109 protein-coding genes, 5 pseudogenes and 2 riboswitches (1 of these 116 running past the window's edge) are annotated in these 109,544 nt (G+C 70.3%); of the genes and pseudogenes, 68 read left to right on the top strand and 46 right to left on the bottom strand.

What is annotated here, in order from left to right; all coding sequences use genetic code 11:
• The 7 genes from JHN45_RS03030 to JHN45_RS03000 all read right to left on the bottom strand — a co-directional run.
• Window positions 1–2,011, bottom strand: the 5' portion of a protein-coding gene (locus JHN45_RS03030) for a glycoside hydrolase family 2 TIM barrel-domain containing protein (protein ID WP_201047879.1). The gene continues 971 nt to the left of window position 1, outside the view; the window shows 2,011 of its 2,982 coding nt (coding positions 1–2,011); its start codon is at window positions 2,009–2,011; its stop codon lies beyond the left edge, outside the window.
• A gap of 58 nt (window positions 2,012–2,069) precedes the next feature.
• Window positions 2,070–4,796: a glycoside hydrolase family 38 C-terminal domain-containing protein gene (locus JHN45_RS03025; RefSeq protein WP_201047878.1), complete on the bottom strand. Its 2,727-nt coding sequence runs from the start codon at window positions 4,794–4,796 to the stop codon at window positions 2,070–2,072.
• A gap of 29 nt (window positions 4,797–4,825) precedes the next feature.
• On the bottom strand, window positions 4,826–5,632 hold the full coding sequence (locus tag JHN45_RS03020) for a carbohydrate ABC transporter permease (RefSeq protein WP_234469586.1): 807 nt from the start codon (window positions 5,630–5,632) through the stop codon (window positions 4,826–4,828).
• A 47-nt stretch (window positions 5,633–5,679) separates the two neighbouring features.
• Window positions 5,680–6,627, bottom strand: a complete 948-nt coding sequence (locus JHN45_RS03015) for a carbohydrate ABC transporter permease (protein WP_201047877.1) — start codon at window positions 6,625–6,627, stop codon at window positions 5,680–5,682.
• Window positions 6,628–6,634: 7 nt separating this feature from the next.
• Complete coding sequence (locus tag JHN45_RS03010; RefSeq protein ID WP_200716515.1) at window positions 6,635–7,969, bottom strand: ABC transporter substrate-binding protein; 1,335 nt, start codon at window positions 7,967–7,969, stop codon at window positions 6,635–6,637.
• Window positions 7,970–8,214: 245 nt separating this feature from the next.
• Window positions 8,215–9,222 (bottom strand): LacI family DNA-binding transcriptional regulator, encoded by a 1,008-nt coding sequence (locus JHN45_RS03005; protein WP_200716516.1) that lies wholly within the window; start codon window positions 9,220–9,222, stop codon window positions 8,215–8,217.
• 510 nt (window positions 9,223–9,732) lie between these two features.
• A complete protein-coding gene (locus tag JHN45_RS03000; protein ID WP_201047876.1) occupies window positions 9,733–10,986 on the bottom strand; it encodes an ROK family transcriptional regulator in 1,254 nt (417 codons plus the stop codon).
• A 140-nt stretch (window positions 10,987–11,126) separates the two neighbouring features.
• Between JHN45_RS03000 and JHN45_RS02995 the strand changes: the two genes are divergently transcribed.
• From JHN45_RS02995 to JHN45_RS02985, 3 genes are all read left to right on the top strand, one after another.
• A complete protein-coding gene (locus JHN45_RS02995; protein WP_236583199.1) occupies window positions 11,127–12,413 on the top strand; it encodes an MFS transporter in 1,287 nt (428 codons plus the stop codon).
• Between the two features lie 64 nt (window positions 12,414–12,477).
• Window positions 12,478–13,920 (top strand): carboxylesterase/lipase family protein, encoded by a 1,443-nt coding sequence (locus JHN45_RS02990; protein ID WP_201047874.1) that lies wholly within the window; start codon window positions 12,478–12,480, stop codon window positions 13,918–13,920.
• Window positions 13,921–14,059: 139 nt separating this feature from the next.
• Window positions 14,060–14,614, top strand: coding sequence for a hypothetical protein (locus JHN45_RS02985; protein ID WP_236583197.1), 555 nt, complete (start codon window positions 14,060–14,062; stop codon window positions 14,612–14,614).
• A 94-nt stretch (window positions 14,615–14,708) separates the two neighbouring features.
• Here the strand turns inward: JHN45_RS02985 and JHN45_RS02980 are convergent, their stop codons facing one another.
• Genes JHN45_RS02980 through JHN45_RS02965 form a run of 4 tightly spaced genes read right to left on the bottom strand, consistent with a single transcriptional unit; the run spans window position 14,709 to window position 20,387 of the window.
• Entirely contained in the window at window positions 14,709–16,676 is a 1,968-nt protein-coding gene (locus JHN45_RS02980) for an acetoacetate--CoA ligase (protein WP_201047873.1), read from the bottom strand.
• A complete protein-coding gene (locus JHN45_RS02975; RefSeq protein WP_201047872.1) occupies window positions 16,673–18,277 on the bottom strand; it encodes a bifunctional 3-(3-hydroxy-phenyl)propionate/3-hydroxycinnamic acid hydroxylase in 1,605 nt (534 codons plus the stop codon). Before JHN45_RS02975 ends, JHN45_RS02980 begins: the two co-directional genes overlap by 4 nt.
• A gap of 21 nt (window positions 18,278–18,298) precedes the next feature.
• Window positions 18,299–19,237: a fumarylacetoacetate hydrolase family protein gene (locus JHN45_RS02970; protein WP_201047871.1), complete on the bottom strand. Its 939-nt coding sequence runs from the start codon at window positions 19,235–19,237 to the stop codon at window positions 18,299–18,301.
• Between the two features lie 28 nt (window positions 19,238–19,265).
• The gene (locus JHN45_RS02965) at window positions 19,266–20,387 is read right to left on the bottom strand and encodes a VOC family protein (RefSeq protein WP_201047870.1); all 1,122 of its coding nucleotides are present in this window, start codon (window positions 20,385–20,387) and stop codon (window positions 19,266–19,268) included.
• Window positions 20,388–20,531: 144 nt separating this feature from the next.
• Here JHN45_RS02965 and JHN45_RS02960 point away from each other — a divergent pair, with 144 nt between their 5' ends.
• A complete protein-coding gene (locus tag JHN45_RS02960) occupies window positions 20,532–21,167 on the top strand; it encodes a TetR/AcrR family transcriptional regulator (RefSeq protein WP_201047869.1) in 636 nt (211 codons plus the stop codon).
• A gap of 73 nt (window positions 21,168–21,240) precedes the next feature.
• Here the strand turns inward: JHN45_RS02960 and JHN45_RS02955 are convergent, their stop codons facing one another.
• Window positions 21,241–21,774 (bottom strand): hypothetical protein, encoded by a 534-nt coding sequence (locus JHN45_RS02955; RefSeq protein WP_201047868.1) that lies wholly within the window; start codon window positions 21,772–21,774, stop codon window positions 21,241–21,243.
• Window positions 21,775–21,922: 148 nt separating this feature from the next.
• Here JHN45_RS02955 and JHN45_RS02950 point away from each other — a divergent pair, with 148 nt between their 5' ends.
• On the top strand, window positions 21,923–22,846 hold the full coding sequence (locus JHN45_RS02950; RefSeq protein ID WP_201047867.1) for an expansin EXLX1 family cellulose-binding protein: 924 nt from the start codon (window positions 21,923–21,925) through the stop codon (window positions 22,844–22,846).
• 188 nt (window positions 22,847–23,034) lie between these two features.
• Here JHN45_RS02950 and JHN45_RS02945 read toward each other — a convergent pair whose 3' ends face one another.
• Together JHN45_RS02945 and JHN45_RS02940 are read right to left on the bottom strand one after the other, a co-directional pair.
• Window positions 23,035–24,018, bottom strand: coding sequence for a hypothetical protein (locus JHN45_RS02945; RefSeq protein WP_201047866.1), 984 nt, complete (start codon window positions 24,016–24,018; stop codon window positions 23,035–23,037).
• Between the two features lie 97 nt (window positions 24,019–24,115).
• Window positions 24,116–25,018: a helix-turn-helix transcriptional regulator gene (locus JHN45_RS02940; RefSeq protein WP_201047865.1), complete on the bottom strand. Its 903-nt coding sequence runs from the start codon at window positions 25,016–25,018 to the stop codon at window positions 24,116–24,118.
• An 88-nt stretch (window positions 25,019–25,106) separates the two neighbouring features.
• Here JHN45_RS02940 and JHN45_RS02935 point away from each other — a divergent pair, with 88 nt between their 5' ends.
• Both JHN45_RS02935 and JHN45_RS02930 read left to right on the top strand, forming a co-directional pair.
• The gene (locus JHN45_RS02935; RefSeq protein ID WP_201047864.1) at window positions 25,107–25,805 is read left to right on the top strand and encodes an SDR family NAD(P)-dependent oxidoreductase; all 699 of its coding nucleotides are present in this window, start codon (window positions 25,107–25,109) and stop codon (window positions 25,803–25,805) included.
• Window positions 25,806–25,940: 135 nt separating this feature from the next.
• The gene (locus tag JHN45_RS02930; protein ID WP_201047863.1) at window positions 25,941–27,722 is read left to right on the top strand and encodes an FAD-binding dehydrogenase; all 1,782 of its coding nucleotides are present in this window, start codon (window positions 25,941–25,943) and stop codon (window positions 27,720–27,722) included.
• Between the two features lie 62 nt (window positions 27,723–27,784).
• Here the strand turns inward: JHN45_RS02930 and JHN45_RS02925 are convergent, their stop codons facing one another.
• Window positions 27,785–28,441 (bottom strand): maleylpyruvate isomerase N-terminal domain-containing protein, encoded by a 657-nt coding sequence (locus JHN45_RS02925; RefSeq protein ID WP_201047862.1) that lies wholly within the window; start codon window positions 28,439–28,441, stop codon window positions 27,785–27,787.
• A 32-nt stretch (window positions 28,442–28,473) separates the two neighbouring features.
• Complete coding sequence (locus JHN45_RS02920; protein WP_201047861.1) at window positions 28,474–29,199, bottom strand: TetR/AcrR family transcriptional regulator; 726 nt, start codon at window positions 29,197–29,199, stop codon at window positions 28,474–28,476.
• Between the two features lie 184 nt (window positions 29,200–29,383).
• Here JHN45_RS02920 and JHN45_RS02915 point away from each other — a divergent pair, with 184 nt between their 5' ends.
• The 3 genes from JHN45_RS02915 to JHN45_RS02905 are packed head-to-tail and all read left to right on the top strand — an operon-like array spanning window position 29,384 to window position 33,053.
• On the top strand, window positions 29,384–31,609 hold the full coding sequence (locus JHN45_RS02915) for an MMPL family transporter (RefSeq protein WP_201047860.1): 2,226 nt from the start codon (window positions 29,384–29,386) through the stop codon (window positions 31,607–31,609).
• A 47-nt stretch (window positions 31,610–31,656) separates the two neighbouring features.
• Window positions 31,657–32,124, top strand: coding sequence for a MarR family winged helix-turn-helix transcriptional regulator (locus tag JHN45_RS02910; protein ID WP_201047859.1), 468 nt, complete (start codon window positions 31,657–31,659; stop codon window positions 32,122–32,124).
• Complete coding sequence (locus tag JHN45_RS02905) at window positions 32,121–33,053, top strand: NADP-dependent oxidoreductase (RefSeq protein ID WP_201047858.1); 933 nt, start codon at window positions 32,121–32,123, stop codon at window positions 33,051–33,053. The genes JHN45_RS02910 and JHN45_RS02905 overlap by 4 nt, the downstream gene beginning before the upstream one ends.
• An 18-nt stretch (window positions 33,054–33,071) precedes the next feature.
• Here the strand turns inward: JHN45_RS02905 and JHN45_RS02900 are convergent, their stop codons facing one another.
• Entirely contained in the window at window positions 33,072–34,034 is a 963-nt protein-coding gene (locus tag JHN45_RS02900; RefSeq protein WP_201047857.1) for a GlxA family transcriptional regulator, read from the bottom strand.
• Between the two features lie 117 nt (window positions 34,035–34,151).
• Here JHN45_RS02900 and JHN45_RS02895 point away from each other — a divergent pair, with 117 nt between their 5' ends.
• Window positions 34,152–34,445: a putative quinol monooxygenase gene (locus tag JHN45_RS02895; protein WP_201047856.1), complete on the top strand. Its 294-nt coding sequence runs from the start codon at window positions 34,152–34,154 to the stop codon at window positions 34,443–34,445.
• A 4-nt stretch (window positions 34,446–34,449) separates the two neighbouring features.
• Here JHN45_RS02895 and eno read toward each other — a convergent pair whose 3' ends face one another.
• Window positions 34,450–35,733 (bottom strand): phosphopyruvate hydratase, encoded by a 1,284-nt coding sequence (gene eno / locus JHN45_RS02890; protein ID WP_201047855.1) that lies wholly within the window; start codon window positions 35,731–35,733, stop codon window positions 34,450–34,452.
• Window positions 35,734–35,833: 100 nt separating this feature from the next.
• On the opposite strand from eno, the gene JHN45_RS02885 reads away from it, so the two are divergent.
• Window positions 35,834–36,697: a winged helix-turn-helix transcriptional regulator gene (locus tag JHN45_RS02885; protein WP_201047854.1), complete on the top strand. Its 864-nt coding sequence runs from the start codon at window positions 35,834–35,836 to the stop codon at window positions 36,695–36,697.
• 6 nt (window positions 36,698–36,703) lie between these two features.
• Here the strand turns inward: JHN45_RS02885 and JHN45_RS02880 are convergent, their stop codons facing one another.
• Window positions 36,704–37,483 (bottom strand): SDR family oxidoreductase, encoded by a 780-nt coding sequence (locus JHN45_RS02880; RefSeq protein ID WP_201047853.1) that lies wholly within the window; start codon window positions 37,481–37,483, stop codon window positions 36,704–36,706.
• A gap of 13 nt (window positions 37,484–37,496) precedes the next feature.
• Window positions 37,497–38,285, bottom strand: a complete 789-nt coding sequence (locus JHN45_RS02875) for a MerR family transcriptional regulator (RefSeq protein ID WP_201047852.1) — start codon at window positions 38,283–38,285, stop codon at window positions 37,497–37,499.
• A 41-nt stretch (window positions 38,286–38,326) separates the two neighbouring features.
• Between JHN45_RS02875 and JHN45_RS02870 the strand changes: the two genes are divergently transcribed.
• The 4 genes from JHN45_RS02870 (at window position 38,327) to JHN45_RS02855 (ending at window position 41,240) form a co-directional block, all read left to right on the top strand.
• A complete protein-coding gene (locus JHN45_RS02870; protein WP_201047851.1) occupies window positions 38,327–38,791 on the top strand; it encodes a DUF6194 family protein in 465 nt (154 codons plus the stop codon).
• A gap of 72 nt (window positions 38,792–38,863) precedes the next feature.
• Window positions 38,864–39,589: a metal-dependent hydrolase gene (locus JHN45_RS02865; protein WP_201047850.1), complete on the top strand. Its 726-nt coding sequence runs from the start codon at window positions 38,864–38,866 to the stop codon at window positions 39,587–39,589.
• Window positions 39,586–40,161, top strand: a complete 576-nt coding sequence (locus tag JHN45_RS02860; protein WP_200708425.1) for a helix-turn-helix domain-containing protein — start codon at window positions 39,586–39,588, stop codon at window positions 40,159–40,161. Before JHN45_RS02865 ends, JHN45_RS02860 begins: the two co-directional genes overlap by 4 nt.
• Window positions 40,162–40,181: 20 nt before the next feature.
• Window positions 40,182–41,240, top strand: a complete 1,059-nt coding sequence (locus JHN45_RS02855) for a low specificity L-threonine aldolase (protein ID WP_201047849.1) — start codon at window positions 40,182–40,184, stop codon at window positions 41,238–41,240.
• Here the strand turns inward: JHN45_RS02855 and JHN45_RS02850 are convergent.
• Both JHN45_RS02850 and JHN45_RS02845 read right to left on the bottom strand, forming a co-directional pair.
• The gene (locus JHN45_RS02850; RefSeq protein WP_200708427.1) at window positions 41,230–42,630 is read right to left on the bottom strand and encodes a glutamate decarboxylase; all 1,401 of its coding nucleotides are present in this window, start codon (window positions 42,628–42,630) and stop codon (window positions 41,230–41,232) included. The genes JHN45_RS02855 and JHN45_RS02850 overlap by 11 nt on opposite strands.
• A gap of 81 nt (window positions 42,631–42,711) precedes the next feature.
• The gene (locus tag JHN45_RS02845; RefSeq protein WP_201047848.1) at window positions 42,712–43,302 is read right to left on the bottom strand and encodes a CGNR zinc finger domain-containing protein; all 591 of its coding nucleotides are present in this window, start codon (window positions 43,300–43,302) and stop codon (window positions 42,712–42,714) included.
• 26 nt (window positions 43,303–43,328) lie between these two features.
• Here JHN45_RS02845 and JHN45_RS02840 point away from each other — a divergent pair, with 26 nt between their 5' ends.
• Window positions 43,329–43,826, top strand: coding sequence for a GNAT family N-acetyltransferase (locus JHN45_RS02840; RefSeq protein ID WP_201047847.1), 498 nt, complete (start codon window positions 43,329–43,331; stop codon window positions 43,824–43,826).
• A gap of 40 nt (window positions 43,827–43,866) precedes the next feature.
• Complete coding sequence (locus tag JHN45_RS02835) at window positions 43,867–45,141, top strand: MFS transporter (protein ID WP_201047846.1); 1,275 nt, start codon at window positions 43,867–43,869, stop codon at window positions 45,139–45,141.
• Here JHN45_RS02835 and JHN45_RS02830 read toward each other — a convergent pair.
• Window positions 45,066–45,716: a TMEM175 family protein gene (locus JHN45_RS02830; protein ID WP_234467369.1), complete on the bottom strand. Its 651-nt coding sequence runs from the start codon at window positions 45,714–45,716 to the stop codon at window positions 45,066–45,068. The genes JHN45_RS02835 and JHN45_RS02830 overlap by 76 nt on opposite strands.
• 197 nt (window positions 45,717–45,913) lie before the next feature.
• On the opposite strand from JHN45_RS02830, the gene JHN45_RS02825 reads away from it, so the two are divergent.
• The 3 genes from JHN45_RS02825 to JHN45_RS02815 all read left to right on the top strand — a co-directional run bounded on the left by JHN45_RS02825 (window position 45,914) and on the right by JHN45_RS02815 (window position 48,294).
• Window positions 45,914–46,381 (top strand): cupin domain-containing protein, encoded by a 468-nt coding sequence (locus JHN45_RS02825; protein WP_201047845.1) that lies wholly within the window; start codon window positions 45,914–45,916, stop codon window positions 46,379–46,381.
• 49 nt (window positions 46,382–46,430) lie between these two features.
• A complete protein-coding gene (locus JHN45_RS02820; protein WP_201047844.1) occupies window positions 46,431–47,360 on the top strand; it encodes an alpha/beta hydrolase in 930 nt (309 codons plus the stop codon).
• A gap of 64 nt (window positions 47,361–47,424) precedes the next feature.
• Window positions 47,425–48,294: a helix-turn-helix transcriptional regulator gene (locus JHN45_RS02815; protein ID WP_201047843.1), complete on the top strand. Its 870-nt coding sequence runs from the start codon at window positions 47,425–47,427 to the stop codon at window positions 48,292–48,294.
• 13 nt (window positions 48,295–48,307) lie between these two features.
• On the opposite strand, the gene JHN45_RS02810 is transcribed toward JHN45_RS02815, so the two are convergent.
• Both JHN45_RS02810 and JHN45_RS02805 read right to left on the bottom strand, forming a co-directional pair.
• Window positions 48,308–48,850, bottom strand: coding sequence for a hypothetical protein (locus tag JHN45_RS02810; protein WP_201047842.1), 543 nt, complete (start codon window positions 48,848–48,850; stop codon window positions 48,308–48,310).
• Between the two features lie 100 nt (window positions 48,851–48,950).
• A complete protein-coding gene (locus tag JHN45_RS02805; RefSeq protein WP_201047841.1) occupies window positions 48,951–49,544 on the bottom strand; it encodes a TetR/AcrR family transcriptional regulator in 594 nt (197 codons plus the stop codon).
• 85 nt (window positions 49,545–49,629) lie between these two features.
• On the opposite strand from JHN45_RS02805, the gene JHN45_RS02800 reads away from it, so the two are divergent.
• Window positions 49,630–50,121: an FBP domain-containing protein gene (locus tag JHN45_RS02800; RefSeq protein WP_200708435.1), complete on the top strand. Its 492-nt coding sequence runs from the start codon at window positions 49,630–49,632 to the stop codon at window positions 50,119–50,121.
• On the opposite strand, the gene JHN45_RS02795 is transcribed toward JHN45_RS02800, so the two are convergent.
• Window positions 50,099–50,860 carry an aminoglycoside phosphotransferase family protein gene (locus JHN45_RS02795; protein ID WP_201047840.1) on the bottom strand — a complete coding sequence of 254 codons (762 nt, stop codon included), beginning with the start codon at window positions 50,858–50,860 and terminating at the stop codon, window positions 50,099–50,101. The two genes, JHN45_RS02800 and JHN45_RS02795, sit on opposite strands and share 23 nt — an antisense overlap.
• A 102-nt stretch (window positions 50,861–50,962) precedes the next feature.
• A riboswitch (cobalamin riboswitch) is annotated at window positions 50,963–51,043 on the top strand.
• A gap of 128 nt (window positions 51,044–51,171) precedes the next feature.
• Between JHN45_RS02795 and JHN45_RS02790 the strand changes: the two genes are divergently transcribed.
• The 3 genes from JHN45_RS02790 to JHN45_RS02780 are packed head-to-tail and all read left to right on the top strand — an operon-like array spanning window position 51,172 to window position 54,022.
• Entirely contained in the window at window positions 51,172–52,233 is a 1,062-nt protein-coding gene (locus JHN45_RS02790; RefSeq protein WP_201047839.1) for an iron ABC transporter permease, read from the top strand.
• On the top strand, window positions 52,233–53,000 hold the full coding sequence (locus tag JHN45_RS02785; RefSeq protein WP_201047838.1) for an ABC transporter ATP-binding protein: 768 nt from the start codon (window positions 52,233–52,235) through the stop codon (window positions 52,998–53,000). The genes JHN45_RS02790 and JHN45_RS02785 overlap by 1 nt, the downstream gene beginning before the upstream one ends.
• A gap of 8 nt (window positions 53,001–53,008) precedes the next feature.
• Window positions 53,009–54,022: an ABC transporter substrate-binding protein gene (locus JHN45_RS02780; protein ID WP_201047837.1), complete on the top strand. Its 1,014-nt coding sequence runs from the start codon at window positions 53,009–53,011 to the stop codon at window positions 54,020–54,022.
• A gap of 263 nt (window positions 54,023–54,285) precedes the next feature.
• Here JHN45_RS02780 and JHN45_RS02775 read toward each other — a convergent pair whose 3' ends face one another.
• Both JHN45_RS02775 and JHN45_RS02770 read right to left on the bottom strand, forming a co-directional pair.
• Window positions 54,286–54,714 (bottom strand): hypothetical protein, encoded by a 429-nt coding sequence (locus JHN45_RS02775; protein ID WP_201047836.1) that lies wholly within the window; start codon window positions 54,712–54,714, stop codon window positions 54,286–54,288.
• A gap of 79 nt (window positions 54,715–54,793) precedes the next feature.
• A complete protein-coding gene (locus tag JHN45_RS02770; RefSeq protein ID WP_201047835.1) occupies window positions 54,794–55,324 on the bottom strand; it encodes an HdeD family acid-resistance protein in 531 nt (176 codons plus the stop codon).
• 359 nt (window positions 55,325–55,683) lie between these two features.
• Here JHN45_RS02770 and JHN45_RS02765 point away from each other — a divergent pair, with 359 nt between their 5' ends.
• From JHN45_RS02765 to JHN45_RS02695, 15 genes and pseudogenes are all read left to right on the top strand, one after another.
• The gene (locus tag JHN45_RS02765; RefSeq protein WP_201047834.1) at window positions 55,684–56,985 is read left to right on the top strand and encodes an extracellular solute-binding protein; all 1,302 of its coding nucleotides are present in this window, start codon (window positions 55,684–55,686) and stop codon (window positions 56,983–56,985) included.
• 7 nt (window positions 56,986–56,992) lie between these two features.
• Complete coding sequence (locus tag JHN45_RS02760) at window positions 56,993–57,946, top strand: carbohydrate ABC transporter permease (protein WP_200708448.1); 954 nt, start codon at window positions 56,993–56,995, stop codon at window positions 57,944–57,946.
• A complete protein-coding gene (locus tag JHN45_RS02755) occupies window positions 57,943–58,794 on the top strand; it encodes a carbohydrate ABC transporter permease (protein WP_200708449.1) in 852 nt (283 codons plus the stop codon). The genes JHN45_RS02760 and JHN45_RS02755 overlap by 4 nt, the downstream gene beginning before the upstream one ends.
• Window positions 58,795–58,820: 26 nt before the next feature.
• Window positions 58,821–59,951 carry an ROK family transcriptional regulator gene (locus JHN45_RS02750; protein ID WP_201047894.1) on the top strand — a complete coding sequence of 377 codons (1,131 nt, stop codon included), beginning with the start codon at window positions 58,821–58,823 and terminating at the stop codon, window positions 59,949–59,951.
• Window positions 59,952–59,985: 34 nt separating this feature from the next.
• Window positions 59,986–61,512, top strand: coding sequence for a GMC oxidoreductase (locus JHN45_RS02745; RefSeq protein WP_201047833.1), 1,527 nt, complete (start codon window positions 59,986–59,988; stop codon window positions 61,510–61,512).
• 14 nt (window positions 61,513–61,526) lie between these two features.
• Complete coding sequence (locus JHN45_RS02740; RefSeq protein WP_201047832.1) at window positions 61,527–62,138, top strand: nucleoside deaminase; 612 nt, start codon at window positions 61,527–61,529, stop codon at window positions 62,136–62,138.
• A complete protein-coding gene (locus JHN45_RS02735) occupies window positions 62,135–63,073 on the top strand; it encodes a sugar phosphate isomerase/epimerase (RefSeq protein ID WP_201047831.1) in 939 nt (312 codons plus the stop codon). Before JHN45_RS02740 ends, JHN45_RS02735 begins: the two co-directional genes overlap by 4 nt.
• Window positions 63,070–63,843 carry a TIM barrel protein gene (locus JHN45_RS02730; protein WP_201047830.1) on the top strand — a complete coding sequence of 258 codons (774 nt, stop codon included), beginning with the start codon at window positions 63,070–63,072 and terminating at the stop codon, window positions 63,841–63,843. The genes JHN45_RS02735 and JHN45_RS02730 overlap by 4 nt, the downstream gene beginning before the upstream one ends.
• Window positions 63,844–64,036: 193 nt before the next feature.
• A pseudogene (locus tag JHN45_RS54615) lies at window positions 64,037–64,309 on the top strand (TauD/TfdA family dioxygenase); the annotation flags it as partial.
• A gap of 129 nt (window positions 64,310–64,438) precedes the next feature.
• Complete coding sequence (locus JHN45_RS02720) at window positions 64,439–65,464, top strand: Ppx/GppA family phosphatase (RefSeq protein ID WP_201047829.1); 1,026 nt, start codon at window positions 64,439–64,441, stop codon at window positions 65,462–65,464.
• Window positions 65,465–65,733: 269 nt separating this feature from the next.
• Window positions 65,734–66,960 carry a PP2C family protein-serine/threonine phosphatase gene (locus JHN45_RS02715; protein ID WP_201047828.1) on the top strand — a complete coding sequence of 409 codons (1,227 nt, stop codon included), beginning with the start codon at window positions 65,734–65,736 and terminating at the stop codon, window positions 66,958–66,960.
• An 85-nt stretch (window positions 66,961–67,045) separates the two neighbouring features.
• Window positions 67,046–68,695 carry an ATP-binding protein gene (locus JHN45_RS02710; RefSeq protein WP_201047827.1) on the top strand — a complete coding sequence of 550 codons (1,650 nt, stop codon included), beginning with the start codon at window positions 67,046–67,048 and terminating at the stop codon, window positions 68,693–68,695.
• Window positions 68,692–69,141, top strand: a complete 450-nt coding sequence (locus JHN45_RS02705; RefSeq protein ID WP_201047826.1) for a response regulator — start codon at window positions 68,692–68,694, stop codon at window positions 69,139–69,141. Before JHN45_RS02710 ends, JHN45_RS02705 begins: the two co-directional genes overlap by 4 nt.
• Before the next feature lie 55 nt (window positions 69,142–69,196).
• Window positions 69,197–69,823, top strand: a complete 627-nt coding sequence (locus tag JHN45_RS02700) for a PAS and ANTAR domain-containing protein (RefSeq protein ID WP_236583246.1) — start codon at window positions 69,197–69,199, stop codon at window positions 69,821–69,823.
• Window positions 69,824–69,908: 85 nt separating this feature from the next.
• Window positions 69,909–70,397, top strand: a complete 489-nt coding sequence (locus tag JHN45_RS02695) for a MarR family transcriptional regulator (protein WP_201047824.1) — start codon at window positions 69,909–69,911, stop codon at window positions 70,395–70,397.
• On the opposite strand, the gene JHN45_RS02690 is transcribed toward JHN45_RS02695, so the two are convergent.
• Window positions 70,398–71,591, bottom strand: coding sequence for a PP2C family protein-serine/threonine phosphatase (locus JHN45_RS02690; RefSeq protein WP_201047823.1), 1,194 nt, complete (start codon window positions 71,589–71,591; stop codon window positions 70,398–70,400).
• A gap of 64 nt (window positions 71,592–71,655) precedes the next feature.
• Complete coding sequence (locus tag JHN45_RS02685) at window positions 71,656–72,807, bottom strand: PP2C family protein-serine/threonine phosphatase (protein WP_201047822.1); 1,152 nt, start codon at window positions 72,805–72,807, stop codon at window positions 71,656–71,658.
• A 160-nt stretch (window positions 72,808–72,967) separates the two neighbouring features.
• Here JHN45_RS02685 and JHN45_RS02680 point away from each other — a divergent pair, with 160 nt between their 5' ends.
• Window positions 72,968–73,453, top strand: a complete 486-nt coding sequence (locus JHN45_RS02680) for a MarR family transcriptional regulator (protein WP_201047821.1) — start codon at window positions 72,968–72,970, stop codon at window positions 73,451–73,453.
• 171 nt (window positions 73,454–73,624) lie between these two features.
• Here the strand turns inward: JHN45_RS02680 and JHN45_RS02675 are convergent, their stop codons facing one another.
• The gene (locus tag JHN45_RS02675; RefSeq protein WP_201047820.1) at window positions 73,625–74,197 is read right to left on the bottom strand and encodes a Dps family protein; all 573 of its coding nucleotides are present in this window, start codon (window positions 74,195–74,197) and stop codon (window positions 73,625–73,627) included.
• A 144-nt stretch (window positions 74,198–74,341) separates the two neighbouring features.
• Here JHN45_RS02675 and JHN45_RS02670 point away from each other — a divergent pair, with 144 nt between their 5' ends.
• Both JHN45_RS02670 and JHN45_RS02665 read left to right on the top strand, forming a co-directional pair.
• Complete coding sequence (locus JHN45_RS02670) at window positions 74,342–75,001, top strand: alpha/beta fold hydrolase (protein ID WP_201047819.1); 660 nt, start codon at window positions 74,342–74,344, stop codon at window positions 74,999–75,001.
• Between the two features lie 60 nt (window positions 75,002–75,061).
• Entirely contained in the window at window positions 75,062–75,805 is a 744-nt protein-coding gene (locus JHN45_RS02665) for a class I SAM-dependent methyltransferase (RefSeq protein WP_201047818.1), read from the top strand.
• Window positions 75,806–75,842: 37 nt separating this feature from the next.
• Here the strand turns inward: JHN45_RS02665 and JHN45_RS02660 are convergent, their stop codons facing one another.
• Window positions 75,843–76,340 (bottom strand): ATP-binding protein, encoded by a 498-nt coding sequence (locus tag JHN45_RS02660; protein WP_201047817.1) that lies wholly within the window; start codon window positions 76,338–76,340, stop codon window positions 75,843–75,845.
• Between the two features lie 171 nt (window positions 76,341–76,511).
• Here JHN45_RS02660 and JHN45_RS02655 point away from each other — a divergent pair, with 171 nt between their 5' ends.
• The 3 genes from JHN45_RS02655 (at window position 76,512) to JHN45_RS02645 (ending at window position 79,302) form a co-directional block, all read left to right on the top strand.
• Window positions 76,512–76,874, top strand: a complete 363-nt coding sequence (locus tag JHN45_RS02655) for an STAS domain-containing protein (RefSeq protein ID WP_201047816.1) — start codon at window positions 76,512–76,514, stop codon at window positions 76,872–76,874.
• Window positions 76,875–76,932: 58 nt separating this feature from the next.
• Complete coding sequence (locus JHN45_RS02650) at window positions 76,933–77,706, top strand: maleylpyruvate isomerase family mycothiol-dependent enzyme (protein ID WP_201047815.1); 774 nt, start codon at window positions 76,933–76,935, stop codon at window positions 77,704–77,706.
• A 363-nt stretch (window positions 77,707–78,069) separates the two neighbouring features.
• Window positions 78,070–79,302, top strand: a complete 1,233-nt coding sequence (locus JHN45_RS02645) for a 4-hydroxybenzoate 3-monooxygenase (protein ID WP_201047814.1) — start codon at window positions 78,070–78,072, stop codon at window positions 79,300–79,302.
• Between the two features lie 2 nt (window positions 79,303–79,304).
• Here the strand turns inward: JHN45_RS02645 and JHN45_RS02640 are convergent, their stop codons facing one another.
• A complete protein-coding gene (locus JHN45_RS02640) occupies window positions 79,305–80,063 on the bottom strand; it encodes an alpha/beta hydrolase (RefSeq protein ID WP_201047813.1) in 759 nt (252 codons plus the stop codon).
• A 457-nt stretch (window positions 80,064–80,520) separates the two neighbouring features.
• On the opposite strand from JHN45_RS02640, the gene JHN45_RS02635 reads away from it, so the two are divergent.
• Window positions 80,521–81,621 carry an LLM class flavin-dependent oxidoreductase gene (locus JHN45_RS02635; RefSeq protein ID WP_201047812.1) on the top strand — a complete coding sequence of 367 codons (1,101 nt, stop codon included), beginning with the start codon at window positions 80,521–80,523 and terminating at the stop codon, window positions 81,619–81,621.
• Window positions 81,618–83,003 carry an NtaA/DmoA family FMN-dependent monooxygenase gene (locus JHN45_RS02630; RefSeq protein WP_201047811.1) on the top strand — a complete coding sequence of 462 codons (1,386 nt, stop codon included), beginning with the start codon at window positions 81,618–81,620 and terminating at the stop codon, window positions 83,001–83,003. The genes JHN45_RS02635 and JHN45_RS02630 overlap by 4 nt, the downstream gene beginning before the upstream one ends.
• 56 nt (window positions 83,004–83,059) lie before the next feature.
• Here JHN45_RS02630 and JHN45_RS02625 read toward each other — a convergent pair whose 3' ends face one another.
• The 3 genes from JHN45_RS02625 to JHN45_RS02615 all read right to left on the bottom strand — a co-directional run bounded on the left by JHN45_RS02625 (window position 83,060) and on the right by JHN45_RS02615 (window position 86,242).
• Window positions 83,060–84,037, bottom strand: coding sequence for a winged helix-turn-helix domain-containing protein (locus tag JHN45_RS02625; protein WP_201047810.1), 978 nt, complete (start codon window positions 84,035–84,037; stop codon window positions 83,060–83,062).
• Window positions 84,038–84,155: 118 nt separating this feature from the next.
• Window positions 84,156–84,980 (bottom strand): DUF1684 domain-containing protein, encoded by an 825-nt coding sequence (locus JHN45_RS02620; protein WP_201047809.1) that lies wholly within the window; start codon window positions 84,978–84,980, stop codon window positions 84,156–84,158.
• 128 nt (window positions 84,981–85,108) lie between these two features.
• Complete coding sequence (locus tag JHN45_RS02615; protein ID WP_201047808.1) at window positions 85,109–86,242, bottom strand: NAD(P)/FAD-dependent oxidoreductase; 1,134 nt, start codon at window positions 86,240–86,242, stop codon at window positions 85,109–85,111.
• A gap of 233 nt (window positions 86,243–86,475) precedes the next feature.
• Between JHN45_RS02615 and JHN45_RS02610 the strand changes: the two genes are divergently transcribed.
• Window positions 86,476–87,078 carry a TetR/AcrR family transcriptional regulator gene (locus JHN45_RS02610; protein WP_201047807.1) on the top strand — a complete coding sequence of 201 codons (603 nt, stop codon included), beginning with the start codon at window positions 86,476–86,478 and terminating at the stop codon, window positions 87,076–87,078.
• A 1-nt stretch (window position 87,079) separates the two neighbouring features.
• Here the strand turns inward: JHN45_RS02610 and JHN45_RS02605 are convergent, their stop codons facing one another.
• On the bottom strand, window positions 87,080–87,406 hold the full coding sequence (locus JHN45_RS02605) for a hypothetical protein (RefSeq protein ID WP_200708475.1): 327 nt from the start codon (window positions 87,404–87,406) through the stop codon (window positions 87,080–87,082).
• Between the two features lies 1 nt (window position 87,407).
• Window positions 87,408–87,896 carry a carbonic anhydrase gene (locus JHN45_RS02600; protein WP_201047806.1) on the bottom strand — a complete coding sequence of 163 codons (489 nt, stop codon included), beginning with the start codon at window positions 87,894–87,896 and terminating at the stop codon, window positions 87,408–87,410.
• A gap of 269 nt (window positions 87,897–88,165) precedes the next feature.
• Here JHN45_RS02600 and JHN45_RS02595 point away from each other — a divergent pair, with 269 nt between their 5' ends.
• Complete coding sequence (locus JHN45_RS02595) at window positions 88,166–89,041, top strand: DUF427 domain-containing protein (RefSeq protein ID WP_201047805.1); 876 nt, start codon at window positions 88,166–88,168, stop codon at window positions 89,039–89,041.
• A gap of 21 nt (window positions 89,042–89,062) precedes the next feature.
• Here the strand turns inward: JHN45_RS02595 and JHN45_RS02590 are convergent, their stop codons facing one another.
• Window positions 89,063–90,127, bottom strand: a complete 1,065-nt coding sequence (locus JHN45_RS02590) for a hypothetical protein (protein ID WP_201047804.1) — start codon at window positions 90,125–90,127, stop codon at window positions 89,063–89,065.
• A 206-nt stretch (window positions 90,128–90,333) separates the two neighbouring features.
• Window positions 90,334–90,407: riboswitch (cobalamin riboswitch) on the top strand.
• Between the two features lie 57 nt (window positions 90,408–90,464).
• On the opposite strand from JHN45_RS02590, the gene JHN45_RS02585 reads away from it, so the two are divergent.
• Entirely contained in the window at window positions 90,465–90,680 is a 216-nt protein-coding gene (locus tag JHN45_RS02585) for a CbtB domain-containing protein (RefSeq protein ID WP_043260168.1), read from the top strand.
• A gap of 36 nt (window positions 90,681–90,716) precedes the next feature.
• Window positions 90,717–91,583: a CbtA family protein gene (locus tag JHN45_RS02580; RefSeq protein ID WP_201047803.1), complete on the top strand. Its 867-nt coding sequence runs from the start codon at window positions 90,717–90,719 to the stop codon at window positions 91,581–91,583.
• Between the two features lie 52 nt (window positions 91,584–91,635).
• Here the strand turns inward: JHN45_RS02580 and JHN45_RS02575 are convergent, their stop codons facing one another.
• The gene (locus JHN45_RS02575) at window positions 91,636–92,439 is read right to left on the bottom strand and encodes an SAM-dependent methyltransferase (protein ID WP_201047802.1); all 804 of its coding nucleotides are present in this window, start codon (window positions 92,437–92,439) and stop codon (window positions 91,636–91,638) included.
• 88 nt (window positions 92,440–92,527) lie between these two features.
• The gene (locus tag JHN45_RS02570; protein ID WP_201047801.1) at window positions 92,528–93,307 is read right to left on the bottom strand and encodes an SDR family NAD(P)-dependent oxidoreductase; all 780 of its coding nucleotides are present in this window, start codon (window positions 93,305–93,307) and stop codon (window positions 92,528–92,530) included.
• 87 nt (window positions 93,308–93,394) lie between these two features.
• Between JHN45_RS02570 and JHN45_RS02565 the strand changes: the two genes are divergently transcribed.
• From JHN45_RS02565 to JHN45_RS02545, 5 genes are all read left to right on the top strand, one after another.
• Window positions 93,395–93,631, top strand: coding sequence for a hypothetical protein (locus tag JHN45_RS02565; RefSeq protein WP_201047800.1), 237 nt, complete (start codon window positions 93,395–93,397; stop codon window positions 93,629–93,631).
• Entirely contained in the window at window positions 93,631–94,008 is a 378-nt protein-coding gene (locus tag JHN45_RS02560) for a hypothetical protein (protein ID WP_019075518.1), read from the top strand. Before JHN45_RS02565 ends, JHN45_RS02560 begins: the two co-directional genes overlap by 1 nt.
• Window positions 94,009–94,066: 58 nt before the next feature.
• Entirely contained in the window at window positions 94,067–95,023 is a 957-nt protein-coding gene (locus tag JHN45_RS02555) for a GlxA family transcriptional regulator (RefSeq protein WP_201047799.1), read from the top strand.
• A gap of 130 nt (window positions 95,024–95,153) precedes the next feature.
• Complete coding sequence (gene gap, locus JHN45_RS02550) at window positions 95,154–96,152, top strand: type I glyceraldehyde-3-phosphate dehydrogenase (protein ID WP_200708485.1); 999 nt, start codon at window positions 95,154–95,156, stop codon at window positions 96,150–96,152.
• A 66-nt stretch (window positions 96,153–96,218) separates the two neighbouring features.
• A complete protein-coding gene (locus tag JHN45_RS02545) occupies window positions 96,219–97,286 on the top strand; it encodes a P1 family peptidase (protein WP_201047798.1) in 1,068 nt (355 codons plus the stop codon).
• Here the strand turns inward: JHN45_RS02545 and JHN45_RS02540 are convergent.
• The 3 genes from JHN45_RS02540 to JHN45_RS02530 form a co-directional block, all read right to left on the bottom strand.
• On the bottom strand, window positions 97,270–97,773 hold the full coding sequence (locus tag JHN45_RS02540; RefSeq protein WP_201047797.1) for a GNAT family N-acetyltransferase: 504 nt from the start codon (window positions 97,771–97,773) through the stop codon (window positions 97,270–97,272). The two genes, JHN45_RS02545 and JHN45_RS02540, sit on opposite strands and share 17 nt — an antisense overlap.
• A 226-nt stretch (window positions 97,774–97,999) precedes the next feature.
• On the bottom strand, window positions 98,000–98,656 hold the full coding sequence (locus JHN45_RS02535) for a response regulator transcription factor (RefSeq protein ID WP_201047796.1): 657 nt from the start codon (window positions 98,654–98,656) through the stop codon (window positions 98,000–98,002).
• A gap of 31 nt (window positions 98,657–98,687) precedes the next feature.
• Window positions 98,688–100,445 (bottom strand): histidine kinase, encoded by a 1,758-nt coding sequence (locus tag JHN45_RS02530; RefSeq protein ID WP_307783025.1) that lies wholly within the window; start codon window positions 100,443–100,445, stop codon window positions 98,688–98,690.
• A 157-nt stretch (window positions 100,446–100,602) separates the two neighbouring features.
• Here JHN45_RS02530 and JHN45_RS02525 point away from each other — a divergent pair, with 157 nt between their 5' ends.
• Window positions 100,603–100,821 carry a transposase gene (locus JHN45_RS02525; RefSeq protein ID WP_236583183.1) on the top strand — a complete coding sequence of 73 codons (219 nt, stop codon included), beginning with the start codon at window positions 100,603–100,605 and terminating at the stop codon, window positions 100,819–100,821.
• 58 nt (window positions 100,822–100,879) lie between these two features.
• Window positions 100,880–100,996 (top strand): annotated as a pseudogene (locus tag JHN45_RS54610) (transposase); the annotation flags it as partial.
• On the opposite strand, the gene JHN45_RS52740 reads toward JHN45_RS54610, so the two are convergent.
• Entirely contained in the window at window positions 100,939–101,154 is a 216-nt protein-coding gene (locus JHN45_RS52740; protein WP_236583182.1) for a hypothetical protein, read from the bottom strand. The pseudogene JHN45_RS54610 and the gene JHN45_RS52740 sit on opposite strands and share 58 nt — an antisense overlap.
• Here JHN45_RS52740 and JHN45_RS02515 point away from each other — a divergent pair.
• Window positions 101,153–101,488, top strand: coding sequence for a DDE-type integrase/transposase/recombinase (locus tag JHN45_RS02515; RefSeq protein WP_201047794.1), 336 nt, complete (start codon window positions 101,153–101,155; stop codon window positions 101,486–101,488). The genes JHN45_RS52740 and JHN45_RS02515 overlap by 2 nt on opposite strands.
• Before the next feature lie 195 nt (window positions 101,489–101,683).
• Here the strand turns inward: JHN45_RS02515 and JHN45_RS02510 are convergent, their stop codons facing one another.
• Window positions 101,684–102,679, bottom strand: coding sequence for a LacI family DNA-binding transcriptional regulator (locus tag JHN45_RS02510; protein WP_201047793.1), 996 nt, complete (start codon window positions 102,677–102,679; stop codon window positions 101,684–101,686).
• 226 nt (window positions 102,680–102,905) lie between these two features.
• Between JHN45_RS02510 and JHN45_RS52735 the strand changes: the two are divergent.
• The 8 genes and pseudogenes from JHN45_RS52735 to JHN45_RS02475 form a co-directional block, all read left to right on the top strand.
• Window positions 102,906–103,025, top strand: a pseudogene (locus tag JHN45_RS52735) (5-dehydro-2-deoxygluconokinase); the annotation flags it as partial.
• A pseudogene (locus tag JHN45_RS02505) lies at window positions 103,025–103,762 on the top strand (aldehyde dehydrogenase family protein); the annotation flags it as partial. The pseudogenes JHN45_RS52735 and JHN45_RS02505, both read left to right, overlap by 1 nt.
• A 39-nt stretch (window positions 103,763–103,801) precedes the next feature.
• A complete protein-coding gene (locus JHN45_RS02500; RefSeq protein ID WP_201047792.1) occupies window positions 103,802–104,752 on the top strand; it encodes a TIM barrel protein in 951 nt (316 codons plus the stop codon).
• Between the two features lie 201 nt (window positions 104,753–104,953).
• On the top strand, window positions 104,954–105,970 hold the full coding sequence (locus JHN45_RS02495; RefSeq protein WP_201047791.1) for a Gfo/Idh/MocA family protein: 1,017 nt from the start codon (window positions 104,954–104,956) through the stop codon (window positions 105,968–105,970).
• The gene (locus JHN45_RS02490; RefSeq protein ID WP_201047790.1) at window positions 105,967–106,833 is read left to right on the top strand and encodes a sugar phosphate isomerase/epimerase family protein; all 867 of its coding nucleotides are present in this window, start codon (window positions 105,967–105,969) and stop codon (window positions 106,831–106,833) included. The genes JHN45_RS02495 and JHN45_RS02490 overlap by 4 nt, the downstream gene beginning before the upstream one ends.
• 511 nt (window positions 106,834–107,344) lie before the next feature.
• Entirely contained in the window at window positions 107,345–108,349 is a 1,005-nt protein-coding gene (locus tag JHN45_RS02485; RefSeq protein WP_201047789.1) for a sugar ABC transporter substrate-binding protein, read from the top strand.
• Window positions 108,349–109,425 (top strand): ABC transporter permease, encoded by a 1,077-nt coding sequence (locus tag JHN45_RS02480; RefSeq protein ID WP_201047788.1) that lies wholly within the window; start codon window positions 108,349–108,351, stop codon window positions 109,423–109,425. Before JHN45_RS02485 ends, JHN45_RS02480 begins: the two co-directional genes overlap by 1 nt.
• Before the next feature lie 5 nt (window positions 109,426–109,430).
• A pseudogene (locus tag JHN45_RS02475) lies at window positions 109,431–109,544 on the top strand (sugar ABC transporter ATP-binding protein); the annotation flags it as partial.

The raw sequence follows: 109,544 nt of genomic DNA, 5'->3' as shown, positions 1-109,544 counted from the left end.
TGTCCCGTGCCAGCTCCGCGTCGATCGTCAACCAGGTCTCGGCGTCCGGCGACACCGCGACCGACGGCAGCGACACCCACCCCGAGTCGCCCGCCCCAACCTGCGGGACCTCCAACTCCCCTGAATCCACCGGCACTCCGTCGTGCTCGATCCGCCAGCGGAACCGCAGGTCGGACGTGTCGGCCGTGTGCCGCAGATTCGTGATCGCGACCTTCTCGCCGTCGAACGCGAAGTCCACCGGCGCCACCACGGCCTTGAACTCGTGCAGGCTCGGCGTCGGGCTGCCGTCGCTCAACACCATGCCGTCCATCACGAAGTTGCCGTCGTGGATGACCTCCCCGAAGTCACCGCCGTACGCGTAGTACGGCGTCCCGTCCGGGGCCGTGGCCAGGATGCCGTGGTCGCGCCACTCCCAGACGAAACCGCCGTGCAGACGCGGGTGTTCGTGCACCAGCGCCTCGTACTGGTCGAACGCGCCAGGACCGTTGCCCATCGCGTGCGCGTACTCGCACAGCAGGAACGGCTTGGTGCGCTGCCGGGCGCCTTGAGAGGGCGTGCAGTTGAGCAGCGGGGCGCGGGAGCCGTCGATGCCGATCTGCTCGGTCTCCAGGACGGACGCGTACATCCGGGAGTAGACGTCGGTGTACTCGCCGGTGTAGTCGCCCTCGTAGTGCACCGGGCGTTCGGCGTCGCGGGCGTGGACCCACGCCGACATGGCGGCGAGGTTGCTGCCGGTGCCCGCCTCGTTGCCGAGCGACCAGATCACGATGCTGGGGTGGTTCTTGTCCCGCTCGACGGTGCGCTCGATACGGTCGAGGTACGCCTCGCGCCAGGCCGGGTCGTCACTGGGGTTGCCGGTCCAGCCGACCTTGTCGAAGCCGTGCGTCTCCAGGTCGCATTCCAGGATCACCCAGAACCCGAGCTCGTCGGCGAGGTCCAGCAGCCGGGGATGCGGCGGGTAGTGGCTGGTGCGGATCGCGTTCACGTTGAACCGCTTCATGAGCGCGAGGTCCTCGCGGGCGTGCGCCTCGTCGAAGACCCGGCCGCGCTCCGGATGGGTCTCGTGCCGGTTCACCCCGTGGAACACGACCCGGCGCCCGTTGACCAGGAACTGGTCCCCGCGGATCTCGACCGTACGGAAGCCCACGCGCAGGGTGACGGTCTCCGTGGCCGTGGACACCGTGGCGTCGTAGAGGCGCGGCTGCTCGGCGGACCACGGCTCCACAGCGGCGATGTCGACGGGCGTCACGTCGGCCGGCGTTGCCCAGACCTGCTCCACGCCCAGTTCGGGGATGCGCAGGGTGACAGGGAACGCCGTCGCGTCGGCGGTGATCTCCGCCTCGACCCGGCCGCGCCCGTCGTCGAAGCCGGTCCGCAGCCAGACGTCCTCGATGCCCCCGGCCGGCCGGGCGACCAGGGTGACATCACGGAAGATGCCCGGCAGCCACCACTGGTCCTGGTCCTCGACATAACTGGCCGCCGACCACTGGTGCACCCGCACCGCGACGACGTTCGCGCCGGGCCGCACCGCGGACGTCACATCGAACTCATGGGCCAGCCGACTGCCGCTGGCGCCGCCGATCTCGACTCCGTTGACCCACACGCGGAACAGCGACTCGACACCGTCGAAGCGCAGCACGACCCGCTCGGCGTCCGACCAGTCGGCGGGCACGTCGAAGGTACGGCGGTAGTCGCCGGTCGGGTTCTCGTCCGGGACGTACGGCGGGTCGATCGGGAACGGGAACTGGATGTTGGTGTAGATCGGGCGGCCGTACGCGCCGTCGCCCTCCAGCACCCAGTGCGCGGGCACGGGGATGCTGTCCCAGCCGTCGGCGTCGAAGCCCTCGGCCGCGAAGTCCTCCGCCGCCGTCGCGGTGGGGGAGAGGCGGAAACGCCAGGACCCGTTCAGGGAGAGGGACTTCGCGTCGGAGTGCAGCCACGAGCGCGCCGGGCGCAGGGCACCGCGGCCGGGTGCGAGGTCGGAGACATGGGGGGAGAACTCGGGGAGCAAGAGGTCACAACGCTTTCATGAGAGCAGAACGGGGCGTATTGCATTCGATCATGGCGGCCTACCGGAGCACGACGGTGTGGATCTCCCAGGGCCCGAGGCCGAGTTCGAGCACGTCGGTGACCGGGGTGCGGGAGAGCGGCCGGCCCAGCAGATCGACGGTCGTGGCCTCGGTGAAGGTCCCCGTCACGCGGACCGTGGACGCGGTGTCGCTCATCGCGGTCAATCGCACCTCGGTGCCAGCGACTTGGGCGTCTTCGCCACCGACACGGCGGACGGCCGACACGAGGACGTCCTTCCCGTCGACCCGCAACCCGGTGGTGTCCGGCGACAGTTGACCCAGGGCGGGTCCGGTGCCACGAGTCACCAGGACGTCGCCCCGGAACTCTTCGGCGAGCGCCACCGCGTGCGCACCGCGCCAGCCGGACGCCGAGGGCACGACGGCGAACCGGTTCTCGATCCGCATCCCGAGGTCCTGCGCACCGGGTACGGGGATCTCGCTCGCCGCCGGTTCGTCGCGCAGGGGGTGGATGTTGACGCTGATGGAGCCGATCGCGCGCAGCAGCGTGATCGCGAGTTCGGTGCCGTCGCCGACGAGTTCGTACTCGCTGGAGTGGTCGAGCAGGACCGTGGCCACGCCCGCCGACACGAACGAACCGGCCGGGAAGGTCGGCAGCGGATACTCGCCCCAGCCGCCCTCGGCGGTCAACCCGCGCTCGGTGACGGCGAATTGCCCGGCCGACGCGGACGTGGTCACCGGCTCGGGCAGCGGCACATGGAACCGCAGCCGGTGATCGGCGGACCGGTTCAGGAAGGACGTGGAGACCCGCACGAACGGCTCGCCCACCCGCACTTCCACCAGTGTCTCCACCGGCGTCGGCACGACCTGGTCACCGCGCACGTCACGGTCGGCGGAGAGCGCGGCGGGCCACTCGTAGACCCGCGTGACGCTCAACCGCGAACGCAGTGGGCCGGTTTCGAGCACCTCGACGGTGATCTCCGTGGGCTCCGAGACGAGGACGTCCTGCGCCGGGGGAGCGTAGTTGTAGCTGTCGCCCCGGTCACCGCCGTCGACCAGGCGCCCCACGCCGTACAGCACGGTGCCGTCCTGCCCGGTGATGTCCAGGGTGCCGTCGGCGGCGACCGTGACCTCGACCAGGCCGTTGGCGAGCGTGCGGTCCGTCGCCGTGGCGGGGACGGACGCGGTCGACGCGGTGGTTTCGCTCGGCTCGACCCGGAAGCTCGCCAGCCCGGAGGCGGGGACGTCCACGGGTACGAGCGCGGTGGCCCGGGCCTCCTCCAGCGTCAGCACCCGCCACTCACCCGGATGCGCGGCGGCTGCCTCCGCGACCTCGCGGCGCAGGATCAGCAGGTCGAAGGGGCCGCTCGTCGGTACCTCGGCGAGGTGGAACACCAGCTCACCGGCGGTGAGTTCGTAGTGGTCGATCAGCCGGCCGAAGAGTTCGCGGCGGTGGATGCGGCGCAGCACGCGCTCCAACTGCGAGGCGTCCATGCGCTCGTCGGCGAGGACGGTCGGCGCCTGGGAGATCAGCTGCACGGGGGCCGTCGAACCGTCGGCGGCGGTGGCGAGGAGCGCGGTTCCCTCGGGCGGGGCCACGACGTCCACCTCGACCAGCGCCGTACGGTCGAACGGCAGCGGGTTGGCGACCAGATGGCCGTCGCTCGGCACCAGGGCGGCGGGCTCGGCGAGCGCCGCGTCCCGGACGGCACGGGCCGTCTGGGCGGCTTCGGCGAGGCGGGCGGCGACCTGGTCGCAGGTCTCGTCGGTGCCGGAGCCGACGACCGAGTCGTGCGCGGTCGACTCGATGATCTTGTGCCAGGCGAGGCGGAGGAACGGCGAGTCGTCGCGCCGGGACCACAGCGCGTTCATGCGCTCGGCGTGGTCGATCGTGCGCTCGGCGAGCGCCATCCGCTGCTTGAGCCCGAGCCGCACCGACAGCACGCCCGGGAGGATGTTGCCGCGCACATGGCTGCGCAGCTCACCCGTGACGGCGGCGGACACCTCGTCGCGGACGTGCTTGCGGACGTACTCGTCGAGCGTGGCGACGGTGATGGGACGCTCCTCGCCGGAGGCCCGCCGCAACCAGGAGGCGAGTTGGGGGTCGGGCGCGTTGTGGTCGGTGCCCGCCATCGCCAACACCGGGTCGCCGCCCCACCGTTCGGCCGTCATCTCCGCGTAGTCGTTGAGAGCGCGGCCGATCTGCTCGGGGATCAGCAGGACGTCGAGGCCGTTGTCGTAGCCGTCGAAGAGGAACTCGGTGCGGACCTGGGAGCCGTCCGGCGCACGCCAGTTGAAGGCGTGGCCGTCGACGGAGCCGGGGACCCCGCGCCACAGCGCCGCGTGCTCGATGCCGGCCCGGGCCAGGATCTGCGGCATCTGCGCGATGTGGCCGAACATGTCCGGGAGATAGCCGACCGGCATCGCGCCGCCCAGTTCCTCGGCTGCCGTCCACCCCATCTGGAGGTTGCGGACGATGGTCTCGCCGGAGCAGAGGAACTCGTCGAGCAGGATCAGCCACGGCCCGATGGCGAGCCGGCCCTCGCGCACGAGGGCCACGACCCGGTCGCGGTTCTCCGGCCGCATCTCCAAGTAGTCCTCGATCGCGGCCAGTTGACCGTCGACGGTGAACCGGAAGTCCGGGTCCGTCTCCGCCGTCTCCAGCACGGTGTCGAGGGCGGCGACGAGCCGGTGCCGGAACACCTGGAAGGGCTCGTACCACTCCCGGTCCCAGTGGAAATGGGGCACGAAGACAGCGGAGTCGCTCATGACGGGTGGCACCTTCTGTGCGGGGGCGGTCACTTGAGGGAACCGGCGGCGAGTCCGGTGCGCCAGAACCGCTGGAGCAGGATGAACAGGATGATCACGGGCACGATCGACACCAACGAGCCGGTGATCACGGACTCTTGGAGGAGCGGGGCCCGCGCGGTCTGGCCGTTCCACTCGTAGAGGCCGAGCGTGATCGGGAAGAGGGACTCCTTCTGCAGCATCACCATCGGCAGGAAGAAGTTGTTCCAGATGGCGACGAACTGGAACAGGAAGATCGTCACCAGCGACGGCGTCATCAGCTTGAACGCCACCGAGAAGAACGTGCGGAACTCACCGGCACCGTCCAGCCGCGCCGACTCCAACAGCTCCTGCGGGACAGCCGCGTTGGCGAAGATCCGGGCGAGATAGACGCCGAACGGGCTGACGATGCTCGGCAGGAACACCGCGAAGTACGTGTTGACGATCCCGGTCGCCGAGAACAGCAGGAACAGCGGGAGCGCCAGCGCGGTGGTGGGGACGAGGACGCCCCCGAGGATGACGGAGAACAGGAACTCCCGCCCACGGAACTGGAACTTGGCGAGCGCGTAGCCGCACAGCGCGGAGATCAGCGTGCCCACGACCGCGCCGAACACCGCGTAGATCACGGTGTTGACGATCCACTTGCCGAAGATGCCGTCGCTGCGGGTGAACAGGACGCGCAGGTTCTCGAACAGGTTGAAGTGCGAGAACGTCAGCCCGTTGGTGGCGGCGAGATCCCCCTGCGGCTTGGTGGCGGCGACGATCAGGAAGTAGATCGGCAGCAGGAAGTAGATCGCCAGGAGCAGCATCAGGGCCATGGCGGCCGTACGGCTGACCTGGCTCTCACGGTTCACGGTTTGCTTGCTCACAGGCCGGCCCTCTTCGAGGTCAGTCGCATGAACCCGAAGCTCAGGACGAAGGTGATGACGGCGATGACCACCGAAATGGCCGCGGCCTGCTGGTAGTTGTTCCCGGAGGCCACCGCGTACGCCAGCATGTTCGGCGTGAACGTGCTGGAGATGTTCGAGGAGATCTGCCGCAGCACGGCCGGTTCGGCGTAGAGCTGGAGCGTGCCGATGATCGAGAACACCGTGGTGAGGATGATCGACGGGGCGATGATCGGGACCTTGATCTGCCAGGCGATGGTCCAGTTGGTCGCACCGTCCAACTTGGCTGCCTCGTACAGCTCCTGCGGGATCGACTGCAGGGCCGAGAACATGATCAGCATGTTGTAGCCGGTCCACAGCCACGTCGAGATGTTCGCCGCCGACCACAGCACCGCGCCCGGCCCGAGGAAGTCGGGATGGAGCCCGATGCCGTTCAACAGGTCGACGACGGGGCTCAGTTGGGGCGAGTAGAGGTACGACCACATGATCGCGGCGATCACGCCGGGCACCGCGTACGGCATGAACGCGGTGATGCGGAACACCGACTTGAGCCGCAGCAGCGGAGTGTCGAGGAGGAGCGCGATCACCAGGGCGACGAACAGCATCACCGGCACCTGCACGATGCCGAACAGGCCGATACGGCCGACGCTGGACCAGAACTCGTCGTTCTGGAAGACCTTCGTGTACTGCTCGAAACCCCCGAACGTCGTGTACGAGGTGCCGTACTGCCCGCCGGTGCGGCGCACGACACGGACGCTCTGCCAGAGCGCGTAGCCGACCGGCACCAGGTAGAAGAGCACGAACGGGAGGAAGAAGGGGATCACGAACGCGAAGATGGTGCCCGCCCGGGGGCCGCCGCCGTTGAGACGGCGACGGCCCCGGGGCGATGCCACCCGACGCGTCGCGCGGGTTGCGATGTCGGTCATCGTGCGGTCACTTGCCCGCCGCTGCCGGGATCGCCTGATCCTTCATCGACTTGAGCGCGGCTGCCTGAGCCGTCGCCAGGGCGTCGGAGAGCGTGCCGCTCCCGGCCGCCGCCTTGGCCATCGCGTCCTGCAGCGCCAGGTTCACCGTCTTCTGGGTCGGGCCCCAGGCGAAACTGGTGTTGATCTTCTTGGACGAGTCGGCGAAGACGTCGAAGATCTTCTCGTTGTTGTAGTACGGAACTCCCTTGGACAGCGCGGGGAGTTGGAGCCCGGCGTTGGCCGCCGGGTACAGGCCGCCGAGCTGGTTCTCCAGCGCGAGGGCCTCAGGGTCGGTGTTGAGCCAGGTGTTGAACTTGACCGACTCGTAGAGGTGCTTGCTGCCCTTCATGAACGCGACGGTCGAACCGCCCCAGTCACCGGAGGCGCCGTCCGAACCCCACGTCGGCATCGGGACGATCGTCCACTTGCCGGCCTGCTTGGGGAGGTTGTCGCGGAACATGCTGTAGCCCCAGGCGGCGCCGACGTAGCTGGCGATCTGGTCCTTCTGGTACGCCGCGTACATCTGCGTCGAACCGTTGGCGAGGTCGGTGCGCACGAGCTTGCCGGCGATCAGCTTCTGCCAGTAGTCGGCGACCTGCTTGCTCTGGTCCGAGGCGACCGTGACCTGCCACTTGTCGCCGGAGTAGCTGTACATCTGGGCGTTGTTCTGCCAGAGAAGCCCGTTGAACCACTCGGCGTTGTTCGGGTCGAAGAAGGTGATGTCGAGCTTCGAGTCCGCCTTGTGCAGCTTCGCCGCGGCGGCCGCGTACTCGTCCCAGGTCGTCGGGATCGCGATGTCGTACTTCTTGAAGATGTCGCTTCGGACGTAGAGGGCCATCGGGCCGGTGTCCTGCGGCATGGCGAACACGCCGGTGTTGCCGAAGCTGGCCTGCGACCAGGTCCACGGCACGAACTTCGACTTGGCCGCCGTGGCCGCCGAGCAGGCCGACGCGTCCATGAACGCGCTCTGGGTGCGCAGGTTGGGGAGTTCGTCGTAGCCGACCTGGGAGAGGTCGGGGGCCTTGCCCGCCTTGAGGGCGTTGCTGAGGATGCCGTACTGGTCGTTGGAGATGTTCTTCGTCTCGACCTGGATGTTCGGGTTCTTCTTGTTCCACAGGGCGACCACCTTGTCCATGCCCGGAACGGTGTTCCAGTACTGGAGGGTGACCTTGCCCTTCGCGGGGGCGCAGGAGGTCGCGGATGTCTTGGCCGACGTCGTGGATGACGAGCATCCGGCGACTACGGAGACACTGGCGGCCACGGCGACGACGGCGAGGCGGAAGCGAGTGATTCTGCTGCTCATAGTTTCCGTTCCAGACAACGACTAGCGGCGGTGCTAGGCGGCTCGGTGCTGATCCCCCGGGAGGGATTCCTGCTGGAGTGGGTACACCATTTTGTTGCGGTACGAGGTCTCCGTGAGCGCTCCCGTGAGCGCTCACGGGACTCTCTGTGCGAAACCTGTTTCAAGTGTGTTGCGAATGTTCGGAAGTTTGCGCTCCGGCGCGGGGGAGTGTCAAGACATTCGGACCGGATGCGCACCCGTGCGGGTCAGGCGGAGCCGCTCAGCCGCAGTTCGCCCTGTACGACCAGCTCGTCGGCCGCCAGCGCCTCCGCGCCGGACAGCAGCCGCGCGATCTGCTCGATGGCGAGGGCGCCGAGCCCGCGCGTGTCGAGGGCGACGCTGGTGAGCGGGGGCTCGACCAGTGCGCCGAGCTGCAGACCGTCGAAGCCGATGACCGCCAGCTCGTGCGGGACGTTCCGGCCCAGTCGGCGGGCCTCCCGCAGGGCGCCGATCGCGATGATGTCGTTGAACGTGAAGACCGCGGTGACGTCTGGGTGGGCGGCGAGCATGGCCCGGAGCGCCTCCCCGCCGCCGTCGGCGGTCTGGTCCGCGCCGACCACCAGGCCCGGGTCGATCCCGTGTGCCGCCGCGGCCGTCGTGAACCACTCGTGCCGGATGCTCGGCTCGGCGCGGGTGTGGTGGTCGAGCATGCCGATCCTGGTGTGCCCCTGCGCGACCAGATGCGCGACCGCCGCGTGCACGCCCTCCGAGCCGTCGATCGTGATCGCGCTGAACCGCGTCCGCTGCTCCCGGCCGATGAGCACCACCGGCATGCCCCGCGTGAACTTCTCCAACTCGCTCTCGGCACAGCTGAAGTAGCCGATGACCGCGTCCACTTGGGAGCTGATCACCTGGAGCGTGCCCAGTTCCTCCTCCGCCCGGTCGCCGGTGTCGTACACGACGACCTGCCAGCCACGGGCCCTGGCCGCCTCCAGCGCGGCGGCGGCGACCTCGGTGAAGAACGGGTTGAGCAGGTCGGGGATGACCAGCCCGATCGTCATCGTGTCCTGCCGGACCAGACCGCGGGCGAACCGACTCGGGCGGTACCCGAGCGCACGGGCTGCGTCGAGCACCCGCTGCTTGGTGTCGACGTCGATCTCGCCCTTGTCGTTGAGCGCCCGTGACACGGTCTGCCGGGAAACCCCGGCCGACTTGGCGACGTCATTGATCGTGATTTTCCGGGGCTCGGTCCCCGCTGTTGATGGCAGCACCATCGCCCACCTCCCGCTTCTCGCGAACGCCGGTGCGCGCGCAAGGCCCGAGTATGCACGTAGCGAGGCGGCCGAACGAAGCGATGGCCACCGACGGGCAGTGGGGCCGGCCTCGCTGCCGTGGGGCCGCACAGCTACGGGGACGTCGCGGCGACCGGGGTTCGGGGTGCGGTCGGGACGTTGGTGGGGTCGTCGGGGAGGGTGTTGTGGCAGGTCCGGGGCGGCCGGAGGAGGCGACGGCCAGCGGTGGGCGGCGCCGGCCAGGGCTGGCGGGGCAGCGGGGGCGGCGTTGCCGCCGTACGGCGGTGCCGCTACGGGGACGTCGCGGCGACCGGGGTTCGGGGTGCGGTCGGGACGCTGGTGGGGTCGTCGGGAAGGGTGTCGTGGCAGGTCCGGAGCGGCCGGACGGAGCGACGGCCACCGGCCGGAGGCGCCCGGCGGCGCGGGTGTCGGGGCGCTCTGCGGCCATGGCGACGGGCGGCGGGGAGGGTCCGCCGCCGTATGGTCGCGGGGCTATGGGGACGTCGCGGCGACCGGGGTCCGGGGGAGGGTCGGCACGCTGGTGGGGTCGTCGAGAAGAGCGTCGCGGCAGGTCTGGAACGCGCCGCGGAGTGTCGCCTCCGTGCCGAGGACGCCGAAGGTGATGGCCGGCTGGGTGTCCGGCGCCAGGGCGCGGCGTCCGGCCAGGCGGACGTCCAGGCCGGGGCGGAGCCACGCGGCCCAGGTGGCGAGGTAGCCGCCGAGGATGATCTCGCCGACGTCGGTGACACCGCAGACACCGAGGACGGCCGCACCCAGGGCGTGCCCGGCGGCGCCGAGCGCGGCGGTCGCGTCCGGGTCGCCCGCACGCAGCCGACGGTCAAGCTCGGCGAGCGCGGCCTCGCCCCCCTGCGCCTCGGCGACGGCGTCCAACCCGGCCGCGTGGATGAGGGGTTCGGGCCCGATGTACATCGCGAGGCAACCCCTGGTGCCGCACCGGCATTCGGGACCGTCGAGGGCGATCGGCAGATGCCCGATCTCGCCCGCCATGCCGTGACTCCCGCTGTGCACCCGGCCGTTGACGAGCAGACCGCCGCCGACTCCGGTGTCGGCCTTGATGTAGGCGACGGTCTCCGGGTGCTGCACGCCGTCGGCCGCGAGGGCGTGGTACTCGGCCAGGGCCGCCATATTGGCGTCGTTGACCACAGCGACCGGGCAGTCGAGACCGGGGAGTTGCTCGACCACCAGGGCGCGGAGGTCGGTGCTGTGCCAGCCGAAGTCGATGGCCGCGGCCACGAGTTGGCCGGGTCCGACGACAGGTCCGGCCATGGCGACGGTGAGTTGGGCGACATGGGCGTCCGGTGAGGCGTCCCGGACCGCCGCCCCGGCCGCCCGCGCGACACATCCGATGACCGCGGCCAGGGCGCGCGGATCGCCGTACGGCGCGTGGTGCGGCGCCGACTCGCGGTGCAGGACATGGCCGCGGAAGTCGGCCGCCATGACGTGCACGGACTCCAGGGTCACCTGCGCGGCGAGGACGACCACGCGCTCGGGCACCAGCCGCAGCAGCCGCCTGGGCCGGCCCCGGCCGCCGGACGGAACCGAACCCGCCTCGCGGACCAGGCCGCGGTCGATGAGTTCCGCGACGAGCGCGGTGACGGAGGCGTGCACAAGACCGGTCCCGGCGGCGACCTCGGTACGGGCGCAGGGGCCGTGGGCGTCGAGATACCGCAGCACCAGGGCCAGATTGCGGCGTCGTACGTCGGTCGAGTCGGCGGGGGCGTTCACATGCACGATTGTGCCTCCGGCGCTGGGTGATCCGGTCAAGGTGGCCAAGATATATTTTTTCGAGTCTTGAAATAAATAAATGGGCGAGTCCATACTCCCGACACCGGCAACGAAGCCGGTCCGTCCCCGTGGAGGCGTCCTTGTCCGCTTCGACCTCTTCCGCCCCCGCCACATCCCAAACGGACGACACCCTGGGCCGCTCCCAGGTCAACGTCCTGATGTGGTCGATGGGTGCGGGATTCGCCGCTCTCTACACCGCCTACGCCGGCCTCGTCGTCGTTCTGCTTCCCACCCAGATCCAGAACCTCGACGCCGCCGCGAAGGAATCGAACCTCGCCCTGGTGACGATGACCTCGTCCATCGTCACGCTCTTCGCCCAGCCGATCATCGGTGCCATCTCCGACCGCACCCGGGGCCGCCTCGGCCGCCGCACCCCCTGGATGCTGTTCGGCGCCGTCGGCGCGGTCCTCACCCTGCTGGCCATCTCCCACGCCACCACCCTGCTCTGGCTCACCCTGCTGTGGGTCGCCGTCCAGGTGCTGCTGAACGTAATTCAGGCCCCGCTCACCGCCGTCATGGCCGACCGGGTGGCTCCCCGCCGGTTCGGCATCGTCTCCGCCTTCGTCGGTCTCGGCTCCAACCTCGGCGCCACCCTCGGTGTGATCCTCGCCGCCCGCTACGCCGGACGCCTCGGCCTCGGCTACGGCGTCATCGCGGCGATCGTCCTCGTGACCGTGCTCGCGTTCGTCCTGCTCAACCGGGACCGCACGCGCCCCGAACCCGCGGAGCCCTTCTCCTGGCGGGAGTTCCTCACCGGCTTCTGGGTCTCTCCACGCCAACACCCCGACTTCGCCTGGGCGTTCGTGGCCCGCATGGCCTTCATCCTCGGCTACTGGGGTGTCGCCACCTACCAGCGCTACGCCCTCCAGGACTATGTCGGCCTCGACGGCGACGCGGTCGACAGCGCCCAGCAGTTGATGTCCGTCCTCGCCCTCGTCGGCACCCTCGTCGCCGCCGTCCCGGCCGCGAAGATCTCCGACCGCACCGGCCGCCGCAAGATCTTCGTGATCGGCGCGTCGGTCCTGCTCGCTCTCTCCATGGCCATCCCGCTGCTCAGCCCCACCCTGCCCGCGATGTACGCCTACGCGCTGGTGAGCGGCATGGGCTTCGGTACATACATGTCGCTGGACATGGCCCTGATGACCGAGGTTCTGCCCAAGGGCTCGGCCGCCGGCAAGGACCTCGGCATCCTCAACATCGCCACCAACATCCCGCAGGCACTCGGCCCGATCATCGCCTCCGTACTGATCACCTCCTTCGCTGCAGGCAGCGACAAACTGCCTGGCTACCGCGTCCTGTTCGCCTTCGCCATGGCCGTCGTACTGATCAGCGCGCTCGCCATCCGGCCGATCAAGAGCGTCAAGTAACGCGCCAGGCACGACACTTCGGCCGTCACCTGTTAACCACCCACCTCCACAAGGAAGTTGCTCCGTGCCCCAGTCCGTGATCGCCGCCACGTCCCAGGGACCCGTCCTCGGGACGTGGCGGCACGCCACCGCCCGCTTCCTCGGCATCCCCTACGCCAAGCCCCCGGTCGGCGACCTCCGCTTCGCCGCCCCCGTCCCGCCCGAGCCGTGGACCGAACCGCTCGACGCCACCCGGTACGGGCCCACCGCGCAGCGCCGTCCCTTCATCCTCGACGGCCCCACCACCATCCCCGAACCCTCGATACCGGGCGACGGAGTCCTCAACCTCAACGTCTTCACCCCCGACCCGCAACCGGGCGCGGGCCTGCCGGTCCTCGTCTGGATCCACGGCGGCGGCTATGTCGCCGGATCCGCCGCCAGCCCCTGGTACGACGGCTCGGCCTTCACCCGCGACGGAGTCGTCCTGGTGTCGATCGGCTACCGCCTCGGCATCGAGGGCTTCCTCCACCTCGACGACGCCCCCGACAACCGCGGCGTGCTCGACTGGATCGCCGCACTGACCTGGGTACGCGACAACATCGACGCGTTCGGCGGCGACCCCGCGAAGGTCACGGTCGCCGGACAGTCGGCCGGCGGCGGCGCCGCGCAGACCCTGATGGCGACTCCCGCCGCCCACGGGCTCTTCCGCGCCGCGATCTCCCAGTCCGGCGCGGTCAGGTCCCCCCAGCGCCGACGCGACGCACTCGCCGACTCGGCCCGCCTGACGGAACGTACGGGTGTCCCCGCCCTCGCTTCCGCGCTCCGCGACCTGGCCGTCGAGGAACTGCTCGCGCTCCAGGACGCCTTGGCCACTCCGGAGGCCGGGCTGACACTGGCACCCTTTGCCGACGGGGAGTTGATCCCCGTCCCCGTGCCCGAGGCCTTCGCCGACGGCAGCGCCGCTCCCGTCCCGCTGTTGCTCGGCTTCACCCGGCGGGAGTTCAACCCGCCGGTCGGGACCGGTGCGGCAGAGGCTCCCGCACCGATCGAGGCCGTACAAGCCGTGCTGGCCGCGAACGGGTTGGCCCCGGAGTCCGTGACCGCCTACGTCACCCTCCACAGCGACGACGACCCGGCACAACGCGTGGGCCAGGCCCTCACCGACGCCATCTTCCGGGGCCCTTCACTCGCCCTCGCCGAAACCCGCGCACACCACGAACTCCCCACCTGGCTCTACCACTTCACCTATGGAAGCGCCGCCCACTGCGTCGAGATCCCCTTCGCGTTCGACCTCCTCGACGCCGAGCGCGTCACGGCCGCGACGGGCCCGCATCCGCCCCAGTCCCTCGCCGACGCGATGCACGGAGCCTGGGTCGCCTTCGTCCGCGACCTCGACCCGGGCCCCGAGTGGCCTCGCTACACCGACAAGCGCCGCACCACGATGACTTGGGACACCACCCCGCACACACTGGACGACCCGCTGAGCGCGGAGCGCCGCATCTGGACCGGAGCGCCGACCACTCCTTGAAGCGGCTGGACCTCCGCTGCTGCCAGGCCGGTGGCGGAGGTCCGTTGCGAGTCGCCCTTATGCTGCGGCGGAGCGACGGGAGGCACGTATGCACAAGCCCGCCATGAGGGCGCCGGTCAGAGGGATGCTCGGCGTGCTCATGACTCTGACTCTGGCGGTGGCGTGCGCGCATCAGACCTCGGCGCCGGTGAGACAACCCTCTGGGAGTGCCCCAGCCTCGCCGGAGTCCACGGCCTACGCCTCCGAACTGGAGAAGAGCGACCTCCCTTGGACCGGCAGTCCAAGCCCGTACGACGCCGTGGTGGAACTCGGTGACGGCCGCCGCGTGGCCCTGCACTACCGGCGGGGCAAGGGGCTCGTCGAGCAGCACTACAGCCCCCGGGCGAAGGCCTGGACCGTACCAAAGGTCATCTACCGCACGACGACCGACGCCTGCCAGGGCATCCACCTGCGCACCGACAACGGAACCGTCGCGGCCATCGCCGACTTCGGCCCCTACTGCTACGACGGCGAGCCACCGACCGAGTCCCTCGCGGCCGTCGGTGTCGGCGACCTGACCGACTGGAGCGTCGACGTCACGAGGAACTTCGACGGCTGGGAGCGTGCCACGGTCTCCGAGGACGGACAGCGGGTGGTCTTCGGGAGGAGCACCACGCTCAACTGGAGCCGGGCCGAGGGGTTCGAGGGCCGGTGAGCTCCGGCTTAGGGCCCCGCCCGGTACCGAGGGCGCGCCGCTCAGCTCGAAAGATCGCGGCCCGGGCCGGGCTCGCGCGCAACACCTGTACAACTCACCCACGACGCTCGGCGCCCAGCCGGACGAAGTAGTCGAGCAGCGCAGGGGCATCGACAGCGTCGGGATTGACGACCTGCTCCACGGCGTGGCCCTGGAGCAGTCGCTTGACGGGGACTTCGAGCTTCTTGCCGGTACGGGTGTGGGGGATCGCAGTGACTTCGAGGATCTCGTCGGGGACATGTCGGGGCGAGGCGCCGCTGCGGAGCGCGTCGCGGATGCGGTCGCGGAGGGCGTCGTCGAGACGCGCGCCGGCCGCGAGGACGACGAACAGCGGCATCCAGTAGCCGCCGTCGGGCTCCTCTGCCCCGATGACCAACGCCTCCGTGATCTCGGGGAGTTGCTCGACGACGTCGTGGATGTCGGCGCTGCCCAGCCGTACTCCGTGGCGGTTGAGGGTGGAGTCGGAGCGGCCGTGGACGACGACCGAGCCGTGAGAGGTGAGGGTGATCCAGTCGCCGTGGCGCCACACGCCGGGGTAGGCGGTGAAGTACGCCTCGCGGTAGCGGGTGCCGTCGGGGTCGTTCCAGAAGTACAGCGGCATGGACGGCATGGGCCGGGTGACGACGAGTTCGCCGACCTCGTCCCGCACCGGGAAACCCTCGGCGTCGTGGGCGGCGAGCGCCACACCCAGGTGGGGCGCGGACAACTCACCCGCCCAGACCGGGGTGTTGGGCGCGCTGCCGGCGAACCCGGAGACGATGTCGGTGCCGCCGCTGATGGAGGCGAGCAGAGCGTGCCCGGCGACGTGGTCGCGGACCCACGGGTAGGCGGAGGCGGGCAGGGCGGAGCCGGTGCAGCCGACGACACGGATCGAGGAGAGGTCGTGCGCGGCGGCGGGGTCGATGCCGAACTTGGCCATGCCCAGGAGGAATTGGGGGCTGGTGCCGAAGACGGTCACGCGGTGCCGGGCGGCGAGTTCCCACAGGACGTCCGGTCGGGCGAGTGGTGCGGGGCTGCCGTCGTAGGTGCAGGTGGTCGCGCCGGTGAGGAGGGTGGAGGCGACCAGGTTCCACATCATCCAGTGGGTGGTGGTGTACCAGAGCAGCCGGTCGCCGGGGCCGAGGTCGGAGTGCAGTCCCAGGGTCTTCAGGTGTTCCAGCAGGACACCGCCGTGCCCGTGGACGATGCCCTTGGGGAGGCCGGTGGTGCCGGAGGAGAAGACGACCCACAGCGGGTGGTCGAACGGCACGGCCGTACAGGCGAGTCGCTCGGCACGGGTGGAGGCGTCCTCCCACGAAATGACCGGCGACGGGTAGTTCCGCGCGGGCCACGGCAGGCCCATGTGGTCCACGAGCAGAGTGGCCTTCAACGTCGTTAGCCCGCGGGCGAGTTCGAGGGCGGCGTCGCGGCGGTCGTGCGTGGTGCCGTTGAAGAGGTAGCCGTCGGCGGCGATCAGGACGGTGGGTTCGAGCTGGGCGAAGCGGTTGGCGGCGGCCGTCGGCGCGTAGTCCTGCCCGCACACGGACCACACGGCGCCCAGGCTCGCGGTGGCGAGGAAGGCGACGATCGCGTGCGGGGTGTTGGGGAGGTAGCCGACGACGCGGTCACCCGTGCCGACGCCCAGGTCCCGCAGGGTCGCGGCCACCGAAGCGACCTGATCGCGCAGCCGCTTCCCGGTCACCTGGTAGCGGGAGCCGGTCTCGTCGAGGGCGATGATCGCCACGTCGTCGTCCGCGAGGTTGCGCAGGGCGTGGTGGGCGTAGTTCAGGGTGGCGCCGGTGAACCAGCGGGTGCCCGGCATGATCTCCTCGGCCAGCACCTCCTCGTACGGCGTGTCCGCGTCGACGCCGAAGTACTCCCACACGGCTCCCCAGAAGCCGGTCAGATCGGTGACCGACCAGCGGTGCAGGGCGGCGTAGTCCGAACCATCCATCCCGACGCCGCGCGCGAAGTCCGCGATGCGACTGCCGGCGGCGACCTCGGTGTCGGGAGTGAAGAACGGTTCCGGGTGGGACGTGGTCATCGTGTCGTGCTCCTCAACAAGGTGTTCCGGGTGGCCCGTTGGGCGGGGAGAGGCCTTCGGGAGGTGTGCAGCAGGGACGCCCAGCCGGCCGTCCCCGTGAAGTCGTGGCCGCCGGTCGGGACGACGTCCATCACGACGCGGTCCGGGCGCAGCAGCACGGCCTCAGCCCGTCCCTCGCGCAGCCACGTCGCGAGGCCCCCGTCGTCGTCCAGGTCGGTCACGGACAGGATGCGGGCGCCGATGCCGTCGGCGACCGCCGTCACAGTGGGCGGCGGAGGAGCGAGGGCCAGTACCGCGAAGAAGTCGCCGAGCAGTTCGTCGAGGCGCGTTGGCCGACCGCCGACGTTCACCCAGGGCTGTGGGCAGAAGCCGCCGACCGGACCGCGTCGGCCGAGGCGTGACGGGCGTCGGACGAGCGGTCCCGCCGTCAGGGGCGGGGTGAGGTCGCGTGCCGCCGCCGTGCTGAGCCCCGGTATGCGGACGGCCGCGCTGAGTGCGCCGCGGCGGAGGGCGGCGGCGCCGTCCTGGCCGCCGGTCATGGCCCAGCCCATCGCGACCGCGAGGCGGATCATGCGGCGGGCGTGGGGCTTGCGTTCGCTTTCGTAGGTCTCCAACAGCCGCTCCTCGGCGCCCTGTTGGAGGAACCGGGCCAGCTTCCAGCTCAGGTTGCGGGCGTCGCGCAGGCCGGCGCACAGTCCCTGTCCGATGAACGGCGGGGTGAGGTGGGCGGCGTCACCGAGGAGGAAGACACGGCCACTGCGCCAGCGGTCGGCCGTGCGGGCCCGGAAGGTGTACCGCGCCTGCCGCACCACCTCGAAGTCGGCGCCGGCGGAGAGGTCCACCCAGGGCGCGACCAGCTCCCGCAACCGTTCGTGATCCAGTCGTGTGTCGTCCGGAAGCCGGAATTCCCAGCGGTAGCGGTCCTCGCCGATCCGCATGAACGTCGCCGGGCGCGCCGGGTCGCAGACCTGGTCCACGCCCTCCCAGCAGCGGACCGGGAGGCTGGTGCGCACGTCGACGACCGTCCAGCGCTCTTCGAAGCGCAGATCCTCCCATCGCGAACCGACGGCGGCGCGGGTGACGCTGCCGGCCCCGTCGCAGCCGAGTACGGCGTCCGCGAGCAGCACGTGGTCGCCCTCGGTCCCGCGGTACGTCACTTGGACCGGTCCTGCGCCGTCCTGCTCGACGCCGGTGACCTCCGCCCCCGTCCGCAGCTCGCATTCCGGGGCGGCTGCCAGTGCGGCGCGCAACACGCGTTCCAGCGCGGGCTGGTCGAACATGCTGGTCTGCGGGAAGCCATGCGGGCCCTGTGCGGCGCGGGAGAACTCGGCCATCACCCGGTGCCGGGCGTCCAGCAGCCGCAGCCCGCGCGCGGGCCGGGCGATGGCGTCGAACTCTCCGTCCACGCCCGCGGCTTGGAGAATCCGGCGTACCTCGTCGTCCGCGGCGACGGCGCGCGGCAGCGGGTAGACGTCCTGGTGGCGTTCCAGGACGACGCTCCGGACGCCGTGCCGGGCGAGCAGAAGGGCAGCGGTCACGCCCACGGGCCCGGCTCCGACGATCACCACGGGTATCTCCGCCGAGTCGGTCTCGACACTCATGTGCGGCTCACTTCAAGGGTTTCAGGTCGCGTCGGTCACGGAGGTGTGCTGCTCGCCCAGGTCGATGCGTCCGTCCGGGGTGGCGATGGTGGCGGTGATCCGGTCGCCGTGGCGCAGGTAGTGCGGGTTCTTCGCCTGGCTCTTGAAGAACGCCTTCCACTTCACCGCCGGCGGCAACAGCGCGCCGAGCTTCTCCACGGCCTTCGGCGGGGCCTTCAGCGCGGTGCCTCCCGGGGTACCGGTCAGCAGCAGGTCGCCGGGCTCCAGCGTCTGGAACCGGGCCAGCAGTGTGAGCGCCCGCGCGGGACGCACGATCATGTCGGCGAGCGTGCGGTCCTGCCGCAGCTCCCCGTTGACGCTCAACCGCAGCCGCAGGTCGAGGAGATGGCCGAAGTCCTCCGGTTCCAGCAGGCTGAGATAGGGCCCGGTCGGCGTGAACGTGGGATACGACTTGCTCTCGTAGAACTGCGTCTTCGTCAGCTGTACGTCCCGCGCGCTGACGTCGTCGGTGACGACGAGCCCGGCGACGTACGACGGCAGGTCCCGCTCCTCCACCACGGTGCCCACGGGCAGCAACGCCCCCATGACGAGGCCCAGTTCGACCTCGTAGTCGAGGAAGTTCACGTGGGAGGGGCGGACGATCGCGTCGTCGGGGCCGCTGACCGAGCCGGACGCCTTGCGGAAGAAGGTGGCCGGGATGTCGCCGGAGAAGCCCGAATCGCGGGCGTGGCTGCGGTAGTTGACCATCTGGGCGACGACCCGGCAGGGAGTGGTGACGGGGGAGAGGGCCACGAGGTCGGCCACCGGGGTGCCCGCCCCGCCGCTCGCGGCGGTCTCTCGTACGGCATCGCGGTCTGCCAGGAGTTCGGCGGTGGTGACTGCCTTGGTGTCGATGCGGACGGCGCGTGAGTCGCGCACCACCCACCAGCCGTCGGCGGTGCGCAGGACGTTGGTGCTCATGTCGGTGCCTCTGTCAGGGGGTTGGGGGTCAGGAGTTGGCGGCCCTGAGCAGGCCCAGCAGGCGTGCCGGGTCCATCTCGTTGTCACCGCGCAGGGCCTGGACCACCTCGCGGACCCGTCGCGGGGAAGGGCTCGCGCCGAGGAAGTCGCGGGTGGCAGGCGGGCCCCACTGGGCGAGGCCGCTGGTGGACATGGGAGCCCAGCCGGGTTCCAGGTCGCGGGTGAAGAGGTCGCCGTCGGCGAAGTGCTCCAGCATCAAGTGGTCGGGGTCGCGCCAGTAGTCGAAGAGCTGGCTGCCCTGGATGTGCCGTCCGATGCCCCAACTCCGCTGGTAGCCGCGTTCGTTGAGGTACTCGCCGCCCACGGCGATGGCGTCCAGGTCGGTGACCTGGTAGGCGGAGTGGACGTACCCGTTGCCCGGGCCGAGGTGCATGGCCAGGGTGTGGTGGTCGGCGGGCACGCTGCCCAGGTCGCAGCGGATGAAGGCCATGGTGGGGCCACGGTCGCGCTGCCCGTCCAGGAACAGGAAGTCGGACACGATCATGCCGAGTGTGTCCAGGTACCAGTCCAGCGCGCGGCCGAACACCCTAGTCTCCACGACCACATGACCCAGGCGCTGGATGCGGGACGGCTCCCGAGGAGGTCGCTGCGTGACGTTCGTACGGCGGTGATCGGTGCCGAAGTTGAGGAGCAGCGGCCGCTGTTCGGGGAGAGCGGGCAGCGATTCGGCGCAGTGCACGACGCGGACCGGGAAGCCCGAGGGGTCGAGGAGACTCACGGACCCGCCGCCGCCGGGTACATCGGAGTCCCGTACGTCCGTGCCCGTCGCCCGGGCCAGCCGGTCCAGGTCGGCACGCTCGGCGGCGCGGAACGCCGGGCCGATGAAACGGGACGTACGGCCGCGCCGGATCACCATGCAGGGGGAGCCCGCGAAGGTGCCGCGCAGCCACAGCTCGTCCGGGGTGCGGGCGGCGACTCCGAAGCCGAAGTCGCGGGCGAAGACCTCGGCGCGGTCCAGGTCGGGTTTCTCGAACTCCAGCCAGGCGAGGTCCGCCACTTTGATCACGGGGTTCCGGGACCGCCCGGGATGCTCGCCGCGCAGGGCGCCCCGCGCACTGTGGAGGTCCTGGTGGGCCGTCCTGACGTCCATGGTTCTCCTCCGGGCTTCCGGGTCGCCTCACTGATTGATGGAATCATCAGCTTTGACCTGTCGATCGTCAATAGTTTCACCCGGGTAAATTGATGAATTCATCAGAACTGTGGGATGCGGGTCCCTGTTGCTAAGCTCGCGCGTATGCCGACGTCAGCCCCGCCCCGCAACCGCTTCGAACGCCGTCGCGCCGAGACCCGCCAGGCCCTGATCAGGGCGGCCCGGCAGATCCTCGCCGAGACCGGGGACACCAGCGCGAGTATCCAGACCATCGCGGAACGCGCGGACGTCGGCTTCGGCTCCTTCTACAACCACTTCGAGTCGAAGATGGAACTGTTCGACGCGGCCGTCGTCGACGCCCTCGACGAGCTCGGCCAGGCCTTCGACGAACACCTCCAGGACATCGACGACCCCGCAGAGCTCGTGGCCGCCGGCTTCCGCCTCAGCGCGCGCCTGGCCGACTCACGCCCGGAACTGATGCAGGTCCTGCGCCACCGCGGCCTCGGCCACATCCACTCCGACTCCGGCCTGGCGCCGCGTGCCGTGCGTGACCTGGAGGCCGGCATCGCCTCGGGCCGGTTCACCATCGGCGACCCGACCGTCGCCCTGACCGTGCTGGGCGGTTCTCTGCTGGCCCTGGTTCAGCTGCGATTCGCCCGCCCCGATCTCGACGGGGACGAGGCCGCCTCCCAGCTGGCCGAGATGCTGCTGCGCATGCTCGGTGTCCCCCCGGAGGACGCCCGCGTCGTCGCCCGGCGCCCGTTGCCCGATCTCGGCTGAGATCGGGTACGGCCCTGGAGGTGACCACCTCCGAACCACCGACGGCGTCCGGCCGCGCGGCAGTAGCGCCGGCTCACGAACTGGTTCTCCAGCGCGGGGCGTCGATCTCGGGCTCGTCGGGGCCGGCGAAGTGGAACGGCACGCCGAACCGTTCGGCCAGTGCACGGCCGACCGTCTGCGCCTCCCGCGCTTCGGGCCACGGCGGGACCGTGCCGTTGAACAGCCGCAGGTCACCGCCGTGCCGGATGACGGCGAGCCGGTGCTCGGCGACGGGGGCGTCCGTGTGGGCCATGAGGTCCACGCACCAGCCGTCGCTGTCGCCGTCCCACATCGCTTCGATGGCCACCGTCCGGCCGGGCAGCGCCTCGACCTGTTCCGTGAGCGCCGCCAGGTCCAGTGGCGGGGTCGGGCGCCGCTCGAAGCTCATGCCCAGCTCCCGGTAGCGCTCAGCCACCACGTCCAGCGTCTCGTACAACCCCGGCCTGGATTCGGCCGGGAAGGCCTCACGCATGCGGGCGAGTGCCGGGAGGCGGTGGTCCCGCCGGATCAGCTCGTCCACGGCGGAACGTTCGGCGACCGACAGTGCGGCCCAGATCGGGGAGTCCATGGCCGTATTCAATCCACATCCGCCACTTCGCTCGACACCCGCCCCAACTGCGTATCTGCAGAAAGGGCTTGCCGCCCTCCCCCCGGGGCTGGCACGATCACCTCCTCCATTGCTCCGGGGAACGGGGGATGGCTGTCGAGGAGGTCCGGTGTCCAAGCGGTGGCTGTTTCTGTCGGCGGCCGCGGTGCTCATCGTCGTGTCGCTCGCCCTGGTGCTGCTGCCCGGTGACAAGAGCGGCGAGGACGTGAAGACCGAGGCGGGACACGCGTCCACCGCACCCGCCGCCACCGGATCCGCGACGAACTCCCCGTCCGCGACCGGCACTTCGACCGCCTCCGCGTCGCCGTCCGCGCACGCGACCGACGCGTCCAAGAAGCCGTCGGCGACAGCGTCCGCCCACTCGGCCGGCCCGTCGGCCACGAAGGCCCGCCAACAGGCCGCCGGCACCGCCTCGTTGGCGGGTCGCATCCGGCCGGGCGTCACGTACCGAGGCGTCGCCACCTTCTACGACGCGGACGGCGGCGCCGGTGCCTGTCTCTACGACCCGGGCGACGAAGTCCTGACCGGTGCGATGAACACCGCCGACTACGAGTCGTCCAAGGCCTGCGGGGCGTATGTGCTCGTCCACGCGGCCGGCGGTGCCACCGTCACCGTGCGGATCACCAACGAGTGCCCGGGGGACTGCGCGCCGGGGCAGATCGACCTCAGCGCGCAGGCCTTCGCCAAGCTCGCCAGCCCTTCGGCCGGCCGGATCCCGATCACCTGGAACCTGGTGAGCCCCAGCACCTCCGACACGATCTCGATCCGCTACAAGACCGGGTCCAGCCGGTACTGGTGCGGTATCCAGGCGATCGGCCACCGCAATCCGCTGGCCCGCCTGGAGGTCCTCGCGGGCGGCACCTGGCGTCAACTGCCGCGCGCCAGTTACAACTACTTCCTCTCCGAGAGCGGCAGCGGCTGCGGCGGCTCGATCCGGCTCACCGACATCTACGGCGAGCAGCTCACCGTTCCCGCGCTCGCGGTGCGCCCCGACGTCGTACAGGCCACGCGGCTTCAGTTCGCCAAGCACTGAAAGCGCGCCGGGTGGAGCGGCGTCCGCCGGGATCGCCTCCGTTCGGCGTCGCACACGCCGATGCTGGGCCGCAGGTCCATCACGACCGCCCGGACGACTCGGCCTCCCAAGCCCAGGACCATCGGGTTCCGCCATCCGACGGCCGCACCCGCGCCCACAGCGACTTGCCCGGGTGGGGCGGCGAGGCATCAGGTGATCTCGGCCCCGGCTTGCCTCAACAGCTCCGCCGCATCGCGGACGCACCCGTGCCCGGGGCCGTACAGCTCCGTGAGGGTCGTAATGGTGGCACGGGCCTCCTGAGCCGCTTCCTCATGACGTGCGAGGCCCAACAGGGCCTCCGCAGTGGGCACCCCAGCCGTGGACGCCTCGGCGGGATCGAACGCCGGAGAGGCGATGAAGGCCGTGCGGGCGCTCCTCACACAGTCGAGGGCTTCGGTATGACGGCCCTGCGCATTGAACGCGTAGGCAAGATCCTGTCCGAGGCCGAAACGACGGGCGTCACTGTCCGCCTGTCGCGCCGGCATGGAGGTCAAGGCTTCGCGGGCCACCGACTCTCCTTCCTTCGGACGCCCTTGGCGGGTGAGCGCGTACGAGAGTCCGTGCGCCGCGTCCCACCGCAGGGGGAAGCCCGTGGCCGCGGGTACGTGAACGCTCCGCTCGCTGACCGCCCGCGTCTCGGCTTCGGCCTCCTCGAAGCGACGCAGGTGGCACAACTGAAACGCCCGGTAGACGCGCACGCGGAGCATCAGGGGATGGAATGAATCCAGTTCTACGGAAAGGGCGTTGCCCAGCTCTTCGTATTCCCGGGCCGCGTCCTCGTGGCACCCCTGACAGTACATACTGCCGGCGAGCAACTGCCACAGGTCGGTGGTGAATTGGTCGAGGGGTGCTCTGCCCGGCCCCTGGAGGAGGCGGCGAAATCCCGGTTCCGCCTCGGCAGCGCGGTGGACCAGCAACAGCCCGATGCTCAGTTGGCACAGCGCCAGTCGCGTCACGGCGTGCTCGGCACCGAAGCGGCGCTCGGCCTCGCCGAGGCACTCGCGCAGTTCCGCCTCGACCTCGGGCAGGCGCCGATCCTTCACCAGAGGCATGACCCGCGATATCCGCTCCTTGACAGCCGCCTCCGCGTCCAGGTCCTCCTTGCGCCTGCGTCTCCCGTCGAAGATCCCCACCCTGGCCTCCCCGTCCAGCCGAATCGAGGCGATCCTGTCACACGGCCTCCGCGGCCGACCCACTTGGACATCTCGAGATCGGAACGACAACGGCTTCTCAGGTGATTGACGGCATACCGGTAGTCGTACCCGTGCGGTCGGAGAGGGGCGCGGCGACGACCCGTCGCAGCTTCGCCTCGTCCGAACTCCCGGGCGCCGCCGTCAAGATGACGATCTTCAGGTCCGAGTCGCCGTCCGTCAGGACGTCGCAGTCCACGTCCACGGGCCCGACCGTGGGATGCCGCACCGTCTTGCGGTCCTCGCGGTGCGCGGCCACCGTGCCGCTCGCCCACAGTCGGGCGAACGTCGCGTTGCCCGCGGTGAGTTGACGGATCAGGTCGGCCAGGCGTGGGTCGTGCGGGTAGCGGCCGGTGGCGCGGCGCAGGTCGGACACGACGGCCAGGTCCGAGTTGTCTCCGTCGCGCACCAGCACCGGCCAGGAGGCGATGCGTACGTCGTCGCCGGAGCCGATCGGGAAACGCTCACGGGCGAAGTTGCGGAGTGCGGGCGGCTTGGCCGACGGGTCACCGAGCAGCGCGGCCCACCCGGGATTCCACCAGATCAACTGCCAGTCGGCGGCGAACACGGCGACCGCGACCTCGCCGAGCCGGTTCAGCACACGGTGCACGCCCGGCGGGAGGTAGTCCGGGATCGGCTCATGGTTCGGCGGGACCAACCCGGCCATCCGGTAGAGGTGTTCGCGCTCGGTGTCGCTCAACCGGAGCGCGTGAGCGAGGGAGTTGACGACCTGTGCCGAGGGTGCCGTGGAGCGCCCCTGCTCCAGGCGTACGACGTAGTCGACCGACACACCCGCGCGCTCGGCGAGTTCCTCGCGGCGCAGGCCGGCCGCCCGCCGGGACCGGCCTGACGGCAGCCCCACCGCCGACGGCGACAACCGCTCCCGCCAGGCCCGGATCGTCGCACCCAGTCCGAGTCTCTCGTTCACTGTCATACCCTCCATCCTGCCCTCAACTCGCCATGCTGGTAATGCCGTTCCTACGGTCGTGCCGTCCCTGGCACAGCACCGGCGCCGCGCGGACGATCAACGCATGACCACCACGTTCATCACCGGAGCCAACAAGGGCCTCGGCCACGAGACCGCCCGACGTCTCCTCGCCCTCGGCCACACCGTGATCGTCGGAGCCCGCGACGAGGAGCGGGGCGCCGCTGCCGCCGCCGAGTTGGGCGCGCGGTTCGTCCGCATCGACGTCACCGACGACGCCTCCGTCGCCGCCGCGGCGGCCGATGTCGCCGTACACGAAGGCGTGCTCGACGTTCTGATCAACAACGCCGGAGTGCACGGCCCGTACGGGGATCCCGCCGAACTGACGGGAGCCGACGCGCTCGCCGTCTTCGACGTCAACGTCTTCGGCGCGGTCCGCACGACCAGCGCCTTCCTCCCGCTGCTGCGCCGCTCGGCCGACCCGGTCGTCGTGAACGTCAGCAGCGGCATGGGGTCCCTCGCCATCACGCACGACCCGTCACGGATCGAGTCCTCCGTCGTCGCGCCGCTCTACACCGCGTCCAAGGCGGCCCTCACCATGCTGACCACGCAATACGCCAAGGCCCTCAAGGACGTTCGGGTCAACGCCGCCGATCCCGGCTACACGGCGACCGACCTCAACGGCCACAGCGGCCCGCAGACCGTCACCGAGGGAACCGACGCGATCGTCCGGCTCGCCACCGAGGGACCGGGCGCGGGCTTCGGCCGCTTCGTCGACCGTGAAGGACCGCTCGACATGGCGTGACCCGGACTTCCGCAACACTGCCGACACAGCTTGGTTTCCTTAGGTGCTACCGGCGGTAACAACAGAGGTGTCGCGGCACGCGCCACGTGTCGCGCACACCTCCCGCACCTCCTGTACTCATTCGGAAGGCACCTCATGGAGAACCTGACGTCCCCCACGGCGATCAGCAGACGAAGAGCCCTGACGGTGGCCGGTGGCGTCGCCGCCGGCGCTGCCCTCGCGGCGCACGCGGCACCGGCGTTCGCGGCCGGTACCTCGGACGCCGACGCCATCGTCGTCGGCCACGGTCTGGCCGGACTGGTCGCGACGGCCGAACTGGTCGCCGCCGGAAAGAAAGTGCTGCTCCTGGACCAGGAGCCCGAGTCCAACCTAGGCGGCCAGGCGTTCTGGTCCTTCGGCGGACTGTTCCTGATCAACTCCGACGAGCAGCGGCTCATGGGCATCAAGGACTCCCAGGAACTGGCCTGGCAGGACTGGCAGGGCACGGCCGGCTTCGACCGCGGCATCGACGACCCGACCGGCCAGGACTACTGGGCCCACAAGTGGGCCGAGGCGTATGTGGACTTCGCGGCCAACGAGAAGCGGTCCTGGCTCTACGGCCTCGGCATCCGCTGGTTCCCGATCGTCGGCTGGGCCGAGCGCGGCGGCGGCCTCGCCGACGGACACGGCAACTCGGTGCCCCGCTTCCACGTCACCTGGGGCACCGGCCCGGCCGTGGTCGAGCCGTTCGAGAAGCAGGTGCGGGCCGGGGTCGCGAGCGGCAAGGTGGTCTTCAAGTTCCGCCACCAGGTCAACGAGATCGTCCGCACCGGCGGCACCGTGACCGGAGTCCGCGGCTCGGTCCTCGAACCCAGCTCCGCCCAGCGCGGCAAGGCCACTTCCCGCACCGTGGTCGGCGACTTCGACCTCAAGGCCCCTGTCGTGATCGTCACTTCGGGTGGCATAGGCGCCAACCACGATCTCGTACGGCAGAACTGGCCGGCCCGGCTCGGCCCCGCGCCCAAGAACATGATCACCGGCGTGCCCGCCTACGTGGACGGCCGGATGCTGGGCATCACCGCGTCGGCGGGCGGCCGGATCGTCAACCCCGACCGGATGTGGCACTACACCGAGGGCCTCAGGAACTACGACCCGATCTGGCCCAACCACGGCATCCGCATCCTCCCGGGCCCGTCCTCGATGTGGTTCGACGCCAAGGGCAAGCGGTTCTCCGCCCCCGACATGCCGGGCTACGACACCCTCCACACCCTGGGCTCGATCACCGCCAGCGGCTACGACTACTCGTGGTTCGTCACCACCAGCAAGATCATCGCGAAGGAGTTTGCGCTGTCGGGGTCCGAACAGAACCCGGATCTCACCAACAAGGACATCCTGATGCTGCTCTCGCGCATCTGGCAGACGCCGGAGCCGATCGAGAAGTTCAGGAAGAACGGCGTCGACTTCGTCACCGCCACCACCCTCTCCGAACTGGTCCTCGGCATGAACAAGCTGACCGGCGACGGCCTGATCCAACTCGCCGATCTCCAGCGGCAGATCGAGGCCCGGGACCGGGAGATCGACAACCCGTACTCGAAGGACGCCCAGGTGATGGGCATCCGCAACGCCCTTTCCTACACCGGCGATTCACTCAGCCGCACCGCCGCGATCCACAAGATCCTGGACCCGGCCGCCGGACCACTGATCGCCGTCCGCCTCAACATCCTCACCCGCAAGACCCTCGGCGGCCTCCAGACCGACCTCTCGGGCCGGGTCCTGGACGCCACCGGTGCGCCGATTCCCGGTCTGTACGCGGCCGGTGAGGTGTCCGGCTTCGGCGGCGGGGGAGTGCACGGCTACCGCTCGATGGAGGGCACCTTCCTCGGCGGCTGCCTGTTCTCCGGCCGCCAGGCGGGCCGCGCGGCGGCGGCAGCGCTCTGAGCGGTACGGCCGCTCGCCGCAGGTCGGCAACTCGGGTGCGCACGGCCCGAGTTGCCGACAGGTCAGCCGAAGTACAGCGGCACCTGCCCTGCGAGTGAGCCGAGTTGGTATCTCTCCGCTTCCGTCGGCGCCCGCCGTCCCGTGCCGACGAGCAGCGCGTCCCGGTCGGAGAAGCACGCGGGGAACGGGGCGTTGGCGATCCGCTCCAGCAACTCGCGTGACCCGGCGAGTGCTTCGACGGGCGGTCCCGTCACGTCCGGGAGGTGCCCGACCAGGTCGAGGTGGTGCAGCGTCCACTCCAGGACGTACGCGGAGAGGTAGTCGCCCGCGGTGAGCACCTGGCCCTGCGTGCTCACCCGCAGACCGGGGTCGGCGAGCCGGGCGGCGCGGCCGGCGGCCGAACCGACGTCGTCCAGATGGAACTTGAGCAGCCCTGGCTCCACGTACGCGGCGGCCAGTCGCACGATCAGCGCGTCGAGCGGGTCGTCACCGGTGGGTGCCGTCCGGCTGACCGCCCAGTAGCTCACCGCGTCGCGGGTCGGTTCCGTGTCGGCGGGTGTCACGAGAGTGATCAGCACGTCCTGGGCATCGATGACCAGATGACAGACCAGGTCCCGCACCAGCCAACCGGCACACCCCGAAGGCCGTTCGAAATCAGCGTCCTCGAGGTCGGCGACCGCAGCGAGCAGAGCCGTCCAGGAGCGTGAGAAGAGATCCACCTCGGCACGCTACGGCGCCCGGTCGGACCGTGTCATCTGATCCGGCGGTGGATGTCGGCCAGCAGGTTGCGCATCGCCATGCGGAACAGCTCGGCCTGGTGGCCGCCGAGGAAGGTGGTGTGTCCGAACACCTCCAGCGCGACCAGGCCGTGCAGGTGTCCCCACGCGCTCATCAGGAGGGCGGTCGCGGGCGAGGGCAGATGACCCTGGCCGTAGTGCGGCAACTCCTCCAGATAGCCCCGGAGTTCGGGTGAGAGTTCGGGGATGTCGGCCCCGGCGAGCTGCTCCGGGGTGAACTCCTCGAAGAGCTCGCGCTCGAAGATCATGCTCATCCGCCGTGTGGCCTGGGTGGTCGGACCGTCGGCCGGTGCCGCGTAGTCCCGCAGCGGCGTGCCGTAGAGGAGTCGGAACTGCTCGGGGTGGGCGATGCCCCACCGCCGGTAGCCCTCGGCCGCCCGCACCAGGCGGGGCAGGTCCGGATCGTCCGCCGCGGTCTCGGCGGCGGTCTGCACGGCGTCGGCCAGGTCGTCGTAGGCCTTGGTGACGAGGACCGTGATGAGGGCGTCCCGGCTCGGGAAGTAGTGGTAGAGCGCCTGCACGGTCATGCCGAGGCTGCGGGCGACCGCGCGCAGCGACAGAGCTGCCGGGCCGTGCTCGGTGAGGTGGCGCTCGGCGGCGTCCACGATCTCCTGGGTGGCCGCGGCCCGGCGCCGCTCGCGCAGGGACGGGAGGGCGGTCGTGGCTTCTTCGGCGGGCATGCGGCGACCGTACGACGACAACCCGCGCCGGGGAACGCGAAGTTGCGAGGTGTGAGGAAAATCTAACACTGCCAAATCTACTTGCTCCTCACTAGCGTCGTGCGCGGCGACGAAGAATGCCTCATGGGTGAACTCCGGCTGTTTCGCGCCTTTTTCGACGTATGGACAGCAAAGGAGAACGGGCGTGTTCGAACGCATAGCCGAGCTGGTGATCCGCCGGTCGCGGCTGGTACTCGTCGTCGCCGTCGTGGCCGTGGCCCTCATGGGGGTTCTGGGCGCCGGCGCCTTCGGCAAGTTGCTGGGAGGCGGCTACGACGACCCGTCCTCCGCCTCCTCCCGGGCCGCGAAGGTCATCGACCGGAAGTTCGGCGGGGAGACGAACCTGGTCCTCCTGGTCACCGCAATCGAGGGCCGCGTGGACGGGACGCCGGCGGAGCAGAGCGGCCGGGCCCTGGTCGCCAAGCTCAAGAGGGAACAGCACCTGGAGAACGTGATCTCGTTCTGGGACACGTCCAGCCCCGATCTCCGTTCCAAGGACGGCCGCGAAGCCGTGGTGCTCGCCCATGTGAAGGGCAACGACACCGAGCGAGACGAGAACGCGAAGAGCGTCGTCGACGCCTACGCCGGACCGTACGAGGACTCCCTCACCGTCCGGGCGGGCGGCGGTGCCGCCGTGACCAGCGAGATGGGTACCCAGTCGGCCAAGGACCTCGTGCTCGCCGAGTCCATCGCCGTACCCCTCACCCTCGTACTGCTCCTGCTCGTCTTCGGCAGCGCGGTCGCCGCCCTGCTGCCGCTGGCGATCGGGACCGTCGCCATCGCGGGCACCTTCGCGGAGCTGTTCCTCCTCGGCAGCGTCACCGACGTCTCCGTCTTCGCGGTCAACCTCACCACCGCACTGGGCCTCGGCCTCGGCATCGACTACGCGCTGCTGATGGTCAGCCGGTTCCGGGAGCAGCTCGCGACCGGGGCGAGCGTGGACGACGCCGTACGGCGGACCGTGAGCACCGCGGGCCGTACCGTCGCGTTCTCCGCAGCGACCGTCGCGGCGGCGCTGGCGGCCCTGCTGGTGTTCCCGCAGTACTTCCTGCGCTCCTTCGGCTACGCCGGGGTCGGTGTCGTCGTCATCGCGGCCGTCAGCACCCTGTTCGTCATGCCGGCCCTGTTCGTCGTCCTCGGCCGCCGAGTCAACGGCGGACGGCTGCCGTGGGCGAACCGCGGCCGCTCCGGCACCCGGGCACCCCTGTGGGGACGGCTGGCCCGCACGGTCATGCGGCGGCCCGCGCTCACCGCGCTGCCCGTCCTCGCGGTCCTGCTGCTCGCGGCGAGCCCGCTGCTCGGCATCACCTTCGGCACCCCGGACGAACGCGTCCTGCCCGAGGACGCGGCGAGCCGCCAGGTCTCCGCCGTACTGCGGGAGAAGTTCAACGGCAGCGACGACGCGGCTCTCCATGTCGTCATCGACTCACCCGTGGGCAAGGGTTCGCTGGGGTTGTACGCGGCCCAGCTGTCCGGGCTCAAGGGAGTCGTCCGCGTCGAGACCGGCACCGGTACTTATGCCGAGGGACAGCCGACCGCGACCGACCCCGGCAACCCCGCCCTCGGCCGCTCCGACGCGCAGCAGATCAACGTGGTGAGCACCCTGACACCGAAGTCCGACGCGGCCCAGAGCCTGGTCCGCGAGGTGCGGGCGGTCGCCGTGCCCGCCGGAACTCGCCCCCTGGTGGGCGGAGTCGACGCCGTACTCGTCGACTCCAAGCACTCAGTCGGCACCCGGCTTCCGCTCGCCGTGGCCCTGGTCGCCCTCACCACCTTCCTCCTGCTGTTCCTCTTCACCGGCAGCGTCGTACAACCGCTGCGCGCACTGCTCCTCAACATGATCAGCCTGGGCGCCACCCTCGGCGTCATGACCTGGATCTTCCAGGACGGCCATCTCTCCTCCCTGCTCGGCTTCACGGCACAGCCGATGGACGTCTCCATGACCGTGCTGATGTTCTGCATCGCCTTCGGCCTCTCGATGGACTACGAGGTCTTCGTCACCAGCCGGATCAAGGAACTCCACGACCAGGGCGCCGACAACGAGTCCGCCGTGACCAACGGCCTCGGACACACCGGACGCATCGTCACCGCCGCGGCCTGCCTCCTCGCGGTGAGCTTCTTCGCCTTCGGGACAGCGAAGCTGAGCTTCATGCAGCTGTTCGGCCTGGGCAGCGGACTGGCCATCCTCATCGACGCCGTCGCCGTTCGCGGTGTCCTCGTCCCCGCCGCGATGCGGCTGCTCGGCCGGTCGGCCTGGTACGCGCCCGGTTTCCTGCGCCGGTTCCACGCACGGTTCGGCCTGAGCGAGGGCGGCACCGCACCGGCAGCCGCGACCGATTCGATCGTCAGGGGCGCATCCGAAGTGCATTAGGGCTAAGATGATTAGAGCTAATGCATTCGGCCGGAAGGAGCCCGCCCGTGGACCTGCGGCAGCTGTTCGACGACCTGGTGCGTTTCGAGACGGACCTGTGGAACGGGATCGACGCCCGGCTCCGCCAGGACTGCGGTGTGACCCTGGGCAGCCTGAACGTGCTGCTCGTCGTCGAAGACGCGGGCTCCTGCCGGGTCAACGACATCGCCGCCGCCCTCTCCATCACGGTCGGCGGCGCGAGCCAGGCCGTCGACCGGCTGGAGAAGGCGGGCCACTGCGTGCGACGGCCGCACGACACCGACCGCCGCTCCTCGATCGTCGAACTGACGGCGGCCGGGCGGGACTTGGTGAACGAGGCCGGTCCCGTCTTCGACCGGGAGCTCGCGACCTGGCTGGCCGGTCCGCTCCCGGCCCCGGAGCTCGGCCACCTCGCGAGCACGCTCGCCGTACTGCGGGCCGCCAACCCACGCACCCCGGATCCTGGGCCAACACCCCTGACGAAGGAGACCAGATGAGCCCCGCACAGGCACGAGCAGTCCGCTTCGACGAGTACGGCGACCGCGACGTCCTGCACGTCACCGAGGTGCCGATGCCCAGCCCCGCCGCCGGAGAAGTCCTCGTCGAAGTCCGGGCGGCCGGCATCAACCCCGGTGAGGCGACCATCCGTTCGGGCGCGATGCGCGCACTGTTCCCCGCGACCTTCCCGTCCGGCCAGGGCAGCGACCTCGCCGGAGTCGTCACCGCGTTCGGCGAGGGCGTCACCGACTTCGGCATCGGCGACGAGGTGCTCGGCTTCTCCTGGCAGCGCTCCAGCCACGCCACCCATGTCGTCGTACCGGTGACCCAGCTGATCCCCAAGCCGGCCGCCCTGAGCTGGGAAGTGGCGGGCGCCCTCTACGTCGTCGGCTGCACCGCGTGGGCCGCCGTGGACGCGGTGGCCCCCAAGCCCGGCGAGACCGTCGCCGTCTCGGCCGCCGCCGGCGGAGTGGGCACCGTCACGGTCCAACTCCTCGCCGTACGCGGCGCGAACGTCCTCGGCATCGCCTCACCCGCGAACGCCGACTGGCTCACCGCCCACGGCGCCACCCCGGTCCCGTACGGCGACGGACTGGCCGAGGCCCTCACCGCGGCGGCACCCGACGGGATCGACGCGTTCATCGACCTGTTCGGACCCGACTACGTCCAACTCGCCATCGATCTCGGCATCCCCCGGGACCGGATCGAGACGATCATCTCGTTCCAGAAGGCGCAGGAACTCGGCACCAAGAGTGCGGGCAGCGAAGGCGCCTCCACCCGCGAGGTTCTCACCGAAATGGCCGACCATGTCGCCGCCGGCCGTATCGAGATTCCCGTCGCCGCCACCTATCCGCTCGACCGCGTCCGTGACGCGTACGCCGAACTCGAACAGCGCCACACACGCGGCAAGATCGTCCTCATTCCCTGAACTGCCCCCGAACCGAAGTCACTTGCTGGCGCGGAGGGCCGACGTGGTCTTCCCGGTGCGTTGGCGCAGCAGCACGCGCAGGGTGTTGGGGTGCTCGTAGCCGACCCTCCTGGAGATGGTCTCCAGGGAGAGGTCGGTGGTGCGCAGCAGATGGGAGGCGCGTTCGATCCGCAGGTCCTGGACGAACCGGATCGGCGACGTACCGACGGTCCGCCGCACGGCACGCTGCAGCGTCCGCTCGCTGACCCCGATGGCCCTGGCCGCCGCGGGGATGCCGATGGGCTCGGCCAGATGCTCACGGGTCCAGAGTTCGAAGGCCGCGACCGTGGGGTCGTTCTGGGCCAGGGCACTGGGAATCGTGTACGCGGCCTGCGAGGGGCGTTCGTCGACCACGAGATGGCGGGCGACCAGGTCGGCGAGCGCGGGGCTGGCCGCCCGGACGATCGCCAGCGCGAGATCGACATGCCCGAAAGCCGCGCCGGCGGTGATGACGCCCTCGCAGCTGATCACCATCCGGCTGTGATCCAGCTCGACCTTGGGATACCGGTTCCGGAACGCGGGCGACAGCCACCAGGACGTCGTGGCCCGCAACCCGTCCAGCACCCCCGCCTCGGCCAGCAGGAAGGTGCCCGCGCACGCCGAGGCGATGGTCGTCCCGCGTGCGCGGGTGCGCGCGATCAAGTGCCGTACGGGCCGGGACACTTCGCCGCCCACATGGTCGAGCAGCGCCGAGGGATCGCTCTCCCCGGGCGCCGGTACGACCAGGAGGTCGGCGGTGTCGGCCAGTTCGAGCGGCTCGGGCGCCACGAGGAGTCCCGCTCTGGTCCGCACCTTCGGGCCGGGGCCGACCAGGGTGACGTCCCAGGTGGGCGACGACTCATGGAGCTGCTCGCCCAGTTCGTTGGCGTTGCTCAGCACGTCCAGGACGGCCGAGAGCCCCGAGTCGAACACTCCGTCGTAGACGACGACCGCTACCTTCATGGCGGGAACGCTATCAACCGTGTCGTTTCCGCCGCTGATGTGATCACCGACCATCGCCATAGGTTCGAGGTGCGCCGGACGTCCGGCGCCCTGGACGCAGGCACAAGGAGTGGTGACATGAAGGTCGGTCTGCTGGTACGCATCGAGGCCAAGGCGGAGCACGCCGACGAGGTGGAGGCCCTGCTCCGCGGTGCCCAGGACCTTGCCGAACAGGAAGAGGGCACGGTCACGTGGTTCGCCTTTCGCGAGAACGCCACCACCTTCGGGGTGTTCGACACCTTCGAGGACGAGCAGGGACGGCAGGCGCACCTGACCGGCCGGATCGCCGCCGCCCTGGGGGAGATCGCGCAGACGAAGCTCAGCGCGCCGCCGGTGATCGCCCCGGTCGACCTGCTGGGAGCGAAGGTCTGACGCGTCAGACGCGCAGTCCCAGCGCTTCCCGCCCTGCGTAGCGTGCCTGGGTGCCCAAGTCCTCCTCGATACGGATGAGTTGGTTGTACTTGGCGGTGCGGTCGGCGCGGGACAGCGACCCGGTCTTGATCTGTCCGCAGCCGGTGGCGACGGCGAGATCGGCGATCGTGGTGTCCTCGGTCTCGCCGGAGCGGTGGGACATCACGACGGTGTAGCCGGCCCGATGGGCGGTCGCCACGGTGGCCAGGGTCTCGGTGAGGGTACCGATCTGATTGACCTTCACCAGGATCGAGTTGGCGATCCCGTCCCGGATTCCGGCGCTGAGCAGGGTCTCGTTGGTGCAGAAGACGTCGTCACCGGTGAGCTGGCAGCGCTCGCCGAGCCGCGCGGTCAGGTCGCGCCAGCCCTCGTGGTCGTCCTCGGCCATCGGGTCCTCGATGGAGGCGATGGGGTAGCGGTCGACCAACTCGGCCAGGTAGTCGGCGTGTTCGGCCGGGGTGCGGCGAACGCCCTCGCCCGTGTAGTCGTAGACGCCGTCGCGGAAGAACTCCGACGTCGCCGGGTCCATGACGAGGGTGATGTCGGTGCCGGGCTTGTAGCCGGTGCGTTCGATGGCGTGGAGGACGAAGTCGAGGGCTTCGTCGGCGGTGCGCAGGTCGGGGGCGAAGCCGCCCTCGTCGCCGACGTTGGCGCTGTGGCCGGCGGCGATCAGGTCGCGGCGCAGGGTGTGGAAGACCTCGGATCCCATGCGGACGGCCTGGGCGAAGGTGGCCGCGCCGATCGGGGCGATCATGAACTCCTGGAAGTCCAGCGGGTTGTCGGCGTGGGCGCCGCCGTTGACGATGTTCATCATCGGTACCGGTAGCAGGCGGGCGTCGACGCCGCCGATGTAGCGGTACAGCGGGAGCCGGTGGGCTGCCGCGGCGGCCTTGGCGGTGGCCAGGGAGACGCCGAGCAGGGCGTTGGCGCCGAGGCGCGACTTGGTGGCGGTGCCGTCGAGTTCGATCATCGTGTGGTCGACGGTCGCCTGGTTCTCGGCGTCGAGCCCGGTCACGGCGTCCGCGATGGTCTCGTTGACGGCGTCGACGGCGCGGCGAACTCCCTTGCCGTGAAAGCGCGTCGGGTCGCCGTCGCGCAGTTCGACCGCTTCCCTGGCTCCGGTGGAGGCGCCCGAGGGCACGGCGGCGCGGCCGAGCGATCCGTCCTTGAGTTCCACGTCCACCTCGACGGTCGGGTTGCCCCGGCTGTCGATGATCTCGCGTGCGACGACCCGGCTGATGGCGGTCACGGTGCAACTCCTCACGCAGGGCCCGCGTCCCGGTCGTCGGCGGGCGGTAAGTTCCGTCATGAAACAAAGTGAGTCCTGAAAGAGAACCTACTATGGGCGCATGAGGATGCACAACGCCGACGAGACCTGCGGCATCGCCCAGGCCGCCGTGGTCCTGGGGGACTGGTGGAACGTTCTGGTGCTCCGGGAGATCGCCCGCGGCCATGTCCGTTTCGACGCGCTGGCCGCCGGGATCGGCCTGTCCCGCAACGTCCTGACCGAGCGCCTGGGACGGCTCGTCGCGAGCGGGGTGCTGCACCGCCGCCTCTATCAACGGCGGCCGGTGCGCTACGAGTACGTGCTCACGGACGCCGGGCTCGCGCTGTTGCCGTTGCTCGTGGCGATGCAGGACTGGGGCGACCGGTGGATGCTCGCCGACGGCACCCTCACCGCGACCGCGGCCGAGGAGGGCGCCGAACACACCCGCGTACACGCCCTGCCCGGCACCCGCCTGCCCGACGACCTCCAACTCCCCGGAATCCAGGGTGTGGACCTGCCGGTCGTGTCACCGGAGGCTGCCGCGACGGTGTTGTTCACCTACCCGGGGACGGGCATCGAGTGGGGCGAGCCGCCGATCCCCGGTGCCGAGGGCTGCACGCTGGAGAACCGCCAATTCCGCGATGCCTGGCCCGACTTCCGCCGGGCGGGCGTGGACGTGCGCGGAGTCAGCACCCAACTCCCTCACGAACAGGCGGAGTTCGCCCGCGCCGAGGAGATCCCGTATCCGTTGCTCTCCGACGAGGCCCAGCAACTCGCCGCGGCCCTGCGGCTGCCGACGTTCCGTGCGAGCGGCCGGCTGCGGCACAAACGGCTGATCCTGATCATCGACGCCCAACGGACCGTACGACACACGCTGTTCCCGATCACCGACATCCCGCACGCCGTCAAGGAGAGCCTGCGCCTGGCCGCGGACTGCACCAGGTGAGAGCCGCTACGCGAACCCCCCGTTGCTCAGGAGGAGTTGGCCGTTGATCCACTGACCCTCCGGTGAGCAGAGGAAGTCGACGAGGTGGGCGGTGTCCCGTGGAGTGCCGAGACGGTCGAGCGGTGTCCGCCGCAGGATCTCCGCCCGCCCCTCCTCGGTCATCCAACCGGTGTCCACCGGGCCCGGGTTGATGACGTTCGCGGTGATGCCGAGGTGGGCGAACTCGTGCGCGGCGGCGAGCGTGATGCGGTCCAGGGCGCCCTTGCTCGCGCCGTAGGGGAGGTTGTTCACGGTGTGGTCGCTGGTGAGGGCGATGATCCGGCCGGTGCCCGGAGCGGCCGCGAACCGTCGGCCGTACTCGCGGATCAGCAGCCAGGTGGCCCGCGCGTTGACCGCGAAGTGCCGGTCGAAGCTCTCGACGGTGGTGTCGAGGAGACCGGAGTCGACCGACTCGCAGTGGCACATCACCAAGGCGGTGACTCCCCCCGGCCCGCGTCCGACCTCGTCGAAGACACGGGCAGGGGCGTCCAGGTCGGACAGGTCCGCCTCGACGGCCGTGGTCGCGGCGCCGTGTTCCTCGAGCGCGTCGGTGATGGCCGAGGCCGCGCCGGACTCGACACCCCAGGACATGCGCTCGTCGTACGGAGTCCAGTAGGTGAAGGCGATGTCCCAGCCCGAGGCCGCCAGCCGACACGCGATGCCCGCGCCGATACCGACGGTGCGCCCCACTCCCGTGACGAGCGCGAGCGGGCGGGAGGACGGGGGGCGGTCGGTGCTCGTCGTCATGGTCCGAGATCGTTCATGACGGGAACGGCATCGGCAACTGCCTTTCCTCGGAGGCCGGTTGAAGGGCGGCGGAGTCGGCGGTGATGACGGCTGCCAGGTCCGCGCCCGCCTGGAGGAGCCCCACGGTCCGTACGGCGATCCGGTCGAGGCGTTCTCGGAGGATGCGCCGGGCCTCTCCCCGGCCGTCGAGCCGGTGCAGGGAGCCCATGATCTCCCGCACCGCGGGCACGCCGTGGCCGGTGGCGCGCAGGGCCGTCACGATGCGGGCCGCCCTGATGGCCGACAGGTCGTAGCGCCGGGCACGCCGAGAGGTCACGCGGTCGGGGGTGACGAGCCCTTCCTGCTCCCAGAACCGCAGAGTCGAGGGACGTACACCGAGGGCTCTGGAGAGTTCGGTGATCGTCATCGCGTCGGCGTCCCGCTCCGGGTCCGGTGCGTTCTCCTCGTCCTGGATCGCACGCAAGGCATGCTGGGCGCGCAGGGTCTCCTCGCGTTCCCGCGCGAGCCGGACATGGACCTCGTTGATCACCGAGGCCGCCTCCACGAGCGTCCGCGTCCGCAACTCGGCGAGCATCCGCCGGGCGAGGACCGGGCCCACGGCGCCCGCGAGCCCTCGATAGGCACGCAGAGCCACCACATGCGAAGGCGTGTAGGAGCGGTAGCCGTTGTCCGACCGGGCGGCCGGCGGGATGACTCCCAACCGCTCCAGATCGCGCACCTGTTGCAGCGAGTACCCCGACTCGCGTGCCACATCGGCGGTCCTGAGCGTCCCGCGCCGGGTATCACTTGCCGCCTCACTCATCACCCAACCCCACATAAGCACTTGAAGCCGATGCTTGAACCATGACCACGGAACAGATCATCGCAGCCGTACGCGACTTCCCCGGCGCGCTCGTCCTCGCACCGGAGCCGGGCGGCGACTTTCCCGAACTCGCCTGGGGGGACGCGTTCTTCTACTACGCCCCCGACGGCCGACTGCCGCAGAACACCCAGCCGTACGGCACGGTCGTCACCAAGAACCTCCCCGGCGACACCGCGTCCGATCTCGACCCTCCGGGCCGGTGGCGGGTCAACATCCACGTCGGCCGTACGAGGTTGGGCGAACTCACGGGGGAGGAGCCACATGATCACGCCGTCGCCGACGCGGTCCTGCCGCACCCGGTGTACGGAGCGCACGGCTGGGTCTGCGTCGTCAATCCCGGTCCGAGGACGACGGACGCGGTTCTACGGCTGTTGCGTGGCGCGCATGACGACGCCCTCGCCCGGTTCGCGCGTCGTCACGGCCACGGCCACGGCGGTGGGGGCTGAGCGGAGCGCCCCGGTGTTCGGTAAAACGAACGGTGCGTTTACTGTCTCTGTTGGGTTCGGTATAGTGAACGCATGGTTCATTCGATCGCGGTTTCTCGGGAGGGCGCGCAGATCAGCGCCTACCTCGACGACACGTACTTGGAGCAGGTCGACACGACGGTCATCGCGGTCGGCGAGAGGGACGGAGCGCCCTGGGCCGCCGTAGAGGACTGTCTGTTCCATCCGCAGGGCGGGGGTCAGCCTGCCGATCGGGGGTGGCTGGAGGAGGTCGAGATCGTCCCGGTGCGGGACCACGAGTCGGGACTGGTCGTGGCGACGGCGGCGGTGGGTGGCGGGCTTCCGCTGCTTGCCGTGGGGGAGCGGGTGCGGGCCCGGATCGACCTTGAGGCCCGGATGCTGCATGCCGCGCTGCACACCGCCGGACACCTCGTCGAGGCGGTCGGGCGGACCCAGGGCTGGGAGATGGTCGGGAGCATTCACTTCCCGGGGCAGGCGCGCATCGAGTTCCAGGCGCCGGACGTGGACGCTCGGCTCGGTGATCCGGACGGGCGGGAGGAGGTGACCGCCGTGCTCCGGGAAGGGGTGGCGGCCGCCGTCGCCGACGACCTGCCGGTGTCCGCGCGGTATCTGCCCGACGGACGGCGGGTGGTGCAGCTCGGCGCGCTGCACTCCGCGCCGTGCGGGGGCACGCATGTGCGCAGGCTCGGGGACCTCGCCGAGCTGGTGCTGCCGACGCTGAAGATCAAGAAGGGCCGTATCCGCGTGTCCTACTCCGCGACCCACCGGAGCCCTCGATGACGCCCCCGCCGGCCGGCCGTCGGCCGGTGAGCAGCACGGCCGCCGCGGTCGGCGCGAAGATCCGGCTGCGACGTCAGCAGCGCGGGATGAGCGCAGCGGAGATGGCTCGGCGCGCCGGGCTCAGCAAAGCCACGCTGTCCCAGCTCGAAGCCGGGAACGGCAATCCGACGATCGACACCCTGGACGCCATCGCGATCGCCCTGCGCATCCCGATCGCCGACCTCCTGGCGCGGGACGCCGACACCGGGCCGGTGTTCCGGGCGGCCACGGACATCGAACCGGGCGAGGTCTCAAGGGAGTTGCTGCGCCGGATCAGCAGCGGCAACAGCCTGGAGATCTGGCGGCTGCGCATTCCGCCGGAGACGGAGCTGGCCGGTGTGCCGCACGCCACCGGCACGATCGAGCACCTGCTCATCGCCACCGGGTACGTCACCGCCGGTCCCGTCGACGCCCCGCAGGACCTGGGCCCCGGCGACATGCTCGCCTTCGCCGGAGACGCCCCGCACTTCTACCGCACCGGGGCGGACGAGGTCGACATCACCGTCGTCTTCGCCTCCCCCATCAGCACCTGAGACCGAGGAAACCTCCGCTCATGAGCACCATCGCCACCACCCCCTCCAGTCGCGCCTTCATCAGCGACAACATGGCCGGAGCCTCGCCGGAGATAGCCCGGGCCGTCGCCGACGCGGCGGCCGGACAGGTGCTGCCGTACGGCAACGACCCCTACACCGAGAGGGCCCGCCGCAGGCTCGGGGAGATCTTCGAGCGGGACGTCGACGTCTTCCCGGTCTCCACCGGGTCCGCCGCCAACGGTCTGAGCCTGGCCGCCCTCACCCCGCCGTGGGGCAGCGTGCTCTCGCACCCCGACAGTCACATCAACACCGACGAGTGCGGGGCGCCGGAGTTCTTCACCGGCGGCGCCAAACTCGTCGGGGTCCCCGGCCCCGACAGCAAGATCGACCCCGCCGCGCTGGAGACGGCGGTGCGGCGCCGGGCCGGTGACGTGCACAGTGTGCAGCCGTCCGTCGTGAGCATCAGCCAGGCCACCGAGAGCGGCAGCGTGTACACACTGGAGGAGATCCGCCGGCTGTCGGGCATCGCCAAGGACGCCGGACTGCGCGTCCACATGGACGGCGCGCGCTTCGCCAACGCCCTGGACCAACTCGGCGCCACCGCCGCCGAGATGACATGGAAGGCAGGCGTCGACGTCCTGTCCTTCGGTGTCGCCAAGAACGGCGGGATGACCGCCGATGCCGTCGTCTCCTTCGATCCCGCGCTCGCCGGCGAGCTGGCCTTCCGCGCCAAGCGTGCGGGCCAACTCACCTCCAAGATGCGGTTCCAGACGGCCCAGCTCGACGCGTACCTCACCGACGGTCTGTGGCTGCGCAACGCCCGGCAGGCCAACGAGATGGCCGCCCGCCTCGGCGACGGCCTCAAGTCCATCGCCGGCGCGGGCCTGTTGGCCGCCCCGCAGGCCAACATCGTCTTCTGCCGCCTGCCCCAGGACGTGACCGAAGGACTCCTCGCCGAGGGCTATGCCTTCTACCACGACCGCTGGGAGCCGGGCATCGTCCGGTTCGTCACCGCGTTCTCGCACGGCGCCGACGACATCGACCAACTCCTCGACGCGGTCCGCCGTCTCAGGCGGTGACGAGTGGCTTGAGCGGCGGGGCGAGTGTCGGCAGCGCGGTGTGCAGGTTCCGGGTGACCTCGGTCAGGTCGGCGATGAACATGCCCGCGAGTTCGGCGGTGAACCCGGTCCGCACCACCAGCCGTAGCACCGAGACGTCCTGGCACGGGGCGGGGAAGCTGTAGGCGGGCAGATGCCAGCCGCGGGCGCGCATGCCGTGGGAGACGTCGAACACCGTGAAGCCCTGTGTGCCGGGGGTCAACCGGAAGGCGAATGCCGGGAGTTCGGAGCCGTCCGTGACCAACTCGTAGGGGGCGATGGTGCGGATGCGCGCGGCGAGGGCGCGGGCGGTGGTCCGGCTCTGGGACGCCAGCTCCCGCAGCCCCTCGAAGCCGTAGCGGAGGAAGCTGTAGTACTGCGCGACGACATGTGCCCCCGGGCGGGAGAAGTTGAGCGTGAAGCTGGGGGAGCTGCCGCCGAGGTAGTCGACCTCGAACACCAGGTCGTCCGGGAGGGCTTCGGCGTCGCGCCACAACGCCCAGCCCAGGCCGGGGAAGACGTGTCCGTACTTGTGTCCCGAGGTGTTGATGGAGGCGACCCGTTCCAGCTGGAAGTCCCACATGAGGGCCGGGTCGAGGAACGGGGCGACCATGGCGCCGGACGCGCCGTCGACATGCACGGGGATGTCGGTGCCGGTGGCTGCCTGGTATCCGTCCAGGGCCATGCAGATGTCCGCGACGGGCTCGTAGGAGCCGTCGAACGTGGAGCCGAGGATGGCCACGACACCGATGGTGTTGTCGTCGCAGTACGCGGTGAGCGCGTCGGCGGTGAGGTGGTAGCGGCCCGGCTCCATCGGGACGTAACGCGGCTCCACCTCGAAGTAGTTGGCGAACTTCTTCCAGCACACCTGCACGTTCGCGCCCATCACCAGGTTCGGCCGCGCGGTGTCCTTGCCCTGGGCGCGCCTGCGTTCCTGCCAGCGGCGCTTGAGTGCCAGTCCGCCGAGCATCGCGGCCTCGCTGGAACCGGTGGTCGAGCAGCCCCGGACCTGCTCCGGGTGCGGAGCGTGCCAGAGCCGCGCGAGCATCCGTACGCAGCGCTCCTCCATGGCGGTGATCTGCGGGTACTCGGCGCGGTCGGCGAGGTTCTTCTCGGCCGTCTCCGCCATCAACTCCCTTGCCTGCGGCTCCATCCACGTCGTCACGAAGGTGGCGAGATTGAGGCGCGCGTTGCCGTCGAGCATCAGCTCGTCGCGTACGCGGCGGCAGATCAGGTCGGGCGAGGACGACGTCTCGGGCAGTTCGTCGACCGGCAGCAGGAGGTCGGCGGCGGCCGGCTGTCCGGCGCGGCGGGAGACGGTCCGGGTGTCGAACTCGGCTTCGGGCATGACGGCGGTATGCGGGATGGGCATGAGTGTGGGGATGCCTTTCTGGTCCGTGCGGCCCCGTGCACTCCGACGCTAGATCCCTTGACGGGGGGACGTATGTGCCGATTACACCGATCCAGTGATCGATTTGCGCACTGATGAACTGGATTTTCCCTTGTACATACTGGATGCCTCCTTTTCCTGACCTCGGGCCCGGTGTCGGCGTACCGCGTCGCGGTTGGCGCAGAGTTGGGAGCAGTAGCGCTGCCGCCCCGTGCGCGAGGTGTCGGCGAAGACCGCGCCGCACTCGGTCACGGCGCAGCGCCTCAGGCGGTGCATTCCGCGTCCCGTGAGATGCAGTGCCGTACCCACCGAGATCAGGGAGAACAGCACATCGCCGAGCGGCTTGCGGTCGTCGCGGTAGTGCAGGTGCCAGCCGCTGCCCGCGTGGTCGGTCACCCGCGGGTAGGCGGCGGCCTCCTCCAGCATCCGGTTGACCAGCTCCGCGCGCTCCTGCTCGTCGGTGGCGTCGACGACCTTCTCCCACGACTCCAACGCGTACCGGGCGCGGTCCAGATCCTCGGCGGTCGTCGGCCGCTCCAGCACCAGACCGGCATCGCGACAGCGGTCCGAGAGTTCCTCGGCGTCGGCGGGGGGCCGGTTGACTAGTTCTGCCGCCAGGTTCACGGCATCCTCGCCGTAAGGGTTGAGGTGCATAAGACCATTACAGCAGTCTGATCACCATGCGACAACGCGACAACAGGGACCGGTCCCGGGTACGGCAGGCCGTCGAGTACGACCTCGTGGAACTCGTACGGCTACGAGTGCTGCTCTTCGAGGACTTGGGCGGCGACTTCTTCAACTCCCCTTCAACGGACGGCGATTGGCTGGACGCCCTGGCCGTGGTGCTCAAGGAACAGTTGACGGCGGACACCGTGCGCATCCTCGTCGTGGACGGCGACGACGGCACCCTCGCCGCCTGTGGCATCGGCACCGTCGAGCAGCGACTGCCGGGACCGCATCTGCGCAACGGCCGGACCGGGCACGTGCTCGGCGTGGTCACCGACCCGGCCCACCGGCGACGCGGGCACAGCCGCTCGATCATGCGCGGTCTGCTCGACTGGTTCCGGGACAGCGGCGTCGCCCGCGTCGACCTGCACGCCTCCGCCGAAGGCGAACCGCTCTACCGCGGCCTCGGTTTCACCGAACACCCCGATCCCTCCCTGTACTTGCGCCTGTGATCCGTCACGACGACAACTGCCAGGAAACCGGAGCCACTTCATGCCCAAGCTGATCCCCGGCAGCCGACCGCACCGGGTGCTCGTCGCCTCGAACCTCGTCTACACGATGGGCAGCGGCCTCTGTCTGACGGCCGGAGTCCTGTACTTCACCCAGGCCGTACGGCTGCCGGCGGAGCAGGTGGGTCTCGGCCTCGGCATCGCCGGACTCGTCGCCCCGGCCGTGGGCATCGCCGTAGGGCATCTCGCCGATGTGCGAGGCGCCCGTGGTGTCTACATGGCCACGCTGCTGGTGCAGGCGCTGGCCACCGCCGGGTTCGTACTGGCCGACGGCTTCTGGTCGTTCGTCCTCGTGATCGGCTTGGCCGCCGCGGCGAAGGCGGCCGGACTCGCCGCCCGTACCCCGCTCATCAGGCACTACGGAGGAGACCGGCCGCAGGAGTTCCGCGCCCGGCTGCGTGCCGTCACCAACGTGGGGATCTCCGTGGGCGCGGTGGGCGCCGGCTGGATCGTGCAGGTGGGCACCCTGAACGCCTATCGGTGCATGGTCGTCGGCAACGCGCTCGCGTTCGTCTGCGCGGCGGCGACGCTGTTCCTGCTGCCGTCCGTCGCGCCAGGACCCGTGGCAGAGGGCTCCCGATGGAGCGCTCTACGGGACCGTCCCTACCTCTTGTTGACCGTTCTCGACGGCGTGATGGCCATCCAGTTCAAGGTGCTCACCGTGGCCGTCCCGCTCTGGCTGATCGGCGCCACCACCGCACCGCACTGGCTCATCTCGGGCACGATGCTCACCGGCACGGTCATCGTCGTCGCCTTTCAGGTAAGGGCCGGACGTGGCATCGACTCTCCCGTGGCCGGCGGTCGTGCCTACCGGCGGGCGGGCGTGGCCTTCCTCGTCGCCTGCGCGCTGATCTCACTCGCGGCGGGGACTCCGGCATGGGCCGCCACGGCGCTGCTCATCACCGCGGTGGTCATCCACACGGTCGGTGAACTGTGGCACGCGGCGGCCGGCTTCGAGGTGTCCTTCGCGCTCGCCCCACGGCACGCCACCGGCCAGTACCTCGGCGTGTTCGGCCTGGGAACCGGCCTGGCGGAGGCGTTCGGCCCGGGGCTGCTCATCGCGCTGTGCATCACCTGGGGCCGCCCGGGCTGGTACGTCGTAGGAGCACTGTTCCTGCTCACAGGTCTGGCAGCACCTCCCGCCGTCCGCCTCGCGCTACGACAGCAGCACGCCCGACAGGCTCACACCGAGGGCCGGTGGCTCCGGCGCCGGGCGGCGATCGTGTCGGCGACCGGCACCACGATCCAGCAGAGGTAGGCCCAGTGGGTCAGGAACGAGACCGGGATCGACACCAGGAAGCCAGCTGCCACCATGCCGATTCCGCGGATCGTCCGGGAGAACAGCTCGGGCGGGGTGCCGGTGCGGTAGAGGTCGTCGCGCCGGACCTCGTTGACCATCAGTATGAACAGGAGACAGGACGCGCACTGCACGGTGGCGTAGAAGACGAACCGGGCCTGGAACGCTCCGTGCCCGCCGATCACATCGGTCGCGAACGGGGTGATCACCAACGTGAGCAGCCAGTACATGGTGAAGGCCGTCAACTTGCCGTTGGACGCCGTGACATAGCGGAACACCCGGTGGTGGGAGCGCCAGTGCGCGGCGATCACCACGAAGCTGATCATGAACGCGAGATAACTCTCCCGGTGGCCCGAAGCGGAGTGCCACAGCTCGGAGTTGGTGGAGCCCTCCGGTACCGGCAGCTCCAGGGCCAGCAGCGTGAGCGCGATGGCGACGACCGCGTCCCCGAAGAACGTGAGTCGCTCGGCGGAGACCGCCCGGATCTCCATGTCCTCGTCCTCGGACGGCAGTTCCTGATCAGTCGAGACGTTCATGGCAGCAGAGGATGCCACACGACGGTGACCGTCCCGGACGCGCGCGATACCTCGGACCGGACCCGGGGGAGTGGTACTGCTGGTCCTACCCGGATGCCTGGCGGCCGGGGCCGGGCCAAGAGGATCATCGAACCGACCGAGTCATCACCGTGACCGCGCGGTACCGGACGCGGCACGGACGCAGAACGGACACCGTCATGACCCTGGCCTACCTCGCACAGCCCGAGCAGCAGCAGAAACTGGAATGGCTCGACGGCGGTGAGTTCGCCGTACTGCTCGACGCGGCGGCCACCGGCGGGCAGTTGACCGTGGGACGGTTCTCCGTCGCCAGGGGCGAGGCGCCGCCGTACCACATGCACACGCGTGAGGACGAGGTCTTCATGCTGATCAAGGGCAGTGCGCTGCTGTGGTGCGACGACGAGGAGATGGAGCTGTCGGAGGGCGGCATCGTCTTCCTTCCGCGCAACGTTCCGCACGGCTACCGGATCACCTCCGACACGGCGGATCTCCTCATGATCTGCACACCGGGCGGCATCGAGGGCATGTTCCGGCACGCGGGACGCGACCTGACGACCCCGCGCCCCGAGGGCTTCGAGATCTCCCGGGACCTCATGGCGGAGGCCGCCGACCAGTACGGCCAGATCATCGTCGGCCCGCCGCGCTGACCCTGCAACTCCCCTCACAGCTTTCACCGGAACCACGAAAGGCACAGCCATGTCCCGGCAACAGCGCCAGGCCCTCGACGAAATGCTGCGGCACGGTCCGCTCGACCTCGGCGGCGACGTCGCCGAACAGCGTGTCGTCTTCGGCGAGATGATGGCGTCCATCCCGTTGCCCCCCGACGTCTCGACCACGGTGGGCGAACTGGGCGGCGTCCCGGTCGTCACCGTCGAGACCCCGGCGAGCGACCCGGCGACCGTGGTCCTGTATCTGCACGGCGGCGCCTACGCGATCGGCTCGGCCGCCGACGCCGTGGGCCTGGCCGCCGAGATCGTACGGCGCACCGACGCGCGCGCCGTCTGCGTCGACTACCGGCTGGCCCCCGAACACCCCTTCCCCGCGGCGGTCGACGACGCCCTGGCCGTCTACCGGGCCCTCCTCCACGACGGACTGCCCAGCTCCGCGATCGCGTTCGTCGGCGAGTCAGCGGGCGGCGGTCTCGTCGCCGCGACGCTGGTCGCCGCCAAGGACGCGGGCCTGCCCCAGCCCGCGTCGGCCGCGGTGTTCTCCCCGTGGGCCGACCTGAGCGTGTCCGGCGCGAGCGCGGTGAGCAAGGCGGCCGTCGATCCCTCGGTCACCCCGGACGGCCTGCGCAGGCGGGCCCGCGACTATCTCCGCGACACCGACCCCACCACGCCCCACGCCAGCCCCGTCTTCGCCGACCTCACCGGCCTGCCGCCGCTGCTCATCCAGGTCGGCTCGCACGAGATCCTGCTGGACGACGCCGTACGACTGGCCGCGCGCGCCGCCGAGTGCGACGTACGGGTCGATCTGCAGGTCTGGTCCCAAGTACCGCACGTCTTCCAGGGGTTCGCGGCGATGCTCGACGAGGGCGCCGAAGCCCTGGACGTGGCCGCCGCGTTCACACGGGCCCATTGGACGGACGTCACCGAAGGCGCCGAGGCGCTCGGGATGGCCGGGTAAAGAATCCGTAGTGCGGAGACCGAAGTTCGGTGTGCCGTACAGCGTCTCGACGACGATGGCGTGCATGGCAACGACGAACCACTTCGGCATCGCACTGCGGGGGTGGCGAGAGCGCGTGTTACCCGAGGACAGCGGGCTGGAGCCGGGCGGGGACCGGCGCATCCCCGGACTGCGCAGGGAGGAACTGGCCCGGCTGGCGGGCCTGTCGGTCGACTACGTGGTCCGGCTGGAGCAGGGCCGCGCCCGAAACCCCTCGGCCCAGGTGGTCACCGCGCTGGCCAGGGCGCTGCGCCTCGAACCGTCCGAACGCGACCACCTGTTCCGCTGTGCCCACCTCGCGCCGCCCGCGACCGGGGACGTGTCCAGACACATGCCCGCGCGGGTGCACCGGCTCGTGGGGCAGTTGGCCGACAGCCCCACCGCCGTGTTCGCCGCCGACTGGACCCTCATCGGCTGGAACGACATGTGGTCCGCCGCGATCGGCGACCCCCGCACCTACGGCTGGGACGAGCACAACCTCGTCGCCGGAATGTTCCGGCCGGGCGGCGGACCCGGACGTGCGCCGATCGCGGGGTGGCCCGTGCGGTCCTGGGCGGGCGACGAGGTCGAGGAGGAGGATCTCGTCGCCGACCTGCGGGTCACGGCCGCCGCCCATCCCCATGACGCGCGGCTCGTCGCCTTCGTCGACCGCATGCTGCGCGACAGCCCGCGCTTCGCCCGCCTGTGGTCCAACGGCACGGCCCGCACCCACGTCGGAGACCGAAAGACCATAGAACACCCCCGAGTCGGGGACATCGACCTCGACCTCGATGTCGTGATGGCCGCCGGAACCGACCTCAGGATCGTCACGTACACGGCGGCGGCCGGGACGGGCGACGCGGAGAAGTTGGACGATCTGCGCGCGGCCCGCCCGCTGTCGGCCCGGGTCCCGTGAAGGTCGCGGTACGTCAGTCCTCGTCCTCGTCCGCGCGCGACAGCGCGTCGGTGATCAGACGGGTTGCCGAGTCGGGGTCGTCCGTGATGCGGTTGATGTGTTCCGCGAGGAGGAAGGCGGTGGCCTCCAGCGGAGTCATCTCGTCCTTGGTCCAGTCCCCGTACTGCTCGCGCCACAGATTCGGGCTCAGTCCGATGCCCGCCGCGACGACCAGGCCGGCCATGGTGGGGACGGCCCCGGGCGGAACGCTCCTGGGCATCATGCGCAGCGTGCCCACGAGGGTGGGCACCACGTACTCGATGACGTCCTTGCCCTGACTCTCGTGAGCCTTCCGCAGCCACGTCATGAAGATGTAGATGAGGGTGCACGTGCCGGCCAGGACGTCCTCGACTCCCTCCGGACCCAACGACGCGATGAACTGCTCCATCAGCGCCTGCTGTTCGGGATCGGTCCTGGTCCTGCCGTCGTGGACGGTCTTGAGCCGGGAGTCGACGATCATGAGCGCCGCGCCCACATCGCCGACGGGAGCGTGCTGGGGGTCGAGGGGCGATGACACGGGATTCCTCCTCGGTCGGCCGCGGCGAGCAGCGCGTCGTGTCCGTGCGTATCCGTAGAGTATTCGGCCGAGCCGGCGCCGGACGGCGGTTTGCCGTCTTCTACGGTCGCGACGCGGGCGCTTTGGGCCAGGTGCGGAGCAGAGCGTCGAGGGCGTCGAGGATCTCGGTCCAACTCTCCTGCGCGTCCGGGGCGCTGTGGTCGAAGCCGCCGGCGGACTCCAGTCCGACGAAACCGGTGAAGACGCTGCCCAACAGCCGTACCGCATGCGTCTGTTGAGGTTCGGCAAGGTCGTAGCCGCGCAGGATGGCCCGTGTCATCTGTGCGTGCCGTACGCCCGCGCTGGCGGCGGCCGTCTCCGGGTCGAGCCGGAACCGGGCCGCGACGAAGCGGCCCGGGTGCTTGAGGGCGTAGTCGCGGTAGGCGTTCGCGAAGGCGGTCAGGGCGTCCCGGCCGGCCCGCCCGGCCACCGCGGCGGAGACCTGGTCGGCCAGTTCCTCCAGGGCGAGCAGGGCGATCCTGGTCTTGAGGTCGTGGGCGTTGCTCACGTGCGAGTACAGACTCGCGGTCCTGACGCCGAAACGCCGGGCCAGCTCCGCGGGGGTCGCCTGCTCGAAGCCGATCTCGTCGGCCAGGTCCGCGCCCGCCCGGACCAGGCGCTCCGTGGTCAGTCCCACCCGTCCGGTCCCTGCCATGGCCGTCCTCCGTGTCGGTTTTCACTCTGTGGCTTCGAAGATTATGCATTTGCCTAACTCGATTAGGCAAATTAGCGTGTCTGTTATGAAGCCGCTGACCGAGCAAGAGATCCGCACCGCGTTCGTGAACTGCACCAAGGGCGAGGCCAAACGCCTGTCCGTCCCCCGTGACCTGGCCGAACGATCCTGGGACGACCTGGACTTCCTGGGCTGGCGAGATCCCCAGGCCCCCGACCGGGCCTACGTCGTGACCGAACTGGACGGCCGCCCGGTCGGCGTCCAACTGCGCACCTCCGGCGCCGCCTCCTGGCAGCAGCGCCGCAGCATGTGCTCGGTCTGCCTGACCACCCACACCGGAGGCGTCTCCCTGATGGTCGCGCCCAGATCGGGCAAGGCCGGACAACAGGGCAACTCGGTCGGCGTCTACATGTGCAGCGACCTCGCCTGCTCCCTCTACGTACGAGGCAAGAAGGAAACGGGCGTCGGCGCCCGCCTCCAGGAATCCCTCACCCTGGAGGAGAAGATCCGCCGGACCGTGACGAACCTCGCCACGTTCATCGCGAGGGTGGGGGCGTGACCGGCAACGCCCTCTCGAACGTGGAGCGATACGCGGCGGTGTGCGCGTGTTCCCGCTCGGACCACTCGACGCGGGAGACGATCAACTCGGCCTCATCGGGACGAAGTTCAAGCTCGCCGAGGCGCTGACGCCACCAACTCGCGTTGCGGGCCTGCCGGTCGAGCATCACGTCGACCAATTCGCCACGGGCGCAGGCTTCGAGGCCGTAGGCGTCCGCGAGGATCCGCACCTGGTTCGCCTGTGCGGCGGCGGGCGGAGCGGTGGGGCGGGAGGAGACGCACCATGTCCAGGCCGCGTATCCGACGTCTTCGAGGGGATCACCGGGCGCGGCGGTGTCGAAGTCGATGAAGGCGTAAGGGAGACCGTCGCGGAACACGGCGTTGTTCGGGCCGGGGTCGTGGTGGCAGACGACGGGGCACGCCCCGGCGAGCACGCAGCCACGGGTCGCGTCGTGCAGGGACCGGAGCAGCGCACCGGCCGCCGTGATCTGTGCGTCAGTCCAGCACCGGAACCTGGCAGGGACCTGGCCGGGCAGGTAGCTGAGCGTGTCGCGTCCGGCCGTGTCGAGGCCCAGGTGACGTGGGGCACCGGCGAAACCACGCCCTTCGACATGGCCGAGTAGCCGTGCCACGAAGGGCGACGCCTCCGTGACCGGTCGGCGCACCGTGTCGCCGACACGCACCACGCCGGGGGTCACGCGCCCGCCGCGCAGGGGCACTTCACCGTCCTGTTCCCGCATCTACGACCGCTCCGTTCGTCCTGTCGAGGGTGAGCCGGGGTTCCGGCTCGGGCGGCTCCGACCTGCTCGTCCCCGTTTGTTAGGCTCCCCTTGCCTCCCGCGGGGGAAGTCCGGTGAGAATCCGGCGCTGTCCCGCAACGGTGTGCGTGGCGACCCCTGGTCGTCGCGTGAGCCCGATCGCCCGTGGGTGGTGCGACCCGTTGACTGCTCGCCGTGGACTGCGAGAGGGGATCCGAGCGGCCGGCACGGTCGTACGGGCTGTCTCCTCGATCGAGGCTCACCAGGCGGCCCCAGGTGAAGGACCGCCGATCGTGCGCCGACCTCCGAGCTCCGGCCCGGCCCGAACACCCCAGCCGCTGCTGATACTTGGGCTGCTGCTCCTGCTCTGCGTCTCCCTCGTGTGCGGTGTCGCACTGGGGGCGGCCGGCATCGGACCGGCGGACGTGTTCCGCTTCCTGTGGGCCGGAGTCAGCGGCGGGACCATACCCGCCGACGACGCCGCCGACTACACCATCGTCTGGGAGATCCGGCTGCCGAGGGTCGTCCTCGCGGCCGTCGTCGGCGCCGGGCTCTCGGCCGTCGGCGTGGCCGTCCAGGCCATGGTCCGCAACGCGCTCGCCGATCCGTTCGTCCTCGGCATCTCCTCCGGCGCGGCGGTGGGCGCCAACGCCGTCATCCTGCTGGGCGCGTTCGCCGGCCTCGGCGTCTGGGCGCTGTCCGCGTCCGCGTTCGCCTCGGCGCTCGCGGCCATGGTCCTGGTCTACGCCGTGGCCCGCTCGCCGCACGGCCTCACCCCGCTGCGGCTGATCCTCACCGGGACCGCGCTGGCCTACGGCTTCGAAGCCGTCACCACCGTGATGGTGTTCGGCGCGGCCCGCGGCGAGGCGGCCCGCTCGGCGATGATGTGGCTGCTCGGGAGCCTGGGCGGCGCGACCTGGGCGCAGGTGCCGCTGGCCGCCGTGACCGTGGCGGCCGGCTGGACGTGGCTGCGATGGCGGGCGGAACCGCTCAACGCCCTCGCGATGGGGGACGAGACCTCCGCCGCGCTCGGCGTCCAACCGGCCCGGCTGCGCCGGGAGTTATTCGTCGTCACGGCGGCCGTGACGGGAACGGTGGTGGCGGTCAGCGGCGCCATCGGCTTCGTCGGGCTCATGGTGCCGCACCTCGTACGGATGCTCGTCGGCGCCGATCACCGCAGGGTCCTCGCGGTCGCGCCCCTGGTCGGCGCGGTGCTGCTGGTGTGGGCGGACGTACTGTCCCGGCTGCTGCTGGCCCCGGCCGAACTCCCGGTCGGCGTCATCACCGCCGTCGTGGGAGTGCCCGCCTTCCTGCTGCTGATGCGGCGCGGCGGCTATGCGTTCGGGGGTCGTTGATGCGGCTCGACATCGAGGGGCTGTCGGTCGACGCGGGCGCCGTGCGGCTGGTCGACGACATCAAGCTCGCCGTGGACTCCGGGGCGTTCGTCGGGCTCGTTGGCCCCAACGGCAGCGGAAAATCAACCCTGTTGAGGTGCGTGTACCGGGCGCTACGACCGGCCGGCGGCACGGTCCGGCTCGACGGGGACGACGTACACGCGATGGAACCACGGGCCGCCGCCCGGGTGTTGGCCGCGCTGCCGCAGGAGTCGTCGGCCGAGTTCGACTTCACCGTCTCCGAAGTGGTCGCCATGGGACGGCTGCCGCACCGGGACCGGACCGCCGCGTCGGACCGGGAGATCTGCGCCGAAGCCATGGAACGCACCGGTGTCACCCACCTCGCCGACCGCGGCTTCCTCGCCCTGTCCGGCGGCGAGAGGCAGCGCGTCCTGATCGCCCGCGCACTCGCCCAGCGCCCACGCGTCCTCGTCCTCGACGAACCCACCAACCACCTCGACATCGCCCACCAGTTGGACGTGCTGTCCCTGGTCCGCCGCAGCGGCCTGACCGTACTCGCGGCCCTGCACGACCTCAACCTCGCCGCCGCGCACTGCGACCTGCTGTACGTGATCGCGGGCGGCCGGATCGTCGCCTCCGGCGCACCGCACGACGTACTCCGACCCGCCCTCCTCGCCGAGGTGTTCGGAGTCCGAGCGCACCCGGTACGACACCCGGAGACCGGCGCCGTCCAGCTCCTGTTCGACCTGCTCCCGCCCACCACGTAAGGACCCTCATGCGCAAGTTGCTCGCCGCCGCTCTCTGCCTCGCCGCGACCGTGACAGCCACCGGCTGCGGTGCGAGTGTCGAGTCGACCGCGGACACCCGGTCCGCCGAGGCGGTCACCCTCACCAACTGCGGTCAGAAGGTGACGTACAAGACCGTCCCGAAGCGAGTCGTCACCAACGACGTCGGTATCACCGAGCTGATGTTCGCCCTCGGGCTGGAGAACCGCATGGCCGGGTTCGCCATGCCCGACGACAAGGGCGATCTGACCGACGTGCCCTGGAAGGACGGCTACCAGAAGGTCACGTGGCTGTCCAAGGACCAACTCACCAAGGAGAACGTCCTCGACGCCCGCGCCGACCTCGTCTTCGCCGGCTGGAACTACGGCTTCCGCGACGACAGCGGCTTCACCCCCGACGCCCTGAAGAAGCTCGGCATCCCCTCGTACGTCCTCACCGAGTCCTGCCGCAACGGCCGCACCGACACCTCGCGCGGCATCATGCCGCCCCTCGACGCCCTTTACACCGACCTCACCAACCTCGGAAAGCTCTTCGGCGTCGAGAAGCGCGCGGCCACCCTGATCGCCGACTTCAAGAAGCACATAGCCACCGTCCACAGCGAGGCTCCCGCGAAGAGCCCCACGGTCTTCCTCTACGACAGCGGCCAGGACGCCCCGTTCACCTCGGGCCGCTACGCCGCTCCCGACCAGATCATCAGCGAGGCCGGCGGGGTCAACGCCATGCACGACGTCAACGACTCCTGGACCACGGTCGGTTGGGAAACCGTCGTGAAGCGCGACCCCGATGTCATCGTGATCTGCGACTACGGCGACGTGAGCGCGGAACAGAAGAAGAAGTTCCTCCTCTCCTACGCCCCGCTCCGCAACGTCTCCGCCGTCAAGCACCGGCGGATCTTCGTCCTGGACTACGTCGACCTCGTCGAGAGCCCACGCAACCCGTCGGCCATCGCCCGCCTCGGCGCGTATCTCCGCACGGTGGCCGCGGGGCAGCAGGCCGCCCAGTAGGCGTCCCGATCAGCCTGCTCGATCATGGTCTCGCGCAGCTCGGCGGGGAGCCCGGCCCTCGGAACGCGAAGCGTCATGATGTCCTCCTGGTACGTGCCTGTCCGGGCCGGTACGTGTGTCTGCCCGGCGGTTCGGCATGAAGACACCGGCGGACGCGAGGATGTGACATCGGGACGCGGGAGGGCCGCACCCTCGCCACCGGAGGGGAGGCTGCGGCCGTCCAGTTTGCACGTACGCGGAACAGAGCCGGTCCTAGCGGGCCGTCACCCGGAGGTTCCCGTCGCGGCGGCGAGGTCGTCGGCGTCGGCGCGGGCGAGTACGGCGTCCACGACGGCGTACTCGGCCTGGTCCAGTACGTAGAGCACCAGGGCGATCGCGCCCGCGGCGTCCTGCTCGGCGTCGTCGGCGCGGCGTTCGGCCTTCTTGAGGTCGCGTTCGGCCTTGTGCTCGGCGCTCGCCGCGCGGCGGTCGGCGAAGTGCTTCTGCACCGAGTCGTGCGCGTCGCTCAGCCGGCCCTGCGCCCGGGCCTTGGCGTCGTCGGTCTTGGCCCCCACGGCATCGATGGATGCCTTGAGACTGGTCTTCGTCGTCTCCAGCTGCGCGCGGTTCTTCGCCTTGGCGGCCGTGGCGGTGTCCTCGACCCTCTTCGTCCGGTCCGCCAACTTGCTGAGCTGGTCCGAAAGCTTGTCCATGATGATTCCTGTCTCGTGAGGGTGATTCGGTGGGTCTCGGACATCGCGCGACACGGGCACGCCGACGCCACGCATGCCGCTATGCCGCTCTTTGCCGCAGGTGGAGTGAGAGGACGATGCCCGACGTCCCGTACATCAGGCTGAACAGGCCGAACACGGTCGCCAGTGAGACCGCGCCGACGTCCGGCCGCACGAAGAGCGCGAAGGCCAGGGCGACGGACACCAGCCCGGTCAGCATGAACATCGCGCGCTCTCCGGCGGACTCGCCCTCCTGCGTGGCCATGCCGATCTCGACAGCGCCGGTGACCAGCGCCCACCCGCCGACCCAGAGGGTGAGTGCCAGCGCCGTGATGCCCGGCCACAGGATCGCGGCGGCTCCGCTCACGGCGGACAGCAGGGCCAGCAGCAGCCAGCCGAAGACCGGCCCCGCCCGGTTGCCGCTGAACGCGCGAACGGCGTCGTTGGCCGCGGCGAAGAAGGCGTAGAAGGCGAACAGGTAGACGAATGTGCCCACGGTTATGCCGGGCCACACCAGCGATACCAGTCCGAAGGCAACCGCGAGGATGCCGCGCCACAACAGGGCGTTGGGTGAGCTGAGTATGGTGATCACTTCCCTTCTCGGCCGAGGGGGCATGGGCCGGTCGCCTCTTTCCCAATGCCGACGCTAGGGCTCGGCGGTCCGGGGCCCATCCGTCATCCGACTGCACTGCTGTAGCTATCGGGATGCTTAGGTTCGGGGCGTTCCGGGCGGGCGACGACCCACCCCGGACGGCATGCGCGGGCGATTTCGCTACAAGTTCCGAAATTATTCGTGACGGCTCCGCCACGCCGTCGAAATAGGTACTTCCTAGCGTTAACGCCAGTCGCATAGGCGTCATCGCACCCATTGGGTCCCTCAAGCCGCAAGAGGTGCTTTCTCACGAAAAAACATCACTGTCCTCAGCGATGTCTTGAGACAGGAGCCACCGAGTGTCCAACCCCTCCCGTCGCGGCGTCCTCAGACTGACCGCCGGCACAGCTCTCCTCGGCACCCTCGCCCTGACCGGCTGCGGGCGCGGTACCGAGACCGCCGCCGCGAAAGCGTCCGCCAAGCCGATCGGCACCACCCCGGCCACCGGCACCGTCAACGTCTGGGCGACCCAGGACGACGCCAGCGTGCTCGACAAGGTGATCAAGCCGTTCAAGGCCGCGAACCCGGACGTCACCCTGAAGTTCACGCTGATACCGAACTCCGAGTACTACACGAAGCTCCAGGCGGCGATCGCGGCGGGCAAGGGCCCGGACGTGGCCCAGTTCTTCCCCGAGTCGCAGGCGCAGTTCCTCGACCCGGCGATCCTGCGGCCCGTGCCGGACGGACTCGTCGACTCCGGCAGCTTCTTCAAGAGCCTGTGGGACGCAGGTGTGGCCAAGGACGTCGCCTACACGGTGCCCTGGTACGCCTACACGTACGCCCTCGTCTACCGCGCCGACCTCGCCAAGAAGGCGGGCGTCAAGGCGCCGACCACCTGGGCCGAGATGGTGCCCTTCTTCAAGGCGCTGCAGGGCGCGGGAGCCGTGCACGGGCTCGGGGCCGACAACGGCTGGGACATCTTCAACGGCCAGGACGCCGCGATGTACGCCTGGCAGGCCGGCGGCTCCCTGCTCTCCGCCGACGGCAGGTGGACGCTCGACACACCGGCGATGGTCGACGCGATCAAGTACAACGCGTCGTTCTTCACGTCCGGTTCCGCCGACACCGCGACCCCCACCTTCCTCGACTCCCAGCCGTACTTCGTCTCCGGCAAGACGGCCTGCATGATCACCGGCCCCTGGGTCGTCGGCCAGCTCGACACCGCCGCGAAGAAGACCGGCTGGACGGCATCGCATGTCGCCACCGCACCGCTGCCGGCCGGCGCCTCGAGCAGTGCCTCCTTCTCCGGCGGCGGCAGCTGGGGTGTGCTCGCGACCGGCGGCAACGCGGACGCGTCGTGGAAGTTCATCCGGTACGTCTCGAAGCCGAGCACCCAGGTCGCGCAGTTCAAGGCGTACAGCTCACTGCCCGCGGCCGTGTCGGCCTGGGACGACCCCGCCATCAAGGGACAGCCGCTCCTCGACGCGTTCTTCACGCAGCTCACGAAGGCGCGGGCGTTCCCGCAGGTGAGCACCTGGCAGCAGGTCGCGACCCGGCTCGGCAAGGAGATGGAGGCCGTGGCCAAGGGCAAGGAGACCGCGGCGAAGGCCGCCGCGAACATCCAGGCGTACGCCGAGAGCGTCGGCACGAGCACGAAGTGAGCCGCCCATGACCACCACCCTCACCCGTCGGGCGCCGCGCACGACACCGCGCGGCCGGCCGGTCACGGCCCCCGCGCGCGCCCGCCACCGGAGCCTGCGGCGAACGGCTGTCGCCTGGCTGTTCCTCGCCCCGTTCCTCGCCGTGTTCCTGCTCTACACGGCGATCCCGACCGTGGCCGCGCTCGGCTTCAGCCTCACCGACCTGCACGGCGCGGACCTACGGCATCCGTTCGCGGTCAACTTCACCGGCCTGGAGAACTACCTCCGGCTGTTCCAGGACTCCACCTTCCGGCGCGACATCCTCAACACCGCCGTCTTCGTGGCCGTCGGCGTACCGCTCACCATGGGCGTCGGTTTCGCGCTGGCCCTCGCGCTGAACTCCGGCATCCGGCGTCTGCGCGGCCTCTTCCGTACGGTGTTCTTCGCACCGGTCGTCACCAACGTCGTGGCCGCCGCACTGATCTGGCAGTACGCCTTCACCCCGAGCGGCACCGTCAACAAGGTGCTCGGCGCGGTCGGTTTCGCCGGACCGAACTGGCTGGACGACCAGCACCTCGCCATGCCGGTGGTCATCCTGCTCGGCGTCTGGCGCAACTTCGGTACCGCGATGGTCCTCTTCCTCGCCGGACTCCAGTCGATCCCGCAGGACGTCTACGAGGCCGCCGCCCTCGACGGCGCAGGAAAATGGCGGCAGTTGAGGCACATCACCCTCCCGCTGCTGCTGCCCACCACCCTCATGGTGTCGGTGCTGCTCACCGTCTTCTATCTCCAGGTCTTCGACGAGCCCTATCTGCTCACCGACGGCGGCCCGCTCGGCTCCACCGAGTCCGTGGCGCTGTACACCTACCACCAGTTCGGGGTCGGCGAGTTCGGGGTGTCCTCGGCCGCCTCCTTCGTGACCCTGGTGCTGGTGGCCCTGGTGAGCATCGTCCAGTTCCGATTGCTGAGGCCCCGCGCATGACCGCCGTCGCCCGAAGTGCCGTACGAGCGCGGCCCGTTGCCCGGCCGCTGCTCTACGCCGCGCTCGTCCTGTGCGCGCTCCTCACGCTGCTCCCGTTCGTCTGGGGGATCGGCGGCTCGCTGCGCAGCCTCGACGAGATCCGCTCCGACCCCGGTGCCCTCGTCCCCCACCACTTCACGCTCGACAACTTCACCCGGCTGTTCAGGACCCAGGGCTTCGGCCGGTTCATGGTCAACAGCATCGTGGTCGCGGCCATGGTGGTGGTCGGCAACATCGTGGCCGCGTCGGCCGCCGGCTACGCGCTCGCGAAACTCGAATTCGCGGGCAGGCGGCTCGCGTTCGGCACGGTCATGGCCGCGATGATGGTGCCGTTCACCGCGGTGTTCGTCCCGCAGTTCGTCCTCACCGTCGACATGGGCCTGGCGGACACCCTCGCCGGCATCGCGCTGCCCAGCCTCGCGATGCCGATGTCGGTGTTCATCATGCGGCAGTACGCGTCGTCGATCCCGGACGAGTTGCTGGAGGCGGCCCGGATCGACGGGGCCGGTGAGTTCCGTATCTTCTTCCGGATCTTCCTCCCGCTGGCCGGTCCGGCGGTCGCGACGATCACGATCATGTCGTTCCTCAACTCGTGGAACTTCTTCATCTGGCCGCTCATCGTCGCCCAGAGCACGTCCAGTTACACGTTGCCGGTGGGCCTCGCGGCCACCAGCCAGGCGGCGGCGCACGTCACCGACTACGGCCTGATGCTCGCCGGTGCCGTCGTCGTCATGCTGCCGGTGCTCGTGCTCTTCCTGTGCCTGCAGCGGTACTTCGTGCAGGGCATCGCCGGAACGGGAATGAGGTGACCCCGCTGAAGTCCGCGACGAACGGGATGAACCAGAGCGCCGTCCGCCGTGTCAACACGTCAGTCGTTCTGCGGACGTTGGCGGTGTCGGCCGGGCCGATGACCCTGACCGAACTCGCCGAGCGGGCCGGACTCTCCCGCCGTACCAACGAGTTGATCCTGGACTCGCTCATCGAGGCGGGCTGGGTCACCGAACTCGACCGCGTGCCGACCAGCGGCTGCGCCGGCCGCCCCGCCCGACGATACGAACTCCGCGCCGAGCACGCCCTGTTGGCGGCCGTCCGCATCACCACCCTGGACGTGTCGGCGATGGTGGCCGACGTCCGCGGCCGTGTCCTCGGCCGGGCCCAGCGCCCCCTGCGCGCCTACCAGGATCCGCGGTCCACGCTCGACGACGCGGCGGCCCTCGTACGGGAGGCACTCGACGACGCGGGCGGCTCGCCGGACCGGTTGCGTGCCGGCGCGGTCGCGGCCGGTGGCGCGATCGACGACGAGGGTGTCGTACGACGACTGGTCCACACCACGCGCTGGGAGGGTGTGCGGCTGCCCGAGGAGCTGGGGCGGCGCGTCCGGGTGCCCTGGTTCGCCGACAACGACACCAACCTCGGTGCGCTGGCGGAGCGTTGGCGGGGAGTGGCCGCCGACCACGACAACGTCGTCTGGGCCGTCCTCGGCAACCGGACCGGCCTCGGCATCCTCATCCGGGGCGCCGTGCACCGAGGTCTGGACGGCGCCGCCGGTGAGATCATCGAGGCGCACTCGATACCGGTCGGCTCGGTCGAGAACCACCCCGTCGCCTGGCTCACCTCACCCGAGGCGGACCGGCGCCGTATCGCCCTGGAGCGCTTCGAGGCGGCCCGGGCCGGAGACGCGGAAGCACTCGCCGAGGTCGACGAGTTCGTCGAGAACATCACCTCGATCCTCACCACCCTGTCCTGGACGGTCGCGCCCTCGCTGATCGTGCTCGGCGGCGGTCTGGAGGAGGCGGCCGATGTACTGCTGCCCCGGGTGCGGGAGGCGATGCGCGTCGCCCGCACCCCCGCGATCGAGCTGCGCGCCACCTGCCTGGGCCGCGACGCCGCACTGATCGGCGCCGTGAAGATGGCGCTCGACCGGATGGACACCGAGCTGTTCGGCCCGCTCGTCCCCGGCGCGTAACTCCCCCCACACGTAACGACTTTGGAGTTCCCCTGTGACCGACATCCCGCACACCGACGTCCTCATCGTGGGCAGCGGCATCATGGGATCCGTGGTGGCCCGGCTGCTGCGGGACAGCGATCCGGGGCTGGGCATCACGATGGTCGACGGCGGCAGCGCGATCGGCAGGACACCCGGGCTGCATCTGCACGACGTCGACGACCCGGTCCTCTGGGCGCGCTACAACGAACAGGTCGTCAGCGGCATCCAGGGCATGTACACCGGCGCCGAGGTTGTGCGCGAGACAGCCGACAGCCTCACCGGCCTGACGCCCGGCATGTTCCACGCGCTGGCCTTCGGCGAGGACGCCGAGGCGATGCCCGCGACCGCGCTCGCCTGGAACGCGGGCGGCATGGGCGTCCACTGGACCGCCGCGACCCCGTGGCCCGCCGGCGACGAGGTGTTCGACTTCGGCGACCCGGCCGCATGGGCGGCGGACCTGGACACAGCGCGCCGACTCCTCGCCGTCACACCTTCCCCCATCGGCCCCACCGAGATCGGGCACCTGGTCCTCGACGTACTGCGAAGGCGCTACGACGACACCGCACCGGACGACCGGCGCCCGCAGCCCATGCCCATGGCCGTCACGGCGACGGCATCCGGCCCCATGCCACGCACCGCACCGGGGACGATCTTCCGGCCCGTCGCGTCCGGCGGCGACCCGGAGTTCACCCTGCTGACCGGCACCCTCGCCACCAGGTTGCTTGCATCGGCGGGCCGGGTCACCGGCGCCCGACTGCGCCGCGTCGCCGACGGCACGGAGACCGAACTCCACGCGGACACCGTCGTCGTGTGCGCCGACGCGCTGCGCACCCCGCAACTGCTGTTCGCCTCGGGCATCCGCCCCCCGGCCCTGGGCCGCCGTCTCAACGAGCACGCGTTCATCACCGCCCGGGTGCTGCTCGACCTGGACCGGTTCGGCCTCGCCCTCGACGACCTGCCCCTGCCGCGCACCGGCGAGTTCAGCACGGACTCCCTCTGGCTGCCGCAGAACGGGACGGCACAGCCCTTCCACGGGCAGATCATGAACCGGACGTACGTCGGCGAGGACGGCCGCCCGCTCGCACACGCCGTGGGCCTCACCCTGTACGCCCCCGTCGAGTCGCGCCCCGCGAACCGCCTCGTCTTCTCGGAGTCGGAGACCGACCTCGCCGGGCTGCCGCGCATCCGCGTCGAGTTCGAGTACTCCGACACCGACCGCGCGCTCATCGACCGGGCGTCCGCCGAAGTCCGGTCACTGGCCGAGGAGTTCGGCCCCTTCGACCCCGCCACCGAACTCGCGCTGCTCCCGCCCGGCTCCTCCCTGCATCTGACCGGCACGGTCCGGGCGGGCACCGCCGACGACGGCACCACCGTCTGCGACCCGGACGGCCGGGTGTGGGGCTACGACAACCTGTACCTCGCCGGCAACGGCGTCATCCCCACCCCGATGGCGGCCAACGTCACCCTCACCGGCGCGGTGACCGCCGTACGGGCCGCCCGAGCCGTCACCGCCCGAACCGCGCCGCTCGCCGCGCGCTGAAAGGAAGTTCGACCGTGATCGACGTCCCGAAGGAATACCGCGTGGCGCTGCCGGCCTGGATCGACGACGAGTTGGCCGACACGCCCGCCGTGATCCCCGACCGCGCCGACCGGATGCGGCTCGTGCACCGGCTCGCGGACCGTAACTGGCGGGAGGGCAACGGCGGTCCGTTCGCGGCCCTCGTCGCCGAGCGCGACACCGGCCGGATCGTCTCCGTCGGCGTCAACGTCGTGCTCGCCTCCGGCATCTCCAGCGCCCACGCGGAGGTCGTCGCGCTTGGGCTCGCCCAAACGGCCCTCGGCGGCTGGGACTTGGGCGCCGAGGGAGTAGCCGCGCACGAACTCGTCGTCAACTGGCGCCCCTGCGTGCAGTGTTACGGCGCCACGATGTGGTCCGGAGTGCGCTCTCTCGTGGTCGCGGGGGACGGGCCCGAGCTGGAGGAGATCACCACGTTCGACGAGGGCCCCCTCGGCGCCGACTGGGCCGAGCAGTTCGAGGCACGCGGGATCGACGTCGTAGGAGATGTGCTCCGTGACGAGGCGCTGACCGTATTCCGCAACTACCGCAAGGCCGTCGACGCGGCCGACGGGATCGTCGTCTACAACGCCCGCGGAGGCACCGAATGACCGACACGGCACCGCGTTTCGCCACCGACGTCATCACCTTCTACCACCCTGACTTCTGGGACCTCCCCTCCGCCGAAGCCGTGCGCGACTGGGCCCTGGCCCACCCCGAGCGGTTCTGGGCACGGGTGATGGACGCGTTGACGGCGGCCGGTGTCACGGGTGTCGAGCTGACCTTCGCGCCGGGCGACATCGAGTCGGCCCTGCGGGCCTTCGGCAGCGCACCCGCCTTCCGCCGCGAACTGGCGGCCCGGGGGCTGTCCGTCGTCAGCGCGTTCATCGCCGACAGCGACGCCCCCGGCTGGCGGGAGGGCGCCGATCTGCCCGCGATCGTCGCCGACGCCGAACGCCGCGCGGCTTTTCTCTCCGACGTGGGCGCGGGCCTCCTGATCGCCGGCCTGCCCATGCGGACGACATTCGGCACGCGACCGCCCTTCTTCGTCGACGCCGCGTACATGACCCGCATGGCCGACATCGCGCACGCGGTCGGTGAGGCCGTCTCGCGTCTCGGTGTGAAGCTCGCCTTCCACACGGAGTCCAACAGCACCCTCTGGTACGAGCGGGACATCGACCTGTTCATGGCCCTGACCGACCCGCGCTACGTCTGGCTCTGCCCGGACTCCTGTCACATCGCCCTCGGCGGCGGCGACCCGGTGGCGGTGGCCCGCCGCCACACTCCGCGCATCGCCCTCGCCCACTGGAAGGACGCGGTCAGGCCCATCGACGTCGAACTCACCATCGACGAAACGGTCTTCACCCAACAGCAGCCCTACATGGCCGAGTTGGGCTCGGGCATCGTCGACTGGCAGGGCTGGGCCGAGGTCATGTCCCGCACCCCGGGCGCCGGCACCGTACTCATCGAACTGGACGAGGCGCCCGACCCGGTGGCCGCCCTCAGAGCAGGAACGGCCGTGGCGAGCAAGGCAGTTCGCCCGTGATCGACTTCTCCGCCTGCATCGAGTTGATGTTCCTCGAAGACGAGCGGCCCCTGGACGACCGCGTACGCGCCGCGGCCGACTCCGGGTTCCGCGCGGTGGAGATCTGGGAGTGGTGGGACAAGGACCTGCCCCGCCTCGCCCGCGCACTGGAGGCGACCGGCACGCGTCTGATCACCCTGTGCGTCGAGTCGTGGCGGGACAAGTGCGACCTGGGCGACCCGTCGTCGCACGACGAGTTCCTCACCCGCGTACGGGCAGCCGCCGACGCCGCCCGACAGCTGAACACCCCCGGACTCGTCGTCCTCGCCGGGGACTTCGTCCCGGGAATCGAACCCGCCGCTCAACTCCGCAACACGGCCCAGGTGCTCGCACGGGCAGGAGAGGAAACCGGCGAGAGCGGCCTCGAACTCCTCGTGGAGGTCGTCAATCGCGCCTACGAGGAACCCCACGCCCTGATCTCCGACTCACGCACGGCGCTCTCCCTCCTGCGCGCGATCGACCTCCCCAACGTCCGCTTCCTCTACGACCGTTACCACGCGATCCTCAACGGCGAGCCCCTCGGAGCCGAGATCCAGGACGCCATACCGCTGATCGGCCACGTCCAGGCGGCCGACATCCCGGGCCGCCACGAGTTCGGCACCGGAACCATCGACTGGGCCACGGAACTCGCCTGGCTCCACAAGGCCGGTTACGACGGCTACGTAGGCATCGAGGCGACCCCACTCGGCGACAGCGGCCAGGTCTACGCCGCCGCCCGTGCCCTCCTTTGACGGCTACGCGTTCTTCTTCCCGGGCCGGAGTGCGGCGGTGTCGAGGAGGGCGTTCACGGCGTTCCTCGGAAGGGACATAGCGGGCACGGGCGGGGCATAAACGGATCGGCTTCATGCGCGTCACCAACAACGGAGCCATCGAGGACATCAAGGCGCTGCCCCCGGAGCAGGCCTACGACCTGAGCATGACCCCCCCCGCGCGCTCCAACCGCACACCGACAACCCGTACCGCATCCCCCGACCCGGCTATGTGCTCCTGCACTGCCCCGCCAATGACGCCGAGGGCGGCGAGTCCGGCATGACCGACGGATTCCACATCGCGGAGACGATCCGCCGCGAGCACCCCGAGCTGTTCCGGACGCTGACCTCGGTGCCTGTCAACTGGCGCTACGCGGACGAGCAGGCGGCAGGCCTGCCTCGACCAGGATGTCGTCGCCAGCCGTCAGAAGACCCTCTTGCGCGACCTCACCGGCACACCCTGGCGGCACAGCGGCCTGACTCTCCCGCAGATCCTCTTTGCGCAAGACGTTTCCGACGTGACAAGGATGACGTCCAGCGGCGACTGACGGCGCTCACCCTGGGTACTCACCGGCTCATGCGGATGAGTGTGGTGGACGTGGGGTCGAACACGGTTCGGCTCGTGGTGGCGGATGTCGGGGACGGTGTGCCGTTGCCCGTGCACACGGCCAAGTGGAAGTTGCGGCTCTCCGAGCGCGTCGGGCCGCACGGTGAGATCCCCGACGAGGCCGTGCGCCAGCTCGTGAAGGCGGTGTCGGCCGCCGAGGAGACCGCCCGGCACTGGGGCGCGGCAGGGCCCCTCGCCTTCGCGACGGCGGTCGTCCGCGGCGCGCCCAACCGGCTCGACGTGCTGCGCTCGGTGCATACGGAGACCGGGATACGGCTGTCCACGCTGCCGGGGGAGCTGGAGGGCGAGCTCACCTTTCTCGGCGCCCGGCGCTGGATGGGCTGGCGGGCCGGACCGCTCGCGCTGTTCGACATCGGGGGCGGATCCTTCGAGGTCGCGTTCGGGCGCGGCCGGCTGCCGGACTTCGTGGCGTCCCTCCCGCTCGGCGCGGGCCGGTTGACCCGGGACTTCCTGCCCGGTCAGGACCGGCCGCCGGAGCAGACGGTCAAGGCGATGCGGCGCGAGGTGCGGCACCAACTGCGGGACGTGGCCGCGCGGATCCGCTGGGAAGGGCCACGGACCACGGTGGTGACTTCACGCACCTTCCAGCAGCTGGCCCGACTCTGCGGTGCCGCGCCCGGTCGCCAAGGTCCCTTCGTGGAGAGGAGGTTGGTGCGCTCGGAGCTGCGCGTGGGCCTCGACCGGCTGGCCGCCCTCGCGGCGTCCGAACGGGCCCAGCTCCCCGGCGTCTCGGCACCGCGGGCCGCGCAGAGCCTGGCCGGAGCCGTGGTCGGGCACACGGTGATGAAGCTGACGGGCATCAAGACCGTCACCGTCTGCCCCTGGGGCATCCGCGAGGGAATCCTGCTGCGGTACATCGAGGACGGCGGTTCCTGGTGGACCGAGATGACCCGCCGCAGCGCCGACGCGGAACCGGCGGGAAGGGCCGCGCTGCGCATCGCACCGGGTCCGGAATCGGCGACCGTCGACCGCTGACGGTCCGAACTCCGTTCGCCCCCCGCCGTTCGGTTCGGATCCGTGCGACCCCGGCCCTCCGTACGGTTCGGCGACGAAGGAAGCGGTTCCGCGCCGTTTCCCGGCCGCCCGTCGTACCCTCAACAACGCTGGACGCGGGGCGGGTTGGACGGTCGTGGTCCCTGCCTCGCCCGGCGCGTACGGGACGTCCCTGCGTACCGGTATGCTCTCGACTGTTGTCTGATGGCAACTATGTTCGCGGGGGACGACGCGGTGGGGAGGGCAGGTCCATGGTGGTGCCACGGCCACGGGCCGACGACCTGCTGTCGGTGGCTGACGAAGGAGTCGGACCGGAAGCCTGGGTGGCCTGGGAGCCCTCCGTCCTGCTGGTCGAGGACGACGCGGGCGACGCGCTGCTGGTGGAGGAACTGGTCGCCGACAGCGCGCTGAAGATACGGCTGCGGTGGGTGCGTTCGATGGCCGAGGCCGCCGAGGCGCTCGCCGCCGACGTACCGGACTGCGTCCTGCTCGACCTGCACCTGCCTGACGCCCATGGGCTGGAGGCGCTCTCCCGGGTACGGGCGGGTGCCGAGCAGTCCGCTGTCGTGGTCCTCACCGGACTCGCCGAGGAGGAGACCGGACTCGCCGCCGTCGCCGCCGGGGCACAGGACTACCTGGTCAAGGGCCGGGTCGAACCGGGCCTGTTCGGACGCGCCGTGCGCTACGCGATCCAGCGCAAGCAGGCCGAGCGGGCGGCGGTCGCCCTCCAGGCCAGCCGGATGCAGGCCCAGGAGAACGCCCGCCTGGAACGCGGGCTGCTGCCCAGGCCCCTGCTGCGCGGCGAGGGCGTGGAGGCGGTGGCCCGCTACCGTCCCGGCCGCGCGCAGGCGCTGCTGGGCGGTGACTTCTACGACATCGTGCAGAGCGTCGACGGCACGGTCCACGCGGTGGTCGGTGACGTCTCCGGGCACGGTCCCGACGAGGCCGCCCTCGGCGTCGCGCTGCGGATCGCCTGGCGCACGCTGGTGCTCAGCGGTGTCACGGGCGCCGAACAGGTGGCCCGGCTGGAGGAACTCCTCGTCGCCGAGCGCGTCCGCGGCGAGGTCTTCGCCACCCTCGTCTGTCTCACCGCCGCACCCGGCGAGCGCACCGCACGCGTGGTGCGCGCCGGACACCACGGACTGCTGATGAGGGACGGCGGCGGTGTGGAGTGGGTGGAGGTGCCCGGCGGTCCGGCACTGGGCCTGGTTCCCGGCCTCGCGGACTGGCCGGTCGTGGAGCTCTCCGTACCGGCGGGCGCGGCCGTGGTCCTCTTCACCGACGGACTCTTCGAGGGGCACGTCGGCCGGGGCTCGGAGCGCCTGGGCGAAGACGGTCTGCTGGGACTGGCCCGCGAGCGGGCCGCGCTGGCCCCGGCGCCGTTCGTCGACGAACTGATCGCCCGCGCCGAGGCCCTGGCCGAGACCCGCGGCGGCCTGGCGGACGATGTGGCCGTGCTGCACCTGCACTGGACATGAGACAGCTGCCCCGGACGTGATTCACCGCGCCGGAAACGAGCAGGTGGGACAAGAGGCTGTCGCAACGAGACGAACGGTGAGGGACATGGCGGGCGGAACAGGGATCGGGCGCCGGCTGACGGTACAGGGATGGTTCTTCCTCACGCTGGCGCTCATGGTGCTGCTGGTGGTGATCGGCAGCGCGATCGGCGCGAACCTGCTGAGCCGTACGGCCGACGTGACCGACGATCTGCTCCAGCGCGTACAGCCCGCCCAGACCGAGGCGTACCGGCTGCAGGCCGCCCTGGTCAACCAGGAGACCGGCATCCGCGGCTACGCGATCGCCGCCGACCAGCAGTTCCTCGCCCCGTACACCAGCGGCAAGCAGGACGAGGCCCGCTCGGCGGCCAGACTGCGCGCACAACTCCGCGACCGGCCTGGACTGCTCGCCGATCTGCGGGCGGTGGAGCGCGGTGCGGTGGCCTGGCGGCAGGACTACGCCGAGCCCCTCGCCGCCGCCGTCACGCCCGGCCGGCCGGGCGCCGTCGACCAGGCCACCGTGGACAGCGGCAAGCACGGGTTCGACCATCTGCGCTCCCTCTGGGCGAAGCAGAACGTCGACCTCGCGAGAGCCGTGAAGGAGGGCCACGCCCACCTCGCCCATCAGCGGACGGTACGCAACGTCGTCCTGAGCGCCATGGTCGCCGTCTTCCTGCTCACCGGCGTCGCCCTCGCCGTCCTCGTACGACTGCTGGTGACCCGCCCCCTGGAGGCGCTGACCAAGGCCTCGGAACAGGTCGCGGCGGGCGACTTCGCGCACCGCATCCACGGGGACGGCCCGGCCGACCTCATCGCCGTGGCCGGAGCCGTCGAGGGCATGCGCAGACGGATCGTCGCCGAGCTCGACGCCTCCCGCGAGCAGGAGGAGGTACTCGGCCACCAGGCCGACGAGTTGGACGCCCAGGCCGTCGAACTGCGCCGGTCGAACACCGAGTTGGAGCAGTTCGCCTATGTCGCCTCGCACGATCTGCAGGAGCCGCTGCGCAAGGTCGCCTCGTTCTGCCAGCTGCTGGAGAAACGGTACGGGGACAAGCTGGACGAACGCGGGCTGCAGTACGTCGACTTCGCCGTCGACGGCGCCAAACGCATGCAGGTGCTCATCAACGACCTGCTCACCTTCTCCCGCGTCGGGCGCCTCGACGACATCCGGGAGAAGGCCGGCCTCGGCCAGGCGCTGGACAAGGCGCTGCGGAACCTGGCGGCGTCCGTCGAGGAGTCGGACGCGCGGATCGACCGGCCCGAGACCCTGCCCGACACCGTCGGAGACCCGACACTGCTGACCATGCTCTGGCAGAACCTCGTGGGCAACGCCCTCAAGTTCCGCCGGCCGGACCGGGCCCCGCAGGTGTCCGTCACCTGCGAACCCGACCCCGAGAACCCCGGCATGTGGCTCCTGTGCGTCACCGACAACGGCATCGGCATCCCCGAGGAGTTCACCGACAAGGTCTTCGTCATCTTCCAGCGGCTGCACAGCCGCGATGCCTACGGCGGCACCGGCATCGGACTCGCCCTGTGCAAGAAGATCGTCGAACACCACGGCGGCCGAATCTGGATCGACAGCACGGTCGGTGAGGGCACCCGCTTCTGCTTCACGCTACCTGCGGCAGAAGAGGCCGAGGACACCACCGAAGGCACCGAAGCCGTTGAACACCCTGAAGCTTCCGCAGCCACCGACGACGAGAAGGCCCTGACATGACCCTCCCCGACGCCACCCCGATCGACGTGCTCCTCGTCGAGGACGATCCGGGCGACGAACTGATGACCCGGGAAGCCTTCGAGGACAACAAGATCGGCAACACCCTCCATGTCGTCCGGGACGGTGAGGAGGCACTCGATTTCCTCTACAAGCGCGGCGCGCACACCGGCGCCCCGCAGCCGGACCTCATCCTGCTCGACCTCAATCTGCCGAAGTACGACGGCCGCCAGGTACTGGAGAAGATCAAGTCCGACCCGGAACTGGTGCACATCCCCGTCGTCGTCCTGACCACCTCGTCGGCCGAGGAGGACATCCTCCGCAGTTACAAGCTGCACGCCAACGCCTATGTCACCAAGCCGGTCGACCTGGACCAGTTCATCGCCGCGGTCCGCCAGATCGACGACTTCTTCGTGCAGGTGGTCCGCCTGCCCCATCGCTCGGTCTGACGCGCTACGGTCGTTCTCAGGGGGTGACGAACCGGACGGTGAGTTGGTGAGGGCCATGGTGCCGGAGGACGGCCGTGCGGACGACGTGACCGGGGTGTTCCTGCACCGGCTGCCGGAGGACACCTGGTGGTGGTCGGACGAGATGTTCCGGCTGCTCGGCCACGAACCCGACGCCGTCACACCCACCGCCGGGCTGCTGCGCGAGCGCGTCCACATCGAGGACCGGGCCCGGCTCGACAGCGCCCTGGAGCACGGCAGGACGACCGGACATCCCTTCAGCTGCTATCTCCGAGTGGTGGGCGCACAGGACGCGGAACGCAACGTCGTCCTGGTGGGCGACGGCCGTACCGGCGACGACGGCGACGTGGTGGTGCTGCGTGGCTTCGCGGTCGACGTGACGGCACCGGTACGGCAGGAGGCCCGCCGTGCCGCCGACTCCGACATCGACCGGGCCCGGGTCTCGCAGGTGGACGTCGACCTGGCACGCGGAGTACTCATGGCCCTGTACGGCATCGACGCGGACATCGCGATGCGGGTGCTGCGCCGACACTCCCAGTACGCCAACATGAAGCTCCGCACACTGGCCCAGTCCGTGCGCGAGGCCGCGCCCACCGCACCCGGCAGGCCTCAGCACGACCTGCACCAGCGGGTCTCGGCCGTGCTCTATCCCGACCGCGAGTGAGTTGCTTGGGTGCCGGAAACCCGGGTAGAGCAACCGCATGAGCGACGTACCACCACACTGTCGACTTCCGTGAGGTGTCGAATCAGTGGCAGCGCACGGGGAGGCTGACCAGGAACGGTCGCGGGCGGACAGCGCGGACGCCGTCGCCGGCCGGATCGCCGACGCCGTGGACGGCCTGACGGGGCTGTGGACCTCGGCGGCGGCCGAGGCGTCGGTGCGTCTCTCGCCGCATCAACTGCGCGCCCTGCACGCTCTGGAGGCCGCACCGGGCGCGAATCTGACCATGCTGGCCGAGCGTCTCGATGCGGGACTGCCCACGGTGAGTCGGCTCTGTGACCGGCTGGAGGCGGCCGGGCTGCTGCTCAGGGACCCGGCACCGGACAACCGCCGGGAGATACGGCTGAGCCTCACCGCGCACGGCCGCGACGTGCTCGCGGAGGTCGCCGCACTCAGGTCGCGGGCGCTGACAGAAGTCGTGGGCGCGATGGAACCGGACGACCGCGTGGCCCTGGAGCGCGGCCTGCGGGCACTGGCCGCGGCGCGGTGGCGCGGTCCGGCCGCCCCGGGCGGTTGATCAGGGAGCCGCGGAATCGCGCCCGTGCCAGTCCAGGCACACCACGGCCGCGTCGGCGGTCAGGTCGGTGCTGCCGACGTGTTCGACCAGGCCCGCCACCACCGACCGCGCGACCTCCTGCGGAGCCTGCGCCGGTGCCGCGTCGAAGGCCCTGCGCAGCGAGCCCTCGCCGAACAGGGTGCCCTCCGGCGACCGGGCCCCGTGCACGCCGCTGCTCACGGCCACGAGCCGGTCTCCCGGCCGTACCGAGAAGATCTGCTCGTCGTAGGCGGTCTCCTCGAACATGCCGAGCGGGAGCTGTGTCTCCAGCTCGATCTGCCGTACCGTGTCGCCGCGCCGGAGGTACAGGCGGGGCGAGCCGGCGTCGACCGCCTGGACCGTGCCGGTCGCGAGGTCGAAGCGGAGCAGCAGGGTGGAGGCGTACGCCTTGCCGCCGAACTGGGCGTAGACCGCCTGGTCGGCCAGCCGGGCCTGGTCGGCGAGGCACAGGCCGGCGCGGCGGGCGTTGCGCAGGGCTCCGACCGTGACGCCGGTCAGCAGTGCGGCGTCGATGCCGCGGCCCATTCCGTCGGTGACCGTCAGTGTGAGGTGATCGCCGTCGGTGCTCCAGTCGAAGTTGTCGCCGCCGACGGTGTACGCGGGTTCCAGATGGGCGCCGATCTCGAACTCCGGTCGTTCGCAGCCCCGCCCCGGCAGGAGCTGCCACTGCATCTCGGCGGCCAGGGTGAGGCGCCGGGTGCGGCGGGCCAGGAGGTAGAGGTCGGTGTCGCGTTCCGCCGCGGCGATCTCGTGGCCCAGGGCGGTGGCGAACGCGGCGAGTCCGCGCACCCCGGCCGGACCGGCACCGGGGGAGGGGACGCGGGCGGAGAGGACGCCGAGGCGGTCGCCGCGCACGGAGACCGGTACGTGTACGGCGGCGGTCCCGTCGGCAGCCGGTTCGACGACCGGCGTCTGACCGGTGAAGGCCCGCCCGGCCGGGCCGTCGTACGCGGACAGTGATTCGTCGGTGCCCGGGAGCGGGTCCACCGGGCGCAGCACCCGCAGGCCGTAGTCGGCGAGGAGAAGACTGACCTCGCGGGCCCCGGCGCGGTCGCCGAGGAGACGGCGGGCCGTCGCCACCAAGGCGTTGGGCGGAGCCGACCGCAACTCGCTCTCCACGGAGGGGAACGGCTCAGAGGTGCTCACGGTGTTCACCCTTCCGGCTCAGTGTCTTCACACTAGTGCCATGCCGGTGGGGGAGGGCACGGCAGGAGACACTTCACCGCCCGCGCCAGTCCAGGCACACCACCAGGGCGTCGTCGTCGGGGGTCGGTGTGCCGCGGTGGCCGGTCAGTTCGCGCAGTACGGCTCTGGGCACCTCGGCGGCGGGCAGCAGCCTCGTACGCTGGATCGCCCGCGCCAGTGCCGCGTCCCCGTATGCCTCACCTCTGGGCGACGCGACGGCGTACACCCCGTCGCTGACGAAGAGGATCCGGTCCCCGGGCTCGATCCGGAAGTCCTGCTCGACGTAGTCGGTCTCCTCGAACATGCCCAGCGGCAACTGCGCGTCGAAGACGACCCGTTCCACCACCCCGTCGCGCAGCCGCAGCGTCTGCGGCGAACCTGCGTCCACCACCCGCGCCCGCCCGGTGGTGAGTTCGAAGTCGAACATCAACACGGACATATGGCTACGGCCCCGGTAGTGGGCGTACACCGCCTGGTCCGCGAGGGCCGCCTGATCGGCGAGGGGGATGCCCGCCCGGCGGGCGTTGCGCAGGGCGTTGACCGCCAGGTTCGTCAGCAGCGAGGCCTCGATGCCCTCGCCCATGCCGTTCGAGACGTAGAGCGTGAGGCGGTCGGCGGTGGCGGACCAGTCGAAGTTGTCGCCGTGGATCGCGTAGGCGGGCTCCAGTTGGGCGCCGAGTTCGAACTCGGCGCGGGAGCACGAGCGGCCGGGCAGCAACTGCCACTGCATCTCCGCCGCGAGGGTGAGCCGGTCCTTGCGCCTGGCCCGCAGATACAGGTCGGTGTCACGCTCGGCCACCAGCACCTCGTGTCCCAACACCTCGGCCAGCTCGGTCAGTTCGGGCAGACACCCGCGTACGTGGTCGCCGCCGGGCATGGTCACTGAGAGTACGCCGAGGCGGTCCCCGCGCACACTGATCGGAAGGTGCGCACAAACGCTGCCGTCCCCGAAGTTCCCCTCCACGAAAGGCTCTTGGGCGCCGAAGGCACGGCCGGCCGGAGTGTTGTGCAGGGAGACGGGCGGCAGGGTGTGCGGCAGGTCGGTGACGGGCTGCAGCACGGTGAGTCCGTAGTCGGCCACGAGCAGGTCGACGGAGTCCGCCGCGTATCGCCGGACCAGTTCCCGGCCGATCACGTCGGGCAGCTCGTGGGGAGCCGCGGTACGCAGCGCCCGCTCGACAGCCATGAATCTGTTCACGATCGTAGGTATGCCAATCTCTCGCTGGGAGAACGCATCGCCCGCTCCGTGCTGGGCCGTGTGGCCCCGGCGCCGCGTGTCGTCTCGTCCATCCGTGTCCGTCGCGCGTGCCTAGTAGGCTGGGGGCCGTCCCTGTGCCTGCGAGAGTGTGATCGTGACGTCCATCCACCCCCGCCCCGAACCCGACGAGGTCGCGCGCGTCACCTCTACAGCCGCGGAGCTACTGGAAGTCCTGTGGGGGCGCGCCTCGACCGCGCCCGCGTCCGCGTCGCAACTGCGGGTCCTGTTCATCCTGGAACACCACGAGGGAATCAACCTGCGCACCCTCGCCGACCACCTCGCCTCGACCCCGCCGTCGACCAGTCGGCTCTGCGACCGGCTGCAGGCCGCCGGGTTCGTCGACCGCGAAGTGAGCCCCACGGACCGGCGCGAGGTGCGCCTGTATCTCAGCGGTCTGGGGCGGGCCTTCCTGTCGGACCTGCGGGCCCGCCGGGAGGAGGCGCTGGGGGCGGTGCTGGCGCAGATGCCTGCCGCCGGGCGCAATGCGCTGCTGACCGGCCTGGAGGCGTTCTGCGCGGTGGCGTCGGCGCAGATACACGACCACGACGAGTCCTCCGGGAGCCGCACCGCCTGACCGAGCCGCCCGGTGCACGGAGTGGCCTCCGCCGACCGGGACATCCCAGATCCTTCCCCCTGGTGCGATGACACCCGCTACTTTCTTGCCTCATGGCCATAGTTGTCAAACGGCAAGTTTCGCGGGTGTCGTCGGTGGCCTGCGGGAGAGTGGACCGAACGCCCGTCGCCGTCAGCCCAGTTCGGCTCCCTTGGCGGCGGCCTCCGTCTCGGAGCTCGCGTCACCGGTGGAGAGCGCGCCGCCCGCGCTCTCCAGGTGCGCCCGTACGAACCACTGGAACTGCTCCAGGTCGCGCAGCTGCCCGATCAGCAGGTCCTCGGTGGCGGGGTCGATCTCGCCCGCCACCTTGATCGCGGCACGGACGTCCTCCACCAGCCCCGTGTAGACCACGTCGAGCGCGCCGAGGTGGGCGATGGCGTCGGCCCGGCCGATGGAGTAGTCGTCCCAGGTACGCTCGGCCACCAGCGTGCCCGGCGTGCCCGGTGCCACCCCGCCCAGCGCGGCGATGCGCTCGGCCACGTCGTCGGCCATCTCCCGCACCTGATCGACCTGCGGGTCGATCATTTCGTGCACGGCGATGAAGTGCGGCCCGACGACGTTCCAGTGCACGTGCTTCAGCGTCAGGTGGAGATCGTTCAGCGAGTGGAGCCGCAGGCGCAGCACACCGATCAGCCGGCCCGCGTCCTCGCGGCGGATGCCGGGAACGGTGTACTTGGGGGTCAGGTCCTTGATCTCCTCGGTCATGGTTCACCTCAGGTCATCGCGTGGAGCATGTCATTCCTTACCTGCTCACGGGTGCCCGCGTCCGGCGGAGTCAGACATGGCGTTCCTGCGTGACACATCACGTACGTCGGCCACGACACCCCAGGCGGGACGAGGGACCTCCGCGTGTCGGGCGTCTGCCGGGCGGTGGTGGACCGGGGTTCGCAGGTGATACAGCTCGACAGCCGGGACTGCGGCCGGTCGGCACACTTCATCGGCGCACCCGTCCCGGACTTCGCGACGCCCGTGACCGGTGACCTCTCGACGGCCGCCTGCACACCCTCCACCCGGCTGACCGCGATCGAGCACCCGGAGCGGGTCCGCTCGATCACCTCGATGATGTCCACGACCGGTGGATCCGGTGCGGGGGAGGCCGGCTCCAGGGTGTTCGCCGGGCTGAGCGCGCCTGGGCGGGACCGGGAGGCGTTCGTCGAGTGGCAGGTGCGCGCCCTGCGGCTCGCCGCGTCCCCCGGCTTCGCCTTCGACGCGCAGGCGGCGGCCGACCGCGCCGGACGCGTCTTCGACCGCGGCTACGACCCCCTCGGCGTCCAGCGGCAGGGCCTCGCGGTCGTGGCGACGGGCGACCGCACCGAACGCCTTCGGTCCCTGCGGGTACCCACGCTGGTCGTGCACGGCGCCGCCGACATCGTGTGCGACGTCAGTGGCGGCCACGCCACGGCCGCCGCCGTACCGGGCGCCGAACTGCTGATCCTCGACGGGATGGGCCACCACCTCCCGCAGGAACTCTGGCCCCAACTCGCCGCCCGCATCGGCGAGTTCCTCTAGCCCCCCTCGGCGCGGGAATTTCGTTGGACAACTCGGCGGCCGGGCGCGACCGTTGGCGGAATGCAGCAGGAGAATCTCTGGGACGCCGACACCGCCCGGCGCTACGACACTCCCGACACCGGCATGTTCGCGCCCGAGACGCTGGGGCCGACCGTGGACCGACTCGCCCAACTCGCCGGAGACGGTGCGGCACTTGAGTTCGCCGTCGGGACCGGCCGGGTCGCCGTGCCGCTCGCCGAGCGTGGAGTCCCCGTCACCGGTATCGAGTTGTCACGGCCGATGGTGGAGCGGCTGCGGACCAAGGCGGACGAGGCGACGATTCCCGTGACCATCGGCGACATGGCGACCACGGTCGTGCCCGGCGAGTACAGCCTGGTCTATCTCGTCTACAACACCATCTCGAACCTGCTCACCCAGGCCGCGCAGGTCGAGTGCTTCCGCAATGCCGCCCGCCATCTCGCACCGGGCGGCCGGTTCGTGATCGAGCTCTGGGTACCCGAGTTGCGCAAGCTGCCGCCGGGCCAGCACGCCACCGTCTGGCTGACCGACCCCGACTACATCGGTCTGGACACCTACGACGTCCTCAACCAGCACGTCGTGTCGCACCACTTCCGGTTCGACGGGGCCGGACAGGCGCGCGTCGACCTCAGCCCGCACCGCTACATCTGGCCGGCCGAACTCGACCTCATGGCCCAGTTGGCGGGCTTCGAACTGGAGTCGCGACACGCTGACTGGGACGGATCCGAGTTCACCGCCGAGTCGACTTCACATGTCTCCGTCTACCGCGTCCCGGACAAGCCCTGAGCCCTCCGCGTCCCGGCCACGCCCTGACCACTCCGGCTCACATGGGGTGCGGCCCGCCGCCGGTGACACCCGCGTCGGGGCCGTCCGTCAGCGCGATGCGCGCGGTGATGCGCTTGCCCACCGGCTCGCGCCGCGCCTCGAAGCCGCGCGCGACGGCCCGCACGATCTCCAGGCCGTGCTGGCCCACCCGGCGGGCATCGGCGGCACGGGCGACCGGCAGCACCGGATCGGAGTCCCACACCTCCACCTCGACCAGGGCACCGACGATCCGCAGATCCATCAACACCGGTCCGGGCGCGTACTTGCGGGCGTTGGTGACCAGTTCGCTGACCACCAACTGCGTGAGATCCATGGCGCGGGCCGACACCGGCAACCCGTACTCGACCCGTGCCCGGGTGAGGAACATCGCGGCCAGTCGCCGGGCCTCGGCGATGCACGAGCCGTCCCCGTCCAGTGCCACGGTGGACCGTAGGGGCAGAGTCCGTGCCCTGGCCTGCGGCGCTGTGTCGTCGTCCTCCGAAGAGTCTGGTTCCATCCGGATCGTTTCACCGCCTTCTGCGTGCCCCGCGCATACCCCGTGAGGCACCACCCACTCCGTCGATTTCCCTCGGCTCCACCGGACGCGGGCATCAACCGTACGATGCGGGGCAGCACTTCGGATGAACGTCCTGATCCGTAGCGCTCACCCACTCTTGTATGAGGACAGATGGTGGACACCGAACAAGCGGGGCAGCCGGGGCGGTTGTCGGTCAGGACCGACGTGGTGGACGGCACCGTGGTCGTGGTCGCGGCCGGAGAGATCGACCAGCAGACGGCAGGCTCGCTGAGGGAGGCGCTGGAGCTGCCGGACGGGGCCGCACCACACGTCGTCCTCGACCTGCGCGAGGTCACCTTCATGGACTCCAGCGGAATCAACGTTCTCCTCGCCGTCCACCACACACTCACCCAGGCGGACGGCTGGCTGCGACTGGCCGGGACCGCTCCTTCCGTACTGCGCATCATCCAGCTCGTCGGCATCGACGGAGTCATCGACTGCTGTCCGACGGTCGAACAGGCCCTCACGGACTGACAGTTGGGGTGGAGAAATCCGCTGTCCCGTCGGCGGAGCGCGGTGATAGACATTCGGCGTGACGACGACTCTCGAATTCCCGGATCTGCTGCGGCTGATCGACGAACGGTCGACGGCGTTCCGGGCCGCGGTCGCCGCCGCGCCCAGCCTCGATGCACAGGTGCCGACCTGTCCCGAGTGGACACTGCTCGACCTGGCGCACCACCTGGGCGACGTGCACCGCCGCTGGGCCGCCAACGTCACCGCGGGCCCCGCCGACGGCCCCACACCCCCCGCCGCCTCCGAAGCTCCCCGGGAGCGCGAGGCGCTGCTCGCCTGGTCGGCCGAGTCCACGCGCCAACTCCTCGGCGCACTGCGGGAGTTCGGCGCCGATCGCGGCTGCTGGACATGGTGGGCCGACTCGCGGTCCCCGCAGACGTCCGGCGCCGTAGCCCGACACCAGGTCCAGGAGGCCACGGTGCACACCTACGACGCCCAGATCACCGTCGGCGAGCCGCAGCCGCTGCCGGAGGAGGCGGCGTTGGACGGTGTCGAGGAGTTCCTGTTCACCTGCTGCGCGACGGCGAGCGCCTGGCCGCACGACCCCGCCACCGTCGACTACCACGCCACCGAGGGCCGATCCTGGCGCCTCGCACTCTCCGCCGCCGGCGCGCGGGCCACGCGCATTCCCGCATCCGCGGCGATTCCGGCCGACACCGCCTACGCCTCCGCCCGGGCCACGGCCGGTGAACTGGTCCTCTTCCTGTACGGCCGTATCTACGTCGACTCCCTGAAGCACGACGGCGAGCGACGGCTCTTCGACCAGCTCATCGCCTGGGACCCGGAGGCCTAAGGTCTGTCCGGCACCTTCATAGGGGCAGGGAGCGTGAGCGGGGCGGGCGGGATTGCCCTTTTCCCTGGTTGCACCACCACCGGCGGCGGGTTCCTTGCGTCGCAGTGGGACAAGAGAGTCGACCGGGGGGAGCTTTCATGATCGAACAGGCGTCCTCGAACGCCTCATCTCCGCGGGGAGCGCGCCAAGATCGTGGGCGCCCGATCGGCAACGCGGACGGCACCGGTTTCCACGTGATCGTGCCCACTGGTCCGCAAGTGCTATGTCGACACGACGGCGTCCTTCCCCGCGACCATTCGCGGCTGACGGAACGCCGCCCGGCCACCGGATCCGCTCGGCTAGGGTGACTCCGGAGGTGGTCAAGTGGCCGACAGCGCGGGTGAGTTGAGCGAGTCGCCGGAATCCACGACCGTGGTGGTGATCGGCGCGGGACCGGCCGGCATGACCGTCGCGAACCTGTTGCGGCAGAGCGGCGTCGACTGTGTCGTGCTGGAACGCCGGAGCCGCGAGTACGTGGCACAGCGCCAGCGGGCCGGCATCGTCGAGACCCGCGCCGTCCGCATGTTCGACTCCTGGGGGCTCGCCGACCGCGTCCTGGGCGGAGTCCCGCACCAGGGCATCCTGGAACTCCGCGTCGACGGCGAACCCCATCTCGTCTCGGACTACGACGGCTCCGACGGACCGACCGCCCGTCTCTGCCCCCAGCAGATGCTGGTCCAGAAACTCACCGCCGAGTACCTCGCGAACGGCGGCGACCTGCGGTTCGAGGCCGCCGACGTCTCCCTGCACGACCTGACCGGCGACCACCCCACCGTCCGCTACCGCACCGCGGACGGCGAACTCCGCACCCTCACCTGCGACTTCGTCGCGGGCTGCGACGGCGAGCACGGCGTCAGCCGCACCTCAGTCCCCGACGGGGCCCTCACGCCGTACGCCTTCGATCACGGCATCGGCTGGCTGACGGTCCTGGCCGACGCCCCGCCCCCGGCCCACCCGCTGCTGGCCGTCAGCCCGCAGGGCTTCGCCGCCCACTTCCCGCGCGGCCCCTACACCAGCCGCTACTACCTCCAGTGCCCGCCCGACGACCACCCCGACGCCTGGCCCGACGACCGCGTCTGGGACGCCCTGCGCACCCGGCTCGGCGACCCGGCCCTCGTCTCCGGCCCGATCACCGACCGCGAGATCTTCCGGCTCCGCAGCCTGGTCCACGACCCGATGCAGTACGGCAGCCTGTACCTCGTCGGCGACGCGGCCCACATCGTCTCGCCGATGGGCGGCAAGGGCATGAACCTCGCGCTCTACGACGCCGATCTCTTCGCCCGGGCCGTACGCGACGTTGTCCACGACCACGACGACACGGGCCTGCGCACCTACTCGGCGCGTTGTCTGCGCCGCGTCTGGAGCGACCAGGAGTTCTCCCACTGGATGACCGGCATGCTCCACGACGCCGGCGACGCCACCGACTCCGGCCCCTTCCGGCGCGGCCTGGCCCGCGCCCGGCTCGACCGGCTCTTCACCGCCCCCGGCGCGGCCCGCGCCTTCTCCGAACTCATGACAGGGCTGGAGTTCGGAGAAAGCGCGGGGCCGCCGCGTTGAGGTCAGCGACGGCGCAGATGCCGGGCGAAGAACCGCACCGCGCTGTCCGCCTCGAACCTGGGAAGCTCCTTGTGCGCGCCCGAGTTGACGTGCAGTGACTTCTCCTTCGAGGCGAAGGCGTCGAACAGCGCGAGACCGGACGGGCGCGGGATGTGCTCGTCGTCCCACTGGAGGGCGAACTCGATCGGAACGGTGATGCTCCGGGCCGTCTCGGCGAGGGCGTCGTCGTACCAGAAGAGGCCGAACACCGCGGCGGTGATGCGGGGTTCGGCCGCCGTCAGCGGGATGCCGATGGCGGTGCCCATGTTCAGGCCGTAGTAGCCGACGGGTCCCTCGGTGCCGATCTCCGGCAGCTCCTGGAGGGCGTCCAGGGTGGCCAGCCACTCCGGTACGGCACGCTCGGCGAGGTGACCGTTGTAGCGGACGACGATCTCGCCGACCGGTTCGCCGGCGGCCATCGCCTTCTGCATGGCGGCGATCTCCCGCTCGTCGTGCGCCGTACGCGGTCGGCCGCCGTGGCCGGGTGCGTCGATGACGGCGACGTGGAAACCGGCCTGGGCCACGAGGAGTTGGGCGCGGCCCGTCATGGCGGGGGACTTCCGGTGGTTGCCGCCGCCGTGCCCCATCAGCACCAGGGGCGCACGCTCGGCATCGGACTCCGGCGACCAGAGGGCTCCGGTGATCTCGCCCATGGTGAAGTCGTGCTGGACGACACCGTCGGACGTGGTCTCGGCGGTGAAGTGGAAGTGCGTTGAGTTCATGGCGTGTTGCCTTTCGGGAGTGCCTTGTCGTGCGGCGCTCCCGGCGACCTCTAGATCGCTGGCCCAACCGTGGAGAAGAGGGGGAGCACCCACCTGGTTACTGCGTTCATGGGTCTCACCTCCTCGCGTGCGTTCACGGCCTACGGCAAGTTAGCAGCCCCCTCGTCCGCGCGGCCACCGCATTTTGTCGAGCCGCTGCCGTATGCACGTACATCTAATGTTCTTGACATCTTCCGGGACCGGCGACGAAGGTTGAGGCGATCGCTCTCGGACGGGTGGAGGCCCCATGCGCGCACGTGACAGGGCACCTCACGGTGTCGTCCCGGGCGCGCGGCTGATCACTCGCCGGCACGTCGACTACTGCCGTACCGCCTCCGCCGTCTGTCCTTCCGTACGCCCCTGACCCACGTCGGCCCCACGGGCCGTCCGTCTCGACGCGTTCTCGGAAGGAACACCCATGTCCGGCTCCGCTCTGCGGCTCGCCCTCGAAATCGACGGCGACGGCGCCCATCCCGTCGCCTGGCGGCGCGCCACCCACTCGCCCGACCACCTGCTGAGCCCGCGCCGGGTGGCCCGTGTCGCCGCCGACGCGGAGAACGCCGGGTTCACCCTGCTCACCCTGGAGGACGGCGCGCTCCCGCCCGGCACCGGCCCGGACGTGGTCGGCCGGATCGGCGCGGTGGAACGGGCCGCGTTCGTCGCCGCGTCGACGAGCGTCGTCGGCGTCGCACCGGTCGTGCCGCTCACCTACGCCGAACCGTTCCATGTCTCCAGCCAGTTGGCGTCCCTGGACCACATCTCGCTCGGGCGTGCCGGGTGGGTGGTGAGCGAGGAGACGCGGCCCGAGGCCGCCACTGTGTGGGGGCGCCCGCTCGTCGACGGGGCCGCGGCCCGCGCCCGCGAGTCCCGTGACGGCGTCGAGGTCGTCCGCGCGCTGTGGGACTCCTGGGAGGACGACGCGGTCATCCGCTCTGTCGCCACCAGCCGCTACCTCGACCGCGAGCGGCTGCACTACGTCGACTTCACCGGCGACACCTACACGGTCAAGGGCCCGGCGATCGTGCCACGTCCGCCGCAAGGCCAGCTCGTCGTCCTCGGCGACCCCGGCCGTGTGCCCGCCGGGCAGCTCGACGTCGCCCTCGTCGAGGGCCGCGACCTCGCCGCCGTCACCTCCGGCGCGGCCACCGCCGGAACGCCCCTCGCCTTCGCCGAGATCGAGGTCGCCCTCGACACCGCCCACGCCACCGCCGAGGAACGCGTCGCCGACCTCGAACGCCACGCGCCCTGGCCCGACCGGGGACGCCTGCGCCACATCGGCTCGGCCGCCGGACTCGCCCTGCTGCTGGGGGAGTTGAGGGGAGTGGTGGACGGAGTGCGGCTGCACCCGCTGGTGCTGGACGAGGACCTCCCCGAACTCTCCCGGCTGGTCCTGCCCCACCTCTTCGAACGACGGCACGCCCTACGGCCCCTGCCCGCCGCGACCCTGCGCACTCACCTGGGCCTCGACCGGCCCGCGAACCGGTACGCCGCCGCGGCCGTCCAGGAGGAAGCCCGATGACCCGCACCGACCCCCTCGACGTGCCCCGCCCGGACGCCCGGCTCCACCTCGGGGTCTTCTTCCAGGGCGTCAACCACTGGACCGTCTGGTCGGATCCGGCCAGCGGCTCCCAGATCGACCCCGCCAACTTCCGGCGCGTCGCCCAGACCGCCGAACGCGGCCTGTTCGACGCGTTCTTCCTGGGGGAGGGGCTGCGGCTGCGCGAGGTCGACGGACAGATCCACGACCTCGACGTCGCCGGACGGCCCGACGCCATCACCCAACTCGCCGCGCTGGCCGCCGTCACCGACCGGATCGGCCTGGTCAGCACCTCCAACACCACCTTCAACGAACCCGCCGACCTCGCCCGCCGCCTCTCCGGCCTCGACCTGCTCTCCGAGGGCCGCGCCGGCTGGAACGTGGTGACCACCGACAACGCCTGGACCGGCGCCAACTTCCGCCGCGGCGGCTACCTCGACCACGCCGACCGCTACCGGCGCGCCGAGGAGTTCCTCACCGTCGCCCGCGCCCTCTGGGACGGCTGGACGGACGCGGCCGTCTCCGACTCGGCCGACGGACCGGCCTGGTCGGTACCCGGCGCCGTACGCCAAGTCCGCCACCGGGGACCGCAGTTCGACGTCGACCTGGTACCCACCCTGCCGCGCAGCGCCCAGGGGCATCCGGTGATCTTCCAGGCCGGGGACTCCGGCGAGGGCCGTGACTTCGCCGCCCGCAACGCCGACGTCATCTTCTCCGCGCACGGCAACGACTTCGACGACGCGCTCGCCTTCGCCGACGACCTGCGCAGCCGGCTGCGGGCCGCCGGCCGCCCCGAGGACGATCTGCGCATCCTCCCGGGCACCGAGATCATCATCGGCGCCACGGAGGAGGAGGCCCTGGAGAAGAAGCGCTGGATCCGCCTCCAACAGGTCACCCCGGCAACGGCGTTGGGCATCGCCGGACTTCTGTGGGGCATCGATCTCTCCGGCCGCGACGCCGACGGGCCGCTGCCCAAGGAGGACCCGGTCGTCGCCGAGAACGACGGCTCCTTCGGCGCACGGCGGATCGCCGATCCGCGCCAAGTCGTCACGGAATGGCGGGAGAAGGCCGACGCGAACCGCTGGTCGCTGCGCGAGACCGTCATCGCGCTCGGCCCCCAGCGCGGCCATGTCGGCACCCCGGAGGGACTGGCGGACAAGTTCGCCCACTACGTCCGGCACGGCGCCGTCGACGGCTTCAACGTCACGCCGTATCTGATCCCCGACGGCCTGGACGACATCGTCGACCTCCTCGTCCCCGCACTCCAGGAACGCGGCGTCTACCGCACCGAGTACACCGGCACGACCCTCCGCGAACACCTGGCCCTGCGCGAACCGCTCACGCAGCGCGCGCAGTTGGGCTGACCCCTGGCTGCGGTGGACACCGTCCCCCTGGGCACGGTGTCCACCGCAGGGGTGTGTCAGCGGTCCAGCAGCCGCAGACCGAGGGGAGTCGCCGAGTGCCGTACGAACTGGCCGTCCCGGTGACTGGCGATCAGACCACCGTCGCGCAGCACACCGAGCTGGTAACTGGCGCTGGGTAACGCGATGTTGGCCGCCGAAGCCACCTCGGACGTCGTCCGCGGACCATGACCGGCCAGATGCGCCAGTACGGCCGTCCGGGTACGGCCGAGCAGTCGCTCCAGCCCGTCCTTGCTCGCGCGGACGATCTCCAGGGGCTGCTTGGCGACCGGGTAGACGAGCACGGGCCCGAGCGTGGGGTCCGCGAGACCGGTGGGCCTGCGCCAGCAGAAGTAGGACGGGACGAGCAGCAGGCCCCGCCCCTCCAGGTGCAGTTCGCGGTCGACGGGATAGTCCACCTCCAGCACGGGAGGGCGCCAACGGGCGTGCGGGCGCAGGCTGTTGAGGAGGGCGGAGGTGCCGCCGTCGAGGAGTGCGCGGGAGCGCAGTTCGACATCGTCGACGACCGCTGCCCGGACCCGGGGCCAGTACGGTTCGAGCAGTGTCTCGCAGGACAGTTCCAGGGCTCGCGTCAACGCCCCCAGGGCCCTGGTCCCCGGGCGGTCGAGGGCGGAGACCCACGAGGGCAGCGGACGGGACTCGGCGAGCCGGGACAGCTCGCGGGTCAACCGGGCGCGGGAGGTGGCCCGTACCTCGTCGAGGCCGTCGGCCAGACCACCGGCCGGGACGGACGGGGTGAGGAAGTCGGGGATGTATCCCACCGGAGGAATCAGCGTCCGCAACGGCACCAGGGCGCGCCCGGCCCGCGGGTCCCTGGCCAGCCCGTCGCGCACGGAGCGGCGCCAGTGCCCGAATTCGAGCGCCCCCTGCCGGCTGTCCAACCGGCAGACACCACACACGAGTTCCCACAGCGTATGGGGCTGGCGGGCGACCCGGATGCTCTGCAGGTCCCGCGAGGTGAAGTGGATTCGGAGCATGCGACCTCATTCCCGCGCGTGGTCAGTGCGCGTGATCGGTGGGGGGTCGGGGCCGCACAAAAACGGCGCGCCTCTCATGGTGACGACTGAGAGGCGCACTTGGTTGTCGGGCGGGGGCTCAGACCCCGCCCCGCTCCCGCGGAATCTTCTGCCCCGCTTCGATGGCGACCGGCAGACGGTTCTCCGCCGGCGGCAGCGGGCAGGTGGCCAGGTCGGTGTAGGCGCAGGGGAGGTTGGCCGCGCGGTTGAAGTCCAGGACGACCGTGCCGTCGGCGGCGGGCGGGGTGAGCGCGAGGGCCCGGTTCGCGGCGTAGGTGGTCACTCCGGAGGTGGCGTCCGTGAAGAGGACGAGCAGCGAGCCGGGCCCGCGCCCGGGGAACGCGGTCAGGGCCAGCGGATGTCCGTCCAGTTCGAAATCGACCCGGCCTGGAGCGTCGTACACGTGCTCCAGGCCCTCGACCGCCGCGCCCACGGTCGTCGGACGCGGTGTCTCGAAGGCCGTGTACCGTCCCCGGACCACCCAGCGCGGATCGGGTGCGTAGGCGGGGGTACCGGCGAAGGCGGTGCGCAGCGGCGCGTCCGGGTGCCGGGGCCGGACGATGTCGTGCCCGCCGCGCCTGGCCACCTCGATCACGGCGTCACCCCACACCGCGTCGACACCGCCCCGCTCGGGGAGCACGCCGAACCGGTGCTCACCCCGCACGGGCGTGCCCGCCACGACGAGTTCCTCACCCTCGTCGAGGGCTACGGCGACTCCCTCGGCGTCGGTCCACCAGGCACCCGGCGCGTCAGGGAAGCGCTGCGGCCGGTCGTCGAGCCAGTGCAGTCCGGTGATCGCCAGGAATCCGTGCGGGGCGGCGAGCCGTTCCTCCTGACCGCGGTACCACTCCAGCCATTCCTGGGCGAAGGCCTGCAGATCCGTCGTAGTGACGTCAACGGTCACGATCACTCCTTCGTCGCACGAGGCAAGGCCTCGAAACGGGGTCCTACCAGTGCCAACCCCGGCCGCCCGGCGGGGGATTCCGGCCGTGTGTGACAGCTTCGTGTCGGGATGGAGCGCGACCCGGTCGGTCAGTGGGCGTTGTCGGTGGCGAAGTCGGGGAGTTCGGTGGACAGCAGTTGTTCGGCGCCGTGGTCGAGGAGTCGCTGCATCTCGGTGGAGCGGGGCAGCAGTGTCTTCTCGTAGGCGTGGAGGGCGTCGTCGACGGTGTCGTGGTGCGCGAGGGCGAGGGCCAGTTCGCAGGCGTCGAGCATGGCGAGGTTGACGCCGACGCCGAGCGGGGGCATGAGGTGGGCGGCGTCGCCGAGCAGGGTGACGGTGGGGTTGTGGTCCCAGGTGTGCGGGACGGGCAGGGCGTTGATGGGGCGGTCGACGTAGCGGCCGTCGTTGTCGCTGATCAGCCGGCGCAGGGCCGGTGACCAGTCGCGGAACCGCTCCAGCAGCAGCGCCCGGATGCGGTCGGTGTCCTCGATGGTCAGGCCGCTCGCGGTGATCCAGTCGGCGGGGACGCGCTGGATGACGTAGACGCGGATGTGGTCGCCGCTGCTGCGCTGGGCGAACAGGGCGCGGTCGCCGTCGGCCGCGGCGGCGCTGCCCCGGCCGACGAGGTCGGCGATGTCGGGGTGCCGGTTCTCGACGTCGTGGAACCAGGCTTCGAGGAAGCTGACACCGGTGTACTCGGGGGTGGCGGGGGAGAGGGCGCGGCGGACCTTGGACCACGCGCCGTCCGCGCCGATGACGAGGTCGGCCTCGACGGTGGTGCCGTCGGTGAAGCGCAGCCGCCGGGGCCCGTCGTCGGGGCCGTCGACGGACTGGAGGGTGTGGCCCCAGCGCACTGTTCCGGGCCGAAGCGAATCGAGGAGCAGCTCCCGCAGTTGGCCGCGGTCGATCTCCGGCTTGAATCGGTCGCCCTCTTCGGCGGTGTGGCGGAAGAGGAGCGTGCCCCGCGGGTCCAGCTGTCGCATCTCCTGCCCCTCGGGGCGGGCGAGCTCGAAGAACTCCTCCAGCAGTCCGGCTTCGCGCAGGGCGATCTGGCCGTTGTCCTCGTGCAGATCGAGGGTGCCGCCCTGGTCACGGAGGTCGGGACCTGACTCGTGGTCGTGGACGGTGGCGGTGATGCCGTGCAGTTGAAGGATGCGGGCGCAGGTCAGGCCGCCGGGACCGGCGCCGATGATCGCGATATGGGGGGTGGGGGTGGTGTTCATGGTGGTGCTCCGTTCGGGTCGCGCGCTGCTGTGCCGAGGCGCGCAGGGGTATGGGCGGTCAGCCGGCTGAGGTGGCGGGGGCGGACAGGGTCGCGCCGGTCAGGAAGTTGTGGTTACGGGGGAGGTGGCCGGGCGATGCCTCGCGGCCACGGCTCCAGAAAAGCACAGCAACTCAATAAGTGCAACGAGTCAACTTTTGAAGTCGGTCCACCGCGAGGGGTAGGATGGCGGTCATGACCGAGACCCGGAGCGCGCCCGTCCCGGTGGGACGCCGCGAACGCAAGAAGGCCGCCACCCGCCAGGCCATCGCCGACGCCGCACTGCGCCTCTTCCTGGAGCGCGGGTACGACGACGTCGGCATCCGCGAGATCGCGGACGCCGCCGACGTCTCCACGACGACCCTCTTCAAGCACTTCCCCGTCAAGGAAGCCCTGGTCTTCGACGAGGACGCCGACCAGGAGGCCCGACTGCTCGCCGCCGTACGCGAACGCCCCGACGGCCAGTCGATCCCGGCCGCGCTGCGCGACCACGCACTGCGCCACCGCAGGGCCGCGGCCGACGCGGACCCCCGCTTCACCGCCTTTTTCGAGTTGATCGACGGCACCCCGGCCCTGCGCGACTACCTCCAGGGCATGTGGCTGCGCCACAGTGCCGCCCTGGCTCAGGTCATCGCCGAAGAGAGCGGCCTTCCCTCCGGCGACCCCGCCTGCGCCGCCCTGGCCCACTTCGCCCTCGAAGCCCCCCGCGCCTCCCGGGGGCACCCCGACACCGACGAGGCCATCACCCGCGCCTTCGACCTGCTCGACAACGGCTGGCAGGCGCTCGCCCGCCCCTGAATCAGGCCTGCTCGCTCACGAACTGCTCGACGTTCAGGCCGGTGAGTGAGTCCAACTCGTCCAACTCCTGGGCGGCTGCCACGAGTTGATCGTATTCGGCCCGGTGGACGGGGAGACGGAAGCACACGATCACGTGCGCCAGATCGTCGATGGCCATGTCGGTCTCGCCGTTCTCGATCAGATCGATGACGGTGGCCAGTGATCTCGTGGGTCGCGCGTCGATGCCCGCTCGACGCGTGAGGCTCTGGACGACCGAACGGATCAGCGCCTCGGGCGAGTTGGGCAGTTCGATACGCGGGGGCAGTTCTCTCCGTCTGCGAAATCGCATGTCAGCCGACCTCGTTGAGCTTTCCGGTGGCCACGTCGAAGACGAAGCCCCGGATGCTCTCCTTGTGCACGACGAAGGGGTCGGCCTTGATGCGCGCGATCGACTGCCGTACGTCTGCGTCCAGTTCGCCGAACGCCTCCGCCGCCCAGGACGGACGGAGGCCGGTGTCCTCCTCGATCGAGGCCTTGAACGCGTCGTCGGTGAAGGTCAGCATGCCGCAGTCGGTGTGGTGGATGAGGATGATCTCCTCGGTGCCGAGGAGGCGTTGGCTGATGGCGAGGGAACGGATCTCGTCCGGTGTGATCACACCGCCCGCGTTGCGGATGACGTGTGCCTCGCCCTCCTTCAGGCCGAGGATCGCGTACACGTTGAGCCGCGCGTCCATGCAGGCCACGACGGCGAGGTGCCTGGCGGGAGGCAGGGGGAGGGGACCCTCGAAGGTCTCCGCGTATCGGGCGTTGTTGGCCAGCAGTTCATCGGTCACGGACATGGTGGACCTCGGTTCTCGTGTGTTCTCAGGGGTGTTGTGCGGGAGCGGTGTTCGGGACCGGCGCACAGCAACAGAACACATCGAAGACGTAGGCACGACGCGAGGGCCAGAAGCCCGTCAGCGTGGCGGCGAAGGTCGGCACCCGACCAGTGAACCTTCCACCGTCGCCGACTGGCAAGGAAACGCGTGTTCGGCTCCGACCGGTCGCCGTCGCCCGCGCGCCGCACCACACTGTCACCGAGGCGAACCGGACCGAAGGAGAAACGGTCATGAGCACCTTCCCCACCGCGCGCGACGTCAGGACCACACCCGAAGGACTGCTGTGGGAACCGAGCCGACGCTGGGTCCGCGGCCTCAAGGGCGATGTCACCGTCGTCGACAGCAGGCACCCCGTCCTCGTCTGGGAGCCCGGAGTTCCGGTACCCCTCTACGCCTTCCCGCACCACGAGGTCCGCGAGGACCTGCTCCGCCCCGCGAAGAACCCCCCGACCGGCACCCACACCGGCTCACACGTCTTCTACGACCTCGAAATCGACGGCCGGTCGGTGGAGAACGCGGCCTGGACCTTCCCCGCCGAGGATCTGGCCGGGCACATCGCCTTCGAATGGTTCCGGCGGGTCGGGCGCGGCCTCGACCACTGGTACGAGGAGGAGGAAGAGATCTTCATCCACCCCCGCGACCCGCACAAACGCGTCGACGCCCTCCCCGGCAGCCGTCACGTCCGGGTCGGGATCGACGGCACGGTCGTCGCCGACACCCACCGACCGGTCCTCCTCTTCGAGACCGGCCTGCCGACCCGGTACTACATCCCGCGCGAGGACGTCCGCTTGGACCTCTTCGAACCGACCGACCACAGCACGGGATGCCCCTACAAGGGAACCGCCACGTACTGGTCGTGGCGCGGCGGGTCCGGCGGTCCAGGTGTCCCGCCGAACATCGTCTGGAGCTATCCGGAGCCGCTCCCCGCCGTGGGCGGCATCAAAGACCTGCTCGCCTTCTACAACGAGGCGGTCGACATCACCGTGGACGGCGAAACCCTGGAACGCCCCGTCACTCCCTTCACCGAGACGCTTTCGGGGCGGCCCTCGACCGGGCCGTCCGCGAGCAGTGGCGCCGTCAACAACCCTGACACCACTGCTCGTTGAGCACGACGGCGGTCGTCGACCCTACTTGGGTGACCGGTTCGCCTCAGCCGGCACCCGGTCGTCGGGAAGGACGAGCTGCCTGCCGAACCTCCGTGCGGCGAGGAGCGCGAGCAGGGCCGTGAGTGCCGCCAGTGCGGCGAGGGCGGCCAACAGCCCCGCCGACCAGGGCGGCACGGCGGTGATCCGCAGCGCCTGGGACAGCCGCGTGGAGTGGAACCGTCCGTCGAACAGCTGGATCGCCGCCAACGCGGCCGGTACCACCGTGGACACGGCGAGCACGGGCAGCCCGCCGTGGAGAACCAGCGCCGCTGCCAGCAGGACGCACAGGATCGAGACCCCGAGCGCGAAACCGTAGGCGGCACCCGAGGCCCCGTCCCGGTGCAGCGGGAAATAGGACAGCCCGCACAGCAGGAGCGCCGCCGCCGCGAACAGCCGCGGCCAGACCGGGAGTTCGGCGCGCCGAGCCGGCGTAGGCGAAGGCCGTGGACGTCGTCGGCGTGCCGGACGGTCGCCCGGGTGCTCCGGCTCGTGCGCGCTTGCCGGGACCGGTCCGGTCGTCTCCGACCTGACGTCGGCCGGGACGGTGGACCGAACCGCCGCCGTTCCCGAGGCCTGGAGGGGTGGGTCCTGTTCCTCGGCCAGGCGGCCGATCAACTGGACGAGTTCCTCGACGGGCCGGCCGGCCGCGGCCCGTACCGCCTCCTCGCCGCAGTGCGGTTCCAGCGGAGCCCGGTGCAACAGGGCCATCAGGCGGGTGACTTCCTCCACCGGTCGGCCTTCGGCCGCCGCGCGGATCGTCTCGTCGGCGGAGTCGCGATTGCGCGGTGGCTGCGTCAGCAGCGTCACGAGGCGCGTCACGTCCTCCACGGACCGGTCGACACCGATCGCCCGCAGGGCGTCGACGGTGGCCTGCGCGTACTTCGGGGACTGCTCCAGCAACGTGATGAGCTGGAGAACCTCCTCCAGCGGTCGGTCGGTTACCGCGGCATGCACCAGGCTGTGCATCGGATCGACGTACTCACCCTCGGTGTTGTCGTGAGGTATGTCGTGTTGGTCCGGGCTGGGCGGGAAAGAGCGGGTGGTCATGCTCGGCTCCATGAAGAGGGTGATGCTGCTATCGCCCCCCGAAGCGCGATGAACAAGCTGATCCTGTCCAGTAGTAGGCGCCCGCCGTCCGCGCCGCCACGCGGATGGGCCACTCGTGTGACGTACGCAGGTCGTACCTCCCGGCACAGGCCTGATTGACGGTCCGGAGAGCCGCGCCGTACTCTCCCCCTGTAGTGATGGCATAAGGAAGCTGGTGGAATTCCAGCACGGTCGCGCCACTGTGAGCCCGCCGCCGGAAGGTGGTGGGCGAGTCAGACACTGAACCCTCACTCGCCCGTACACGCAAGGGACGCACGATCCCGAAGGAGGGCTCACCTTGAGCAGCATTTCCACATCCCGTCCGGTGTCCACGCCGGTTGTCCTGCCGATCTCGAAGTCGATCGTCTGGCTGGTCGGCACCGCGCTGATCGCGCTGGCCGTCTACTACTTCGTCGGCGTCGACCAGGGCGCCGTGTCGGTGTTCGGCAACGACATGCACGTCCACGAGTTCGTCCACGACGCCCGCCACTTCCTCGGCTTCCCCTGCCACTGACCCTCCGCCGGCAACTGGACGTACGGACAACTCGACATGGAAAAGAAGCTCATACTGCGCGGCGTTCTCGCCGGCGCAGTCGCGGGCCTGCTCGCCTTCGTGTTCGCGCGGATCTTCGCCGAACCACAGATCGGCAAGGCCATCGACTACGAGAGCGGCCGTGACGCCGCCCAGAACGTGCTGGACAAGGCGGCCGGACTGCCCGTCGAGGGCCACGAACACGAACTGTTCAGCCGCACCATCCAGGCCAACGTCGGCATAGGCGCCGGCATGATCCTCTTCGGCATGGCGATGGGCGCCCTGTTCGCCGTCGCCTACACCGTCTGCCTCGGCCGCACCGGCGGTCTGCGGGCCCGCAACCTCGCGCTTCTCGTCGCCGCCGGCGGCTTCCTGGGCATGTACCTGGTGCCGTTCCTGAAGTACCCGGCCAACCCGCCCGCGATCGGCCACGAGGAGACCATCCAGCAGCGCAGCGCGCTGTACCTGATCATGGTCGTGTGCTCCGTCGCCTTCCTCGCGGGCGCCGTCTATCTCGGCAAGCGGCTCCAGGCCCGCTTCGGCAACTGGAACGCCAGTCTCCTCGCGGGTGCCGCGTTCGTCGTGGCGATCGGGATCGTCATGCTGCTGCTGCCGCAGCTCGGCCATCTGTCGTACAACAAGGCCAACTTCGGCAACCAGGCCACCGAGACGCCGCTGCCGCTGAAGGACTCGAAGGGCACCATCGTCTACCCGGGCTTCCCGGCCGACGTGCTGTTCAACTTCCGCTTCTACTCCGTCGCCGCGCAACTCGTCCTCTGGACGGCCCTCGGCCTCGTCTTCGCCCCGCTCGCCGAACGGCTCCTCAAGCCCGCGCGCCCGGACGCCGCCACCCCGTCACAGGAGCCGGACCCCGTCCCGGCGTGACCAACTCCCCATGTCGAGCGCGGTGATCGAGAAGAACACCGCGCTCGGCGCGTCACACCGTGCGGGCGACTCCGACGTACAGCGGGATCCGTTCGGTCCCGCTCGGCTGTTCCCCGGCTTCGGGATGCCAGCGCGCCGCGAGTTCTATGCCCGGTTCGACAAGCTCAAGTCCCGTGAAGAACGCGGTGAATTCGTCGCCCGACCGTACCTGCGCGGGCGTGCCGCCCCTGCGGTAGACCTCGACGACCCGTTCCCAGGTCTCGGGATCGAAGTCACCGGTCGCGTGGGAAAGGGCCAGGTAACTGCCGGGCGCCAGTGCCGCGACCAGTTCGCCGACGATGCCGTGGGGATCGTCCTCGTCGGCCACCAGATGCAGAAGTGCCACCAGGGACAGGGCGACCGGCTGCTCGAAGTCCAGCACCTCCTTCGCCGCCGCGAGGATCTTCGCCGGCTCTCTCACATCGGCCTGGATGTACGTCGTACTCCCCTCAGGCGTGCTGTGAAGCAGCGCCTCGGCATGTCTGAGGACGATCGGGTCGTTGTCCGCGTAGACCACGCGGGCGCCGGGCTCGACGGCCTGGACGACCTGGTGGAGGTTGGGCCGGGTGGGTATCCCGGTACCGATGTCGAGGAACTGACGGATTCCCCGCCCCGCCAGCAGCCGGGATGCCCGGTGCATGAAGTCACGGTTCACCCGGGCCATGTGCCGGACAGCGGGGAACAGGGCGATGACCCTCTCCGCGGCTTCCCAGTCGACGGGGTAGTTGTCCTTGCCGCCGAGGAAGTAGTCGTACATGCGGGCCGATTGGGGTCTGCTCGTGTCTATGCCGTCCGCACCTAATCCGGCAGGTGTCATTCCGGTCCTCCTGTGATCCGTCGGCCAGCAGTGTGCCACGACGCCCGCGACCCGATCTCCAACTGGGCGATATCCACAGGGTGTTGGCCTAGTGCACGGAGAACCCGCCGTCCACGAAGACCGACTGGCCGGTGACATAGGCGGAGGCGCGGCTCGCCAGGAACACCGCGGCGCCCGCGAAATCTTCGGCAAGTCCGTTGCGCCCGACCATCGTTCGGGCGGCCAGCGCCGCCACCTTCTCCGGGTCGTCCGACAGCCGCGCGTTGAGCGGCGTCATCACGAACCCCGGCACCAGCGTGTTGCAGGTGACGCCGTACGGCGACCACGCCTCGGCCTGCGACCGGGCCAGCGACTCCAACGCCCCCTTGGACACCCCGTAGGCGCCGCTCTGCACGAACGCGCGATGCGCCTGCTGGGAGGTGATGTGGATGATCCGCCCGAAGCCCCGCTCGGCCATGCCCGGACCGAAGCGCTGCCCCAGGAGGTAGGGCGCCTCCAGGTTCACCGCCATCGTGGTGTCCCACACTTCCTCGCCCAACTCGCCCATCGGCGGCCGGAGGTTGATCCCGGCACTGTTCACGAGAATGTCCGGCTCACCGAACACTCCGGCCGCGGCCTCCGCCGCCGTACGCACTCCGTCACGGGTCCCCAGATCACCGCTCACCCACGCGGCCCGGCACCCCTCCGCCACCAACTCCTCGACGGTGGCGGCCAGTTCAGCCTCCTTTCGGGCCACTACGACGACCTGGGCCCCCGCCCGCGCGAGCGCCCCGGCGACCGCCCGGCCGATGCCGGAACTGCCGCCCGTCACCACGGCCACCCGGCCGTCCAGCGCGAACATGTCGAAGAGATAGTCGCGAGAGATCATTCCCGCAGCCTAGGCGCCCGCCCCGGCGATGCGGCCCCGGGGGACGGGCCTCTCGCACCGGCGGCACCAACTAGGTACCATCGACCCATGCCATCACTGAATGTGTCCTTCACCGAAGAGGAACTCGACGGAGTGCGCGCCGCGGCCGCGGCCGAGGGCAAAAGCCTCAAGCAGTACCTGCACGACCTCGGCGTCCGCGAGATGCAGCGCGGGAGGTTCGTCGCCGGCGCGTCCTTGTGGGCCGAGCGGCTGCGCGGCGAGTTCGACGACGCCTTCCCCGAAGAGGTGCCGCCCTCCGAGCGCGGTGGGGCCGCGGCCGCCTGATGCACCTGTACATCGACGTCTCCTGGCTGCTCGACGTCCAGGAGGCCGCCCTCTCCGACGAGGACATGTCGGTCTCGGACTACTCCGCGCTCGTGGCCGCCGTGGCCCGGCACAAGACCAAACTGCCGACCCTCGCCGCCGCCGACCCGGACGCTGCCTGGCGGGCCGCCGCGCTCATGCACACCATCGTGCGCCTGGAGCCGCTCCCGCACCGCAACAGTCTGTACGCAGCGTTCGTCGCCGCCCAGTACATGGGCCAGTCCGGCGAGGGCATCGACCCGCCCTACGGCGCGCTCTCCGAACTCGTCCGCAAGATCCGCGACACCCGCGTCGGTGTCGTGGCCGTCGCCGACCAGCTGCGCTCCTGGAAGGTCTGACCTGGTCCTTCCCGGGTCCTCGCGCCCGGGTGGCCCTACCGCTGCGTACGCTGGACCCGTGTCAGCCGCCCGCCTCCGCCGTGTCGCCGTCCTCGTCCTCGAAGGCGCCAAACCGCTCGACGTCGGCATCCCCGCGCAGGTCTTCACGACACGGGCGAGCATGCCGTACGAGGTGCGGCTGTGCGGGGCTGCTCCCGGTCTGGTCACTGGCGGCGACGGCCTGTCGTACCACGTCGCCGACGGCCTCGACGCGCTGACCTGGGCCGACATCGTCTTCGTCCCCGGCTACCGGTTCCCGGACCGTGAGGACCCGCCGCAGGCCGTCCTCGACGCGCTGATCACCGCCCACGACCGGGGTGCACGGCTCGCCGCGATCTCGACCGGCGCCTTCGCGCTCGCCGCCACCGGCCTGCTCGACGGCAAGCGGGCGACGACCCACTGGCACTACACGCGGGCACTCGCGGCCAAGTACCCGCTCGTCAAAGTCGACGAGAACGTCCTGTTCGTCGACGAGGGCAGCATGCTGACCTCGGCGGGCGCCGCCTCCGGCATCGACCTCTGCCTGCACATCCTGCGCGGCGACCTCGGAGTGGCCGCGTCCAACCACGCGGCCCGGCGCCTGGTCGCGGCCCCCTACCGCAGCGGCGGCCAGGCGCAGTACGTGCCGCGCAGTGTGCCCGAGCCGCTCGGCGAACGGTTCGCCGCCACCCGCGAGTGGGCACTGCACCGACTCGGCGAGCCCCTCACCCTCGAAACACTGGCCCGGCAGGCCGCGGTCTCGCCGCGCACCTTCTCGCGGCGCTTCGTCGACGAGACCGGCTACACGCCGATGCAGTGGGTCATGCGCGCCCGCATCGACATGGCCCGCGAACTGCTCGAACGGTCCGAGCGCAGCGTCGAGCAGATCGCCGCCGACGTCGGCCTCGGCACCGGCGCGAACCTCCGGCTGCACTTCCACCGCCTGCTCGGCACCACACCGAGCGAATACCGGCGCACCTTCGCACAGGGGGAGTAGCCGAGACGGCGCGACGGCTACTCGCCTCGGCTACGGCTTTGGCGAAATCCTTTTGAACCGTGGCGATCGCGCCACTGTCACCGCCGGTCGCCACGCGCGAGCCTGGTGTGGAACCGAAGGGACTTCACTTATGACTCGCATCGCCATCAATGGATTCGGCCGCATCGGACGCAATGTGCTGCGCGCCCTGCTCGAACGCGACAGCACCCTCGAAGTCGTCGCCGTCAACGACCTGACGGAGCCCGCCACTTTGGCCCGGCTGCTCGCCTTCGACACGACGTCCGGCCGGCTCGGCCGCCCGGTCTCCGTCGACGGGGACACCCTTGTCGTCGACGGCCGGCGTATCAAGGTGCTCGCCGAGCGCGAGCCTGCGGACCTGCCCTGGGCCGAGTTGAATGTCGACCTCGTCCTTGAGTCCACCGGCCGTTTCACCTCCGCCAAGGCCGCTCGCGTCCACCTCGACGCGGGTGCGCGCAAGGTCCTCGTCAGCGCGCCCTCGGACGGCGCCGACGTCACGCTCGCGTTCGGGGTGAACAACGACGCCTACGACCCGGCCACGCACACGGTCGTGTCGAACGCCTCCTGCACGACCAACGCGCTGGCGCCTCTGGCCGCGGTGCTCGATGAACTCGCCGGTATCGAGCACGGTTTCATGACCACGGTGCACGCCTACACGCAGGAGCAGAACCTGCAGGACGGCCCGCACCGCGACGCCCGCCGCGCCCGTGCCGCCGCGGTCAACATCGTGCCGACCACGACCGGCGCCGCCAAGGCGATCGGTCACGTCCTGCCGAACCTCGACGGCAAGCTGTCGGGCGACTCGATCCGGGTACCCGTGCCGGTGGGCTCGATCGTCGAGCTCAACACCACGGTTTCCCGCGACGTGACCCGCGAGGACGTGCTGGCGGCCTACCGCACCGCGGCCGAGGGACCCCTCGCGGGCGTCCTGGAGTACTCCGAGGACGCACTCGTGTCCTCCGACATCACCGGCAACCCGGCCTCGTCGATCTTCGATTCGGCCCTCACCCGCGTCGACGGCCGTCATGTGAAGGTCGTCGCCTGGTACGACAACGAGTGGGGCTTCTCCAACCGGGTGATCGACACCCTGGAACTCCTCGCCGCCGGCTGACAACGACAACGCGGGGCGGGTGACCTTCGTCCGCCGGTGTGACCCGTGCTGCCGTAGTGTCTGGCCATGTCCGAGTCGCCCCGCCCCGTTCCGCGCGCGCCCGCCGTCCTCCGCCGAGCCCGTGAACTCGGGCTCGGTATCGGCGACTTGCCCACGGGGACGCACAACGCGGTCACGGACGTGCCCGGGATCAGGGTCGGGCACACCACACTGATCCGCCCGCCGCACGTGCACAGCGGCGTCACCGCGATCGTGCCCGAAGGAGTGGGCCCCGCAAGCCCGTTGCCCGCAGGGGTGTTCGCGGGCAACGGCTACGGCAAGCTCCTCGGCACCACGCAGCTCGCCGAACTCGGCGCGCTGGAGACCCCGGTGCTGCTCACCTCGACGCTGTCCGCCTTCCGGGTCGCCGACGCTCTCGTCGGCTGGGTCCTGGAACGGCCCGAGGGAGCGGACGCCCGGAGTGTGAACCCCGTGGTGGGGGAGTGCAACGACGGTCTGCTGTCCGACATCCGGTCGCGTCCGGTCCGCGAGGAACACGTCCGCGCCGCACTCGACTCCGCGTCCGCCGGGCCGGTCGCCGAGGGCTCGGTCGGCGCGGGCACCGGCATGACCGCGCTCGGCTTCAAGGCCGGCATCGGCACCTCGTCGCGACGCGTACCGCTCGCGGGCCGGGAGACGACGCTCGGTGTGCTGGTGCAGGCCAACTTCGCCGGCATCCTGCGAGTACGCGGCCGTACGGTCACTCCCGCAGACGTGGGCGTCCCCGCCGAGGAGTCCGATTCCGGTTCGGAGACCGGCTCCTGCATGGTCGTGGTCGCGACCGACGCGCCCCTCGACGCCCGCCAACTGACCCGGCTCGCCCGCCGAGCCGTCTACGCGCTGGCCCGGGTCGGTGCGGGTTACGGCCACGGCAGCGGCGACTACGGCCTCGCGTTCGGCACCCGTCCTCTGGGCACGCCCGCCGGACCGGCGGTGGTGCCCGACGCCGGGCTCGATGTCCTCTTCGGCGCGGTGCTGGACGCCGTGGAAGAGGCGGTCCTGAACTCACTGCTCACCGCGACCCGGGTGACCGGGCCGCGCGGGCACACCCGTTGGCCGCTGCCCGCGACAGCGCTGCTCAGTCTGCTGGGGTGAGGGTGCGCTCGTACCACGTGCCCTGCTTGCCACCGATCTCGGACGGGAGCGCGCGGCCGACCGGGACGAACCCGGCCTTGGCCAGCACCTTCTGGGACGCGATGTTCTCGTCCGAGGTGGCCGCCCGGAGCATACGCAGACCGTGCCGTGACGCCGCCAGCCGGCACAGTTCCTCGACGGTCGCGGTGGCCACACCCTGCCCGGCTACGTGCTGTGCCACCCGGTAGCCGAGGTCGGCGCTGCCGCCCTCGACGAGGTCGAAGAGATTGAACCTGCCGAGGACCGAGCCGTCCTCGTCGACGAGTACGTGGAAGGCGCAGATCCCGGCTTCCTGCTCGGCCAGCAGGGCGTCGTACCGGTCGGAGAAGCGCTCGAAGTAGCTGTCGCCGCGGTCGGTGACGGAGGCGGCGAAGTAAGCGCGGTTCGCCAACTCGAAGGCCAGGACCGCCGGGGCATGATCGGCGCGCAGCCGCTGCAACTCGGGCACCGCCCGACTCTACCCAGGCGGGCCGCCGGCGCGGCAAGTCGCTTTCTGACGCGGATCACACCGGGGTCGACCGGCCGGACCGCACCGGGTTCGAAGGTCGCGTGCAGCTCCCGGACGAGGATCTCCGCGGGCTCGGTCGCACCGACCCGGTGTTTGGGAGTCCGCCCGGGCAGTCGTTGAGCACCCAGGACCACCCATGACCCCCGATGACCGCGGGGCCGGAGCCTCAGCCGGGCTCCAGTCCCGCGTCCCGCGCGAGCAGCGCCGCCTGTACCCGGTTCTCGCACCGCAGCTTCGTCAGGATCCGGCTGACGTACGTCTTCACCGTCGCCTCGCTCACATGGATCCGCTCGCCCGCGTCGGCGTTCGACAGGCCCTCGCCAAGCAGTGCGAGCACCTCCAGTTCGCGGGTGCTCAGTGTCTCCAGCCGCCGCCGCGCCTCCGCGCGGCGCGCCGCGGACTGCCCCGAGGCGAGCGAGTCGACCACATGGCGGGTGGCGGCCGGCGACAGATACGCGTCCCCGGCCGCAGCCGCCCGCACCGCCTGGATCAGCTCGGCCGGCGCCGAGTCCTTCAGCAGGAACCCGGCGCCCCCCTGGCTCAGCGCACGCAGTACGTTCTCCCGCTCGCCGAACGTCGTCAGGATCAGCGGTCGTACGGCCGGTGCCGCTCGCCGCAGCTCGGCCAGTGCGGACAAGCCGTCCAGCACGGGCATCTGTATGTCCAGCAGTGCCACGTCGACGGAGTGGGCGCGGACCAGGTCGACGGCCTCGCGGCCGTTGGCCGCCTCCGCCACGACGTCGATGTCGTCGGCGGAGGTGAGGATCATCCTGATGCCCGCCCGGATGAGCGGTTCGTCATCCGCGACGAGGACTCTGATCACGACTCTCCTGCAGGACGTGCGGCGATGGCTGCTACTTGACCAAGTAGGCCTTTTTCTCGATCAGTTTGCCGTCCTTGAAGCAGAAGCGGTAGGCAGGCATCTTGTCCCCCTCGTTCGGCCAGTCCTCCGTCGACAGGTAGGTCGCGCACGTCGCCCCCTGCGGCACGGCGGGTGTCCGGTCGTCGTCTATGGCCCCGGCCAGGAACGACTTACCGTGCGGCAACCTGTCACGCACCGCCGTCTCGGTGTCTCCGACCTTCACGGAGTTGTAGACGGACGGCTCGAGCATGAGCTTGTCGGACTCCTTCTCCACCAGGTTGACGACCAGCACGACGGCCAGCACTCCGAGAACCAGGAAGGCCACCACTGCGGCACCGCATCCGATCACAATGCCTTTCCCCTTGCGTCCCATGGCGATGTCGAACTCCTTCTGCCTGTCCGGCGCGCCGGACCAGTCGATGTCCGCACCACCGTCGCCGGGCACCACCCCTTCGCTCTGCCCCCGGAAGTCGTTCGCCCCATCGACGAACGTCGTTCCTTTCCGTGCCGAGTCCGCTCGCCGCTGGTCCCCGCCCGGCGTGCGCGGCGGGGGGCCGTACGGCAGCACGCCCGCGACCCGGAACCCGCCCTCGGCCGTGGAGCCCGTATGCACCATGCCACCGACCAGCCGGGCCCGCTCCTGAAGGCCGGTGAGGCCCTGCCCGCCGCTGACCACGGTGTGCCGTCCGCCGCCGGCCGCCACGGGTATCGGCCCGTTGGCGACCTCGACCACCAGGGAGTCCGGCTCGTACCGCAACTCCACGGCGATCGCGGCCCCCGGCGCGTGCTTCAGGGCATTGGTCAGCGCCTCCTGCACGATCCGGTACGCCGCGTGATCGGCGGCGGGGGTCAATGGCCGTGCCTCGCCCACCCTCCGTAGCTCCACGGCCGAATGCACGCCTCGCGACGCCGCCACCAGGTCGGTTATCCCCGCCACACCCCTGGCCGCGGGCTCCGGGTCGGGCTCGTGTTCCCGGGCCCGGTCCGGTGTGCCGTCGTGCAGGATGCCGACGGCCTCGCGCAGCTCGTGCATCGCGGCCACGGACGCCTCCCGCAGGACGCCCACCACCTCGCGCTGGCCCTCCGTCAGGTCCCGGTCCACCTCCAGGGCGCCCGTGTGGACGGCTATCAGCGCCAGTTGGTGACCGAGGCTGTCGTGCATGTCCTGCGCGATGCGCTGCCGCTCACGCAGGCGCGCGTGGGACGCGATGATCTCGCGTTCGCGCAGCAGTTGCGCGTTGTGCTCGTGCAGCGCGTGCACCAGCCTGCGCCGCTGCGCGCGGTAGCGACTGGTGAGACCGGGCACGACCGTCGTCGCCAGGAACGCGAGCGCGGTGAACACCAGTGTCTGCGCCGCCAACAGGTTGAAGGGCGCTTGGCTGACGGACAGCCCCGTGAAGAGGACGAACGCGGTCCCGAACAGCGCGAGTGCCCGTCGCGGCGCCTCGATCCGCGCCCCCGCCGACCAGCTCGCGGCCATCAGTACGACCCCGAAGGTGCCGAGCGCACCGGCGATCGCACCAGTGAGAACCAGCACGGTCGCCGGGAAGGACCGTCGCAGCAGCGAGAGCACCACGGCGGTCACCGCCGCCGCGATCATCCGCGGTGTACCCGCGTCGGCGAAACTCAGCATCGCGAACAGGCCCAGTACCAGAGCCAGCACCGTCTCGCCGACGATCTGCCGCCGGGACCACAGATGTGCCGCCCCCAACTGCTTCCGGACCTCGCGCGCCTTCGTCTTCACGTCCACGCGCCAACGGTAGACATCACCGCCCGCGCGCACAGCCTCCGTTCGTCGCGACCACGAGCGACCAAAGTCGTACGGCGGTCCGAGTGAGCGGCGGGCTCGGGCATGTGTTGTCCATGTCCCTCCCCTCGTAGCGTGAAGACCGTGACTGCAGGGGAAGTTGGGAGTCATCCTGGAGAAGCGACGGAAGTTCGATCCGGAGTTCCGTGAGGGGGCGGTACGGATCGTCCCGGAGACCGGTAGGACGATCGCGGAGGTCGCCGAGGACCTGGGGATCAACGAGACCCTGGCGAGCTGGGTCTCCCGCGCCCGTCGGGCGGTTGCGGCGGGAGAACGCCCAGCTCAAGGGGGACAACAAGCATCTGGTCATGGAGCGTGATGTCCTCAAACGCTGCATGGTCCTGTGGGTGTAGCAGCCGTGGCGGACCCGGAGTGAGCTGCGCAGACAGCACCTGACGGACGCGGTCAAGGAGGAGTTCGACGGCTCCGGTGGCACCTACGGCTCGCCGAAGATCTGGATCCAGCTGATGAGGCAGGGCTGGCGGGTCTCGGTGAACACCATTGCGAAGATCATGTCCGAGTCCGGCCTGATCGCGCGGAAGGTGCGCAGACGGCGAGGGCTGACCCGGCCGGGCGAACGGCCGGCCGCCCCGGACGTCGTGCTCCGCGACTTCACCACCGAGGCGCCCGACCTGGTCTGGTGCGGGGACATGACGGAGATCGAAACCGGTGAGGGCAAGCTGTACCTGGCCACGGTCATCGATCTGTTCTCCCGCCGCCTGCTGGGCTGTGCGATGGGTGCCCGTCACGATGCCGAACTGGTCGTCGCCGCTCTGCACATGGCCGTGGCGACCCGCGGCGGGGACGTGCGCGCTGTCATCTTCCACACGGACCGCGGCAGCGAGGGTGGATTCAACTGGTCGTCGCAACACTCTGATCTCGGAGGTTCCGCCGGGCCTGTCGCCGGCTGGGCGTCTTCCAGTCCATGGGCCGGGTCGGTCCGTGTTTCGACAAGGCCGTCAGCGAGGCGTTCAACAGCGTGCTGAAGGTCGAGTAAATCCACCGGCACACCTTCGCCACACGCACCGAGGCCCGCGTCCGGATCGCGACTTGGATCACCGCCTTCCACAACGCCCGTCGGCTGCAAAGCGTTTGCGGCTGGAAGAGCCATATCGACTGCGAACACGACTACTGGGCCAGCCTCACCGAGGACCTGCAAGATCCCCGACAGCGGCACCTACTCAGCCCACCGGTGGCGGCCCGCTGGTTCCCCGCACCACCAGCTTCGGGTCCAACACCGCCTCGCGTGGGTCCCGTTCGGGGTCCGCCAGCCGTTCCACGGCGAACCGCACCGCATGTTCGGCCATGAGTGCCGCGTCCTGGCGCACGGTGGTCAGGCCGATCGGCATCAGGTGGGAGAGGTGGCTGTCGTCGTATCCGACGACGGACAGGTCGCGCGGCACCTCGATGCCGGCTCGGGTCAGGGACATCAGCAGGCCCATCGCGCTGCGGTCGTTGCCCGCGAGGACCGCCGTCGGTAGCGGCCGTCCCTGCTCGCGTTCCGCCGCCAGGAGAGCGCCGGTCTCGATGCCGGACTGCTCGGTGTGCTCGCCGGGGATGACCCGCACCTCGGACTCCAGGCCGTTGCGGCGCATCTCGGCCCGGTAGGCGCGCCGCCGCTCGGCCGAGCCGGGGCCCCGGCCGCCGTCGATGTGCACGATCCGGCGGTGCCCCAGTTCGACGAGGTGGTCCATCGCCTGACGGATGCCCTTGCCCTCGGCGGAGTGCACGAAGTCCACGTGCGCGTGCGCGACCCGGCGGCTCACGGAGACGGCGACCGTACGGCGCCCCAACTCGTCGAGGAAGGCGGGCTCCGCGAAGGAGCCGAGCAGGATCACCGCCTCGCAGCGGTGACTGAGGAGCGCCTCGACGGCCTTCTCCTCGCTGCGGCCCTGGGTCGCGCCGGACAGCAGGACCTCGTAGCCGAGGCGTTCGGCCTCGGGGTAGATGCCCTCGATCAGGTTCGTGTGGAAGGTCTGCTGCACGGTGAACATCACGCCGAGCGTGCGGCTGCGACCGCGTGCGAGCAGCCGGGCCGCGCTGTCGGGCCGATAGCCGATCTCGTCGGCGACTCGCAGCACCCGCTGCCGGGTTTCCTCACTGGCGCCCGGCTGGTTGCGGAACACGATGGAGACGAGCGCCCGCGAGACGCCAGCCTTCGCCGCGACGTCCGTCATCGTGGGCCGCTGCTTGCCCGATCCGTCCACCCTGTGACCCCACCCTCCGACGTCGCCCACCTTAGGGCCTGTCTGGCGGCGATCTGGAAATCTCCCGGCACCAGGCTATTGACATGACATTTGGACAGGGGTCATCGTACTGCACTAGAGCGCGCTAGTAGCGCGCGACAGCAAGACTTGCGTGGCAGTTCCCCGGAGTCTCCGGAACGAAAGGAATCCCAGCGTGATGCCGTTCGACGTGCTGACCATCGGCCGCGTGGGAGTGGACGTGTATCCGCTCCGGACGGGCGTGGGACTGGCGGAGGTCACCTCGTTCGGCAAGTCCCTCGGTGGCAGCCCGACGAACGGGTCCTGCCCGACGCCGACCTGGAGTTCGCCGCCAACCACATCACGGCGGGTGCCTACGGCTCGGCCGGCGAGCGCTGCATGGCGGTCTCCGTGGCCGTGGCGGTGGGCTCGGCGGCCGACGGACTGGTCGAGGCGCCGGAGCGCAAGGCCCGCGAGGTGAAGGTGGGCCCCGGAAACGCGCCCGGCACCGAAATGCGCCCCCTCGTCACCAAGGCCGCCCAGGAGCGGGTCGAGAACGCTGTCACCACCGCCGTCACGCAGGGTGCCACCGGCGTTGTCGACGGCCGCGGCCTCAAGATCGACGGCCACGAGGACGGCTTCTTCACCGGCCCCTCCCTCCTGGACCACGTCACCACCGCCATGGACGCCTATCAGCAAGAACTGTTCGGGCCGGTCCTCGCGATCATCCGCGTCGACACCCTCGACCAGGCCATCGACCTCATCGACGCCAACCCCTACGGCAACGGCACCGCCCTCTTCACCGCCTCCGGCGAAGCCGCCCGCCGCTTCCAGCGCGCCGTCAAGGTCGGAATGATCGGCATCAACGTCCCCGTCCCGGTCCCCATGTCGTACTACTCCCTCGGCGGCTGGAAGGACTCCCTCATCGGCGATTCCGCCGTCCACGGCCCCGACGGCATCCGCTTCTACACCCGCCCCAAGGTCGTCACCACCCGCTGGCCCCAGCCGGCCCAGCAGCACACCGCCGCCGGCTTCGACTTCCCCACCTCCAGCTGAATACCGCCCTCTCCGTTCCTCTCCCCGAAGGAGCACGTCATGGCAACGGCGCCATCCTCCCTCCGCACCATCGCGGGCAACCTGTGCCTGGGATCCGCCCCCGACTCCTGGGGCGTCTGGTTTCCCGAGGACGAGCACCAGGTGTCGTACACCCGCTTCCTCGACGAGCTGGCCGAGGCCGGCTACGAGTGGCTCGAACTCGGGCCCTACGGCTATCTCCCGACCGATCCGCAGCGACTGAAGGAAGAACTGGAGTCCCGCGGGCTCCAGGTCTCCGGCGGTACCGCCTTCGGCGCGCTGCACCGCCCCGAGGCGTGGGACGAGATGCTCGCCCACGTCCGTCAGGTCGCCACGCTGACCGCGGCCGCGGGAGCGCACCACCTCGTCCTCATCCCGCCCATGTACCGGGACGAGAAGACCGGCGCGTTCACCGAGTCCCCGGAGCTGACCGCCCAGCAGTGGGCGGGCTTCGGCCACAACGCCGACCGACTGGGCAAGCTGCTGCTGGACGAGTACGACGTACGGCTCGTCATCCACCCGCACGCCGACAGCCACATCCAGACCCAGCCAGAGATCGAGCGGCTGCTGAACGAGTCCGACAGCCGTTACACCAACCTGTGCCTGGACACCGGGCACGTGGCCTACGGCGGCGGCGACAACCTCGACCTGATCCGCCGCTTCGGTGAGCGTGTCGGCTACGTCCACATCAAGCAGATGGACCCGGAGATCCTCGCCCAGGTCGCGGCCGAGGACCTCTTCTTCGGGGAGGCCGTCAGACGCGGGGTGTGCGTGTCGCCCCCGGCCGGCGTGCCGAACCCCGCCGACGTGGTTGCCGAACTCGCCCGGCTGGACGCCGAGTTGTTCGTGATCGTCGAGCAAGACCTCTACCCGTGCGCGCCCGACGTACCACTGCCCATCGCGGTGAGTACGCGTGAGCACCTGGCCGGTTGCGGTCTGACCGGAGTGCGACGCCCGAACACCAGCCGGTAGACGGCGGCCCATCACCGTCATCGCCACCTTCGGCGGACTCCGCTTCAGCTACGACAACCGAGTCATCAACGGCGCCCTGCCCCAGAGGAGCGACGACCTCGGCCTGGCCCCGGTCACCGACGCGCTCCTGCCTGATGCCACGCCGGGCGCGTTTCCCTTGGCCCCCTTCGGCCTCCCTCTGATCCCCATGAAGGAACGATCATGACCGTACGTGTAGGAGTCATCGGCGCCGGCTGGATCGGCAAAGAACACATCCGGCGCCTCACCGACACCGTCCCGGGTGCCCGTGTCACCGCGGTCACCGACATTGACCCCGCCCGCGCCGAGGACGCAGCGGCACCGGTCGGTGCCCGCGTGCTGTCCGACGGCGCGACCCTCATCGCGGCGGACGACGTCGACGCGGTCCTCGTGACGTCCTGGGGTCCCACTCACGCCGAGCACGTGCTGACCGCGATAGCCGCCGGGAAACCGGTGTTCTGCGAGAAGCCGCTGGCCACCACGGCCGAGGACTGCCTGAAGATCATCGAGGCCGAGCAGGCGCACGGCCGCCGCCTGGTCCAGGTCGGCTTCATGCGCCGATACGACGCCGGATACCGGCAGTTGAAGCAGATCATCGACTCGGGCCGCATCGGCGCACCGCTGATCGTGCACTGCGCCCACCGCAACCCGACCGTCCCCGAGTCGTACACCTCCGCCATGGCCGCCCTGGACACGGCCGTGCACGAGGTGGACGTACTGCGCTGGCTGCTCGACGACGAGATCATCTCCACCCAAGTGGTCACCCCGCGCGCCACGAGCAGGCGGTTCGCCCACCTCAAGGACCCGCAGATCATGCTCTTCGAGACCGCCAAGGGCGTCCGCATCGACCTGGAGGTCTTCGTCAACTGCCAGTACGGCTACGACATCCACTGCGAGGCGGTGGGCGAGGAGGGACTCGTCCGCCTGCCCGACCCGGCCGCCGTCGGCCTGCGCACCGCGGGAGCGCACAGCACGGAGGTGCTCACGGACTGGGTGGGCCGCTTCGCGGACGCCTTCGACACGGAGTTCCGCGAGTGGATCGCGGGCATCGCCGCCGGCACCGAACCCACCGGCCCCTCGGCGTGGGACGGCTACGCGGCCACCGTCATCACCAGCGCGACCGTCGAGGCCCTGGAGACAGGCACCGTCGTCGCCACCGACCTCAAGCCCCGACCCGCCTTCTACGGAGGTGCCGCGTGAAGATCGCCCTCGACCCCTACATGTTCCGCGCCCTGCCCATCGACGACATGGTGCGCACGGTCGCCGAACTCGGCTACGAATACATCGAGTTGTCGCCGCGCGACGACTTCATGCCGTTCTTCCTGCACCCGCGGGCGGACGACGAGCGTGTGGCGGAACTGAAGAACTCCCTGCGCACGTACGGCGTCCAGCTCTCCTCCGTGCTCCCGCTCTACAAGTGGTCGTCCCCGGACGAGACGGAGCGACAGGCCGCTGTCCGTTACTGGAAGCGGATGATCGAGATCACCGCCGACCTCGAATGTCCGCTGATGAACTCGGAGTTCAACGGCCGCCCCGAGCGAGCGGCCGACAGCGAGGCGGCGTTCTGGCGCTCGCTGGAGGAACTGCTGCCCCTCTTCGAGCGGGAGGGCATCGCCCTCAACCTGGAGGCGCACCCCGACGACTTCTGCGAGGAGAACACCCCCGCCGTCGATCTCGTCCGTGCCGTCAACAAGCCCTGGGTGAACTACCTGTACTGCGCCCCGCACTCCTTCCACCTGTCGGGGGCTGATCCCGCTGGCGACATCGCGGCGATGATGCGCTACGCCGGCGACAAGCTCCAACACGTCCACATCGCCGACTCCTTCAACCACAAGGGCTCCTCCGGCCTGCGCTACATCCTCAACCCGCCCGGCACCACCGCCCGCGTCCACCAGCACCTCGACATCGGTCAGGGCGAGGTCGACTGGGACGCCTTCTTCGGCACCCTCCGCGAACTCGACTTCGACGGCGTGGCCACCGCCTGCGTCTTCGCCTGGGAGGAACGCGCCCGCGAGTCCTCGACGTTCATGCTCGACCGCATCACCAAGGAACTCACCGCGTAGCGAAGACGTACGTACCCCAAGAGCGCAGCGGCGCCGTGACCCGGGCGGCGCAGACTCCCCGTCATACCCCGGTCAACAGCGCTTGTCGGCACGGACATCGACCGTGCCGGACCTCGCCCATGCCCAGTACCTTCACCGCGGGCAGCGAGGTATCTGCGGCCCGAGGTCCCGCACGGCCCGGCCACGTCCCCGCAGTCGGCGACGAGTCGCGGACGAGGCGGTCCTGCGTGCGATGGACGCCTCGGGGGAGCGCTGTACATCTTGTCGATACGTCCTGACAAATCTATTGACATCGCCCCTGGGGCGTTCAATAGTTCGTTCACTAGAGCGCGCTAGTAACGCGCTCTAGAAAGCGAGAACCGGCACACACCCACGGCTGCCGCAGACACCACCTCCCCGCCGTACACGGCATCCCCGAACCGCTCGCCCGCCTCCCCGGGCCGAACAGAGCTCTTTCGGCGAGGCCGGAACTCCATTCCCACCCTGATCAGCACAGTGAGGTGCAAGGGACATGCACAGAAACCACCGAGCCGCCGCTCTGACCGCCACCCTGATGGCCGGCGCCCTCTTCGCCGCCGGCTGCTCCAGCAGCTCCGGCGGCAAGAAGTCCGAGGACAACGGCGCGGCGGCCTCCGCGGGCAAGGCCAGTACGCCCCGCATGACGGTGGCCATGGTCACCCACGCTTCGCCCGGCGACACCTTCTGGGACCTCGTCCGCAAAGGTGCCCAGGCCGCGGCCGCCAAGGACAACATCAAGCTCGTCTACTCCTCCGACCCCAGCGCGGGCAACCAGGCCAACCTGGTCCAGAACGCCATCGACCAGAAAGTCGACGGCATCGCCCTGACCGCCGCCAAGCCCGACGCCATGAAGGACGTGGTGGCCAAGGCCAGAGCGGCCGGCATCCCGGTCGTCGGCTTCAACTCCGGTGTCAGCGACTGGAAGAAGCTAGGCATGCTGGAGTACTTCGGCCAGGACGAGAACATCGCCGGGCAGGCCTTCGGCCAGCGCCTGAACCAACTCGGCGCCAAGCACGCCCTGTGTGTCATCCAGGAACAGGGGCAGGTCGCGCTGGAGGCCCGCTGCGCCGGCCTGAAGAAGGGCTTCAGCGGCAAGACGGACATCCTCTATGTCAACGGCACCGACATGCCGTCGGTGAAGTCGACGGTCACCGCCAAGCTCACCCAGGACAAGTCCATCGACCAGGTGGTCACCCTCGGCGCCCCGATCGCGCTGACGGGGATCCAGTCGTTGTCCGACTCGGGCAGCAAGGCCAAGCTCGCCACCTTCGACCTCAACCAGGAGCTGGTCAAGGCCGTCCAGGACGGCAAGGTCGAGTTCGCGGTCGACCAGCAGCCTTACCTTCAGGGCTACTTGGCGGTCGACTCTCTGTGGCTCTACAAGACCAACGGCAACTTCAGCGGCGGCGGCACCGCGCCCGTCCTCACCGGGCCGGCCTTCATCGACAAGACCAACGTCGACACCGTCGCCAAGTTCGCCGCCAACGGGACTCGGTGATGAGCATGACCCAGCACGCCGAGCCGGCGGTGACCTCACCGCCGGCCTCCGGCCTCAGGACGACGGACGGCCGGACCTCCGAACGGCCCCTGGCGCTAAGGCTGTTGGCGCGCCCGGAGGTGGGTGTCTTCCTCGGCGCGGCAGCGGTGTACGTGTTCTTCCTGATCGCCGCTCCGCCCGTGCGGGACGGCGCCTCGATGGCGAACATTCTCTACAGTTCGTCGACCATCGGGATCATGGCCCTGCCGGTGGCACTGCTGATGATCGGCGGGGAGTTCGACCTCTCCGCCGGTGTCGCGGTCATCACCTCCGCGCTGACCGCGAGCATGCTCAGCTACCAACTCACCATGAACGTGTGGGTCGGTGTGATCGTCGCGCTGCTGGTGTCGCTGGGGATCGGTTTCCTCAACGGCTGGATGGTCGTCAAGACCGGGCTGCCGAGCTTCCTGGTCACCCTGGGCAGCTTCCTGATCCTCCAGGGCGTCAACCTCGCCGTCACCAAGCTGGTCACCGGCAACGTCGCCACCGACGACATCAGCAACATGGACGGCTTCGACCAGGCCAAGAAGGTCTTCGCGTCCTCGTTCGACGTCGGCGGCGTCAACGTCAAGATCACCATCATCTACTGGCTGGTGTTCGCGGCGATCGCGACCTGGGTGCTGCTGCGCACGAAGTACGGCAACTGGATCTTCGCGGTCGGCGGCAACAAGGACTCGGCACGGGCCGTCGGTGTGCCCGTGGCGTTCACGAAGATCTCGCTGTTCATGCTGGTCGGCTTCGGCGCCTGGTTCATCGGCATGCACCAGCTGTTCTCCTTCAACACCGTGCAGTCCGGCGAAGGTGTCGGGCAGGAGCTGATCTACATCTCCGCGGCCGTCATCGGCGGCTGTCTGCTGACCGGTGGTGCCGGCTCCGCGATCGGCCCGGTGTTCGGGGCGTTCATGTTCGGCATGGTCCAGCAGGGCATCGTCTACGCCGGCTGGAACCCCGACTGGTTCAAGGCGTTCCTGGGCGTGATGCTCCTGGGCGCCGTCATGATCAATCTGTGGGTGCAGCGCACCGCGACCCGGAGGTGACCTCGATGACCGACAACACGACCGGCACCCACGGTGCGATCCTGACCGACACGCCGCCCACGGACGGGGACCACCCCCTCGTCCAGCTCCGCAACGCGGGCAAGTCCTACGGCAATGTC

This window comes from Streptomyces sp. MBT53, assembly GCF_016654115.1.
Classification (GTDB): Bacteria; Actinomycetota; Actinomycetes; order Streptomycetales; family Streptomycetaceae; genus Streptomyces.
This window is presented reverse-complemented; position numbering and strand designations above follow the sequence as displayed.

What these genes read in the sequence shown, in the direction of transcription:
- JHN45_RS02860 (WP_200708425.1), top strand. Translation starts at nt 39,586, where the DNA reads ATGACGCCCCCGCCGGCCGGCCGTCGGCCGGTGAGCAGCACGGCCGCC.
- JHN45_RS03015 (WP_201047877.1), bottom strand. Translation starts at nt 6,627, where the DNA reads ATGACCGACATCGCAACCCGCGCGACGCGTCGGGTGGCATCGCCCCGG.
- JHN45_RS03005 (WP_200716516.1), bottom strand. Translation starts at nt 9,222, where the DNA reads ATGGTGCTGCCATCAACAGCGGGGACCGAGCCCCGGAAAATCACGATC.
- JHN45_RS02510 (WP_201047793.1), bottom strand. Translation starts at nt 102,679, where the DNA reads ATGACGGACGTCGCGGCGAAGGCTGGCGTCTCGCGGGCGCTCGTCTCC.
- JHN45_RS02720 (WP_201047829.1), top strand. Translation starts at nt 64,439, where the DNA reads ATGCGGATGAGTGTGGTGGACGTGGGGTCGAACACGGTTCGGCTCGTG.
- JHN45_RS02590 (WP_201047804.1), bottom strand. Translation starts at nt 90,127, where the DNA reads ATGACCACCCGCTCTTTCCCGCCCAGCCCGGACCAACACGACATACCT.
- JHN45_RS02675 (WP_201047820.1), bottom strand. Translation starts at nt 74,197, where the DNA reads ATGACCGAGGAGATCAAGGACCTGACCCCCAAGTACACCGTTCCCGGC.
- JHN45_RS02800 (WP_200708435.1), top strand. Translation starts at nt 49,630, where the DNA reads ATGAAGCCGCTGACCGAGCAAGAGATCCGCACCGCGTTCGTGAACTGC.
- JHN45_RS02485 (WP_201047789.1), top strand. Translation starts at nt 107,345, where the DNA reads ATGCACAGAAACCACCGAGCCGCCGCTCTGACCGCCACCCTGATGGCC.
- JHN45_RS02710 (WP_201047827.1), top strand. Translation starts at nt 67,046, where the DNA reads ATGGCGGGCGGAACAGGGATCGGGCGCCGGCTGACGGTACAGGGATGG.
- JHN45_RS02640 (WP_201047813.1), bottom strand. Translation starts at nt 80,063, where the DNA reads ATGAACTCAACGCACTTCCACTTCACCGCCGAGACCACGTCCGACGGT.
- JHN45_RS02965 (WP_201047870.1), bottom strand. Translation starts at nt 20,387, where the DNA reads ATGGACGTCAGGACGGCCCACCAGGACCTCCACAGTGCGCGGGGCGCC.
- JHN45_RS02755 (WP_200708449.1), top strand. Translation starts at nt 57,943, where the DNA reads ATGACCGCCGTCGCCCGAAGTGCCGTACGAGCGCGGCCCGTTGCCCGG.
- JHN45_RS02715 (WP_201047828.1), top strand. Translation starts at nt 65,734, where the DNA reads ATGGTGGTGCCACGGCCACGGGCCGACGACCTGCTGTCGGTGGCTGAC.
- JHN45_RS02900 (WP_201047857.1), bottom strand. Translation starts at nt 34,034, where the DNA reads ATGAAGGTAGCGGTCGTCGTCTACGACGGAGTGTTCGACTCGGGGCTC.
- JHN45_RS02820 (WP_201047844.1), top strand. Translation starts at nt 46,431, where the DNA reads ATGTCCCGGCAACAGCGCCAGGCCCTCGACGAAATGCTGCGGCACGGT.
- JHN45_RS02570 (WP_201047801.1), bottom strand. Translation starts at nt 93,307, where the DNA reads ATGATCTCTCGCGACTATCTCTTCGACATGTTCGCGCTGGACGGCCGG.
- JHN45_RS02875 (WP_201047852.1), bottom strand. Translation starts at nt 38,285, where the DNA reads ATGAGTGAGGCGGCAAGTGATACCCGGCGCGGGACGCTCAGGACCGCC.
- JHN45_RS02495 (WP_201047791.1), top strand. Translation starts at nt 104,954, where the DNA reads ATGACCGTACGTGTAGGAGTCATCGGCGCCGGCTGGATCGGCAAAGAA.
- JHN45_RS02970 (WP_201047871.1), bottom strand. Translation starts at nt 19,237, where the DNA reads ATGAGCACCAACGTCCTGCGCACCGCCGACGGCTGGTGGGTGGTGCGC.
- JHN45_RS02595 (WP_201047805.1), top strand. Translation starts at nt 88,166, where the DNA reads ATGAGCACCTTCCCCACCGCGCGCGACGTCAGGACCACACCCGAAGGA.
- JHN45_RS02760 (WP_200708448.1), top strand. Translation starts at nt 56,993, where the DNA reads ATGACCACCACCCTCACCCGTCGGGCGCCGCGCACGACACCGCGCGGC.
- JHN45_RS52740 (WP_236583182.1), bottom strand. Translation starts at nt 101,154, where the DNA reads ATGTCCCCGCACCAGACCAGGTCGGGCGCCTCGGTGGTGAAGTCGCGG.
- JHN45_RS02610 (WP_201047807.1), top strand. Translation starts at nt 86,476, where the DNA reads ATGACCGAGACCCGGAGCGCGCCCGTCCCGGTGGGACGCCGCGAACGC.
- JHN45_RS02605 (WP_200708475.1), bottom strand. Translation starts at nt 87,406, where the DNA reads ATGCGATTTCGCAGACGGAGAGAACTGCCCCCGCGTATCGAACTGCCC.
- gap (WP_200708485.1), top strand. Translation starts at nt 95,154, where the DNA reads ATGACTCGCATCGCCATCAATGGATTCGGCCGCATCGGACGCAATGTG.
- JHN45_RS02775 (WP_201047836.1), bottom strand. Translation starts at nt 54,714, where the DNA reads ATGGACAAGCTTTCGGACCAGCTCAGCAAGTTGGCGGACCGGACGAAG.
- JHN45_RS02625 (WP_201047810.1), bottom strand. Translation starts at nt 84,037, where the DNA reads ATGCTCCGAATCCACTTCACCTCGCGGGACCTGCAGAGCATCCGGGTC.
- JHN45_RS02940 (WP_201047865.1), bottom strand. Translation starts at nt 25,018, where the DNA reads ATGGAGGGTATGACAGTGAACGAGAGACTCGGACTGGGTGCGACGATC.
- JHN45_RS02865 (WP_201047850.1), top strand. Translation starts at nt 38,864, where the DNA reads ATGGTTCATTCGATCGCGGTTTCTCGGGAGGGCGCGCAGATCAGCGCC.
- JHN45_RS02635 (WP_201047812.1), top strand. Translation starts at nt 80,521, where the DNA reads ATGTCCGGCTCCGCTCTGCGGCTCGCCCTCGAAATCGACGGCGACGGC.
- JHN45_RS02985 (WP_236583197.1), top strand. Translation starts at nt 14,060, where the DNA reads ATGACTCTGACTCTGGCGGTGGCGTGCGCGCATCAGACCTCGGCGCCG.
- JHN45_RS02850 (WP_200708427.1), bottom strand. Translation starts at nt 42,630, where the DNA reads ATGCCCATCCCGCATACCGCCGTCATGCCCGAAGCCGAGTTCGACACC.
- JHN45_RS02785 (WP_201047838.1), top strand. Translation starts at nt 52,233, where the DNA reads ATGCGGCTCGACATCGAGGGGCTGTCGGTCGACGCGGGCGCCGTGCGG.
- JHN45_RS02615 (WP_201047808.1), bottom strand. Translation starts at nt 86,242, where the DNA reads ATGAACACCACCCCCACCCCCCATATCGCGATCATCGGCGCCGGTCCC.
- JHN45_RS02515 (WP_201047794.1), top strand. Translation starts at nt 101,153, where the DNA reads ATGACGGAGATCGAAACCGGTGAGGGCAAGCTGTACCTGGCCACGGTC.
- JHN45_RS02870 (WP_201047851.1), top strand. Translation starts at nt 38,327, where the DNA reads ATGACCACGGAACAGATCATCGCAGCCGTACGCGACTTCCCCGGCGCG.
- JHN45_RS02565 (WP_201047800.1), top strand. Translation starts at nt 93,395, where the DNA reads ATGCCATCACTGAATGTGTCCTTCACCGAAGAGGAACTCGACGGAGTG.
- JHN45_RS02895 (WP_201047856.1), top strand. Translation starts at nt 34,152, where the DNA reads ATGAAGGTCGGTCTGCTGGTACGCATCGAGGCCAAGGCGGAGCACGCC.
- JHN45_RS02830 (WP_234467369.1), bottom strand. Translation starts at nt 45,716, where the DNA reads ATGAACGTCTCGACTGATCAGGAACTGCCGTCCGAGGACGAGGACATG.
- JHN45_RS02920 (WP_201047861.1), bottom strand. Translation starts at nt 29,199, where the DNA reads ATGCCCGCCGAAGAAGCCACGACCGCCCTCCCGTCCCTGCGCGAGCGG.
- JHN45_RS02630 (WP_201047811.1), top strand. Translation starts at nt 81,618, where the DNA reads ATGACCCGCACCGACCCCCTCGACGTGCCCCGCCCGGACGCCCGGCTC.
- JHN45_RS02575 (WP_201047802.1), bottom strand. Translation starts at nt 92,439, where the DNA reads ATGACACCTGCCGGATTAGGTGCGGACGGCATAGACACGAGCAGACCC.
- JHN45_RS02805 (WP_201047841.1), bottom strand. Translation starts at nt 49,544, where the DNA reads ATGGCAGGGACCGGACGGGTGGGACTGACCACGGAGCGCCTGGTCCGG.
- JHN45_RS02960 (WP_201047869.1), top strand. Translation starts at nt 20,532, where the DNA reads ATGCCGACGTCAGCCCCGCCCCGCAACCGCTTCGAACGCCGTCGCGCC.
- JHN45_RS02905 (WP_201047858.1), top strand. Translation starts at nt 32,121, where the DNA reads ATGAGCCCCGCACAGGCACGAGCAGTCCGCTTCGACGAGTACGGCGAC.
- JHN45_RS02935 (WP_201047864.1), top strand. Translation starts at nt 25,107, where the DNA reads ATGACCACCACGTTCATCACCGGAGCCAACAAGGGCCTCGGCCACGAG.
- JHN45_RS02705 (WP_201047826.1), top strand. Translation starts at nt 68,692, where the DNA reads ATGACCCTCCCCGACGCCACCCCGATCGACGTGCTCCTCGTCGAGGAC.
- JHN45_RS02500 (WP_201047792.1), top strand. Translation starts at nt 103,802, where the DNA reads ATGGCAACGGCGCCATCCTCCCTCCGCACCATCGCGGGCAACCTGTGC.
- JHN45_RS02825 (WP_201047845.1), top strand. Translation starts at nt 45,914, where the DNA reads ATGACCCTGGCCTACCTCGCACAGCCCGAGCAGCAGCAGAAACTGGAA.
- JHN45_RS03020 (WP_234469586.1), bottom strand. Translation starts at nt 5,632, where the DNA reads ATGGCCCTGATGCTGCTCCTGGCGATCTACTTCCTGCTGCCGATCTAC.
- JHN45_RS02840 (WP_201047847.1), top strand. Translation starts at nt 43,329, where the DNA reads ATGCGACAACGCGACAACAGGGACCGGTCCCGGGTACGGCAGGCCGTC.
- JHN45_RS02855 (WP_201047849.1), top strand. Translation starts at nt 40,182, where the DNA reads ATGAGCACCATCGCCACCACCCCCTCCAGTCGCGCCTTCATCAGCGAC.
- JHN45_RS02955 (WP_201047868.1), bottom strand. Translation starts at nt 21,774, where the DNA reads ATGGACTCCCCGATCTGGGCCGCACTGTCGGTCGCCGAACGTTCCGCC.
- JHN45_RS02685 (WP_201047822.1), bottom strand. Translation starts at nt 72,807, where the DNA reads ATGGCTGTCGAGCGGGCGCTGCGTACCGCGGCTCCCCACGAGCTGCCC.
- JHN45_RS02975 (WP_201047872.1), bottom strand. Translation starts at nt 18,277, where the DNA reads ATGAGTGTCGAGACCGACTCGGCGGAGATACCCGTGGTGATCGTCGGA.
- JHN45_RS02780 (WP_201047837.1), top strand. Translation starts at nt 53,009, where the DNA reads ATGCGCAAGTTGCTCGCCGCCGCTCTCTGCCTCGCCGCGACCGTGACA.
- JHN45_RS03010 (WP_200716515.1), bottom strand. Translation starts at nt 7,969, where the DNA reads ATGAGCAGCAGAATCACTCGCTTCCGCCTCGCCGTCGTCGCCGTGGCC.
- JHN45_RS02665 (WP_201047818.1), top strand. Translation starts at nt 75,062, where the DNA reads ATGCAGCAGGAGAATCTCTGGGACGCCGACACCGCCCGGCGCTACGAC.
- JHN45_RS02835 (WP_201047846.1), top strand. Translation starts at nt 43,867, where the DNA reads ATGCCCAAGCTGATCCCCGGCAGCCGACCGCACCGGGTGCTCGTCGCC.
- JHN45_RS02880 (WP_201047853.1), bottom strand. Translation starts at nt 37,483, where the DNA reads ATGACGACGAGCACCGACCGCCCCCCGTCCTCCCGCCCGCTCGCGCTC.
- JHN45_RS02735 (WP_201047831.1), top strand. Translation starts at nt 62,135, where the DNA reads ATGACCGACACGGCACCGCGTTTCGCCACCGACGTCATCACCTTCTAC.
- JHN45_RS02885 (WP_201047854.1), top strand. Translation starts at nt 35,834, where the DNA reads ATGAGGATGCACAACGCCGACGAGACCTGCGGCATCGCCCAGGCCGCC.
- JHN45_RS02660 (WP_201047817.1), bottom strand. Translation starts at nt 76,340, where the DNA reads ATGGAACCAGACTCTTCGGAGGACGACGACACAGCGCCGCAGGCCAGG.
- JHN45_RS02930 (WP_201047863.1), top strand. Translation starts at nt 25,941, where the DNA reads ATGGAGAACCTGACGTCCCCCACGGCGATCAGCAGACGAAGAGCCCTG.
- JHN45_RS02580 (WP_201047803.1), top strand. Translation starts at nt 90,717, where the DNA reads ATGGAAAAGAAGCTCATACTGCGCGGCGTTCTCGCCGGCGCAGTCGCG.
- JHN45_RS02600 (WP_201047806.1), bottom strand. Translation starts at nt 87,896, where the DNA reads ATGTCCGTGACCGATGAACTGCTGGCCAACAACGCCCGATACGCGGAG.
- JHN45_RS02655 (WP_201047816.1), top strand. Translation starts at nt 76,512, where the DNA reads ATGGTGGACACCGAACAAGCGGGGCAGCCGGGGCGGTTGTCGGTCAGG.
- JHN45_RS02980 (WP_201047873.1), bottom strand. Translation starts at nt 16,676, where the DNA reads ATGACCACGTCCCACCCGGAACCGTTCTTCACTCCCGACACCGAGGTC.
- JHN45_RS02480 (WP_201047788.1), top strand. Translation starts at nt 108,349, where the DNA reads ATGAGCATGACCCAGCACGCCGAGCCGGCGGTGACCTCACCGCCGGCC.
- JHN45_RS02815 (WP_201047843.1), top strand. Translation starts at nt 47,425, where the DNA reads ATGGCAACGACGAACCACTTCGGCATCGCACTGCGGGGGTGGCGAGAG.
- JHN45_RS02545 (WP_201047798.1), top strand. Translation starts at nt 96,219, where the DNA reads ATGTCCGAGTCGCCCCGCCCCGTTCCGCGCGCGCCCGCCGTCCTCCGC.
- JHN45_RS02750 (WP_201047894.1), top strand. Translation starts at nt 58,821, where the DNA reads ATGAACCAGAGCGCCGTCCGCCGTGTCAACACGTCAGTCGTTCTGCGG.
- JHN45_RS03025 (WP_201047878.1), bottom strand. Translation starts at nt 4,796, where the DNA reads ATGAGCGACTCCGCTGTCTTCGTGCCCCATTTCCACTGGGACCGGGAG.
- JHN45_RS02560 (WP_019075518.1), top strand. Translation starts at nt 93,631, where the DNA reads ATGCACCTGTACATCGACGTCTCCTGGCTGCTCGACGTCCAGGAGGCC.
- JHN45_RS02845 (WP_201047848.1), bottom strand. Translation starts at nt 43,302, where the DNA reads ATGCACCTCAACCCTTACGGCGAGGATGCCGTGAACCTGGCGGCAGAA.
- JHN45_RS02700 (WP_236583246.1), top strand. Translation starts at nt 69,197, where the DNA reads ATGGTGCCGGAGGACGGCCGTGCGGACGACGTGACCGGGGTGTTCCTG.
- JHN45_RS02795 (WP_201047840.1), bottom strand. Translation starts at nt 50,860, where the DNA reads ATGCGGGAACAGGACGGTGAAGTGCCCCTGCGCGGCGGGCGCGTGACC.